Raw genomic sequence first — 115343 nt, forward strand, 5'->3', positions numbered from 1 at the left:
GGTAACAGCACCTTAACTGGGGTAAACTTAAATGGTCCAAGTAGAAATGCTGCAGATAGAGACAAAGTAATGGTCATAGACGCACAAACATCTCTAACAAATGCAGTTCTTCCAGAAGATGCAAGAGTAGAATGTGTTTGGATAAAAGAAAACTCTAAACTGATAATTCCAGATAATATGTACTTAGAGTTTGATGAAGATTTTATTTTAGATGGAGAAATGAGATTGGTAGGTGATGGACAATTAGTACAAACTCATGTTGGTCTTTCCAATGTTGAAGGAACAGGAAAACTTTATAGAGATCAAGAAGCTGTTGTACCAAATGTATACAGGTATCATTACTGGTCTTCTCCTGTAAGAGAGTTAAATCAAAATACATTTAGAGTGGGTCAAGTGATGAAAGATGGTAACATACCAACATCAGAAAACTCTACCATTACAGATATTAACTTTGTTTCATTAGATCAACCTGGTGTTGATAATAGAGGTTTAAATGGAGCTCCAGGAGTTGCAGGAGTAACACCTATAACTATTGCTAATTATTGGATTTATACAAACCAAAACGATCCTGCAGCTGCAGATGATCGTTCTTCAAATTACGTAAGAGTATTAGAAACAGAGCCTATTGGTAGAGCAAGAGGTTACACCATGAAATCTACAGGTGTTGTTGGACAAAACTATACTTTTGTTGGTACTCCTAATGATGGTACTATAAGCTTYCCTTTAACGGGTGAAACAGCTTCATTAGTTGGTAACCCATACCCTAGCGTTATAGATGCTACAGACTTCATAAACACAAATATCAACACCATAGAAGGTACATTGTATTTCTGGGAACATACAGGAGAAGATGTAGAACCTACTGGTATTTCAGGACATACATTTGCAGGTTATTATGGTGGTTATGGACAAAGAAACCTTACCATGGGTATTGCTGCAAATGGAACTGGTAGTATAGGTGTAGAAACTTTCGATTTTACTTCTGCTACAGAAACAGGTAATGTGGTTTCTCAAGTAGTAGATGGAGTAACGATTAGCATTGAAAATTCAAATGATTCTGCTGGTATACTTTCAGGAATATTTAATATTATAGGACAAGGTGTTGGTAACCTTCTTGGTAGTGTCAGCGAATATGAAGTAGAAGTTTCTTTTGACAAACCAATAGATTTAAAATCAATATTTTTGTTAAATAGTAAATCTCCATTATCACCAATAAATCCAACAGTAACATTAACACCAAATAAAGGTACTCCTGTTACTCAAACACTAACTGGTATATTAGGGCAAGATGTTAATTTAAACTGGGAAGATGTAACTTCATTTACCATTACAACAGACAGTCCTTATAATTTAGTGATGGATAATTTAGAGTTTACACAAGGTCTTTTCCCTAGTTTAGGAGATGCTATATATACAGCTCCAAGCAGATATATTGCTGTTGCACAAGGTTTCTTTGTTAGAGCTGATAGTGATGGAGGTACATTAAGATTTGAGAATTCTCAAAGAAACTACAAACCTTCTGGTACTTCAGAAAATACATCCTATTTCTTCAAATCAAATGCCGCAAAAAATAAAAAGCAAAATGAAGATGAAGATGAAGATGAAATAGATTTATTACCTGTAATTAAGTTAGGTTATAACAGAACTTCTTCTAATGCTGTAGCATTGCACAGGCAAATAGGAATCTCTTTTAGAAGAGGAAATACCTTCAAATATGAAAATGGTTACGATAGTGAAATTTTTGATGTTGGAGATAATGATATCTACTGGCAATTTCCTGAATTAGCTGATAGAAAACTGGTAATCGCAGGGGTTTCTGAAATTACAAATCAATTAGAAGTACCGCTAACAATTGCTGTGGCTAATGATGATAAGAAAACCATTCAAATAGATGAAATTAGAAACATCAATAGAGACGTTTATTTGTTAGACAAAGTAACAAACACCTATTACACACTAACAAAAACACCACAAGAATTAAATATTCCTGCTGGTACATATACAGACCGTTTTTATATTGTTTTTTCTAAACAAAGTGCTTTAAATACAGAAAACTTTAATCCTTTAAGTAAAGATCTAAATATTTTTATGGATAATAATTCTAAAGAAATAGTAGTAAAAAATAAAAATCTACTAAAAATAGATAAAATTGAGTTATTCAATATTTTAGGTCAAAAACTTAATAATTGGAAAAATATAGAAACTTCATCTGAAAGTAGGTTAAAAGTAAATAAATTGCCTGCAACGGTTTATATAATTAAATTAAAAACAGAGAATGGTGAACTTACCAAAAAAATTATTATAGAATAAATAATCTTCAGAAATTATTAAAAAAACCGAAAACAAGCTTGTTTTCGGTTTTTTTTTATGAAAAAATTAAGAATATGAAATAAAAATAAGAATTCAATAATTAGGAATAAAAATATTATTTTTGTAAATTAGAATGTTATGAATATTTGAATCAAAAATTTTAAAAAATGAAGTACTTAAGTTCTATAAAACTTTATAAGAGTATTGCTTTTTTTCTACTTATATATATAGCTACAAGCAATATCTCTTATGCACAAACAATATCTAGTACAGGATCATCCGCTACTACTTGTGGTAATTGTACTCCTGCAGGATATATAGATGATGGTGGAACACCAGATATTTCCAATAGAACAAATGCTGGAGGTCAAGGTAGTTTAGGAGAAAATGATACTTGGGTAGCATCTCCATTGCCCCTACCTCCTACTGGAGATTTAACATGGATTTCCATGAGAGATGTTGGAGATTTCAATACCTCACCTGTAGAGTCTGTAAAAACATCTATGGGAGACTTAATTGAAGGAAACGTATATAAATTGACAATTTACGTCATGACAGCAAAAAGTAGTGGTGTTGGTGGTGACTACTACTCAGGACAATATATTGATCAATTTTCTTATGAAATTAATGAACCTGGTGTGACGCCAGTGACACAAATCGTAACAGTAACTTCAGATGCTTACGATAAATGGGCCAAAACTGAAGTAGTTTTCATTGGAAAACCAGACATTGATGGTAAAATGGACTTGGCCTTTTCTCCATTAGACAACGCAGTAACTGCTGGTGATGACATCAATTTTGAAAGTGTTCATATTGCAATTCAATTAAATGACTTATCATTATTAGATACAGACGGAGATGGTATTGTAGATGCTGATGATGTAGACGATGATAATGATGGAATTTTAGACACTGTAGAATTGACCTTAAGTGGTACAGAGTACGATCCTTTAGGAGACGAAGATGGAGACAAATTACCAAATTACTTAGATACTATTGATGATAACATATCATCTGATGGAAGTACTACAAGTTATGTTACCACAGGTTCTGGAGGTATTCCAGATGTTTACGATTTTGATGATGATGGCATTCCAAACCATTTAGATTTAGATGCAGATAATGATGGTATCCCAGATAACATAGAAGCACAAACAACTGCTGGATATATAGCTTCAAGTGGAGCTGTTGGAGATGGTTTCACAGATGCAAATAATAATGGTTTAGACGACAATTATGAAACTGCACAAGGAGGAACAGATATTACACCAGTAAACTCAGATAGTTCTGGAGAAGCAGATTATAGAGATCTAGATTCAGATGACGATACAGTTTCTGACACCATAGAAGCAAATTTAATTTTAAACGGAAATGTTGGTAACAATGGTTTAGACAAAAGCTATGAATCTATTGATAGCTATAAAGATGTAAATGGAATATTTGACGATACACAAACAGATAATTTCCCTGATGATGGAAACAACGCCAATTTAGGATTGCCAAATGATGTCAATTGGAGAGACGTTTCCGTAACAGGTTTTTTAGATACAGACGAAGATGGTGTAGCAAATAACATCGATAAAGATGATGATAATGATGGAATAAGAGATTTTGTAGAAAGATGTATTGATTTTAATGCTGTTTTAACATCACAATCTGGAATTGTAAATAGTGGAAACTTAACAGGAGAACCAGATGACAATTCAGGAGAAGTAAATACAAACGGAAATGTATTTGTTTTAGATTTTGGTAGCGTATTTCCTGCTGGAACCCAATATGAAATAACTTGGAAAAGACGAGTTGGTGCTACTGGTACAGCAATACCTATAATTAACGAATCAACAGACAATACAACATACACAAGAAATTTAGATGCACCCACAAGTACACAGTCAGATAATTTCCAAACAGACATCGTAACCTCAAATGTTGCTTTTAGATACATTCAAATTACAAAACAAACAGATCCTAGTATTACCGATTTTGAAGTAGATGCTATTGGTATTTTAAACACTACTTCTTGTAATAACGATTCAGATGGAGATGGAATCGCAAACTATTTAGATTTAGATTCGGATAATGATGGTATTCCAGATAATATAGAAGCTCAACCAACAGCAAGTTATGTTGCTCCAACTACTTTTACAGATGCAGATAATGATGGTTTAGATGATAATTATGATGCAAACGTTCCTGGTGGAGTTGATGGAGCCTACTTCGTTTTGGTAAATACAGATAGTGGAACAGATACCATACCTGATTATTTAGACACAGATTCTGATAATGATGGAACACCAGATTTGGTGGAAGCAAACCTATCATTATTTGGTTTTTACGGAATTAATGGATTAGATTCCAATTATGAAAGTGCAGATAATTTTGCTGACGTAAATGGAACTTTTGATAACACACCATATAACGATTTTCCAGACAATCCTTCTGGAGGTGAAGTAGATTGGAGAGATGCAACTTCAACTTTTAGAGATACAGACAATGATGGTGTACCAGACACAACAGATTTAGACGATGATAATGATGGAATTTTAGATACAGTAGAAGGTTGTAGCGCAGGAACAATGTCAACAAGCAACCTATCCTTCACTACTGTTGGTGGTTCAGGACTTAGTTACACTAGTAATAACATCACCTTCACAAATGGTACAGCAGGCTTTGTAAACAGTGCTCATTCTCCTAATTTCTCAACCTTTGATACGCCTACAGATTATGAAGTTAGTTATACTTTAGATGGTACTTTTCTCGATAATACAGAAAGAGCTGTTTTAATAGGTATCAATGAAGCTGGAACAAATTCTACCAATAGTTGGGAAGATATCGATTATACTTTTTACATTAGTGGAAGTGGAGAATCTCTTCAAATTTATGAAAATGGTACTTTTAGAGTAAATGTTAGTAATGGAGCCAGTGGCAATAAACTTACTATTAAAAAAGCAGGAAAATCTATCACATATTGGGTAAATGATACATTAGTGTACTCAAGTTTAGTAAATGCTAATGGTACAGATTATTTTGTTGACAGTTCCTTCTTTGGTCAAACATCAACATACAGCATAAATAATTTTCAAATTACTCATATAACAAATGCTGACGATACTGATAATGACGGTATTTTAAACTGTTTAGATTTAGATTCAGATAATGATGGTATTCCAGATAATATTGAAGCACAAACCACAATTGGCTATGAAGCACCAGATGGTGTTTACGATGCAAATGGTGTAGATACTGCTTATACTGGTGGATTAACTCCAGTAGATACAGATTCAGACACAACGAAAGATTTTTTAGATATTGATTCTGATGACGATGGAATTTTAGATAATGTTGAAGCAGGACTTGTATTAACAGGTACTTATGGAAACAATGGTTTAGATAATGCCTATGATAATGGTGATAATTATTCAGACGTAAATGGTTCTTTTGACAATTCTCAAACAAACAATTTTCCAGATGAAGATTCTGACGTACTAAATGGTGGTGACGTAGATTATAGAGATGATACGTTTACAATAGATACAGATGGAGACAATGTAAGTGACGAAGTAGATTTAGATGATGATAATGATGGAATTTTAGATTCCGTAGAAATCGTAAACGACTGTACAGTTAATAACGGAGTTTTAAACTGGAATAATGAATATACTGAAGGAGACACTGTTGCAACAAATGGAGATGATCCAATTGAAGTCGATGATGAAATTGTAAACGCAAACGTAACCATAAAACTATCAAGAACTTCAAACGTTATTAGTGAAAGTAATTATAGAGTAAACGATAATACAACTACAGATAGTGCTTACAACTTATCGCAATTAGCAACTGCCAATGCAGAATCAAGACATGTTTTTAATTTTAGTGCACCAGTTTTAAATCTAGGTTTTACAATTTATGATGTGAATCGAGACGATGCAACATCAGCAACAGACGTTGTAAAAGTAATTATTACAAAACAAGATGGTTCTAACTACACTTTAGATGCTGCAGATTATACTACAGATGGAGCTGCAAACACCTATAGTGGTTCTAATACATTTACAGGAACCACAACTACTGCAGGAAACGTTATAATCAATCCAATTCCAGAATACGTAACAAAACTGCAATTTGTTTACAGCAACTTAGCAACAGGTAGTTTTTTAATAACACAAAACATTGCAATTGGTAACCTATCATTTTGTACCCCAATAGATTCTGATGGTGATGGTATTTTCGATTTCAGAGATCTTGATTCAGATAATGATGGAATACCAGATAATATAGAAGCACAAACAACGCAAGGTTATATTCCTCCAACAAATAGTTTTAGTTTAACAGGAATAGATTTAGCCTACGGAACTGGCTTAACAGTTATAAATACAGATGGTGATACACAACCAGATTATTTAGACTTAGATTCAGATAACGATTCAACCAATGATATAGATGAAGGTATTATTAACGAGGCACTTCCCCCAAACTCTGGAGGAATGTTTACAGGAACTGTTGGTATAAATGGTTTGGTAGATGCTTTAGAAGCATCAGACACAGACCAAGCATATACTGATATTAATGGTATTCACACAGATCCAAAAACTGATGGCTTTTTAGACGATAGTTCAGATAATGATGTAAATATTGGAGGCGATTTAGATTATAGAGATGACATTCTTGGTGTAGATACAGACAAAGATGGAATTGCAAATAACATAGATATTGATGATGATAATGATGGTATACCAGACGTTTTAGAAAACACTCCTGGATTACCAACACCAGACGCTGTTTATAGTTTTGAAAACACCACAAACGATTCTTCTGGAAATGATTTCGAGCAACAAAACGCAGCAGTTCCAGCCTATAGTTCAGATAATATAGTTGGCTCAAACGCGATTGAATTTAACGGAACATTTTTAATTCAATATAGTGATGGTACCTTCTTAAACCAAGCTGTAACAACACTAACCCACTCTGTTTGGGTAAAACCAGACGATTTAACAGGCGTTCAAGAAATTATAGATGAAGGAGGAAACACAAACGGATTAACCGTAAGATTAAATGGCAACACTTTAGAAGCTGCTGTAAGAGAAGGAAATGTTTCAGCTCCAACCACTTCACTTACCTTTCCTAGTGATAATAATTGGCATCATGTAGCTGTTACTTATAATAATGGCGATTTAACTTTGTATTTAGATGGTGTAGCATCAACAACCATTAGTTCTGGTTTTGGTGAACTGGCAGCACACTCAGATGGTTCTGGTCTTGGAGGACGAAATAATGACGATGCTTTTGCAAACTCAACTGATGGCGATTATTTTGATGGTTTAATGGACGAATATTATCATTATCCAGTCGCTTTAACCCCAGCTGAAATTGCAGTCTTAGCAAATTTAGATAATCCTATAGATACGGATGGTGATGGCGTTATAAATAGCTTAGATATAGATTCTGATAATGATGGAATTCCTGATAATGTCGAAGCACAAACAACATTAGGGTATATCTCTCCAAGTGGAATTGGAAACGGAATCACAGATGCAAACAATAATGGTTTAGATGACAATTATGAAACTGCACAAGGTGGTACAGACATTACTCCAAATAACAACGATGGAACTGATAATCCAGATTATATTGATACAGATTCTGATAATGATGGTATTTTCGATATCTCCGAAAATAATGTTACAAATTCAGAAGATGCAGTATTAGATGAAAATACTGGTGCTTCTGCTGACGGAACTCCAGATGGAATTGTAGACCCATCAAACTTTACAGATACTGATGGTGATGGTTTAGCAGATGTTTTTGAAGGTACAAATACAAACGATAATTATGATGTAAATGATGAAATTGATAATCCGCAATCAGATTTACCAGACACAGACTCAGACGTTGCTACAGAAGATGTAGATTTTAGAGACGATTCTGAAGACCCAATTAGTCCTGGAGTTGCAGGAAATATACTTTGGTTAAGAGCCGATAAAGATGTAACAGGAACTACTTCAGTAACTTCTTGGGTAGATCAAACTGCAAGTTTACACGACGCAACTTCAGATATTGGAACTGCTCCTTCAAAAATAGATGTAGGTTTAAACTTTAACCCAGTAATAGATTTTGATCCTACATCAAATCAAGATTTAATCATTACTAATGGTATTTTAGGAACAGATACGTATTCTAATCTTTGGTCTTATGTTGTTGTAAATCCTAATGTAGTAAACGCAAATGGTTTTATTTTTTTAGAAAATGTTAGTGGTTCTGGAAACTTTCATAATAGAGCTGTAAGCTCAACTAATTTAAGATATCGATTTGGTGATCCTACAGATCAGATTTTAAATATTTCTGCTAACGAAAACACATACAATTTATTTACAACTGGTGCTACAACAACTCCTGGATCAGCTCCTACAGGTGTTAGTCAAGCAATTCACGTTCAAGGAAATCCTTTATTTACTAATAATACAACATTGGTTAACATAACTGGTGTAAATGACGATTTTGATATTGGTAGTAATGGAAGTGCTAATTTTTGGAACGGTCAAATTGCAGAAATAATGATTTTTAACGAAACACCAACTGCAAAAAAACAACAACAAGTAGAAAGCTATTTGGCTATAAAATATGGTTTTACGTTAAGTACTGTAGATTATAATGCTGGAATTATAGAGGGTGATTACCTATTACAAGATCAAGTTACCAAAGTTTGGAATTACAGTGCAAACACAGCATACCATAATAATGTTGCAGGTATTGGTAGAGATGATGCCATGGCATTAAATCAAAAACAATCCAAATCAAATAACCCTGCATATGATGCAATAACAAATCCTAACGGACAAATTATTACAATTGGTTTAAATGCAATTGCGGCAGATAATGTTTCCAACGCAAATACATTTGCTTCAAACAAAGATTTTTTAATGTGGGGTAACAATACAGGTGTTGTAAATACTGTTACAGAAACTGAGTTAATTTGTGCACCAGAAAAAACAATTGGTAGAACCTGGAAAATTGTTGAAAACGGAAGCGTTAGTAGCGTACAAGTAGCTGCAAACAAAGCTGCAATTGATGGTGCTTTAACAACACCAAACACCGTAAAGGTTTTAAAAATAGCAGATGACGCAAGTTTTACTACCAACGTAAAGTATGTACCATTAACAGATACAACTATTAATTCTGAAAATGTGTATGCCGCAAATTACGACTTTAATGGTGTTAAATATTTTACATATTCAGAAATTAATGGAATCTTCTGGAATGGAGATATAGGCGTTTCAGGTTCATGGTTTGGTGGTAATAGTTTAATAACTACAAACGGACCAAGTACCCAAACTGAAGATAGAGATAAGGTAATGGTTATAGACTCACAAACCTCACTTACGCATGCTATTTTAACAGAAAGTGTGGAAGTAGAATGTGTTTGGGTTAAAGCAAATTCTAAATTAATGGTTGCAGATGATCAATATTTAGAGTTTGATGAAGATTTTATTTTAGATGGTCAAGTAAGATTAATTGGAGACGGACAATTAGTACAAACACACGTAGGTTTATCAAACGTACAAGGTTCAGGAAAATTATTTAGAGACCAACAAGCTGTAGTACCAAATGTATACAGATACCATTATTGGACTTCTCCTGTAAGAGAATTAGGTTTAGATACTTACAGAGTTGGACAAGTAATGAAAGATGGTACCATACCAACATCTGCCTCATCATCTATTGTAGATATTAATTGGGTTTCTTTAGATCAATCAGGTGTTCCAAATCGTGGTTTAAACGGAGCAACAGGTACTCCAATTACCATATCAAACTACTGGATTTACACCAATGAAAACGATCCAGCAGAAGATGATGAACGTTCAGAAAATTACGTAAGAAAACTAGAAACGGGTGTTATTAAAAGAGGTTTAGGATACACTATGAAAAGTACTGGAGCAAATCCTCAAAACTTTACATTTGTTGGAACTCCAAATGACGGTTCTATAAGCATTCCTGTAACAGCCAATACTGCAACTTTAGTAGGTAACCCATATCCAAGTGCTTTAGATGCTACAGACTTTATAAATACGAATATAGATGCTATTGAAGGTACTTTATACTTCTGGGAACATACAGGAGAAGATACAGAACCAAGTGGTATTTCAGGTCATACTTTTGCAGGTTATTATGGTGGTTATTCTCAAAGAAACTTAACCATGGGAATTGCAGCAAATGGTGTACCATCAACAGACCCACTAACGTATGATTGGGAAACTGCTGTTGACAATGGAAGTAATGTAACACAAACAGTAGAAGGTATAGAAGTTATTGTAGAGTATAGTAACAACACTATAATTATTGACCCTAATGTTGCAAATATTGGAGGTACAACAGCTAAGGTTGTAACAAAGTCTGAAGGTGGTACAGATACGTATGATATTACTTTTACTTTTGATGATGCTATAGACATAAAATCTATATTTTTATTTAACAATGCACCATCATCACCAGTATCAGATCCAACTGTAACATTAACACCAGATAATTCACAACCAGTAAAAACCCAATTATTAACAGGTAGTTCTGGTCAAGAAATATTTTTAAATTGGGAAGATGTTACAACCTTTACAATAACTGCAAACAGGCCTTACAACTTGGTTATTGATGATATTGAGTTTAGCAATGGTAATTTCCCTAGTTTAGGTGAAGGTACCTATCATGCTCCTAACAGATATATTGCTGTTGCCCAAGGATTTTTTATAAGAGCAAATGAAGATGGTGGAACCATTAGATTTGAAAACTCTCAAAGAAATTATAAAGATGATGATTTTGATACAGGAGGTACTTTTTTCTTTAAATCTAAAAACTCTAAAAAAGGAAATAAAAATAATATTGATGACGATGAGTTTGATTTATTACCAATATTAAAACTAGGGTTTAACAGAACAACTTCAGATTTAGTACAACTGCATAGGCAAATAGGAATTTCTTTCAGACAAGGCAATACTTTTAAGTATGAAAATGGTTTTGATAGTGAAATATTTGACGTTGGCGAAAACGACATGTACTGGAACTTCCCAGAAATGAATAATAGAAAATTAGTAATTGCAGGTGTTTCTGAAATAACAAACGAATTAGAAATTCCGTTAACAATTGCAACAACTAATAGCGATGCTAAAAGTATTCAGATAGATGAAGTAAAAAACATAAACAGACCTATTTACTTGTTAGACAAACTAACAAACACGTATTACACTTTAAGTAGAACACCTATAGAGTTAACCATAGAAAATGGTGTATATACAGACCGTTTTTACATTACTTTTGAAAATAAAACGGCATTATCTACAGATGAAGTAAACCCATTAAACAATGAGTTAACAACTTTTGTAGATCAAAGTACTAATGAAATTGTAATTCAAAACAACAAACTACTTAAAATTAAAAAAGTAGCATTGTATAATATTTTAGGACAAAAAGTTCGTGAATGGAAAAATATAGACAACATTACTGAAAACAGATTAAAAACAAACAAACTTTCAGCAACTGTATATATTTTAAATGTAGAAACAGAAAACGGAAAAATTTCTAAGAAAATTATGATTGAATAGTAATTTTAAGCTTTTAACTATAAAAAGTCGAAACAAATACGTTTCGGCTTTTTTTGTTTATAAAACAGGTATTTACACTCTTTATTTTTTCAGCAAAAAAACTAACTTCGCTAACTACTGATATCAGTCATTAAAACGACGTCATATCAGTATTAAAGTTAGGCACAATAAAGACGAAAAATAAAACTATTAATTAAAATAAAATTTATGAAAAAAATACTCTTACTAATTGGAATAGTCTTCTCTATACATAGCTGTTCTGAAAAAAATGAAACTGAATTAACACCATTAGAGCAATTACCCAAAGCCACAAAAGTTGGGGCAAATACAGCAGGTTGTCTAGTTAATGGAGAAGCTTTTTTACCAAAAGGTTTCTTTCCATCTGGAAATTTGATTTGCTATTTTATTAATCAAGAGAATTTTTCATTGGATATAGCTAATAAAGATAATAGTAATATTAATTCTGTTTTCATTGCAGTAGAAAATCTAAATTTAACAATAAATAAAGTTATTAATCTAAATACTGTTAGATCTTTTAACGATTCAAAATTTGCTGAATATACAATTTTTAGAGATAACGGAAATGATGAGAAATACACAACAACACCTCAAATTACAGGAGAATTAATTATAACACATCACGATTATAATAATGCAATAATTAGCGGAACTTTTTGGTTTGATGCTATTAATAATATCGGTGAAAAAGTAGAAGTTCGTGAAGGGCGTTTTGATATGAAATACTAAAAAAAGCTTATGAAAAGATAACTTCAAAATAAGAAAGACCACCTACAAGGTAGGCAATCTTTCAAATAACAGATTAAACAACATCTCACAATTATTTAACCTTAATACAAAAATATGAAAAGAATTACTTTTTTGCTATGTTTTGTTTTGTTAACAAAACTAACCTTTGCCCAACAACAAATTAATACAACTTTTGCCAATCAAATGAATACCCTTTTTGGGCAATTAGATAAAAACAAAATACCACATGGAATTTTAATTGACTCTGGTATGGAATTTACCAATCTTGAAGAATTTAATGGTGTTTTATCAAGCAATAATTATCTTACTATTAATAGTCTAGAGGAAATATATAAAACCTTATTAACAAGTAAAATTAGTAACAACGCTAGTGGTTTAGTAAGTCCAACCGTTTTTAAAAACAATCTAAAAAATAACAGAGCTAAAGGAATAATTTCTCTATCTGGTTTATATTTTAAATATGGTAAGTTTAAAAGCAATGCTTTAACTAGTAATTTAATAAATTACACTAATGGTAGATTTTATGATATACCTAATAAAGTACCTTATGAAACAAAACAGACATTTGCAATAACGCCTGCGATTTTAAAATATAGTGGTTTGAATTTTCAGGTAAAAATACCTTCTACTATTTTTTACTCAAATAACACCAATCAAATACAAAGTATTCAAGTAGATTTTGACAATGGTAATGGTTATGTTACTATTCCTTTCAACCAAAATATTTCTGTCAATTATACTTCAGAAGGTTTAAAAACTTGGAAATACAAATTAAACTTAACTAATGGTACTAGTTTATATAGTCATTCTAAAATTAACATAGAAGAAGGGTATGAAACTTATATTTATGGAAGTAACAACCAACAAAGGTCTACATCTACTGGAGTATCAAGATATCCTTGCAAAAAAATAACAGCAACAGATAGTTATTTAGGAAAAAATGCTTCTGTAAATTTAACTATTGATTATGCTTATGGAAACAGTCAAATAAAAAAACCTCTTATTGTTGCAGAAGGTTTTGATGCTGGTGTTATTTTAAACCCTGAAAGTGAATTTGGATATAGTGGTTATGCCGAATTTAAAAGGAGTTTAAATAATAGTGGCGAACTTTACAATTTATTAAGAGGTTATTATAAAGAATACGATATAATTTTTGTAGACTGGGATAATGGCGTAGATTATTTACAACGAAATGCCTATGCTTTAGAAGAAATTATAAAATGGGTAAATCAACAAAAATCTATTGCAGGTAGTACAGAACCAAATGTAATTTTAGGACAAAGTATGGGTGGTGTAATTGGTAGATGGGCTTTAGCAGATATGGAAGAACGTGGAATGAATCATGATACTCGCTTGTTTATTAGTCATGATGCACCCCAACAAGGCGCAAATATTCCAATTGCTGTACAATATATGTTAAGACATATAGACCAACAATTTTTACAAACTCTTGCAGGTACTGTAGTATCACTATTCACAAATGTAGATGATGTATTCACTTTATTAGATACTCCAGCAACTAAACAACTACTAAAAAATAGAGCCAATAATTATTATGCAATAGAAAACAGTGAACATGATAATTTTTATAATCAACTTAAAAATAAAGGAATTGCCAATAGTGGAGGTTATCCTCTGTATTCAAGAAATATAGCCATAAGTAATGGTAGTGAATGTGGTGATATACAAGATTTCAACCCTGGTGATGATTTATTAAATGTAAATGAAAGTGTAAAACTATCTTATTTAGAAAATTTAATAACTCCTATTGCATTATTTTGGGGTGTAGGTCATGGTTCTTTTGTTGGTAGTTTTTATGGTAGTATTTTAAACTTAATTTCAACTAGCGGAAAATTTAATGTTAACTTTAATGCAAAAGCTATTCCTTATGGAACAGAAAATCAAATCTATAAAGGAAAAATTTCGTATACCAAAGTTATACTTTGGTTGGTTAGTATTACTACAAATATTACGGATATAACTAAAAATCAACCCAATAATATTTTACCTTTTGATAGTTATAGTGGTGGTTATTATAGTGTTTCTAATTTTATAGATACTAGTACTTTACCTAATGGTGTTTTTTTAAGAGATAAATTTAGTTTTATACCTACTGCAAGTGCTTTAGATATAGGTAGCAATAACGTAGTTTTAAACAATAGTGATTATTTACGTTCTTATAAAAATATAACTCCTCCAACAGGAATAAAAAGTAGTCCATTTGATAATTTTTCATCAGATATTGATGAAAACTTGAATACACAAAACAAACCTCATATTTCTTTTAATCCAAGAAATGGTGATTGGTTGGCGGAAGAATTGGATGGCATTCAAGCAAGTTACACTTGTAATTTTGATTGTAATACACAACCAAGTGAAATTAGTGGAGACAATTATATTTGTGATAATGAAATTAAAACATATACCATTAATGTACCTATTTGTATGACAAATGGAGTATGGAGTGTTTCTCCCAACCTTACTATTATTAGTCAAAGTTATAATTCTATTTCTGTTTCTCACAATACTTCAAACCCATTAAATTCTGGATACATTAGCTATAGTGTTTCTAATTTAAACTTTACAATTACAAAAGGAGTTATAGTTGGTGCTCCTAAAATAAATAATCAAGGAGGTGGATATTTGAATGTTCAAAAAATTGGAAATGTAGAAATATATGCACAACAATGGTCTGTTTTAAAAGCTAATTATCAACCTATGTTATTTGATACTGGTTTTCCTTATTCATATTCTTATGAGTGGAGTATTCCGAATTCTCAAGTAAGAAATTATGGAAATGGTTCTCAATACAAGGAAATACGACCTAATTTTAGTGGTCAATTAAATATTGGAGTTAGAGTTTGGAATAACTGTGGTTGTAGCAATTGGAATTATTTTCCATTCGAAGCTATTTATGAAAATAATGGTGGTGGCCCTATAGATTTAATCAAGCAATTTTAAAATTACTGTGCCTAACAAGGTATATAAAAAATAGCAGTGAAGTACTAAACTCAAAGTTTGGTTCTTTTCTGCTATATTTGTTTCTAAATTGAAAAATGACGCATTTAAACAAGCTACTTTTAATATACAAAACCGTTAGCGAGATTTTAAAAAACTACATTAAAGTCATTGAAATTTTAATAAATTTATTTAATATATAAACTAAAATTACTGAAAAAAATCAAAAAATGAAGAAACAAAAACTTACACTTTTATTATTAACTTTAATCATCAGCATTGGAAATGCTCAAAATAATTGGGTTGAAGGAAGCTTAATACTAAAAAATGGGGACACAATCACAGGAAATTTAAAATTACCATTAATAAATAAAGGTGCACTCATAAATTCTCATAAGATAAAGTTTAAAAAAAATGAGAATGACGAAGAAATGAAATATGACAATACAAACGTGAATAAAGCGATAATAAAAGAAAGAAATAATGAAATAGCTATTTATGAATATGTAAAAACTTCAAGGTCAAAATATCAATTGTTTAAACTAATTGAATTTAAAAAAATGAAACTATACGCAAGAATAGTGAGTAACTCAACAATGTCTCCAAATATGATTGGTGGTCAACGTGGTTTTACATCTTCAACTTATTATTCGTCTCAAGATAATGAATTTTATGCATTAAGAAAAAATGAAAAGATAGCTTCTCCTTTAATAACCTTACCTACAAATATAAGCGCATCACTTTTTACAAAATCTTTCAGGAAAAGGGCTATGAAATATTTTTCAGATTGCCCATCTTTGGTTAAAAAACTTAAAAAAAGAAAATTTAGAGAGAGTCAAATACTAGAAGTTATTGCTGAATATGACAGTTGTGAATAAAACCATTTTAAAAAAAATATGAATAATTAAATAACATTTGCTATAACCAATATAATTTATTGCTTGCTTCTTGCCTATTTGCGAAAATCCTCGTAACAAATTATATTGGTGTTAGTAAGATTTCAAAAACCTTTTCTATTAATTCACTTTTTTGTCAAACAAGTTTAGCCCAGATTGAATGGCGTGTTTGAGCTCTTTTTTACCTTTTTTGGTAAAAAAAGCGAGTAATGAAAGCTGGAAATAGCTGCTTATAAAATTAAATTTTCTTTGCTTTCATTCTTCCAAAAAATAAAATATAGCCATAACACACTATTGTTAAAATAAAGGCGGTTTTGAAGCCAAAACCATCAATTAAACTACCAAATATAAAAGGTATAATTGCTCCACCTACAATTGCCATACATAACAAACCAGAGGCTTGTGCTTTTAAATCGCCCAAACCTTCTAAACTCAACGTAAAAATTGTTGGAAACATAATAGAATTAAACAAACCTACTGCTAAAATAGACCACATAGAAAGTAACCCTGTAGTATTTATGGAAATAACAATCATAGTAATGGCTAAAAAAGCAAAAATACTTAGTACTTTACCTGGTGTCATAATTTTAGTTAAGTATGCACCTACAAAACGTCCAATCATTGCTCCTCCCCAATAAAAAATCACAAAAATGGCTAGTAAAGATTTTGGATCGGAATCTGTAAAGGTTTTATTAAATGTACTTGCAATGGTGTTTGCAATACTCATCATGGTTTCGTTTCCTGCAACTACAGTTGCCAAATTCATATCTGCAAAATAGTTTACTAAAAAACTACCTATGGCAACTTCTGCACCAACATAAACGAAAATACCCAAAGCACCCATGAGCATTAATTTGTTTTTTAGCAAAGTTAAATAGCCTCCTTTCGGACTTTCTTGCATTACTGTTGGTAGTTTTATAAATCCAAATATTAGTGCTAACAAAGCAATAAAAATGGCAATAAATAAAAATGGCGTTTGTACAGTTGCTGCTTCTGCAACGTAATAATTGGTTTTATCTATATCACTTAATAAATTTATTTCTGCTGATGTTTTTACAGAATCACTTAATAAGAATAATGCTCCAACTACTGGCGCAATTGTGGTTCCTAACGAGTTGAATGCTTGTGATAGGTTTAAACGACTACTGGCTCCATCTTCACTACCTAACAAAGCTACATATGGATTCGCTGCTACTTGTAAAATGGTAATTCCTCCTGCAAGTGTAAAATACCCAAATAAAAACACAGGAAAAGATCGAAAAGATGCTGCAGGATAAAATAACAAACAACCTGCTGCCATGGTTAATAAACCCAAAACGATTCCTTTTTTATACCCAATTTTAGATAAAATTGCTCCTGCAGGAAGCGAAAAAACAAAAAATGCTACGAAAAATGCAAATTGTACCAATACTGTTTTTGCATACGACATTTCGAAAACATCTTTTAATCTTGGTACTAAACTATCTACCAAAACTGTAATAAATCCCCAAAGGAAAAATAAGGTGGTTAAAAATATAAAGGCGCTCTTGTAAGATTTGTTGTTTGTAGTTGTTGTTGACATAGTTATACTTTGTTAAAATAATCTGATTTAATATTTTTATTTTCTTTGTTTTTGTAAATGTTGTAACTAAACCATTCGTGAATGGAATATGCTCCAGTTTCTCCTTGTTTATTTACGGCAATATAACCCACTTGAAAGTTTTTAAAGTTTTTTCCTGGTTTGTTTACAATTCTGCCAATAGCTTCTTCACAGGCTTCTTGAGGTGATTTTCCTTGGCGCATTAATTCTACAATTAAAAAACTTCCTACAGTTTTTAAAACCTCTTCTCCTAAACCTGTTGCAGATGCACCACCAATTTCATTATCTACAAACAAACCACCACCAATTATAGGTGAGTCTCCTACTCTACCAGCCATTTTATACGCCAAACCACTTGTGGTACAAGCTCCAGATATATTACCATTTTTATCAATGGCTAACATGCCAATGGTATCATGATTTTCGATATTGATAATGGGTTTGTATTCTGATTTTACCTTCCACTTTTCCCATGCTTTTTTAGAAGCTTCAGTTAATAAATTTTCAGGTTCAAAACCTTTTGAAATTGCAAATTTCTTTGCTCCTTCTCCAACCAACATTACATGTGGCGTTTCTTCCATTACTTTTCTAGCGACAGAAATTACGTGTTTTATATTTTTTACTCCTAAAACAGCTCCATAATTTCCTTTGGAGTCCATAATACAAGCATCTAAAGTAACATTTCCATCTCTATCTGGCAAACCTCCTTTTCCTACAGATTGTCCTTTTTCGTTAGCTTCTTCAATTCTACAACCTTGTTCTACAGCATCTAAAGCAGTACCTCCATTTTCTAAAACTGCAGCTGCAGTTTCAACTGCTAAATCTGTTTTCCACGTAGCAATTACCAAAGGTTTTATAGTATTTTCTTTAACAGGAATTATATTTTTACTTTCTTTTTTATCAGAATCACAACTTATTATTGTTGATGAAACTGCCACCAAACCGAAACCAGTTGCTGATGCTTTCTTTAAAAAATTTCGTCTTTCCATTTTTCTTACTTTATTTGAATTTCATCAATAAAAATCCAACTTCTTCCATTATGAGGATAGCCTAAATGCCACCTTGGAAGTTCTCCTAATTTTTTGGCAATTACTTTTATATATCTTGTTTTTAATTTTTTATTTGTTGATACTGTTGTCAATGCTACTTCATCAGTATTAAAAGGCTTTGGAGCTTTCCAGTCTTTAATTTTAGTAAACGATTGACCATCTTTAGATTCAAATATTTCAACTTGCGTAGGTAAAAATATCCAACTGCGCTGATCTCTTAAAAAGTTTATTGCTATTTCATTAATTTCTTTTTCACTGCCCAAATCTACTGTGGCAATTACATCTTCATTCCAATACCCTTGCCAAGTGCCTGTTCTAAAGTCTTCTGTACCTGTAATTCCATCAATTAAAGCATTATCTCCACCAGCATTGTATTGATTGGCATACTTAGTTTTTAAATCAATTTTAATATTAGGGTCAATTTTATAAAAATCTGAAGTTATTATGGCACTTTTTACACCATTTTTTTCTGCATAAACAGAAAGATTAATAAATTTATCAATCGTAAAAGGTTTCTCATATTTTTTATACCCTCCTTTGTAACCAATTCTGTAAAAAATATCAGCAGTTTCATCAACAGACTTTAATTCGACTTCTGTACTACCTTTAAAAGCAATGTCTCCTTTTGCGATAAAAGGTGCAGGAACAATTAAATGATTTTTAATTTCTGTAGATGGAATAAATTCGTCTTTTGCTCCCCAAGTTGAAGATTGATTTGTCATTTCGAAAACCAAACTACCACCATTCATAATATCTTGATGATTGATATATGAATACTCGTAATTTTCACCATTCAGTGTTACTGATTTAATGTATTTGTTTTCTTCAGATTGATGTTTAGCCACAACCGTAAATGATTTTCCATTTTCTAAATTGATGCTCGCTTTTTCAAACAAAGGACTTCCAATAATGTATTGATTAGAGCCTGGAGTTACTGGATAAAAGCCTAAAGAAGAAAAAATATACCAAGCACTCATTTGTCCACAATCTTCGTTTCCAGAAATTCCGTCTGGAGAATTTGTATATAGTTCCGTTAAAATTTGACGAACTTTTTCTTGGGTTTTGTGTGGTTTGTTTACAAAATTATACAAATATGCCATGTGATGACTAGGCTCATTTCCATGAGCATATTGCCCAATTAAACCAGTAATATCTGCTTGATGACTTCCTGAAGTCTCATCTTTTGCAGAAAACAGATTATCTAATTGTTTTTCTAATTGTGGCTTTCCTCCTAATAGTTTTGTAAAACCAGTAATATCTTGAGGTACATAAAAACTGTATTGCCAAGCGTTAGCTTCTGTATAATTAAAATTTACTTCATAAGGGTCAAAAGGCGAAAACCAAGTATTTCTAAAACGTCCTCTCATAAATTGAGAATTTGGATCAAAAATATTCTTGTAATATTGCGCTCTTTCGCTGTAGATTTTATAGTCTTCTTTGTTTCCTAAACCTTTTGCCATTTGTGCAATCGTCCAATCGTCATAAGCATATTCTAAGGTTTTAGAAACAGATTCACTTTCTTTTTCTACAGGAATAAATCCTAATTTTTTATAAGAATCTAATCCTAATGTATCACGAGTTGCAGAATGTTTCATTGCTTCAAAAGCTTTGTCAACATTATAATTTCTAATTCCTTTTAAATACGCATCTGCAATTACTGGAACTGCATGGTAACCAATCATACAACCTGTATAATTGGCTGCTAAATCCCAAATAGGCATGATGCCACCTTCATCATATTTTGCTAAAAAAGTATTGATAAAATCGTTGGTTTTTCCTTGTTCGATGATGGTATACAATGGATGTGCTGCTCTGTAAGTATCCCAAAGTGAAAACACTGTATAATAATCGAAATCTTTGGTTTCATGAATTTCTAAATCCATTCCTCGATAACGTCCATCAACATCTTGATATAAATTTGGCGCTAATGCTACATGATACATAGAAGTATAAAAATTGACTTTATTATCTTCACTTTTGTCTTCTATTACAATTTTCTCTAATTGATTTTCCCAAGTTTCTTGTGCTTCTATTTTGACTTGTTCAAAAGTTTTGTCTCCAATTTCTTCTTTTAGATTTTTCTTTGCACCTTCTTCATCAACTGCTGATATTCCAATTTTTATGGTAATTGGTTCGTTGTTTGGATTTCTTAACTGAACAAAGGCTTTAGATTTTTCATTATTATATCCAATTCTAAATTTACTTTCATTTGGCTTTACAGAAAAAGAATGAGAAAATTCTATATAAAAAAATAGCTTTTGATTAGTTGCCCAAGCTTTTGAATGTCTATAACCTGAGATTGTTTTGTTATCTAATTGATTTATGAAAATGTTATGAAAAAGCAATTCATCACGATGTTCTAAATCTAAAATAATTACTTGGTTTTCTGAGTCTGGGAATTGATATTTATGAATTCCACTTCGTTTAGAAACTGTCAACTCCACATCAATATTGGTATCTTCTAAATGAACTTTGTAAAAACCAGGTTCAGCGATTTCTTTGTCGTGAGAAAACTTCGATTTATAACCTTCTTTTCCATCAGCTCCATTATTAAAAATGACTTTAGTTGTTGGCATTAATAATATATCTCCATAATCAGAAACTCCTGTTCCGCTTAAATGTGTGTGGGAAAATCCGTAAATTTCATCATCAGAATAGTGATAGCCTGAACATCCATCCCAACCATCTAAACGTGTGTCTGGACTTAATTGCATCATTCCAAAAGGTAATGTAGCTCCTGGATATGTGTGCCCATGACCACCTGTACCTATAAACGGATTTACGTAAGAAATAAGTGTTTTATCTTTTTTGGCTACTGAAATTTGTTCCTTTTTACAAGAGACAAACAAAACTAAAACTGAAAAAATAAGAATTTTATAAAACCTCATGTTTAGATTTAAGAATTGAAAACTAAAAATACTGAAATAAAATTAGCCTAACTATTTTTGTTGACAAAATGTGATTTCAGAAAACCCAAACCATAGCCAAAAAACTGAGTCAAAGTAGTGAAAACACTTAAAAAAGCTACTATAATACTTCTATTTTGAAGGAAAGAATCTAAAAATAGTATTAAAAAATAAACTAAATAGAAGTATAAAAATTGACCATAACCAAAGTATGCCCAAATAAGATTTATCATTAAAAACAATATAAAAACACTAGGAAACCAATAGGTAATTTTAGCAGTTTTGGGATATTTTTTATTCAAATAAGGTCTTGCAGTTCCAAAATTATAGGTTTGTTTAAAAAAATCTGAGATAGAACTTCTTCTTTTATGATACACGAATGCTTGTTCTATTAATTGCGTTTCAAATTTATGTTCCCAAAGTCTAAAGGTTAAATCGATATCTTCACCATATTTTAAAACTGAAAATCCGTTTGTAACTGTAAAAGCTTTTTTAGATATGCCAAAATTAAAACTACGTGGTTGGAATTTACTCACGGTTTTTTTCTTACCACGAATTCCTCCTGTTGTTAAAACAGCAGTCATAGAATAATTAATGGCTTTTTGAAGATTTGTGAAACTTTTATGGGCTGCATCTGGACCACCAAAAGCATCTGTAAAGTTATTTTCTAACCCTTTTTTTATTGCTGATAAATAGTTTTTTGGAACAATAACATCTGAATCTAAAATGATAAAATAGTTTCCTGTGGCTTTTTCCATTCCAAAATTTCGGCTTGCTCCTGCTCCACTATTGTTTTTAAAAAAGTATTTTAAATCTAGCTGGTTTTTATATTTCTCTACAATTATTTCTGATGAATTTATTGAACCATCTTCAATAATTAATACTTCAAAATCATCAGAAAAATCTTGTTTTGTAAGACTTTCTAATAATTCGTCTATTTCTTGCGGACGATTGTAAACAGGGATTATGATACTGAAAAGTAGTTTCAAAAGTTTTAAAATTTCTTAATTGTAAATGTAAAAAAATAAAAAAGTTGAAGGTTCCTATTTCTAAAAAACTTCAACTTTTAAATGTGATGTATTTTTCTTTGTGTCTAAAAGCTTACAAACAAGTTTAGCCCTGATTGAGTGGCTTGTTTGAGCTCTTTTATCTCTTAGAAAGAGATAAAAAGCGAGTAACGAAAGCAGGAAATAGCTTCAAATCTTTCGAAAACTTCATTTGCTACTTTCAATCAAAATATTTTGATTTCAGTAATGCTCAAGATAACAAAAGTTACTCGAATTTTTCCATAACTGCATCACTTACTCCCATATTTGAGAATCCACCATCGTGAAACAAGTTTTGCAACGTTACTTTTTTGGTTAAATCTGAAAACAGAGAAATGGTATAATCTGCACAATCTGCAGCTGTGGCATTTCCTAACGGGCTCATTTTTTCTGCATAGGCTATAAAACCATCAAAACCTTTTACACCACTTCCTGCAGTGGTTGGAGTTGGCGATTGAGAAATGGTATTTACACGCACTTTATGATCGCGACCAAAGAAATAGCCAAAACTTCGCGCAATTGACTCTAAATAGGCTTTGTTATCTGCCATGTCATTATAATCTGGAAATACTCTTTGTGCTGCCATATATGTTAATGCAACAATACTTCCCCATTCATTCATAGCGTTTTTATTGTATAAAACGTTCATGGTTTTATGAAAAGAAACTGCAGAAACGTCCCAACCTTTTGTAGTGAAATCGTATTTTGGATCGGTATAATGTTTACCTTTTCTTACGTTTACAGACATTCCAATAGAATGTAAGACGAAATCAATTTTTCCATCTAAAATTTCCATAGATTTTTCTACCAAATTTTCTAAGTCTTCTACTGAAGTAGCATCTGCTGGAATAATTTGAGCGTTTGTTTTTTCTGCTAAAGCGTTTAATTCACCCATTCTCATTGCAATTGGTGCGTTTGTTAAAACAAACTCTGCTCCTTCTTCATGTGCTCTTTCTGCTACTTTCCAAGCTATTGAATGTTCGTTTAACGCTCCAAAAATGATTCCTTTTTTTCCTTTAAGTAAGTTGTACATAATGGTTTTGGTTTATTGTTGATAGTTTTTTATGCTTAAAAATCTCTAAAATTTAATTCAATAATTCTTTTGCATGTGTTAAAGCAGATTCTGAAATATCTTTTCCGCTCAACATTTCTGCAATTTCTACAATTCTTTCGTCATTAGAAAGCTGTTTTAAGTTGGTAGTAGTAATTCCTTTTACTTCTTCTTTAAAAACTTTGTAGTGATTGTTACCTTTTGCTGCAATTTGTGGTAAATGTGTAATCGCAATCACCTGCATATGATTACTCATTTGTTGCATAATTGCTGCTATTTTGTTGGAAACTTCCCCAGAAACTCCTGTATCTATCTCGTCAAAAATAATGGTTGGTAATTGCATGTTTTCCGATAACACCTTTTTTACAGAGAGCATAATTCTTGATAACTCTCCTCCAGAGGCAACCTTTTTTAATTCTCCAAAATTACCTCCTTTGTTTGCTGAAAACAGAAATTCTAACTTATCTTTTCCGTTTGAAAAATAAATAATTGTTTGTTTGATATGTATTGAAAAACGGGCATTTTTCATCCCTAAATCTGCCAATAAATTTTCTAATTCTTTTGTTAGTTTTGGAATGGCAGCTTTTCTTGATTTTGTAATTAAATCTGCAACTTTATCTAATTTTTCTGAAACGGAATGTATTTCTTGCTTTTTCTTATTGATTGTATCTTCTGCAGATTCAACTTGTTGTACCTTTTCTGATAATTGTTCATAAACAACCAATAATTCTTCATTTGAATTTACATAGTGCTTTTTTTGTAGGTTATAAATTAACTGCAGTCTATCATTAATTTCTTCAGCTTCACTCGGATTAAAATCTACATTTTCACTAGCATCTTCTAACTCTGCTACAATATCATCTATTTCAATTTTTACTGATGTTATTCTTTCTGCTATTTGTTGATATTCTTTAGAGAAAGAAGCAATTTTAGAAAGTCTATTTTCTAAGGTGTTTAATAAGTTTTGTACTCCAATTTCTTCGTTTACAGATATTTCTAAAGCTTCTGATAAATTGGTTTTTATATCTTCTATATTATTGAGTTTTTCTAAGCGCTCTTCTAAATCTTCTTGCTCATCAACTTTAATATTGGCTTCTTCAAGTTCGTTAAATAGATGCAAATTATAATCATATTGCTGGTTTGCTTCTTTTTGAATTTGCTCTAATTCTTTCAATTCTTTTTCCAATTGTTGCAACTGTAAAAAACCTCTTTTGTAAGAATCTAACTTTGGTTGATTTTTTGCCAAAGCATCAATTACAGAAAACTGAAAAGCATTATCGGACAATTCCATAGTTTGATGTTGCGAATGCACATCAATTAATTGATTTTTTAATTCATTTAGAACGGAAAGCGTTACTGGAGTGTCATTTACAAAAGCACGTGATTTTCCTGAAGGTAAAATTTCTCTTCTTATGATAGTTTCTGCTTCATAATCTAAATCAACTTCATTAAAAAAATCTTCCAAATTATAATTTGCAATTGCCATTTTAGCTTCTACAATGCATTTTTGTGAAGTGTCTTTTAAAGATGACAAATCTGCTCTGTTACCCAAAACCAAGCCTAATGCACCTAATAATATAGATTTTCCTGCTCCTGTTTCTCCTGTAATAATGGATAAACCTGTGGAAAAATCAATTGATAATGAATCAATTAATGCGTAGTTATTTATGGAAAGTTGTGTTAGCAAATCTTTGTAAATTAAAACATAAAAGTAATTAATTTAACTGAAAAAAAGTGAGAAAATTGATATGGAATTTTAAGAATTCGCTTAATCTATTTTTCTCCATTTAGGATTGTTGTTCGGAGAAATTTTTCTAAGAACTTGAACTAACTGATTTTTTCTATTGGTAGTTGGACCATCAGAATAAATACGAACCAATTCATCTGATTTTGCATCAAAAAACAAACGTATTAAGTAGTTTCCAATAGATTTATTGTAGAGTGTTTCTAAACCAATTACACTATCTTCAACACTTTGTTTGGCTGCTTTTTTGTTGGCAACAAATACATCTAAGCCTTTTAAATGATAGTTGTAAAGCGAGTTTCTAAAAGCTTTTAATTTTGGTGATAATAAATTATCTATTAATAAAAAACGATTTTGTTTACCTACAACATTTTGCCACGAAGCCAAACCACTTTGTTGTGCTTGTAACATTACATTTTGTGCTTCTTTTAAACTAGTTTCACCTCCATATAACGAGAAAGTATCTGCATCTGCACCAAGAATTATGTTTACGTAAAAAACAATTGTAGATATTAAGTTGCTATCAAAAGAATTTCTGTTGTAAATTAAAGGATCAAATTCATTGTATTTAAATGAAAAATCATTGTCTTTTATATTCAATACAGGTGATGCATAACTAGAGTTGTAAACAGGTCTTGTAGATTGTACTTGTAAGGTTGCCGTAAAGTTATTATTGTCTCTAGACGTAATAATCATTGTTATGGCACAATCAATACGTTCTTCTGGTTTTACGGTTTTATTAGTCCACTTTGTTTGATTAATATATTCGTTTAAAGCATTTTGTAAGGTTGTAAAAACTTGCTTATTTGAACCTGCAATTTGATCGGAATTTACAGTTACTAAACAGTTTAATTCTTGAGCTTTAAAACTTAGAATTGAAAATAATAAAATAAAAAATGTTACTATTTTTTTCATAAAAAATTAAGAAATTCTTTTAACTATTTCGTTCATAATATCTTCTGCAACAGCTGTTTTAGACTTTAATTCAAAAGATTTTTCGTTTAAACCTTTATCAATGATAGTAATTTTATTTGTATCTGTTGCAAAACCTGCACCTTTATCTTGCAAAGAATTCAATACGATTGCGTCTAAATTCTTTTTTGTTAACTTTGATTTTGCATTTTCTAATTCATTATTAGTTTCTAAAGCAAAACCAACCAAAAATTGATGTTTTTTTATGGCTCCTAATGAGGCTAAAATATCTTTTGTTGGTGTTAGCTGAATCTCTAACGAACTATCTTTCTTTTTTATTTTCTGAGTTGCAATATTTTTTGGTTTATAGTCTGCTACTGCAGCAGAAAGTATCGCAATATCTACTTCTCCAAAATATTTATGTGACGCTTTATACATTTCTTCAGCTGATACAACATTAATTCTATGTACTAAACTATGTTTTATATGCTGATTGCTTGGTCCTGAAACTAAAAAAACTTCTGCTCCTAAATTTGCAGCTGCTTTTGCAATTGCAAACCCCATTTTACCTGAAGAATGATTTCCTATGAAACGTACAGGGTCTATTGCTTCATAAGTTGGTCCTGCAGTTAATAAAAGTTTTTTACCTTTTAAGGGTAATTTCGATTCGATATCACTTTGTATGAATGAAACAATATCCTCTGGTTCTGCCATTCTACCTTCACCAATTAAACCACTAGCCAATTCACCAGATGTAGCTGGAATAATAATGTTACCAAAGTCTTTTAATTTTTCTAAACTTTGTTTTGTTGAAGGATGTTTGTACATATCTAAATCCATTGCTGGAGCAAAATACACAGGACATTTTGCAGATAAATAGGTTGCTAACAATAGGTTCTCGCAAGTTCCATTTGCCATTTTAGACAAAGTGTTTGCTGTTGCTGGAGCGATTAACATATAATCTGCCCAAAGACCTAAATCTACATGGTTGTTCCATAATTCATTTTCATCTTCTTTATTATAAAATGTAGAATGAACAGGATTTTTAGATAATGTGGAAAGTGTGAGAGGTGTTATAAAATCTTTAGACGCAGACGTCATAACAACTTTGACCTCTGCGTCTAATTTTATAAATAAACGAACTAAACTAGCCGTTTTATAAGCAGCAATTCCTCCTGAAATACCTAGAAGTATTTTTTTACCACTTAAAACAGACATTATTCTGTTTCTGGAGTTCTGTGGTAAATTTTATCATTTAACCATTCTTCTACAGCAATTGCTGTAGGTTTTGGCAATCTTTCGTAAAATTTAGAAACTTCTATTTGCTCTTTGTTTTCAAAAACTTCTTCTAAACTATCGTTATAAGTTGCAAATTCTTCTAATTTTTCTACCAATTCTTTTTTCAAGTCAGAGTTTATTTGTTCTGCTCTTTTTGCAATTATTGAAATTGCTTCGTAAATGTTTTCAGTTGGTTCCTGAAGTTCATTTTTATCGTAAGTAATTGTTGTAGATGCTGCTTTGGTATCTTTATAATCCATAATTAAATTATTATTTCTTTTGTATGTCTTCTATTTGTTTTTGTCTTGCAATAAGAGTTTCAACTTTTTGCTGTTCTTCTTGCAATGTTTCCATCATTTTTTGAGTTTCCTCTAAATATGTAGATTTTGGAAAGTTTCTTACTAGCTTTCCATGTGCTTCTTTTGCGTCTTTAATACGATCTAGTTTTCTTCTAGTCGTACTTTTTAAAACAAAATCGTGTGCTGCTTTAAAACGATAATATAGCGCTTCTTCTTTAAAAGAACTTCCTAAAAAATCTTCCAATAAATTGTCAAACGCCTGAATTGCCGCTTTGTAATTTCTTAAATCGTAATCTGCAGTTGTATAATACGTTTTTGCAATTTCGAAATATTTTTTTTCTAATTTGTAGCGTAACTCTTTATAATGCTTGTTTGCTTCTTCAATTTTATCAGATTCTGGATAAGTATTTATAAAACTTTGAAAAGACTCTAAAGCTTTATTGGTATCTGTAGGATCTAAACTAAAACGTGGTGAAGCCAATTTATAGCTGTATGCTGATAAAAAAGCAGCTTCTTCTTTTTTAGAACTAGAAGGATAATTATTTGTAAATCGATTAAAATAATAACCTGCCAATGTGTAACTTTTTTCGTTAAAGTTAGATTGTGCAATCATGAAAGAAATACGTTCCATTTGAGGTTTACCTCTGTAAACTGGTGTTATTTTTTCAAACAAACGTAATGCTTTACCGTATTTTTGACTTTCGTACATTTTTACGGCCATTTTATACTGCTCTTCTGCAGTACCTTTATTTAATACTTTTTGATATTCACCACATGAAAACAGTAGTAAACTAAGTACAAATAAACACGCTAAATTTTTAATTTTTTGCATCGGGCAAAATTAGTGATTAATTATGGATTATAAAAGAAATAATTTAAACGGAAAAAAACTTTTTTTAATCTTAAAAAGTAATAAATATCAGCAAATTACATGATGATTTACTTTTTTAGGATTTTTAAATAAAGTATAATTATTAAACAGTTCTTTTTACAATAAATTGTATCGTACAATTATCCGCAAAAAAAAATATAAAAATGTAGAATAGATACTAAAAGTTTGTTAATATTATGGCGCTGTTTGTGTTGGAGGCACTGTTATTAAAGACTTTATATCATTATCAAATAAATAAAACCCTCCTTTATCATCGCCAATTAGTTTTATTTTATCCAAAATGTTTCTAGCCAAAGCTTCTTCTTCTATTTGTTCAGAAACATACCATTGCAAGAAATTATGAGTCGCATAATCTTTTTCTTGAAGGCAAATATCAACCAAATCGTTTATTGATGCAGACACCATAACTTCGTGATTAAAAAGTTCTTGAAACATTTCTTTAAAAGAGCCAAACTCAATTGGTGGCGCTTTTAATGCTGATATTTTTGCATGACCTCCTCTTTCATTTATAAACTTTACCAATTTTAGCATGTGCATTCTTTCTTCGTCAGAATGTGCATACATAAATTGCGCAACGCCCTCAAAACCTAAAACTTCTGCCCAAGAAGCCATTGCTAAATACACTTGTGAAGATTGAGCTTCAACCGTAATTTGTTTGTTTAATGCTTCTTCTATTTTTGGTGATAACATGTTTTTAACTTTTTAATGATACCTCAAATTTACGGATTTAAATTTCAAAAACAGCTTTAAGAATTGTAATTTTTATACTAAAATTCTTAAAAATTATTTACAAAATTTTTAATTTTATGTTGTAATTCATCACTTGCTGGTACTAAAGGCAATCTAACATTTGTGCTAGAAATATTTAATTCATTTAATACCGATTTTATGCCTGCTGGATTATTTTCAGCAAATATTAAATCGATAATTTCCATCATTTTAAAATGAATTGCATACCCTTCTTTATTTTTTCCTTCTAAACCACAATTAATCATGGTAGAAAATTGTTTTGGAAATGCTTGACCAATTACAGATATTACACCAGAACCTCCTGCTAAGGTTACTCCTAATGCTAAATCATCATCACCAGAAATTACTAAAAAGTCTTCTGGTTTGTCTCGTAACAACTCTAAGTATTGTTGTGTATTATTACCAGCTTCTTTGATACCAACAATGTTTTTAAAATCTTTTGCCAATCGAATTGTTGTTGCGGCATCCATATTTTTTGCTGTTCTTCCTGGAACATTATACAAAATAATTGGTTTTTCTGTTGCTGCTGAAATTGCTTTAAAATGTTGGTAAAAGCCTTCTTGAGTTGGTTTGCTGTAATATGGAGCAACAGATAAAATACCATCAATGTTTGTTAAATCTGTATTTTTTATGTCTTTTACAACTTCTAAAGTATTGTTTCCTCCAATTCCTAAAACCAAAGGCAAACGATTGTTGTTTGTTGTTACAATAAGCTCTATAATTTGTTGTCTTTCTTCTTTAGAAATTGTTGCACTTTCTGCAGTAGTACCGTTAATTACTAAATAATCTGTACCATTATCTATATTGTAATTTACCAATTTTTTAAGCGCTTCAAAATCTACACTTAAATCGTTTTTAAAAGGGGTGATTAAAGCAACTCCTGTTCCAATAAACTTTTGCATCATTTTTATTTTTAGAAGTACAAAATTACGCTTTTAAGATTGATATTTTTATACTTTTATAAATTCTTAGAAAGAATAAACAACTTTATAATTAAAGTTTAAAATTTATAATTTTTTAATAATTTGAAGATACTTTTTTAACTCTGTAGCAAATTCATTTGTTTTAGCAACGTCTTCAGAAATTTCTATTTCGTATAAATTAGAATTTACATTTGAAAAACCAACTTTAAATGATGCTTTTGATTGTAGGACTGCACTTTCTAAATACAAATTTGGTTGATGAAAATAACCTATTAATAAATCGAAAGGTTGCTCTAAGAAACTCTGAAAATTTTCTTGAATAAACTCACCTTTCCACCCAATATCATTTTCCGAGAAATGTTTGTAAGAAAACTCATTGAGTTTATTAAACTTTCTAAAACTATATATTTTTGCATTTCTTACGCCTAATGTGTTTTCTATAATTGATAAAACAGCTGTTTTAGATTGAATTTCATCTGTAGTTAAAATACCTACAGATTGTATTTTCTTTTGAGAAATTACTTTATTTTCTAAAGATTTTTGTAAAGTTTTTTGAAACTTTTTCTGTAAAATAGTGTGTTTTAACTTTGTAAACTTCATTAGGAAATATAAATTGTAAACATGTAAAAATAAACATTATTTATTGGTAATTTCTAACAAAATAAATTGATTTAATTGTTTACCATACACTTGAAAATTATCATCAGATACTAAAATTAAACTTTTATTACCATTGGCAAGTTTTGGTCCGAAAGTGATTCCTTCAATATTATCTATAATTCCATCAGTTAATTCATTTTTAACATCTTCAAAATTGAATAAAAGCTGTTTTTTTAAAGGGATGTAGTTTGTGTTTATTAGAGAATCTATAGCTAATATATTTGATGAATTTTCTTGCACTTGAGCATCAAAAATTCGAATGATATTTCCATAACTTCCATAACCATTTTGATAAGTTCTTTCAACAATAAAAAATTTATTTTTCTCGTATTCTAAAATGGCTGTTACTCCATTTAAATTAATATTTCCTTTTGCAGGTTTTGTTATTTTTTCTAACTGATATGCGAACTGTTTGGTTGCATTTTGTGTTTTATTATCAAAGTACGTTATTCTTATTGGCGAATTTGTTTCTGCAAATGTTGGCTCTACTCCATCTGATTTTAAAACACCTTCCATAGCAACCCAAAAACCTGTATTGTTGTAACTTTTTGAAGAAGCTTCAAAAGTTGCGTTATGTTTCATGTTTTGCTCGTTGCGTAATGTTTTTGGTTGTAGGTATTTTTTTAAAAAACTACCTTTTAAATTGGTACTAAAAACAAATGGTGGTTTTTTATAATTTACAGAACCTTCACTCACAAAGTTGATTTCATTTGTAGTTTCATCAACAAAAATAGATTCTAAATCTAAATAATTATTTTGATAAAAAGTGTTTGTACTATCTTTTAAATCAATAACGTCTTCTAGTATTATTGTGTCTATTTTAGAATTTTCAAGATTTATTTTTGCTTTTAAGTATCTGGGATTTTTGGCATCATCAATTACAAAGTAATAATGATTATTGGCGTAATCTACTCCAGACAAACCTCCTATGAATGTGTTTTTGAACTCCATAGAATCTTGTAAAACGAATTCATCTAAAAAATGTAACGTTGCTTTTTTTTCATTTTTACAAGACTGCAAAAAACAGATACACAGTATAAAAAGTAAATTTTTATTAATTAGTTTCATTTTTTAACATTTTTTTTATATAATTGCAAAGAGTTTTGGTTTTAACATCATCAAAATTCAATTAACCCCTAAAACTCGGTAAATAATTTTTAGTGTTTTTTTTGCCCCTAACAAATTAATCACAATTATATAAAAACATTTACCCCTATCTGAAAAAGCAACTATTTACGTAGTTGCTTTTTTTGTTTTTTGAAGTTTTGTTTTATAGCTTTCTTCTATTATCATCAGATTTTGTGTCAATTAATTTATTGTAAGGATCTATACCAACTTCTGTAGGTTTCTCGTTAACAATTAACGTGATTTTATTATGAATTTGCGTTATTTTGTGCTTTTTAAAATAGAGTTGTTTTTCTTTCTTTTTCCCATCAATTTCTTCTTCTGAAAAAACACCAACATCAATATAATCTGCTAAAGGAACTGAGTAAATTGGGGTTGTTTTATCTTTTGGTGTATACATTAAGCTGTCACCAACTTTTTCGCCATAATACTTTTTCCCTTTTTCATCATTTCTATATTTAGACACTTCAAATTCAATATCTACTTGATATTTTCCATTTTCTAATTTGGTTGAAGTTACATCTACTACTCTATTTTTATAGAGTGTAATAGTTTCAAACATGTCTTTTAAAACATATTTTAAAGAATCTGGTGTTACTTGATTAATGTAGCTTAACATTTCAATAGAAGTTGTGTAAGGTGGTTCTTGAAATTTAACTTTTTCTACATATTTTTTTAGAGCACCATTTAATTTTTCTTCTCCAATATAATCACTTAAAGCGTAAAATACCATTGAGCCTTTTTGGTAATGTATGTAACCTTGCCCATCATTATACATTAAAGGTTTTTCTCTTTTGGTTTCAAAAGTTCTTTGAATTAAATAACCATCTAAAGCATCTTTTAAAAATTTACGCATTTTGTTTTTTCCATGTTGATGTTCTAAAACTTTTAATGATACGTATTCAGACATGCTTTCAGATAACATGGTTGCACCTAAAACATCTGCTCCAATTACTTGATGCGCCCACCATTGATGCGCCACTTCGTGAACTGTAATTGCAAAAGGATAATCTACACCATCTTCATTTTCATCATCTACATCTGCAATAAAGCCTAAACCTTCAGAAAAAGGAATTGTGTTTGGAAATGATTGTGCGAAACCACCTCCAGTTCTTGGAAACTCAATAATTCTTGCTTGTTTGTGCTGATAAGGACTAAAATTTTTAGCGTTGTAAGCTAAAGATGCTTTCATTCCCTTCATCATTCTATCTAAATTATATGTATGTGGTTTGTGGTAATAAATTTCTAAACTTATGCCATTCCAAAGTTCTTTTTTAACTTCATATCTGGCTGAGTTGAAGGCATAAAAGTTTAATATTTTACTATCCATTTTATAATGGAAATATTTTCTGTCATTTTCTATCCATTCTTTTTGTAAATAACCAGGTGCAATTGCAATTTGATCTTTTGAGGTTGAAACAGTTGCCTCAAAATCTATCCAATCTGAATCTTTAGAAATATAGGTATTGCCTAATGCTGTAGAATCTGTAGGATGTGGACGCAAGTTATTTGGTGGTAAATCATATTTTTTTCTTGTTTTATTATCTCTTAATTCTCCTCCAGACGCATACCCTAAAGATGGGAATATGGCAAAGTTATTTATAAAAGTTCCGTTTTCAATTACAGGCGATTTCTGTTGAAACATGGTATTTTCTTTACTTTTAACAGTAATTTTTAGTTGTAAAGAATCTCCAGGTTGTATTTTATTTTCAAAGTGATAAATATCGAAATGAAAAACTGTATCTTCTAACACCAAATTATTTGGTTTATTAAACTCAAAAGTGCTTTCTAATGCATTGTGATTTAAGAAAATACTATCTATTGCCTTATTCGTTTTATTAACCATTGTAAAAACTGCTGAAGCATCAAAGGTTTTTTTCTTCGGAAAAATATTCATGTTTGCATTTACTGCTACAATTCTTGGTTGCTTATAGTTTTCGTATTTTTTGTAAGTTTTTTCCCACTTTACAGCATTTAATTCTGCTTGTTTGGATGCACTATTTTTATTTTTAGATTTTGTTTCTTGAAAGATGGTAAATCCTAATCCTACAAATGCAATTAAAAGTGTGAAAAATGCAATTTTTTGAGGTGCTTTAAAACGTTGTTTTGCAATGTAAATTCTTTCTGCAAAAGAGTTTGGTAAACCTCTAACCCACATTAAAATACTTAATACTAAAAGTAAAGATCCTCCTAAAATCCAATACAGTTTATACCATAAATATCTTGATAAATCTGAACCATAACCATTCATATCAGAATAACTAAAACCAGGTCCTTCATTATATTTAAAAATAGATAGTTCTATACCAATTAATGATAAAAAAGGAGTTCCAATCGCAATTATCAATAGTATAAAAAAACCTAAATATTGATTTTTAACTAAAGTTTGAATAAATATTGATAAAAGTGCCCAAACTACATAATTTAAAAATTTAAGTCCAAACAATTCTTTTATATAATGCCCGATTTCAAAATCATAATAGCCATTATACGCTTGAAACAACATTCCAGAAACCATAATTACCGCCAATAAAACCAATTGCATTTTTAGTAATGCAATTAATTTAGAAAATAGCAATGCCCAATTCGGAATTGGTGTACTATCAACCAAATGACTAATTCTTGCAGTTCTTGCTCTTTGCACTAACATACCTGCGTATAAAAAAGTACATACATTTATAACTAAAAGACTAAAAATATTTCCTCCTCTTAACATTTGCCATGTTACAGGTAATGTTTCTGTTCCAAAAATTTTACCAACTGTAAATAAAGTTCCTATTAATAATAAAATACCAACAATTAAAATACAAATGAATGGTAAGCTTTTAAAAATGTATTTAAAATCAATATTAGAAAGTTTCCACAATGTTTTTAAATTCTGTACAAAAGAGTAATTATGAGATACTTTTGGTAGAATAATTTTGGTTACTCCACTAAAGTTGGTTTTTACAACTCTTTCTCCTTTTGCTTTTCTAAAAGAAATAGCAAGCGCATTTTGACTGAATTTAAAGTACTTATATACCAAACCAAAAACCAAACTAGAAATTGCAAGCCACAATAGTCTATTATAAATGATTAGCTCTTTAATTGGAATTTGTAATTCGTTTTGCTCGGAAACTGTCCAATATTGAGTGTAATTATCTAATGCAGAAAATCCAAAAGGATCTAAAATAGCTAAAATTGTTTTTTGCTCTGGTTCAGAAAAAATACTGCCAATTGCCCCCTGAAAAAATAATAATATGATTACAGTAATAAAACCTGCTGCAATATTTCTAGAAAAGGTTACTACCGCAAAAACTACAGCTCCAAAAAACAATACGTTAGGCAAAATAAAAACCAAATAAGATTTTGCATAAGTCATTAAATTTAAACTTCCTACAATTTCTGGGTTGGTTCCTGGAAACCTAAAACCTATTATTAAACCCAAAGCTATCATTAGAACAATTGTTGAAACAATTACAATACCACTAAAAAACTTGGCAAATAAGTAATTTGTTTTAGTAAATGGATAAGAAAATAAAATGGTATGCATTTCACTTTTAAAATCTCTGTAAATAGAAACTCCAATGATAGATGGAAATAAAAAGAAAATGAAAATAGTTAAAATATTGAATAAACCTGTAATTTGTATGGGTGAATTTACAATTCTTGAAGAACCTGTTGTTCCTGTAATACCATCCCAAATACCAGCATTTGAAGCAGCTATAAAAAAAGCTAAGAGTAAAAAAATTATAGCGTATATGTAAAAAACGGGCTTTTGAAACCAGTATTTTAATTCTTGTTTAAATATTGTTGAAAACATAATAAAAAAGTTTTGAGTGTTTAATTTTAAGTGATTTGATTATTGAGTTTGATTTTTAAAATTAAACTCATAATTAAAAACTCTTAACTTGTTAATAAAGGTTCATCTTGTTTTAGAGCAATAAAATAAACATCATCCAATTGTGGTTTTGAAGCTGTAAAATCTTCTGATGGTTTTGTTTCTGAATATACTCTAATATTTAACGTATTGTCTGGGTTAAAGTTTCTAGACAATACATTATACATTTTTATATTTTCTTCCAAATCGTCTTTTTGAATAATTTTCGTCCAAATTTTACCCTCTATTTCTTGAGTTGCATTTTGTGGAGTTGTATGTTTTAAAATTTTACCTCCGTTTAAAATTGCCATTTCATTACACAACTCTTTTACATCTTCTACAATATGTGTAGAAAAAATTACAGTACAATTAGTACCTACTTCACGTAAAACATTTAAAAAACGATGTCTTTCTGCAGGATCTAAACCTGCAGTTGGTTCATCTACAATAATTAGTTTCGGATTGTTTAATAACAATTGCGCAATTCCAAAACGTTGTTTCATTCCTCCAGAATAACCTGCTACATTTTTATGTCTAACATCATACAAATTGGTAATTTCCAAAACCTCTTTTATAATTGCCTTTCTTTCTATTTTGTTTGCGATACCTTTTAAAGTTGCAAAATAATCTAACAAATCTTCTGCTGACATTTTTGGATATACACCAAAAGATTGTGGCAAATACCCCAAAACTTTTCTTAAAGACATATTATCTTCCAAAACATTAATATCACCAAATATAATTTCGCCAGAATCTGGACTTTGTAAGGTAGCAATGGTTCGCATTAAAGATGATTTTCCAGCACCATTAGGTCCTAATAAACCAAACATACCAATACCAATTTCTAAATCTAAATTATCTAATGCTTTTACTCCGTTTTTGTATGTTTTTGTTAAATTTTTAATAATTAGCTTCATGGTTTGGTTTTTATAGTTCTAATTTTATTTTTTTCTTGGTAATTGTAGTTAGCACTCCTTTTTCGTCTTCATTTTCAAAGGTTATCACCACAAAATCAAATTTTTCTAAGTTCAATAAATTTTTAACTGTTAATTTTCTTATAAATCTAGCATTTCTTATTAAAACACTATCACTACTCTCTTCTAACATCTCGTCAACACCAAGAAAAGTTAAGTTCACACCTTTCTCACTCACTGTGTTACTACTTCCTTTTTCATAAGTTCCTAAAGTTAATTTTTCAAAATTAAACTCTTTAGCAATTAAGTTTTCAAAACCTTTTTTACCTATTTTAAAATCAGGAAAATTATTTGATGAACGTTTAAAACTTGTTGTACAATTTGATAATACCATAAACAAAAAACACACAAATACTATTTTTAAATACTTCATATACTATTTATAATTTTAAACTTTTTAGTAAGTAGTTCACTTGTTAATATTGTTACAATTTTATGATGTAATTTACGAAATCTTAGAAAATTCGTTTTATTTTTACAAGTAACAAAGAAAACACAATATTTATAAACTTATATAGAATGGCAAAAAAATCGATATTAAATAAAAAATCTTTAGACTTTTTAGAAAAATATTTAAATAATGCAGCACCAACAGGTTATGAATGGGAAGGTCAAAAAATTTGGATGGACTATTTAAAGCCTTATGTAGATGAATTTATTACAGATACTTATGGCTCTGCAGTTGGTGTTATCAATCCAAAAGCAAAATACAAAGTAGTTATTGAAGGTCATGCAGATGAAATTTCTTGGTATGTAAATTATATTTCGGATAATGGCTTGATTTACGTGATTAGAAATGGAGGTTCAGATCATCAAATTGCACCCAGTAAAATTGTAGATATTCATACCAAAAAAGGAATTGTAAAAGGTGTTTTTGGTTGGCCAGCAATTCATACCAGAGATAAATCTAAAGAAGAAGCTCCAAAACCAGATAATATTTTTATTGATACAGGTTGTGCCACCAAAAAAGAAGTTGAAGCATTAGGAATTCATGTGGGTTGTGTCATTACTTATCCAGACACATTTCACATTTTAAATGGAGATAAATTTGTTTGTCGTGCTTTAGATAATAGAATGGGTGGTTTTATGATTGCAGAAGTGGCTCGTTTACTAAAAGAAAACAAAAAAACATTGCCTTTTGGTTTGTACATTACCAATTCTGTACAAGAAGAAATTGGTTTAAAAGGTGCAGAAATGATTACTGAAAGAATAAAACCAAATGTTGCCATTGTTACAGATGTTACGCATGACACTACTACTCCAATGATTGAAGTAAAAAAATCTGGACATTTAGAAATTGGTAAAGGTCCTGTTGTGGCATATGCGCCAGCAGTTCAGCAAAAATTACGTGATTTAATTACAGAAACTGCAGAAGAAAAAAACATTCCGTTTCAACGTTCTGCATTATCTAGAGCAACAGGAACAGATACAGATGCATTTGCTTACAGTAATGGTGGTGTTGCTTCTGCATTAATTTCTTTGCCTTTGCGTTACATGCATACTACAGTAGAAATGGTGCATAGAGATGATGTAGAAAACGTTATAAAAATGATTTACGAAACCTTATTAAAATTAAAAGACGGAGAAACGTTTTCTTATTTTGAATAGAAAATAAAATATTACATTTAATGCGCACAATAATTTGTGCGCATTTTTATTTTACTAATATGATTTTACCAAACCAAAAACATCTTTTTAGTCTTCCAGAAGGAATAACGTATTTGAATATTGCAGCTCAATCTCCATCAATGAAAGCTGTTGAAAAAGCAGGAATTGATGGCGTTTTAGAAAAAAGTCATCCTTATAAAATTGTTGGAAATTCTTATTTTGAACCTGTAAAAGAGGTAAAAAAACTCTTTGCAGAATTAATTGATGTTGATGATTATAACAGAATTGCAAACATACCTTCTGCTTCTTATGGTTTGGCAACTGTAGCCAATAACATCACATTACAAAAAGATGATGAAATTATGTTGGTAGAAAGTCAGTTTCCCAGCAATTATTACGTTTGGGAAAAATTAGCAACAAAATATGATGCGAAACTAACCATCGTTTCGATGCCAAAAAGCACTAAAAATCGAGGCAAAAATTGGAATGAAGCAATTTTGAATTCAATTTCTGATAAAACTGCTGTTGTAGCTTTAGGAAATATTCATTGGGCAAATGGAACGTTGTTTGACTTAAAATCGATTAGAAAAAAAACGACAGAAAATAATGCTTTACTAATTATTGATGGGAGTCAATCAATAGGAGCTGTTCCATTTTCCGTAAAAGAAATACAACCAGATGCTTTAGTTTGCGCTGGTTACAAATGGCTTTTTGGACCTTATGGTTGTGGTTATGCCTATTTTGGTAAATATTTTGATAATGGAATTCCGTTAGAAGAAAATTGGTCTAATCGTTTACATAGCGAAAACATGACTGGTTTAACTGCTTATCAACCTAAATACAAACCTTTGGCAAACAGATATTCTGTTGGAGAACATGCTAGTTTTATTCATATAAAAATGCAAATTAAAGCACTTAAACAGGTTTTAATTTGGACGCCAAAAGCAATTCAAAACTATTGTAAAGAAATTACTGCTGATGCTGTTTTAAAATTGAAAGAATTGGGTTGTTTTATAGAAGATGATAATTACAGAACCCATCATTTATTTGGTGTGGAACTTCCGAAAGAACTAAACATAGACGAACTAAAATCGAAACTGAAAGCAGCAAAAATCTTTGTTTCTTTTCGAGGAAATTACATTCGTCTTTCTTGTCATTTATACAACACTAAAGAAGATTTTGAGAAATTGATGAATTGTATTGCAGCTTGTTTATAAAATGGACGAACTCATAGACATTCTTACTCCAGAAGGAAAATCAACAGGAAAAACTGCGTTAAAATCTGAAGCACATAAAAACGGTTGGTTTCATGCAACTGTTCATATTTGGCTATTTACTAAAGACGAAAAAGTTTTACTTCAAAAAAGAGCGATGACCAAAAAAGTTTTTCCTGGTTTGTGGGATATTTCTGTTGCTGGACACATAGCTGCTGGAGAAACAATTTTAGCATCAGCAAAAAGAGAAGTTTTTGAAGAAATTGGTTTGAAGTTGCAAGAAGAAGATTTTACAAAAATTGGGACAAGAATTCATCAAGTTTCACATAAAAATGGAATTATAGATAATGAATTTCATCATGTTTTTATTGCTGAACTAAAAATTCCTGTGGAGAAACTCAAAATTCAAATTGAAGAAGTTGATGCTATTCAACTCTTTGATTTATCTGTATTAACATCAACAAAAAACCTTGAAAACGTTTTGCTTCCAAGGTTTCATGATTATTATGTTACTGTTTACGATAAAATAATTGATCATTTAAAATAGTTTCCTAACTATTCAGACATCAACTACAATTTCGTGTAAAATTATTATCAGTTTTACTTTTACTGAAAACTTATTTTACTGGTTTTTCGTAAAAAGAATCTGCCAATTTACCTTCACTAACTAAAGGTAACGTAAATTCTGTTGCTGGTCTTGCAGGTTCAGTTGGATTTCCGTTTTCATCTTTTTTATACCAAGTAATTTCTTTTGGTAAAATTAACCCATTAGTGTTTTCCCAAGAATTATAGCGTATTAAATTATATTTATTGCTAGTTTCTTTTGAGTTGAAAGTAACTGTGTAAGCCAACCATTCCATTTGAAAACTTGTTGGATTGTAATAAATAATATAATTATCATCTGGAGAAGTTCCTACGTTTGCTTTGTAAGAAATTTTATATCCTGGGTAATTTTTACCTTCGAAAGTTAAATCGGCTACTTTATTATAAATAATTCCATCGTCTGCCAAAACAAAAGGCATTGCATAAAAATAGAAATATAAATTATAATAAAAAGTTAGATTTCCTTTATAAATACCTTCTTCCTCTTCATCTAACCAAACTTCTTTACCATCAAATCCTAAAGAATATTTTGGTGAATTTACAACAGTTTTTCTGGTTTGTAAATCTACAGTATGTACTTCTTCTCCTTTATTAAAAGATAAAACTTTTGATTTTCTCCAAGTGTTTATTCCTCCATGTGCTTCAAAAACTTTAGCTAAATTTTCTGGAAAATTTTCTTTTTGAACATTTTTTTCTTCTTGTTGTTGTGATTCTTTTTTTGAATCATTTTTACAAGAAATTACGGTAATTGCTAAGAATAATAAGATTATTTTTTTCATTAAAATTTGTTATAAATTGATTCTTCGAAATTTGTCGTTATTTTAAATAGTACTTTCAAAAATAAAGAAAAATTATACTAATTTTAAAAAACTTATATTTTTGATTGGTAAGTGTACAAATCGTAATATCTTCCTTTTGCTTCAATTAATTGTTCGTGTGTACCTCTTTCTACTATTTTACCAGCTTCAATTACTAAAATTTGATCTGCTTTTTTAATTGTACTCAATCTATGAGCAATCACAATGGTGGTTCTGTCTTTTACTAACTCTGATAAACTTTTTTGAATTAAAGCTTCACTTTCTGTATCTAAATTTGATGTTGCTTCGTCTAAAATAATAATTTTTGGATCTGCTAAAATGGCTCTTGCAATTGCCAATCGTTGTCTTTGTCCTCCAGATAATTTAATACCTCTTTCTCCAATTAAAGTATCTAAACCATCTTCAAATCGATCTGTAAATTCGTTAACATAAGCTACTTTTACAGCATTTAGCAATTCTTTTTCAGTGGCATTTGGTCTAGGAAATAAAATATTTTCTCTAATTGTACCTTCGAATAAAAATTCATCTTGTAACACTACTCCTAAATGTTTTCTAAAACTTGATAATTTTACTTTAGACATATCATGATTATCAATAGTAATTTTACCAGATTTTGGATTTAAAAAAGTTGCAGACAAGCCTGCAATGGTAGATTTTCCAGAACCAGAACTACCTACTAAAGCTGTTACTGAGCCAGAAGGAACTTTAAAACTAATGTTATGTAAAACTTCTTTTTCTTCTTCATAGGCAAATGAAACGTCTTTAAATACAATTTCACCTTTTGTATTGTTTAGCTCAATTGTTCTATTTTCATCATCTTCTTCTGCAGGCATATTCATTAATTCCTCTGTTCTATCTAAACCCGCTAAAGCTTCTGTTAATTGACTACCAATATTGCTCATTTGTACAATTGGAGCAACCATAAATGCTAGTAAAAAAGTAAATTGAATAAAATCTCCAAAGGTTAATGTACCCTGAATCATAAAATAACCTCCAATACCCATTACTCCTGTTGTTGCCAAACCTATCAAAAAAGTAGAAGAACTCGTCATTAAAGCAGTTGCTGTCATACTTTTTTTAACGTTTTGAAAAATATTTTCTACTCCTTTTTCAAAAATTTTGGTTTCTTGCTCTTCTGCATTAAAAGCTTTTATAACTCTTATTCCTCCTAAAGTTTCTGTTAAACGACCTTTTACTTCTGCATTAATTTTTCCTCTAGCTCTAAAAATTGGTCTTATGTATTTAAAAGATTTTAGGGCTATTAAACCAAAAATAGATAAAGGAACAAATGTAAAAACAGTCATCCAAACATTCATTTTTAATAAAATAACCAATGTTAAAATTGCTGTAAAAGAACCTCCAATTAATTGCACCAACCCTGTACCTATTAGGTTTCTTACACCTTCTACATCACTCATAATTCTGGAAACCAATGCACCAGATTTTGTATTATCAAAAAAACTGATTGGTAACGACAATACTTTTTTTTGTACTTGCGCTCTTAATTCTGATATTAAATATTGTGCTTGAATACTTAGTACTTTCGTTAGTAAAAAAGAAGTAATGGCTTGAATTAAAATTGCACCAATTACAATTAGTATTAATGTATATAGCTGATTAAAATCTTTATTAGGAACAACCTCATCTAATAAAACTTTACTTTGTAGTGGCAGTACAAAACCAGATAAACTTCTAATAATTATTAAAATTAAACCAATAAAAACAAGATTTCTTCTTGGCCAAATAATAGTTTTAAAAGCTTGTTTTAGAGTAACTTTAGGTTTGGTTTTACTTTTTTTTGATTCTTTTAAATGTTGCATCAGCTATTTTTATTAGATACTTAATGAATGACAACTTGTATGCCAATGAAAAGAAGTGTGACAAATTAGCAAAAAACACATTGAAAAAAAGACTTGTCAGGTTTTAAAAAACTAATAAGTCTGAAATAAAAATTATTATTTGTTGTGTTTTTAATGTGTAGCTTCACCTGCTCCACTTGGAATTCTAATATTTTCTACAATTTCTGTTACCTCTATGAGAGGTGCAGGTGTAAATCTAGAAACAATTATGGCTACCACAAAATTGGCAAACATTGCAACAGTACCAAAACCTTCTGGAGAAATTCCAAACCACCAATCTTTTTCTGTTCCTCCTCCAAACCAATCGAACTTAAATTTTAACATGTAAAAAAGCATAGATAAAATTCCTATATAAAGTGTAAATGTAATTCCTACTAAAATCCATGTCCAAACTTAAATACTCATGATTTAATTTTTTAGATTTTTATCAATTTCATTGTAACCAAATTCTTTATCTAATTTGTTAATCTATTTTTTATACACAAAAATGAGAATTACAAAAACATAAATAGCACCTTGTTGTGCAAACCAAAAACCAAGTTTAAAACCACCTATTTTTACTGTATTTAACTCATCAACCAATAAAATTCCGAATATAAAAGAAACTAAAAACCAAATACTTAATAATATCAATAGATATTTCAAATTTTTTTTCCAGTATTTTTTCTCTTTGATTGAATCCATAAATATTAAATATTAGTTTTATTGTTAGCAATTTAAATTAAATAGTATATTTTTATATATCTAATAACGCCTTTTTTATGCACTATTAAACAAAGGTTTACGTATTAGCAATTTTAAATATATACAACTTTTTTTGATTTTAGATACATTTTTACAATTCTGGCATATTGCAATTTTATTTTTTTTTGTTGCAATATTATACTCTTCTGTAGGTTTTGGTGGTGGCTCTAGTTACTTAGCAATTTTAGCATTAACTAGTATTGTATTTACACAAATTAGAGCCACAGCATTGTTATGTAATATTGTTGTGGTTTTAGGGAATATATTATTGTTTTATCGTCAAAATAAAATTGATTTAAAAAAAATAAGTCCACTTGTTTTGTTAAGTGTTCCAATGGCTTACTTGGGTGGATATTTAAAAATAAGTCAACAGTTTTTCTTTATTTTGTTGGGTTTTACACTACTTTTTGCAGCTATAACTATGTGGATTTCCAAAAAAATAATTGCTGATGAATTTGACGTTAAAAAAACAAGTTTTTTAAAAAATACAACTTTTGGCGGCTTTATTGGTTTTATTTCTGGAATGGTTGGAATTGGAGGAGGAATTTTTTTAGCCCCTCTTTTGCATCTAACAAATTGGGATACTCCCAAAAAAATTGCTGCAACTGCCAGTTTTTTTATTTTAGTAAACTCTGTTTCTGGATTATTAGGACAGTATTCTAATGTTGATTTTTATATTGATTGGAATTTGACATTGATTTTATTAATTGCCGTTTTTATTGGCGGGCAAATTGGTAGTAGAATTAGCAATTCTTATTTTACACCCATTCAATTAAAAAAAGCTACTGCCATATTAATAGCTTTTGTAAGTTTTCGAATTCTTTGGAAATATTTATTTTAGTTTTTAACTAAACTTCAACTTTTTGTTTTAAAAAAAAATTATCGCAACAAATAATTGTGTATGTATCGCATTCCAAATATATTTGAAACTCATTAACCAATATAAAAAACAATAGAATGTTAGAAGTAATTTTTACATTAATAATGTTAATTTTATTACAAGCTGTACTAGGCTTTGATAATTTATTATACATTTCTTTAGAATCTAAAAAAGCACCTTTAGAAGATCAAAAAAAGGTGCGAAAAAAAGGAATTTTAATCGCAATCATATTAAGAATTGTACTTTTATTTTTATTGGTTTCTATTATAGATTATTTTCAAGAACCTTTTTATTTCTTATCTGGAGAAATAACAGATGTTTTAAAATTTGCTTTTAATGGCCATAGCATTATTGTTTTACTTGGTGGTGGTTTTATTATTTACACAGCTATTAAAGAGATTTGGCATATGATTTCTACAAAAGGACTTGAAGTGTCTGAAATGGCTACAGAAAAAAGAACAAAATCATCTAATGCAGTTATTTTTAGTATTGTTTTAATGAATTTGGTTTTTTCTTTTGATTCTATTTTAGCTGCAATTGGTTTAACTAGTGAAATTGAAAATGATACAACCGCATTTATAGTAATGGCAATAGCTATTGTAATTAGTGGTTTATTAATGTTAATAATGGCTGATAGAATTTCTGTTTTTTTATCTAAAAATAGAATGTACGAAGTACTAGGTTTATTTATTCTTTTTATTGTGGGTATAATGTTAGTTACAGAAGGTGGCCATTTAGCACATATTAAAATTTTTGGAGAAGAAATTGTACCAATGAGTAAAACAACGTTTTACTTTGTTATAGCTATTTTAGTTATAGTTGATATTGTACAAGGTAGGTATCAAAAAAAGTTACTTACAGAAAAAGAAGTATCTGCAAAATAAATAAACAATTTTAGCAATTTAGATAAAAAATAATTTCAAGAATTTTGAGATTATTTTTTTTGTTTAATAATTTTAACATTTTATTAAACAAAATAAGCGATATATGTATTATATTTGTAGTGTAAAGAATAAATTATCAGCAGCTGTCTTCTAGCTGTAAATGTTTACCGATGTAAATTGTTTTAAATAAGAAGTTTTTGGTTGATTGATAAAGTCGTTATATTTTTATATAGCGACTTTTTTTTATGCCATTTCAAGAAGGCTATCTTTTACTCTTTGAGAAATTATTTGTAAAATTCTTCTATTAATTTCTGATGAATTTTTCGTATAAAAATTAAACTCATCCTCTGAAAAATGACCAATTATAAAGCCTAAATTGATGTTTTTATAATTATTATCCGTTTTAAAAATATTTGCAATTTTGCTTTTCTTTTTTTGATCTGTAAGCTCTAAAAAAACAACTTTTCTTTTTTGTAAATAATTTTTAAAAGCACTAATTAATAGGTCATGTTGCATTTTAATAACAGGACGTAAAGTTTTGTTTTGAAAAATTTCCATTTCTGTCATTTTTTCGTTCACTACATTGTTTATTACAGGTCTTTTATTCATCATTTTCTAATAAATCATTTATTTGTATTTGAAAATCGTATTGTAAATCTTCATGTAGTTTTTCCATCGCTTTTTTTGCCATTCGTAACTGTGTATCAAAAATATTTTGCAAACGTGTACTTCTTTTTATTGATGGCCTAAATTCTTTCAATTTTTTACAGAAATACAGTAATAATTCTGCTTCGGTTTCTTTCTTTTTAGAATAACGAATGTGTTTTTTTATAGACGATAATATTTTACGCATACTTTTTCTAATGTAATAAAAGCTATTGGTGTTTATTTCACGAAACTGTTCGTCTATTTCTTCTTTTATTGTTTGTATGTAATTTTCTTCGTCATGAGATTCAAACAACAAATAGGTAAGTAATTCTTTATTTTCTTTTTTAAATCTTGCCAAATGTAAACACAACTCTTTCAGCTCATTTGCAGATTTATGAGTTAATTCATCTTTTAGTTGTTTTATAGTTACCGCTTTCATAAAATAAAAAAGTCTCAAAAATTTAAATAATCTTTGAGACTTTAGTTTTGTTGCTATTTATTTTTCGCTAGGTATTGTAACCATTTCATTTACATCTTTATCATAATTTACACCTGGAACTTTAAAACCAAAAAGGTTATAAAAATCGTTGCTGTAACCTTCTAAGTCTCCAATTTCATTTAAATTTTCTGTAGTTGCGTTTTCCCAAAGGGAAATTACTTCCTCTTGAACATCGTCATACATTTCCCAATCGTCAATTCTAATTCTTCCTTTTTCATCTAAAGGAACTTCACCATCAGTAAACAATCTTTCACTATACAAACGTTGAATTTGTTCAATACAACCTTCGTGAATTCCTTTTTCTTTCATTACTTTATAAAGTAGAGAAATGTATAATGGAATTACAGGTATTGCAGAACTTGCTTGTGTAACTAAAGCTTTGTTTACAGAAACATAGGCTTTACCTGCTATTGATTTTAAATCGTCTGTAATTTCAAAAGCGGTTGCTTCTAAATGGTCTTTTGCTGCACCAATAGTTCCGTTTCTATAAACTGGTTTGGTTACTTCTGGACCAATGTAAGAATATGCAACTGTAGTTGCTCCTTCAGATAGTAAGTTTTCTGATTTTAAAGAGTCCATCCACATTTTCCAATCTTCACCACCCATAACTGTAATTGTGTTTTCAATATCACCACCTTCAGCAGGATTTATAGATATTTCTGATACATTACCTGTGTGAAAATCTACTGTTTTGTTGGTAAAAACTTCGCCAATTGGTTTTAATACAGATTTAAAGCGTTTTCCAGTTTCTGGGTGAGTTCTTACTGGTGAAGCTAAACTATATATTACCAAATCTACTTGACCTAAATCTTCTTTTATTAAATTGATTACTTGTTCTTTTATTTCGTTTGAAAAAGCATCACCATTAATGCTTTTAGCATACAAACCTTCTTTATGAGCGTGTTTTTCAAAAGCTGCTGTATTGTAGTAACCTGGTGAAGCTGGTCTTCCTTCAGTTGCTGGTTTATCGAAAAAAACTCCTATTGTTGCAGCATCTGACCCAAATGCACTTGTAATTCTTGATGCCAATCCAAAACCTGTAGATGCACCAATTACCAATACTTTTTTTGGCCCTTCAATTTTTCCTTTTGATTTTACGTACTCTATTTGATTTATTACATTTTGCTCACAACCTGTTGGGTGTGCAGTTAAACAAATAAATCCTCTCGTTCTTGGTTCTATAATCATTGTTGTTTGTTTTATTTTGATAAAAAGGAATTTACATTCTTTTCTATTCTATTTAATACATTTTCTGTAGAAGCTTTTACAAAAGTTTCTCCAGTAATTTGTTCGTATAATTCTATATATCTATTTGAAATTTCTGTGATTTTAGCATCAGACATTTCTGGTATTTGTTGATTTTCTTTTCCTTGAAAGCCATTTTCAATCAACCATTGACGCACAAATTCTTTTGAAAGTTGTTTTTGAGCTTCTCCTTTACTTTGCCTTTCTTGATAACCATCTGCATAAAAATATCTTGAAGAATCTGGTGTATGAATTTCATCTATTAAAACTATTTTACCATCTTTTGTTTTTCCGAACTCGTATTTTGTATCTACTAAAATAAGGCCTCTTTTTTTGGCAATTTCTGTTCCTCTTTGAAATAATTTACGTGTATAATCTTCTAAAATTACATAATCTTCTTCGGAAACAATTTGTTTAGCTAAAATATCTTCACGAGAAATATCCTCATCATGTGCACCATTATCTGCTTTGGTTGATGGTGTTATGATTGGTGTTGGAAATTTATCATTTTCTTTTAAGCCTTCAGCCATTTGTACACCACAAAGTACTCTTTTGCCTAATTTATATTCTCTTGCTGCATGACCAGAAAGATAGCCTCTAATTACCATTTCTACTTTAAATGGTTCACATAAATGACCAACTGCCACATTTTCATCAGGATTTGCTATTAACCAATTTGGAACAACATCTGCTGTGTCATTCATCATTTTGGTAGCAATTTGGTTTAAAATTTGCCCTTTAAATGGTATTTGTCGTGGTAAAATAACATCGAAAGCTGAAAGTCTGTCTGTAGCAATCATCACTAAAAGTTCATCATTAATATTATAAACTTCTCTAACTTTACCTTTGTAAACAGATTTTTGATTTGGAAACTGAAAGTTCGTTTCGTTAATAGTATTCATTATAATTGTTGTGTTGTTGATAATGCAAAAGTAAGTTTAAAATCTAAATTATTTTCTAATCAGTGAAAAATTGCCAAATAATACTTCGCCATTTTTACGAAGTACTTTAAACCAATAGTTAGATGATGATAGTAATTTTCCGTTTTCTGTTCCATCCCAAGTTTCTTTTCTAGTGTTTAACTGCTTGATTAGCCTACCAAATCTGTTGTAGATAAAAATTTGATAATCGTCTTCAGGAAAATTATTGAGTTGCCAAAAATCGTTTACTCCGTCTGAATTTGGTGAAAAGAAAACAGGATATGTTTTTACAAAAAACTTTTTTGTGAAAAATTCACAACCGTCTTTTCCTTTTACATAAATGGTTTGCTCACCTCCTTCTAAATCATTAAAAATATTTCTTTCTTGATAGTTAAAACCGTCTAAAGAATACAAATATTGTCTGGTAGAAAAAATTTTAACTTGTATAGAATTTTTTTTGTTAGAAAAATCTTTTATATCTAAAATTACATTTTTAATTTCTTGGTTTTCTAACCTTTTTACATCTACAAAAGAAGTTGCAATACCACAAGCCCCATTATCTATTGTGTAAGTATATCTTTCTGGTGTATCTATACTAGGATTGAAAAAAGCACTAACTTGGGTGTTATTTCTTGTCCAAACACCACCTGAATCTGGGTTTCCTTCTAAAATACTAAAAAGATCTATTGGGTTAGCAAACTCGCAAACAGTAATTTGTTTACTAACACCTGCGTTTGGCTTTTGATTTAATCTAATATTTATTGTTGCTTCTAAATCACCACAATTATCATCTGAAATAACATATTTATAAATACCTGGTGCATCTTTTTCTGGATTAAATATATTTGTCCCACTATTTAATTCTGGAACCCAAACACCTCCTGCAGATGGATTTCCATTTAAAGAAAAGAATAAATTTATAGGGCCTTGTTCAATACAAGAAAGAATTTCAGTATCTTCTCCTGCAGTTATTCTAGATAAAAAAGTAACTTCTATTTGAGCACTTTTAGAACCACACAAAGCATCTGTTTGTGTATAAGTATAAGTTCCAGGACTATCTGACTTAGGATCAAAAATACCTTCTCCTCCTTTTAATGCTGGGAACCAAACTCCACCAGGATCTGCTTTTTCTCCTAAAAGTGTAAATAAATCTATATTACCACTATTTGTACATAATTCTATAGCGTTATTTTCTCCAGGATTTGGTAACGTATCTTCTTGAAAGTCGAAAATAGCATTCATATCTTTATCTGAAGGACTTTTATAACCAGAAACTTCATTTATTATTAAACCTCTGTTATTAACTTCGTCTGGTAAATCTCCTAAAACTCCATCATTATTGGCGTCAGAAAAACCAGCTTCAATTACGTCTAAACAACCATCATTATCGCTATCTAAGTCTTTAGAATCTGGGAAACCGTCTGAATCTGTGTCTAAATTACCATTTCCTTCTAAAGCATCTAAAATACCATCATTATCATCATCTTCATCTATAACGTTTGCAATACCATCATTATCAAAATCTGGGTTACATTTTTCTATAATTTGCGCTACATCAGAACATTCTGCTCCATTATTAGTAATGGCAACTACTCCATTAATTTCACCATTGTTTAACAAATTACACATCCAAGAACAATCTGACATTATTGTATTGTTTTGTACCTCAAAATCAGCATCTACTAATAAAAAACTTCTAAAACCATTAACCGTTACAAGGTTACTATTGTTGCTTAAAATAAATTTATCTTCATCTCCAAAAAAATTAACCCCAACTGATTTAAGAAGATTAAAACCTATTATAGATGTTATGGATGTATTCTCTATTTTAAAACCAGCGCCTATAGTCTCTAAATTATCAAAAGCGGGAATTTCCTCAATTGATGATCCTTTAATTTCAAAAAAACGATTGATTCTTTCTAATGATAAAAAACCAGAAATCTTATTTATATCTTCTATATTTAAGTCATTTCCAATAAATCTTAACTGTTCTAAACCATTAAATGAAGTCATTTTTGGAATTGATGTAAAATTTAAATCATTTCCAATTGAAGTTAAACTACTAAAAGGTGGTATATAAGTTAGTTCTGAATTTAAACTAATATTTAATTGACCCTGAATATTTTCTAAATCACCAAATCCATTAATCTCTTTCAAAGAGTCGCTGTAACCAATCTCAACATCATTAGTAACTCTTTTTAAACCATTAAAAGCGTTTATTTTTTCTAAATTTGTATTGAGCGCAATAACAATACCTCCTACCAATCCTAATTTATTAAAATCTGATATTTCTAATAAATTAACAGAACTTGTAATTTCTAAATTTCCGCTAACTTCATTTAAATTCTCAAAATCTTCTAATATGGGCACATCAATAGAAATAATTAAATCTCCTCTAACTTTCTCTATAAAACTTAAACCAGAAATATCTGTTATTGGTGTTGCTAAGACGCCCGTAAAAGTATCTGGCACTAAAGATGTTACTATCACCAAATCTCCATTAAGTACTTTACAATTACTATAATCTCTAACAAAATCGTCTACATTTTCTTGAGATCTAAGCGCAATTTCTCCAGCTGGTGGACATTGTGAATATCCCCAAAAAAAAGATAATACGAAAAATAAAGACATTATATTTTTCATCTAAACAAAAATACAGAATGAAAATTGAAAATTGATTTAAGAATTCTTAAAGTTTTACTTATTTTCTTTCTTTTTTAATTCGCTTTATCTGTTTTAAATTATCGGTAATTGGTGTGGCTGTAATTTCTGTTTCTCCAGGTATAAAATAAAAAAAATATGCTGAATTTTGTCCTATTTTTCTAACATTCAATTGCTCATTATCTTTAAAAACTAATGTATAATTTGGTGTAATAGTTTTGGTTTGAAATTTATGTTTCATACCAATTCCCATACCCGTTCTCATAGAAACAAATAGTAAAAAAAAGATAAACATTAATCCTGGAATTTGATTTTTTCTGTTTTTTAACTTTTCATATTTTTTATCCCATTTTTCTATATTGTATATTTTTTTATACCATTTTTTAACTTTTAAATAAGCATACACTTTGAACATCCAATTAGAAAAATACATATGCATTACCCAAAACATAAACGCAAGGAAAATAGATATTTTCCAGTTATTAGTTAGTAAGCTAATTGGAGAAATTAAAGCATCTAAAATGGTTGTATAATTTAAATATGAAACGCCAAATATTCCATAAAAAATAGCATCACTAACAATTCCTAATATAATTAAATACAAATAACCAATATAAAAGTAGTCTTGTAAACCTAGTTTATCCTTTTCAATATTTATCATTCTGTTTCAATACTTTTATATGCGGTTATGATTTTTTTAACCAACCTATGTCTTACTACATCTTTATCATCTAAATACACTTGTGCAATACCTTCAATATCTTTTAGCGCTAATAAAGATTCCTTTAAACCTGAAACTTGTTTTCTTGGTAAATCTATTTGTCCAGGATCTCCTGTAATGATAAATTTTGCATTTTTACCCATTCTGGTTAAAAACATTTTCATTTGATTGTGTGTTGTATTTTGAGCTTCGTCTAAAATTACGAATGCATTGTCCAAAGTTCTACCACGCATAAATGCTAACGGCGCTATTTGTATTACTCCTTTTTCTATATTAGATTCTAATCTTTCATGAGGAATCATATCTCTCAAAGCGTCATATAATGGCTGCATGTAAGGATCTAATTTTTCTTTTAAATCTCCAGGCAAAAAACCCAAATTCTCTCCAGATTCCACAGCTGGTCTTGTTAAAATTATACGTCTTACTTCTTTTTCTTTCAATGCTTTAACTGCTAACGCTACAGCTGTATACGTTTTACCTGTTCCAGCAGGACCAACTGCAAAAAGCATGTCGTTTTTTTCCATCAAAGCAACCATTTTACGCTGGTTTTCTGTTTGTGGTTTAATTAACCTTCCACTTACACCATGCACTAAAATATCCTTTGCGTTTTTTGCTGAAGTTGTTTTTTCTTCGTTTCCTGATGATGTTAAAATGCGCTCAATACTATTTTCATCTAATTTATTATATCTGTTATAGTATTTAATTAATCTTTCTAATCGTGTTTCAAAATCCTCTAAAATTTCTGGTTCTCCATAAATTTTTAATTTAGAACCTCTTGCAACAATTTTAATCTTAGGAAAGTATCTTTTTAATTGTTCTATTGTGCTATTATGCGCGCCAAAAAAGTCTTTTGGATTAATTTCCTCTAACTCAATAATTCGTTCGTTCAAATGATTATTTTTTATAGATTGTTTATAATTTTATTTCAACTAAAAATAGCGAAATAAATTTCTAAAATGATTAGATTTGCTTTAATTAGTTAACAACTTTTACACATTTAATTAACAGTTAAAATTTCTATGGCATTTATAACGCTTACTACAGATTTCGGAACTAAAGATCACTTTGTAGGTGCTGTAAAAGGAGCAATATATTCAGAATTAGAAGATGCAAAAATTGTTGACATAACGCACGAAATATCACCATTTAACATTACAGAAACTGCTTATATTTTAAAAAATTCTTACAAAAGTTTTCCTAAAGGAACCATACATATTATTGGTGTAGATTCTGAACTAAGTGAAGAAAATAAACATATTGCTTTAGAATTAGACAATCATTTTTTTGTTTGTCCAGATAATGGATTAATTTCCATGATTGCCTCAGAAATTAAACCTACAAAAATTGTAGAAATTAATATTCATGATAGAATTGAAAGCAGTTTTCCAGTTTTAGATGTTTTTGTACAAGTAGCTTGTTTTATAGCCAGAGGAGGAAATTTAACAGTTATTGGTAAAGAAATTAAAGCGTTTAAAAAGATAATTGAAATTCAACCTAAAGTAAATCAACTTGAAAATCAAATTATTGGAGGTGTTGTTTATATTGATAATTATGGCAATGTAATAACTAACATTAATGAAAAAATGTTTCAAGAAGTTGGAAAAGGTAGAGACTTTGTTATAAGTGCTAAAAAACACACATTTACCAAAATATTCTCAAAATACAACGAAGTTGCAACTAATAAAGCATATAATAACCAACAATATGAAGGACACAAGTTGGCGCTTTTTAACTCTGCAAAGTTTTTAGAAATTGCTATTTACAGAAGTAATTTAGATACTGTTGGTGGTGCAAACTCATTACTGGGCTTGGAGTATAGAGATACTATTACAATTGATTTTATAAATGAGTCTAAAAAAGACTTTACCATTTTAACCTAAAATATGTTTGTACGGATTGTAAAAATGAGTTTTCACTCAAAAAATATTGAACGTTTTACAACGATATTTGAGGAAAAGAAAAAATTTATTAGAAACTCTGCTGGTTGTAAACTTTTAGAATTGTATCAAGATAAAACAAATCCTGAAATATTTTTTACTTATTCTTATTGGGAAAATGAAAAGGATTTAGAAAACTACAGAAATTCAGATCTATTTAAAAACGTTTGGAAAGAAACCAAAGTTTTATTTAATGCAAAGCCTGAAGCTTGGAGTGTAAATAAAAAGATTAGTATGCAATAAACGCATTATTCACTGGTAATATGCTGTTGCAATTTTATCAAAATAATTTCATTTTTTATATTGATAACAAATTTTAATTAGTAAAAATAAAGATTAACTTATCAACGTACAATTTCAGTTGTATAAAATGTATAATGAAATTCAACTTTAAGACTTTTCCAACATTAAAAACAGAAAGACTTTTAATTCGTCAGGCTAGTTTTAATGACATTAAAGTTGTTTTTGACTTACGCTCTTGTGAAGAAACAAATAAGTTTGTTGCTACTAAAAAAGTTCAAAATTTTGATGAAGCGAAAGATTTTATAGTAATTTGCGACAAACTTTATAAAGAAGAAAATCGTATTTTTTGGTTGATTCAATATAAAAATAAAGTTATTGGAAGCATTGTTTTACATAGAATTTCCTTAAAAGATAACTATGCTGAAATTGGTTACAAACTAAAACCAGTTTTTCATCAAAAAGGTTTTATGAGTGAGGCCTTAAAAGAGGTGTTAAAATTCGCATTTCAAAAAATGAATTTAAAAATAATTGAAGCGTTTACACATAAAAATAACATTGCTTCAATTGCGTTGTTAGAAAAATATAATTTCATATTTCAACCTGAAAGAACAGACTTAGGGTTTGAACATAATCAAATTTTTAAATTAGTAGAAAATTAACAGAATGATTTTTAAACTTAAAAAACGTTGTTTTAGTATAGCTTTACTTTTCTACTCTATTATTGGGTTTTCTCAAAATACATCTTTTCTAAAAAAATCTGACACTTTACATAAACAAAGAAGAAATGCAGTAATTATTACCGAAAGTGTTTTAGCTGGAGGAAGCTTACTTGCTTTAAACGAACTTTGGTATAAAAATCATGAACGTTCTAATTTTCATTTTATAAATGATAATGCAGAATGGAAACAAATGGATAAAGTTGGACACTTTATGACATCATATTATGTGGGTAAAGTTGGTATGGAAGTTTTGGATTGGGCTGGAGTTTCTAAAAAAAATCAACTTATTTATGGTGCCACTTTTGGGTTCACTTTTTTAACAGCTGTTGAAGTTTTAGATGGTTTTTCTAAAAAATGGGGCGCTTCTTATGGTGATATTTTAGCAAATGCTGCTGGTACTGGTTTTTTAATTGGACAAGAATTATTGTGGAATGAACAACGAATTACCGTTAAATATTCTTTCCATCAAACTGAATTCGCTAAACAACGCCCCAATACTTTAGGAGAAAATTATTTACAACAAGCCTTAAAAGATTATAATGGACAAACTTATTGGCTTTCTACCAACATTTGGTCTTTTAATAAGAAAAGTAACTTTCCTAAATGGTTAAATGTGGCTTTTGGTTATGGTGCAGATGGCATGTTGTATGGAGAAACAAAACCTTCAAACCCTTTTCCACAAGACCCTTACAGACAATTTTACTTGAGTTTAGACGTAGATTTTACAAAAATCGACACAAAATCAAAATTTTTAAAATCTTTATTTTCTGTTGTGAATTTCATAAAAATTCCTTCGCCAACTCTTGAAATAAATACAAAAGGTCAAGTAAAATTTCATTATCTGTATTTTTAGTAAAATTTAACATATTGATAATCAATTGATTTAAAATTACGTTGTAAATTTGCACCCGCAAAACAGAAAGATATATTTTATCAAAAATAAAATACTTTTATTCAGTGTAGTTTTACTTTTTATCAATGCAACACCTATTGATAAAAACGTTTCAAAATCTGAAACAACTGGAATAACATTATTAAAGTTTCCAAAAACTATCGGAAACGAAATTTTTTATTTAAAAAGAGACTTTGTCGCTTTTAAAGAAGCTGTTGCTTTTAAAGAATCTCAAGGTAAATATGCAACTGTAAATACTTTAGGCTATTTAGGAAAATATCAATTCGGAAGAACTACACTTCACCGTTTTAACATTTATAATACTGAAGAGTTTTTAGCAAATCCAGAATTGCAAGAAAAAGCGTTTGTTGCTTTATGTAAAGTTAATAAGTGGATTTTAAGAAAAGACATTAAACGTTCTGTTGGTAAAACAATGAATGGTATTAAAATTACGGAATCAGGAATTTTGGCTGCAGCCCATTTAAGTGGTGCAGGAAACGTGAAAAAATTCTTGAGAAGTAATGGTACTGAACGCTTTTCTGATGCTTATGGGGCTAGTATTCAATCTTATTTAAAAAAGTTTGCCAATTACAATGTTTCTAACATTGAGGCTGATAAACACGCAAAGGTTTAATTCTTATTTTTTATTCTCATCTATTTTTGAATGATAAAAATAGCAGGTTTTTTGTGTAAATCTGGTGTTTGACGTTTCCAATTTTGGACAGACATTGTTTTGATAAACTCTGTTGGTAACGTAATATCTGCAGCAATGCACAAATTGGTAGTTGGTGATAAGGTTGTTTTTAAATCTGCAAACATTTTTTCGTTCCTGTATGGTGTTTCTATAAAAATTTGAGATTGATTTTTATCTTTTGACAATTTTTCCAATTCTTTAATTGCCTTTTTTCTTTCGCCTTTGTCTATTGGTAAATACCCATTGAATGCAAAGTTTTGTCCATTCATCCCTGAACTCATAATTGCCATTAAAATTGAACTTGGCCCAACTAAAGGCACTACTTGAATATTATTTTCATGCGCTAGTTTTACAATACTTGCACCTGGATCTGCTACTGCAGGAACTCCTGCTTCAGAAAGCAAACCTACATTTATACCTTCTTTACAAGCATTCAAATATTGCCTTGTTTCAATTTCTTCTGCATACTTATCTAATAGCATAATTTGCAAATCAGGTTGAGATTTTTTTGGAGAAATTTTCTTTATAAATCTTCTAGCAGATTTTTCATTTTCAACAATATATACATCAATTTGTTCTATTACTTTTTTAACTGATATTGGCATTACCTCTAAAGGTTCTGTGTCTCCTAAAGTTGTGGGTATTAAATAGAGTTTACCAGTCATTTTATTTTATTTTTGAATGCGTTTTGCAATTATTTCACAAGCTTCATCTAACATTTTAAACACATTTTCAAACCCCTGATTTCCGCCATAATACGGATCTGGAACAGATAAGTTTTCTGTTGGATGTGATTCGTTTAAAATCATTTTTACTTTTTGCTCATCTTTTTTATTTCTTGCCAGTGAAATAATGTTCGTAAAATTACTTGTATCCATTGCATATATGATGTCAAAAGTATCAAAATCTTTTACTGTGAATTTTCTTGCTTTTTGATTTGTAATGTCTATTCCGTATTTTTTAGCAACATTAATAGAGCGTTCGTCTGGTAAATTACCAACATGATACGCAGCTGTTCCTGCAGAATCTACCAAAATTTGATTTGAGTTTATTTTAGATTGCAAGATACCTTCTGCTAATGGCGAGCGACAAATGTTCCCCAAGCAAACCATTAATACTTTTTTCATAAAAAAGTGATTTTTTTTAGAAAGTTAACTTTTTAGTTAAATCGTCAACGTATTTTCTAAATTGCTTGTCTGTTTCAGAAAGATTATCAACAGTTTTACATGCATGTAAAACAGTTGCATGGTCTCTTTGCCCAATTTGGTTTCCAATACTTGCCAAAGAAGTTTTGGTTAATCTTTTGGCAAAAAACATAGCTAATTGTCTTGCTTGAACAATATGACGCTTTCTTGTTTTAGATTGTAAAGTGGCAACATCCATATCAAAATATTTTGATACTTCTTTCTGAATATAATCTATAGATACTTCCTTTTTAGTGTTTTTTACAAATTTGTCTACAATTTGTTTTGCCAATTCTAAAGAAAACTCTCTTCTGTTAAAAGAGGCTTGTGCAATCATCGAAATAATTACACCTTCTAATTCTCTAACATTAGATTTTATGTTTTTTGCAATATATTCTATGATATCTTCTGGCATTTCAACACCATCTCTATACAACTTATTTTGTAAGATAGAAATTCTTGTTTCGTAATCTGGTGCTTGTAATTCTGCTGATAAACCCCATTTAAAACGAGATAGTAAACGTTGTTCAATATCTTGCATATCTACAGGTGCTTTATCTGATGTTAAAATTACCTGCTTTCCATTTTGATGTAAATGGTTAAAAATATGAAAGAAAACATCTTGTGTACCTGCTTTTCCTGACAAGAACTGTACATCATCAATAATTAGTACATCTATCATTTGATAGAAATGAATAAAATCGTTTCTAGTATTTGATTTTACTGAATCTATAAATTGTTGTGTAAATTTTTCTGACGAAATGTATAAAACGGTTTTGTCTGGATATTTATCTTTAATATCTACACCTATTGCGTGTGCCAAATGTGTTTTTCCTAAACCTACTCCACCATAAATTAATAATGGATTAAAAGAGGTTCCTCCTGGTTTATTAGCCACTGCCATACCTGCAGAACGAGCTAATCTGTTAGAATCACCTTCAATAAAATTTACAAAATTGTAATTAGGGTTTAGTTGAGATTCTATTTTTACTTTTTGTAAACCTGGAATAATAAAAGGGTTTCTCAATTCTCTTTTATCTGATTCTAAAGGAACTGTAACTTTTTGAGGCTTTAAAGGATCTCTATTAGAACTTGGTATTTTAACTATTTGCGGTCTGTTACTGCTATAGTTATTTTCCATTTTTACATCGTAAATTAATTTTGCATCGTTACCTAGTTGTCTTACTAATGCAACACGTAATAATTTGATGTAATGTTCTTCTAACCACTCATAAAAAAATTTACTTGGAACTTGTATGGTTAATGCTTCTCCTGATAATTTTACTGGTTTTATAGGTTCAAACCATGTTTTGTACGCTTGTGGTTTAATATTATCTTTTATAAAAGATAAACATTCGTTCCAAACAGAGTCAGCATTTAAAGTCATTCTAGTTTAAATAGATTTTTTTATTAATATTTTATGTTTTTAGGGTAGAATTTTTCCCCTTTTCAAAAGCAATACAAAAGTGTGAATAAATTTTAGTATAAAAAAATCAATTTGCTATTGATTATTAATTATTTTTTACGTAAAATGCTAAAATAAATTCTGTCTATTATTAATGAAAAAATCATCAACAAAAACAAGGGTTAGATATTCTGAAACTGATCAAATGGGCGTTGTTTACCATGGTAATTACGCTCAATTTTTTGAAATGGGCAGAACAGAATGGCTACGTTCTTTGGGGGTTACCTACAAAGATATGGAATTAAGCGGAATAATGTTACCCGTAATTTCTTTAAAATGTAATTTTATAAAATCGGCTTTGTATGATGATGTTTTAACTATTACAACTTTCCTTAAAAAGAAACCAATGGTTAAAATTGAATTTGATTATGAAATTAAAAACCAAAATGAAGAATTAGTTTGTACAGGTAATTCAGTTTTAGCATTTATGAATTCTAAGAGTATGAAACCCACAAAATGTCCAGATTATTTATTAAAAAGTTTAGATTTTTAGAGTTAATCACAATTTTTTAAAACATTTTCTCTGTATTTATATAAATCTAATAATAAATTTTGCTTTATTATTAAATTTCTCATTTGTTTTGCTAATTTATTTCTAAAAACTATATTTTCAAAAAAGTTTTCATTTACAAAAGTTTCTCGCCAATTATAATTTAATTTATTTACTTCTTCTTGTAGCTCGTAAAGTCCTTCAAAATCTATCAAACATCTAAAATTAGTAATTGACAAATAATTTGTTTGCTTGTAAGATTGCCATGTTACGTTAGACAAACCTTTGAACAATAATGGAGAGTCTAAATGAAAATCAAAAGTTCCGTTTATTTGATAAAAATTAGCTGATTTTTCTTGAATATTTTCAATAGAAATGATGTTTTTTGAACTCTCTTTAAAAATTTTAATAGAATCTTTATGTACCAAAATTTCACCATCTTCATTTAACTTCGAAAATAAATACATCAAAGGATCAAATTTACTTTTTAAAGCACTATTATAAGACGTTAAAATTTCCTCGTTTTCAGAAACCTCTTTTAAAACTTGCTCTAATGCTTTTTCTTTAGCTTCAATAAGTTTTTTATTTTCATAATAACTATTTAAATATAACCCTAATAAAACACCCAACATTGTAGATGTTAATGTTATTAACCAATTACTACTTAAAACTTTTTTTGATAAAGGATTTTTTATTTTACCCATTTTTTCTAAGTTATTTTATTGCTTTTATTTTTACTTTGTATAAATTATCAAACATATTAAAAACTTCTTCTGCATCGTTTTTTCTAACAGCAATAACATACTCACAATCCATTTCTAATTTTTGCTTGACAATTTCAATATTTTTTTCTTTAACAACTCTTTGTACTGCACTCATTAAATCATAATTAAATTTTAACGAAAAATGAATGTTGATTGTTTTTTCTATAATTTGAGATGCCTCCAAAGTAATTTTTGCTGAAGTTTTATAGGCAGAAATTAAACCTCCAACACCTAATTTTGTTCCACCAAAATAACGCACAGAAACTATTAAAATATTGGTTACTTCAAAAGATTGAATTTGTCCGTAAATTGGCATTCCTGCAGAATTGTTAGGTTCACCATCATCATTAGCTCTATACTGAAAATCTTCTACTCCAATTTGATAAGCATAACAAAAATGACGCGCTGTATGATGTTTTTTTCTTAATTCTTCTAAACATTCTTTTACATCATCTTCCGAAAAAACAGGAAATGCATATCCAAAAAACTTACTGCCTTTTTCTTTAAATAAAGTTTCCTTTGAAGGCTTATCAATAGTTTTATAAATATCTTTTTCCATATTATGCTATTGTAACCAAAATGATTCCTAAAATTGCCAAAAAAACTCCAATTTTATTTTTTGTACTAAATTTTTCTTTAAACAACAATAAGCCAACTAACGTTGAAACGATTACAATTGCTACGTTATTAATCGTAAATAAAGTAGAACTTTCAAACCTATTATTTTGTAAAGCTTTTATTAAAAAAATGATAGAAAAATAATTTGGAACTCCTAAAACAATACCTGCTATAATGTTTTTAACACCAAAAAAAGTTCTTTTTTTTAAAGTTTTAAATACCAAAATCACGATTCCAAAAATAGCTGCAATACCAAACAAACTTCCAGAAAAAATAGAAATATCTTCTTCTGCAACATGAGTAACTTGTATATATTTTAAAATGGTATCTATTGCTCCAGAACCTAAAAAAAGTAATATTGGAAACAGTAAAGTGCCGTTTTTATTTGATTTTTCTGCTTTAACAGATGATAAATAAACAGCAATTAATGCAATAATAATACCTGTTATTTTTAAAAAGGTTACAGATTCGTTATATAAAATAATTCCAAAAAAAACAGGAATTACCACAGACATTTTTCCTGCAATAGAGGTTACAGATACACCATTTTTTTGAGCAGTCATAGCCATTATAAAAAAGATAGCTATAAACAACGCTCCTAAAACCAACGAACCTGGAAACCATGGTTCTAAGTAAATTTCACTAATAGGTATTTTTCTATCTGCTAATAAAAAGCCCATTGAAAAAGCCACGATATAATTGACTACAATAGCTTTTAAAACATCTATTTTATAAATACCAAAATATTTAAAAATAACAAATAAACCTGTGGAAAAAAGAACACTTAAAAATAAAAATATCAAACTAAATATGGTTTTTGGTAAATAAATCTACAACATCTTCCTTTTTTGGAATTAAATTCCAAGTATGAATTCCTAACATAGCTGCTGCACTTGTGTTTTCTTCTGTATCATCAATAAATAAGGTTTCATTTGCTTGTAAATTATTTTCAGTTAATACAAACTGGTATATATTATTATTGGGTTTTCTAAGATGAATTTCGTGCGATAAATAAAATTTTTCAAAACAAGTTTTAAATTCATTATACAAATCCATTCCCCAGTTATTTTGTATCCAAGAAATGTGTAAATCATTGGTATTGCTCAATAAAAACAACCTGTGTTTATTTTGTTTTGCTAATTTTTTTATAAATTTTAAACGCTCTATTGGAAAATCTAACAAAATACAATTCCATGCTTTTTTAATTTCGTGAGATGAAACTTGTAATTTTTCCTTAAAATAATTAATAAAATCTTCTGTAGAAATTAAACCCATTTCGTACTCATTTAAAATTGGAGTAAAAGTGTTATCATTTTGAGAAATACCTAATTTTTGCAACTCATTTGCAAACTTTATTTTATCAAGGTTAATAAAAATATCTCCAAAATCGAAAATGATATTTTTAATCATTTTTATATTTTTTTAAACTATCGTTTTTAATATTTATTTCAGTAAATGTTCCTTTTAGAACAGGTGCTTTTACTCCTTTTTCAAAGGTTGTGCTACCTACAAAAACATGCGCTTCATCCCATAAATTCTCATTTATAAAAGTTTGTAAAGTTTTTGTACCTCCTTCTACAATTAAAGATTGAATTTGATGTTTATGCAAAATTGAACAAATTTGTGAGGCTACTTTTTTTGAAAAATCAATACTTTCAAAAATGACATTTTTTATCGGTTTTTGCTTGTTTTCTGAAATTACAATTGTTTGTATACTTCCATCTAAAACATAACTGTTTTCAGCTATTCTTAAATTTTTATCTAAAACAACTCTTATTGGATTTTCTCCAAACCAACTTCTAACATTTAATTTAGGGTTATCTGCAATTACAGTATTTGTACCAACCAAAATTGCGTGTTCTTTCGCTCTTAATTTATGAACCAATTGCTGTGAATAGTTATTAGAAATAAAAACAGGTTTTTGTTCGCTTTTAGTTTCTGGTGCTATAAAGCCATTTGTAGTTTCTGCCCATTTTAAAATAATATAAGGGCGCTTTTTTTCTTGATTTGTAAAAAATCGTTTGTGATGTTCTTTACATTCTTTTTCTAAAACACCAACTACTACTTCAATATTTGCTTTTTTTAAACGCTCAATTCCTTTTCCTGCAACTAGCTCATTAGAATCTACACAACCAATTACAACTTTTTTAAAATTATGTTTTACAATTAAATCTGCACAGGGTGGTGTTTTTCCAAAATGTGAGCAAGGTTCTAACGTTACGTAAATAGTTGCTGCACTTAAAAGCTTTTTATTTTTTACAGATGCTATTGCATTTACCTCTGCATGATTTCCTCCATATTTTGAGGTAAAACCTTCGCCAATTATTTTATTTTCAAAAACAATTACAGCTCCTACAGAAGGGTTTGGACGCGCCGTTCCAATACCATTTTTTGCGATTTGCAAGCATCTTTTTATGTAAAACTCGTGATTTGTAATCATTAATATTGAAAAATAAATTTTGTTTTAAAACTTAATATCTTGTACTTGATTCACATGATATATTTTAGAAAAACCAAAAACTTCGTATTTTAAATCTCCTTTAAATTGCACTTTTACAGATTTATTTAAAACCGAATTTAACAAACCTCCTAAAATTCCGTTTTTATTGTTTTCAAATATTCTTTTTGCTGGAACTACCACTCTTAAAGGAATCGTAAATTCTTTTTTAGCAGGTACTTTAAATTCTTCTGAAAAAACTTGTGCTATTTCTGCCCCGTTTACAATTACTTTAATTTCATCTGTAGAAATTTTGCCTCCAACATCATTTGGGTTTTCAAAAAAAGCATCAGCCTTTAAACGAAGTGTATCTCCATTAAAAGATGTTACTTTTACATTATCTACTTTTATAAAAACAGGTTGCTTGTTCGTAGAACATCCTATAATAAGGAAAAACAGCATCGTAAAATATAGCAGTTTTTTCATCAAAAAAAATTAAATTTTAGGTAACTTGCTCATGCAAAAATACGTTAATAAATGACAAGTGAAGATTTTATCATTAGAGAAATACAACCTGCAGATAACAAAGAATTGGCAGTTGTTGTAAGAACTGTTATTTTAGAAATGGGCGCACCTAAAGTTGGTACTGCTTACGAAGATAACGCTACAGATCAATTATTTGAAACGTATCAAAAAGAAAAAGCTATTTATTTTGTAGTTGAGCACAAGAACAAAATTGTTGGTGGCGCAGGAATTGCGCAATTAGATAATTTTGAAGGCAATACTTGCGAACTTCAAAAAATGTACTTTTTACCTATTGCAAGAGGCAGAGGTTTGGGCACAAAGTTAATAACCAAATGTTTGCAAAAAGCAAAGGAATTTGGTTATGACAATTGTTACTTGGAAACATTACCATACATGAAAGCTGCTGTAAAACTTTATAAAAAAAATGGTTTTGTATCTTTAGAAAAACCACTGGGAAACACTTGCCATTACTCATGTGATGTTTGGATGTTGAAAAAAATATAAAACCTACAAATTTGATATACTATATACTTTTAGGAATTCATTTGTTGTTATTTAGTTGGGCTTTTTACAACATCCTTTATTTTGGCGTAAAACCCTCAAAATCTTTAAGTTGGATTTTAATTACATTCTTTTTTCCTTTTTTAGGGATTTTTGCTTTCGTTATTTTTGGTATTAATAGAAGGCGTTTGAAGTTTTTCGAATTAAAAGAAACCAAAAAGCGTAAAAACTATATAAAGTCATCTTTTACAAACAAAAAGAACCCACATTTAGAAGAATTACACTCTGAAAAGGCAAAAAAAATTTCAAGTCTTATTTACAATAACACCAATATTCCTTTAAATATCAATAATAAAGTTACTGTTTTAAAAAATGGAAAAGAAACTTTTGACGAGTTATACAAAGCCATAGAAAAAGCTGAAAGTTTTATTCACTTACAATATTATATTATTGAAAATGGAGAAATATTTAACAAATTAAAAAAATTATTACTCAAAAAAAGAAAAGAAAATATCGAAGTAAGAATTTTATACGATGCTATTGGAAGCTATTATTTGAACAAAAAAGACAAGAACGAATTAAAAGAAGCTGGCTGCAAAATTCATCCAGAAATGGCACTAAAGTTCGGAACATTTTTATTCACTTTAAACTTTAGAAATCATAGAAAAATAGCAGTTATAGACAATAAAATAGGTTTTACTGGTGGTGTAAATATTTCAGACGAATACATTACAGAAGATACTGAGTTAGGTATTTGGCAAGATGCACACGTTAAAATTGAAGGAGATGCTGTTGATAATTTACACAAATCGTTCATAAAAGATTATTTTTATGCAACTGACAAAGATCTAAGCAAAGAAGAAAAGTACACCAAAGCTTTTAAGGTTGAAGAAAACACCAAATTACAAATAGTTTCTAGTGGTCCAGATTACGAACAATCTGTAGTAATGCAACAATATTTAAGCTTTATTAATTTAGCTGAAAAGAATATTTGTGTCATGAACCCTTATTTTATACCTACATTTTCAATTTTAGAAGCCTTTAAAGTTGCGGCTTTAAGTGGCATAAAAGTACAACTACTACTTCCTAAAAGAGGAGACTCTAAAGTGGCTACATATAGCATGTATTCTTATTTTGTAAGCTTATTAAAAGCTGGAGTAGAAATTTATTTACGTGACGATTTTTCACATAGTAAAGTTGTTTATATTGATGATGAAATTGCATCTATTGGCTCCACAAATTTTGATTGTAGAAGCTTTGAACACAATTACGAATTAAACGCCATTATTTTTGATAAAAAGGCAACTACAGAAATTAAAAATGAGTTTGAAATGCGAATTGAAAAAGCCCATAAAATTGACTTAGAAACATTTTTAAACAGATCTAATAAACAAAAAACATTAGAACGTTTGTGTCGATTTTTTAGCCCATTATTATAACTTTTATGACGTTAAAAGAATACAAAAATTATTTTTCTACTAAACTTTCTGAAATATATCCACAAACAGAAATTGACTCTTTTTTTAATATTATTATAGAAGAAAAATTAAACCTTCAAAGAATAGATACTGTTTTAAAACCAAACTTTGTAATAAATAATAATATTGAAACGGACTTAAAAAGCATTACAAAAAGACTGCAAAAGGAAGAACCAATTCAATATATATTAGAAAAAACAACGTTTTATGGCTATCCTTTTTTGGTAAATAAAAATACCTTAATTCCAAGACCAGAAACAGAAGAACTGGTTGAGTGGGTTTTAAAAGAAATAGAAGAAAAAAGAAAAAAAAACAAACTCGAAAACATATCTATTTTAGATATTGGCACAGGAACAGGTTGCATACCAATTTCATTAGCCAAAAACCTTCAAAAGGTAACCATTTCTGCAATTGACATTTCTTCAGAAGCTTTAAAAATTGCTAAAAAAAATGCAGTTTTAAATAATGTTGACATAAATTATATAGAATTAAATATTTTAAAAGCAGAAAAATTATCTGAATCATATGATATTATCATATCAAATCCACCTTATGTTAGGCAACTTGAAAAAAAAGAAATACACAATAACGTTTTAAAGAATGAGCCACATTTAGCGCTATTTGTATCAAATGAAAATCCGCTAATTTTTTATAAAAAAATTGCAGATTTAGCAAAAAATCATCTTAATAAAAACGGATTATTATTTTTTGAAATCAACCAATATTTAGGAAAAGAAACAGCTGAAATGCTTAAGAAAAAAGGGTTTTCAAACATCGAATTAAAAAAAGATTTATTTGAGAACGACAGAATGATAAAATGTAGTTTTAAAAACACTTTATAATACACTCATTAAAAAGAATAATATGCTATCAAATAAACATCGTATTCTTTCATTACCATATACTAAAAAAACATCTAAACTTTCATTAACACTCAATCTTTAATTTAATTACTTTTACAAAATGATTAAAGAAATTCAGCTTCGTGTAAACTTAATAGAAGAACGTAAAGAAAATATTTTGCTTTACAAAGCCTCTAAACAACTAGAAGTTGATAAAAAAGAAATTACTGCAGTTAAAGTATTACGAAAATCCATTGACGCTCGTAAAAAAGAAACTATTTTTAATTACAAAGTAGCAGTATACATCAATGAAGCACTTCCAAAAGAGCCTGATTATATTTTTGAATACAAAGATGTTTCCAAAGCAAAAGAAATTCATATTATCGGTTTTGGTCCTGCAGGAATGTATGCAGCTTTACGTTGTATAGAATTGGGGTACAAACCTGTAGTTTTAGAGCGTGGAAAAAATGTACAAGACAGACGCAGAGACTTAAAAGCCATCAATCAAGATCATTTTGTAAATGAAGATTCTAATTACTGTTTTGGAGAAGGTGGTGCAGGAACCTATTCAGATGGAAAATTATACACCAGAAGCTTAAAACGTGGAGATGTTCGTAGAATTTTCGAAAATTTGGTTTTTCATGGAGCAACAGAGCAAATTTTGGTAGATGCTCATCCTCATATTGGAACCAATAAATTACCAAAAATCATTCAAAATATTCGTGAAAACATTTTAAAATTTGGTGGCGAAATTCATTTCGAAACCAAAGTGACCGATTTTGTTATTAAAAACAATAAACTACAAGCAATTCAACTTCAAAACGGTCAAGAAATGACTGTGAATGCAGTTATTTTAGCAACTGGTCATTCTGCAAGGGACATTTACGAATTGTTGCATAAAAAACAAATTAGCATAAAAGCAAAGTCTTTTGCAATGGGCGTTCGTGTAGAACATCCACAAGAAATTATCGACCAAATTCAGTATAATTGTTCAGGCAAAAGAGACGAATTATTACCAGCTGCAGCATACAGTTTGGTAAATCAAGTAAATAACAGAGGAGTATATTCTTTTTGCATGTGTCCTGGAGGTTTTATTGTACCAGCAGCAACTGCTAATGGTGAAGTAGTTGTAAATGGAATGTCGCCTTCAAGAAGAAACAACAAATATGCAAATTCAGGTATTGTTGTAGAGTTAGATATCAATCAAGATTTTAAAAAATACGAGAAATTCGGCGAATTAAAAGGCTTAGAATTTCAAAAAGATTTAGAAAAAATTGCATTTTTTGCTGGAGGAAGAACACAAACAGCACCAGCACAAAGGTTGGTAGATTTTGTAGACGGAACACTTTCATCAGATTTGAATGATACTTCCTATCAACCAGGTTTAAAATCGGCTCCACTACACTCTCTTTTACCGAGAATTATTGGAAGTAGATTGCGAAAAGGCTTTCCTGAATTTGGCAAAAAAATGCACGGTTATTTTACAAACGAAGCTAATATTGTTGGTGTAGAATCTAGAACATCGTCACCAGTAAATATTCCAAGAAAAGAAAATTTAGAGCATACAGAAATCGAAGGATTGTTTCCATGTGGTGAAGGTGGTGGTTACGCTGGCGGAATTGTTTCTGCTGCTATGGATGGAGAACGTTGCGCTGAAGCAGCCATTTCAAAATTATAGTAGAATTACTGTGCTAATTCATTAACTATCTATAACTTTACATCCACTTAAAGTATTTTTAATGAAATTAACTATTGGTCGATCAGATAAGGCAGATTTTCCTGAATTATCTCTTTCTGAAATTGATGTAAAAATAGATTCTGGTGCATACACCTCTTCTATACACTGCTCTGACATTAAGGAAATTGCTGTGAATGGAGAACCTTTTATTCAGTTTACATTATTAGATCCAGAGCATCCTTTTTATAATAATAAGGAGTTTACATTTAAAAACTATGCTTCAAAAATTGTAAAAAGCTCAAATGGTATTGCCGAAAAACGTTTTATGATTCATACAGAAATTGTAATTTTTAATAAAACGTTTCCTATTTATTTGACTTTAAGCGAGCGAAAAGACATGAAATTCCCTGTTTTGTTAGGGAGAAAATTTTTGAATAAAAAATTTGTGATAGATACTGTAAAGAAAAATTTATCCCATAAATTAAAAAATAAAAACTAATGAGAATTGTAATTTTATCTAGAAATCCAAAACTATATTCAACAAGAAGGTTGGTGGAAGCTGCACAAAAGAGGAAACATGAAGTAATAGTCGTGGATCATTTAAAATGCAATATCGAAATTGAAAAAAGATCTCCAAAAATATTTTATAAAGGAGAATATTTAGAAAATGTAGACGCTATTATTCCAAGAATTGGTGCTTCTGTAACATTCTATGGAACCGCAGTAATTCGTCAATTCGAAATGATGAAGGTTTTTACAGCAGTTTCTTCACAAGCATTAACTAGGTCGAGAGATAAATTAAGTAGTTTACAAATTTTAGCCAGAGCTGGTGTAGGTTTGCCAAAAACGGTTTTTACAAATTACACAAAAGATGTAGAACACGTTATAGATTCTGTTGGCGGTACTCCATTAGTTTTAAAGTTATTAGAAGGTACCCAAGGTTTAGGAGTTGTTTTAGCAGAAACCCAAAACGCAGCCACTTCTGTTTTAGAAGCTTTTAATGGATTAGGAGCAAGAGTAATTGCACAAGAATTTATTAAAGAAGCTGGTGGAGCAGATATTAGAGCATTTGTAGTAGACGGAAAAGTAATTGGCGCTATGAAACGTCAAGGAAAAGAAGGTGAATTTCGTTCTAATTTACATAGAGGTGGAAACGCAAATATTATTGAATTAACTGATGAAGAGGAAAGAACTGCGCTGAAGGCTACAAAAGCAATGGGTTTAGGTGTAGCTGGTGTTGATATGCTACAATCATCTAAAGGACCTTTGGTTTTAGAGGTAAATTCTTCTCCTGGTTTAGAAGGAATTGAAGTTGCCACTGGAAAAAATATCGCAAAAGAAATTATCCGTTATTTAGAATTACATGTCGAGTAAACCTTTTATTCTTTTAGGAAAAACAATTCCAGAAGGAAAACGAACTGTATTAGACTTAGAAGTTGCCAAATTACACACAAGAACTACTGTAAAAGTTCCTGTGATTGTAGAGCGTTCCTCAAATCCTGGTCCTGTAGTTTTATTATTAGCAGGTATTCATGGTGATGAAACAAATGGAGTTGGTATTATAAGAGAAATTATAAATTTAGAATTAAACAAACCTAAAAACGGAACCATTATTTGTATTCCTGTTTTTAATATTTTTGGCTACTTAATCCAAACGAGAGAATTTCCTGACGGACGTGATTTGAATAGAATGTTTCCAGGAACTTTAAATGGTTCTTTAGCAAGCCAATTTGCATACCAATTTTCCGAAAAAATAGCTCCAATTGTAGATTATGTAATTGATTTTCATACGGGTGGTGGCGAACGTGATAACATTGCACAAATAAGATGCAATAAAAATGATGAAAAAGGCTTAGAACTTGCAAAAGTTTTTAACCCTCCAATAATTGTATATTCCAATAATATTGTAAAATCTCTAAGAGAAACTTTACATAAAATGGGTAAAACTGTGCTACTTTTTGAAGGCGGAAAATCAAAAGAATTAAATCCAACAATTATAAACGAAGGTGTTAACGGTACAAAAAATGTACTAATTCACTTAGGCTTAATTGAAGGTAATATTACAGTAAGAGAAACACCAATTTTTGTAAAAAAAGCAAAATGGTTAAGGGCACAACATTCTGGAATGTTTAAAATTAGGGTTGCAAACGGAAGTTTCGTAAAGAAAAGAGAGGTTTTAGGCGTTATACAAGATCCTTTTGGCGACTTTAAAAAGAAAATTTATGCGCCTTTTGATTGTCATATATTTTGCATCAATAAAACGCCAATCGTAAACAAAGGTGATGCTTTGTTTCATATTAGTTTAGAATAATAAAAGTTATTTGTAATGAAAATAAAATTGACACTTATTGTTTTATTAATACTTTCAATTGAAGGTTTTTCTCAAAAAAATAATTTCGATTATTTAAAAAATTCTAATCCCAATCAAAAAAACGAATTATCCCTTCATTTCAGAAATGCGATTCCTTTTAGGTTATTAAAAAATATTAAATATCCTAGAGCAACGTATACACTAAATGTATTTTTTTATGTAAATAAATTAGGGGAAGCTTATGATATAAGTACAAGTTTTAAAGTAAATAAAGAACTTGGCGATACAATTAAAAAAGCGCTTTTAGATTTTCCTTTAGAAAAGTTAAATCTCGGAGAATTAGACAGTAAAAAGAGATATTCTTTTCAAATTATTGCAAGCACAGTTGATTTTGAAAATATTATTTACTGTAGTTCAATTGTAATTTCTGAAACACTCCCCGTATGTAAAGCTTGCGAAGATTTAGAGTACTACCAAGACATTAAAAGCTGTATAAATTTAGAAATTAATAATTATTTTAATCAAAATATAGATTCTTCTGAAGTTAAAATAGTAAAAAAGGAAACAAAAAGTTTAAAGGCAAAATTAAAAATCAATAAAAAAGGTAAGTTAATTCTTTTAAAAGGTAAGAATTCAGAGTTATTTTTAGAAGCTACGAGTAGTTTTCCTCTTTTTGATAGTCCTGCCAAAATAAATGGAAAACCAATTGTATATAATTATACTTTTTATCCATCCACTAGTAAAAAAAATATTTTTTTAAATACTGATGTTAATTCTGATTTTAAAACAAATCCAACAAATAAATTTACAAAATTTATAACAGAAAAATTAGATTCAAAATATATAAAAAACTCTGGACTGAACAGAATTAATAAGAACATATATTTAAATTTTGAAATTAATAAAATTGGAGAACCATTTAATATTAAAACTAATGCTCGTTCTTATAGTTTAGAAAAAAAAATCATTGAAATTTTTAAAGAATACCTAAATACAGAATTTAAAATCGAAGAGATAAACACTTTAGCTAATTATTTTACAACTATTTTGTCCTATAAAAATGGTAAAACCATAGTAGAAACTTTCAATAAATTTGGCAAAGAAACTACCCCTATATTTCCAGGGTGTGGACAATCTAAAAGTATTTCAGATGCAAAAAAATGTTTTAGTAGGGGTGTACAACGTCATTTTACAAGGAATTTTGATTCAAAATTACCCAAAAGACTTCGTTTATCTCCTGGTAGAAAAAGAATTTTCATAAGTTTTAAAGTTAATAAAGCAGGAGAAATAGAAGACATAAAAGCTAAAGCTTCTCATCCAGAAATTGTAGATGAAGTAATAAAAGTAATAAAAAGATTACCCAAAGTAAAACCTGGTTTACAAAAGAACAAGCCTGTTAGTGTAAAATACTCCATGCCTTTTATAATAATAGTGCAATAAAAATACTATTTTTAATCAAAAACATACATTTGCAAAATGCGAATAGATATCATTTCAGTAGCGCCAGATTTATTAGAAAGTCCGTTTAATCATTCTATTGTAAAACGAGCTAAAGAAAAAGGTTTAGCAGAAATTATAATTCATGATTTACGTGAATACGGTTTGGGAAACTACAAACAAATTGATGATACACAATTTGGTGGTGGTGCAGGTATGGTTTTAATGATTGAACCCATAGCAAATTGTATTAAAAAATTACAATCAGAAAGAGTTTATGACGAAATTATTTACATGACTCCAGATGCAAAAACATTAAATCAATCAACTGCAAACACCCTTTCTTTAAAAGAAAATATTCTTATTTTAACAGGTCATTACAAAGGTGTGGATCAAAGAATTAGAGATATATTTATTACCAAGGAAATTTCCATTGGCGATTATGTTTTAACAGGTGGCGAATTAGCAGCAGCTGTTTTGGTAGATGCTATTGTACGATTAATTCCTGGTGTTATTGGCGATGAACAATCTGCGCTAACAGATTCTTTTCAAGACAATTTATTATCACCACCAGTTTATACAAGACCTTCCGATTTTGAAGGCAACAAAGTTCCAGATATTCTATTATCAGGAAATTTTCCTAAAATTGATGAATGGAGAAGTGAAAAAGCATACGAAAGAACAAAAATTATAAGACCAGATTTATTAGATGAGTAGTGTTGAAAAAATAACATCTTATTTTAAAAAAAACAAAGCAATTAGTTGGGTTTTAGCCTTTCAATTATTTAGGTTCATTCTTTTACCATTTATGGGCTTAATGCCACAAGATGCTTATTATCATTTATACGGTCAAAATTTATCACTTTCTTATTTTGATCATCCAGGAATGATTGGTTACATTTTAAGAATATTTACAGATACTTTTGGGCAAACTGTTTTTGTAGTAAAATTTGCTGATTTTGTAATTACTTCTGCCACAATACTTAGTTTTTACAAACTTGCAAGTTATTTTTTATCAAAAACAAAACAACAAAAAGCTTTGTTGTTATTTGCATCCACCATTTTTGTTTCCATACTTTCTTTTAATTCAACACCAGATGTACCTTTATTGTTATTCTGGACATTGAGTTTAGTTTGCTTATACAAAGCAATTTTCGAAGAAAAAAAATGGTATTGGGTTTTAGGTGGAGTTGCTATGGGACTAGCTTTTAACAGCAAGTACACAGCTATTTTATTACAATTTGGTTTATTGGCTTTTTTAATATTTTCAAATAAGTATAGGAAATTATTACTTTCTCCTTGGGTTTGGATATCTATTATCATTTCTGCTGCAGTTACATTTCCTGTTTGGTATTGGAATTATCAAAATGAATTTGCGTCGTTTGCTTTTCAATCTTCTGCAAGAACAAGCTCAATTAGTAAGTTCGAAATCTCGCCTAAAAATTTCTTTGGTGCAATTGGTCATCAACTATTTTTATTATTGCCTATTTTATTTTTAGTGATTATCACATTCACTTATAAATATATCAAAAGAGCCTTGTTAAAGTTTAAAATTCCGCAAGCAAAAACCTTATTTTTATTAGCTTTTTTTGTTCCCACTTTTGTTGGCTTTTTTGCCCTCACTCCTATTTACTGGGTAAAATTAAATTGGATGATGCCTTCTTACATCACTGGAATTATAATTGCAGGAATGTTTATCAATAAGAAATTATTAAAATTACAACTGATATTTTCCATTGTATTTCACGTACTGTTTAGTTTACAAATTCTTTTCTACTTAGTTCCAATTAAAAGTGATGATACTTGGGTGGGCTGGAAAGAATTGGCCATAGAAACTGAAGATTTACAAGAAAAATACCCAAATACATTTGTTTTTTCTGACGATAACTATAAAACAGCTGCCTGCTTAAACTTTTTTATGGATGATAAAGTGTACGCACAAAATATTATAGGCTTGCCAGCTTTACATTTTGATTATTTGGGTGACGATTTATATACTTTAAAAGGAAAAAATGCCCTTTTTATAGATTCAGACAAGCGTTTTAAAAATAAAAATAAGTTAGGTGAAATAAATCCGCTATTAACAAAGTACTTTAAAAATGTAACTGAATTAGAGCCAATTATCATAAAAGTAAATGGAAAAGAACAAAGAAAATTCTGGATTTTCTATTGTACTGACTATCAACCTAAAAAATAATTTTCTTTTAGTTTTATCAATTAAAAAAAAGTACTACTTTTGCAACCGCTAAATTAACCTCTGACGAAGAAATCGTGAATGTTGTTTTACAAAACTAATTAAATTAAAAGATATGGAATCTTTAATAAAGTTTGTTCAAGACGAATTTGTAACAAAAAAAGAATTTGCAGAATTTGCAGCAGGTGATACAATTACTGTGTATTACGAAATTAAGGAAGGCGAAAAAGTAAGAACTCAGTTTTTTAGAGGAGTTGTTATTCAAAGAAGAGGAACTGGTCTTTCAGAAACTTTTACAATCAGAAAAATGTCTGGTACTGTAGGTGTAGAAAGAATTTTTCCTGTAAACTTACCTTCTATTCAAAAAATTGAAGTAAACAAAAAAGGTAAAGTACGTAGAGCACGTATCTTTTACTTTAGAGGTCTTACTGGTAAAAAAGCTAGAATTACCGAAAAAAGAAGATAATCTTTTTTCAAATAAAAGTAATAAAAAGCGTTGTGATTCTCACAACGCTTTTTTTAGTTAACAAATGTTCATAACCATAGTTAATATCATGTTGATTATTAAATAGTTAAAAAACATGTAAGTTTCCTGAAAAAGAATATATTTACTGTATAATTTACAAGTTAAACTTATTAGTCTTTATAAACTAAAAAGAAATTAGAGGTAAATTTATAAAGTAACGTTCTTTATTATATTGTTTCATTTTCTGTTAAAAAGATGTACAACCTTAAAAAAGTTTTCTTTTTAAAAACTAAAATGGTAACAATAAAAACATCAAAAAAATTTAATAAAGCTGTATGCTATTATTAAACTTAGATGTTTTAAAACTGAAATAGCAGATGGTAATTTCTTGCTAAAAGAAATATAAAACATTTGTTTTATTTAATTTTTGTTCAAAAACAAAAATTAGTACACAAAACTATTTCAAAGAAGCCATATCAAAACAATCTATTTGTTTGGTATGGCTTTTATTTTTAACTTCTACGAAATCGATTTCAAAAATTATCAAAAATGCAATAAAACCTATTAATTAATAGCATTTTACCATTAAAAAAACCAACTAAAATTCTTAAATTTGCTCGCTTTCAAAAAATGAGTTTCATTTGGAAAGTTTTTATTTATCCAATTACATAAAAAATAATTACATGAGCAAAATAGCTAAAATAGTATATACAAAAACAGATGAAGCACCTGCTTTGGCAACTCGTTCTTTTTTACCAATTGTAAAGGCTTTTACAAAATCATCTAATATTGAGGTAGAAGTGAAAGACATTTCTTTAGCGGCAAGAATTTTAGCAAATTTTTCAGAATACTTAGAAGACAACCAAAAAGTTGAAGATGCTTTAGCTACCTTAGGTGAATTAGCCAAATTACCTACTACAAATATTATAAAACTACCTAACATTAGTGCTTCAGTACCGCAATTAAAAGAAGCAATTGCTGAATTGCAAGAAAAAGGTTTTGCAATTCCAAATTATCCTGAAGAAATAAAAACTGACGAAGATAAAGCTGTTTTAGCTTTGTATAATAAAGTAAAAGGTTCTGCAGTAAACCCAGTTTTACGTGAAGGAAATTCTGACAGAAGAGCTCCAAAAGCAGTTAAAAACTACGCAAGAAAAAATCCGCATTCAATGGGTGCTTGGTTATCAAGTTCAAAAACACATGTTGCTACAATGTCTGAGGGTGATTTTGCTCATAATGAAAAATCTGCCACTTTAAAAAATGCAACAACTATTTCTATTGAGCACGTTGCGAAAAATGGAACTAAAACGATATTAAAAGAAAATTTAAATATTTTAAAAGGTGAAATTATTGACGCTACAGTAATGAGCAAAAAAGCGTTAATAGCCTTTTTAGAAGAGCAATATGAAGATGCTTTAGATAAAAATGTGTTGTTTTCTCTTCACATGAAAGCAACAATGATGAAGGTAAGTGACCCTATTATTTTTGGTCATGCAGTTCGTGTTTACTTTAGTGATTTATTTAAAAAACATGGCAAAACATTTCAAAAAATTGGTATTGACGTAAACAATGGTTTAGGTAACCTATTGAGTAAGTTAAGTGAATTACCAAAAGAAAAACGTGACGAAATCAGAAATGACATTAGATATGCTATAGATCATGGACCTGAATTAGCAATGGTAAATTCAGATAAAGGAATTACAAATTTACATGTTCCTTCAGATGTAATTATTGATGCTTCTATGCCAGCTATGATTAGAACTTCTGGTAAAATGTGGAATGCTGATGGAAAATTACAAGATACAAAAGCTATCATTCCAGACAGCTCTTACGCTGGAATTTACACTGCTACTATAGATTTTTGTAAAAAACATGGTGCTTTTGACCCTACAACAATGGGTACTGTGCCAAACGTTGGCTTAATGGCTCAAAAGGCAGAAGAATATGGTTCTCACGATAAAACTTTTGAAATTGAAAAAAATGGAAAGGTAGTTGTAAAAGATGCTGCTGGAAAAGTTTTAATGGAACATGAAGTGGAAACTGGTGATATTTGGAGAATGTGTCAAACAAAAGACGCTCCAATTCAAGACTGGGTTAAATTAGCTGTAACAAGAGCTAGAGCATCACAAACTCCTGCTGTTTTTTGGTTAGATAAAAACAGAGCACATGATGCAGAAATTATTAAAAAAGTAAAGGTTTACTTAAATGACCATGATACTTCTAACTTAGACATTAGAATTTTATCCCCAATAAAAGCTACCGAGTTTACCTTAAAAAGAATCATTAAAGGTGAAGACACCATTTCTGTTTCTGGTAACGTTTTACGTGATTATTTAACAGATTTATTTCCTATTTTAGAAGTTGGTACATCTGCAAAAATGCTATCTATTGTACCTTTAATGAATGGTGGTGGTTTATTTGAAACTGGTGCAGGTGGTTCTGCTCCAAAGCACGTAGATCAATTTTTAGAAGAAAACCATTTACGTTGGGATTCTTTAGGAGAGTTTTTAGCTTTGGCAGTTTCTTTAGAACATTTAGGTACTACAAATAACAACACAAAAGCTTTAGTTTTATCTGAAACTTTAGATGATGCTACAGATAAGTTTTTAGATAATGATAAATCTCCTTCAAGAAAAGTAGGTGAATTAGATAATAGAGGAAGTCATTTTTATTTAGCTTTATACTGGGCTAAAGAATTAGCTAACCAAACAAAAGATGCTGAACTGAGCAAAGAGTTTGGTAAAATATATAATGAATTAGCTAAAAATGAAACTAAAATCATTGCTCAATTAAATGAAATTCAAGGAAATAGTGTTGACATCCAAGGATATTACCAACCAAATGATGTTTTAGCAGATAATGCAATGAGACCAAATGCTATTTTTAATAATATTTTAAGTTTGTTAAATGTTTAAACTTTATAAAGATATTAACATTAAGAGTGCTTTTTAAGCACTCTTTTTTTTTAGATTTGTTTTTTTCAACCTAATCACTTCGTATGTCAAAAAAACGTATTGCAATTATCGCTGTAGCTTCAGTTATAATTATTTATTTAGCTTACAACTACTTTTCACCAACTTCAGAAGATTCTTTATACCTAACAGCAAAAGTACAAAAAGGCAATTTTGTTAGTGAAGTAATAACCTCTGGTGAAGCACAATCTACAAGTTCAAAAGAAATTAAAGGTCCAGATAACCTTCGTAAATTCAGATTAAGAGATATTAAAATACAAGATTTAGTTCCAGAAGGTACTTTGGTTAAAAAAGGAGATTATGTAGGTAGATTAGATCCTACAGATGTTAACGAGCAAATTATTGACGCTAAATTAAAACTAGAAGCAGCACAATCAAAATACACGCAACAACAATTAGACACTACATTAACTTTAAAGCAAGAAAGAAATGCTATAAAAGATTTAAGGTTTAGTATGGAGCAAACTAGCTTAGAGTTAAAACAATCTATATACGAACCACCAGCAACCATTAAATCGTTAGAAATTAAGTTAGAAAAATCTGAAAGAGATTTAAGTGAAAAACTAGAAAACTACAATATTAAAAAGCGTCAAGCAAATGCTAAAATGATTGAAGTTGGAACAGAAGTATCAAAAATAAGAAATGAATTAAATGATTTAACAGCTTTATTAAATTCCTTCACAATTTATTCAGATTCTAATGGTATGGTAACGTATGCAAGAAATTGGGATGGAAGTAAGAAAAAAGTAGGATCAACTATAAGTCCTTGGGAACCATCAATTGCAAGTTTGCCAGATTTAACAAAAATGGAATCAAAAACGTATGCAAACGAAGTAGATATTAGAAAAATAAAAAAAGGATTGCCTGTAAGAGTTGGTTTTGATGCGTTTCCTGATGTAGAATTAGATGGTATTGTAACAGATGTTGCAAATGTAGGTGAGAAAAAAAGAGGATCAGACATTAAGGTTTTTCAAGTATTAATTCAACTTACAGAAAATGATGAAAATGTAAGACCAGGAATGACAACCTCTAATAGAATTTTAACCTTCGAAGAAAAAGAAACTTTAAGCATTCCATTAGAAGCTGTTTTCTCTAAAGACTCATTAACATATGTGTACACAAAAACAGGCTTTTCTGTAGCTAAAAAAGAAGTAAAAATTGGCGAATCTAATAATGTTTCTGTTATTGTTACTGATGGCTTAACTGAAAACGATGTAGTTTACTTAAACAAACCAGAAGGCTATGAAACAGCCAAAATAGCAAAATTAAACTAGTTTTTTTATGTTCAACAAAATATACATAGAAAAACTAAAATCTAATTTTAGTGAGGCTGTTCGCGTTATTTCTTCAAATAAAATAAGAACTTTATTAACTTCCTTAGGAATAATTTTTGGAGTTGCTGCTGTAATTACCATGCTTGCCATTGGTAATGGTGCTGAAAAAGAAATTTTAGCCCAATTAGAATTAGTTGGTGTAAACAATATTGTAATTACCCCAATACCTGATGAAAAAGACGACAATTCTTCTGATGAAGAGTCTGAAGATGGTACAACAGAATCTAGACGTTTCTCAAAAGGTTTAGATATGTTAGACGCAAATAACATTGCTAAAAACATACCTTCTGTAAAAAGAGTTAGTCCAGAAATTATTTTAGAAACTTATGTAATTAAAAAAGGGCGACAAAACTCCGTAAAATTAATTGGTGTTTCAGACGAATATTTTGAAACCTCTAACATTGCTATTGAAAGTGGAAGAAACTTTTCTAGAGCACAGTCTGAAGGAGCTTTACCTGTTTGTATTATTGGAAAAAAAATAGAAAAAAAATTATTTACTGGAGAAAGCGCTGTTGGTAAAAACATCAAAGTAAAAGATGTTTGGCTAGAAGTTATTGGAGTAATTGAAGAAAAATTTATTTCTGATACCGCACAAGAAAACTTAGGAATTAGAGATATGAATCAAGATATTTATATTCCTATAAAAACATTTTTGGTACGCTATAAAGACCGTAAAATTATTTCAGACAAATCTATGGATACTGGAGGTGGGGTAGTATTTTTTAGTGGCCAACAACAAGGACCTAAAAAAAGAATACCAAGAGGTAATTACCATCAAATAGATAAATTAGTGGTTCAGGTAAATAACTCTGCCGAATTAAATGCAACTGCAGATGTTTTAAGTAGGATGTTAAAAAGAAGTCATAACGATATGTTAGATTTTGAAATATCTATTCCTATTCAATTATTAAAACAACAACAAAAAACAAAACAAATTTTTAATATCGTTTTAAGTATTATTGCTGGTATTTCTCTATTAATTGGTGGTATTGGTATAATGAATATTATGTTGGCATCTGTGTTAGAAAGAACCAAAGAAATTGGTATTATTAGAGCAATTGGTGCAACTCAAGAAGATGTAATTCTTCAGTTTTTAACAGAATCTGTTTTAGTTAGTATTGGTGGTGGAATTATTGGAATTGCGCTGGGTATTTTATCCTCCTATATTTTAGAAATTACTACCGGAATTGAAACCATATTATCATTAAGTTCTATATTATTATCCTTTTTTGTTGCCACATTAATTGGATTAATATTTGGAATTGCACCTGCAAAATCTGCTGCAAATAAAAGCCCAATTGAGGCAATTAGACACGAATAAAATTATGAAAAATATTATATTATTTCTTTGTATTCTTATATCTGGAATTACAGTTGGGCAAGAAAAATTTATCACTTTAGAAGAAGCTATTGAAATTGCGAAAAAAAAATCACCCGATTACAAAACTTTATTAAACCAAAATCAATCTAGCTATTGGAGGTTTAGAAGGTACAAAGCAAGTTTTTTACCTCAACTTAGATTAGATGCAACTTTACCAAGATATTCTAACTCTGTAAACAGACTTACAAATGATAATGGACAAGATATTTTCGTTCGTTCCAATCAATCTAGAGTTGATGGAGAACTTTCTTTAAATCAAAATGTATCATTTACTGGTGGTACTTTATCCTTTAGCTCACAACTAGAACGTGTAGATATTTTTGGCGATAATGGCGCAACAAGATTTGCTGTTATTCCATTTTCTATTAACTACAGGCAAAACTCTTTACTTTTTAATGAATTTAAATGGGACAGAAAAATTGAGCCATTAGTTTACGAAGAAGCAAAAAGACAATTTATAGAAAGTATGGAACAAATATCTTTAAACACAGCAAGAAGATATTTTTCACTTTTAAAAGCACAAATGCAATCAAAAATTGCTTTAACAAACTTATCAAATCAAGATACCTTATTTCAAATTTCAAAAGGTAGATTTAAAATGGGTAAAATTGCAGAAAACGATTTGTTACAAATGGAACTATCTGTATTAAATTCTCAAAATACAGTTACCACAAATGAAATCGATTTAAAAAGAAGCTCTCAAAACCTTGCAAGATATTTAGAGTTAGATACAGAAAACTTAGTGCTAAATATTCCAAAAGAACTTACCACATTTACTGTTACCGTAGAAAAAGCATTGGAAGAAGCAAAATCTAACAGAAAAGCGGTTATAGAGTTTCGTAGAAAACGTTTAGAAGCAGAAAAAAGAGTGGCAGAAGTTAGAGGAAACAACCGCTTACAATTAAGTTTAAACGCAAACTTTGGTATTTCACAACAAGGAGATGTTTTTGACGATCTTTTTCAAAACTATAACCAGCAACAAAATGTAACAGTTTCTTTAGGAATACCAATATTAGATTGGGGTGTTTCTAAATCTAGAAGAAAATTGGCAGAAGCAGATAAAGACTTAATATTTAACAATGTAGATCAAGATGAGCTAGAGTTTGAACAAGAAATTTACTTACACACTTTAAATTGGCAAAACCAACGTAATTTTTTAAAAACTGCTAAAAAAGCTCAAGAAATAGCTACAAAAAGATTTGAAATCACAAAAAAACGATTTGTTTTAGGTAAAATTACAATTACAGATTTAAACTTAGCATTAACTGAAAAAGACAGATCTGTATTACAATATTTGAATTCTTTAGAAAAATTTTGGGTAGATTATTATACCTTAAGAAGATTAACTTTGTATGATTTTATCAAAAACAAAAAAATTGAAGTAGAAGATATCACTTACGATTAATTATAAATACAAACTTCTTTTTAACGTTTATTTATCATTTTTCTATCGTACTTTTGTTGAAATTATTCCAAAAATAATTAGACAAAAAAATGCTACATTTCAAAAAAATATTCTTCATATTTTTTCTTTGTTCTTTCAGTTTACTCAGTCAAGAAAAAATAACATTAAGTGGTACAGTTTACGATAACATTAATAACGAAACACTAATTGGAGTATCCATTTATTTTCCTGAATTAAACGCTGGTACAACTACGAACGAATACGGTTTTTATTCTATTACCATACCAAAAGGTAACTACAAAATCCAAATTAGTTATTTAGGCTACACAACCATACAGGAAACAATAAACTTAGTAGAAAAAACAACTAAAAATTTCAATTTAATTGAAGAAACAGAAAGTTTAAATGAAATTATTATAGAAAGTAATATCGAAAAACTAAACATTCGCACACCACAAATGAGTGTGAATAAACTTACTGCTGCAACTATAAAACAAATTCCTGTTGTTTTAGGTGAAGCAGATATTATTAAATCGCTTATTCTTTTACCAGGAGTTACAAGTGCTGGAGAAGGCGCTTCTGGATTTAACGTTAGAGGTGGTGCAGCAGATCAAAACTTAATTTTATTAGACGAAGCAATCGTTTTTAATTCTTCTCATTTATTTGGATTTTTCTCAGTTTTTAATCCAGACGTAATTAAAGATGTACAACTTTACAAAGGCGGTATTCCTGCAAAATACGGTGGCAGATTGTCATCCGTTTTAGATATTTATCAAAAAGAAGGGAACAGTAAAAGTTTCAATGCTACTGGAGGAATAGGCTTGGTTTCTAGCAGACTATTATTAGAAGGTCCTTTAGAAAAAGAAAAAAGTTCATTTTTAATTGGAGGAAGAGCATCATATGCACATTTATTTTTACCACTGTTTGATAATGACAACAAAGCATACTTTTACGATTTAAACAGTAAAGTAAATTATCGTTTCAATGATAAAAACAACGTATTTCTTTCTACTTATTTCGGTAAAGATGTTTTTGGAATTAACGATAGCTTTGTAAACTCTTATGGAAATACAGTAGTAAATTTACGTTGGAATCATCTTTTTTCCGACAAATTATTTTCCAATCTTTCTTTAATTTATTCCGATTATTTCTATGGCCTAATCTTAGATTTTGTTGGTTTCGAATGGGATTCAGGAATTACCAACTTCAATTTTAAATACGATTTTAAACATTATTTAAATGAAAAATTAAAATTAAGCTATGGAGTAAACAATATTTACATAAAGTTTAACCCGGGAGAAATTATTCCGAATAGAGATGATTCTGGAATTGTTGCCGAAAAATTAATTGATAAATATGCAAATGAATTTGCAGCGTATGTAGAAGCTGAGCATAAAATTAGCGACAAACTTACTTTACAATACGGAGTTCGTTTTAGCAACTTTCTAAGATTAGGGCAAGATGAATTAAACACCTATCAAAATGATCAAGCTGTTATTTATAATGATGAATTTAAAAAATATGAATCTGCAACACCAACAGGTACAGAAAGTTTTAAAAGAAGTGATGTAATTTCTAGCTTTAGCAATTTTGAGCCTCGTTTTTCAATGTCTTACATATTAGATGATAACACATCTATAAAAGCAAGTTATAATAGAATGGCACAATATCTACACTTGCTTTCAAACACAGCCTCTCCTACTCCATTAGATGTTTGGACGCCAAGTGGAAAATATGTACAACCACAGTTATTAGATCAGTTTGCTGTTGGATATTTTAAATCAATTAAAGAAGGTGATTATTCTTTGGAAACTGAAGCGTTTTACAAAGACATAAAAAATAGAATAGATTATATAAATGGAGCCAATTTAATTGCAAATAACGAAATAGAAACTGTTATTTTAAACGGAAAAGCAAGGGCCTATGGTTTAGAAGTTTTATTCAAAAAAAACGAAGGAAATTTTAAAGGATGGCTTGCATATACATTGTCAAGATCAGAACAATTAACAGCCGGAAGAAATGCAAATGAACCTGGTATAAATCAAGGAAATTGGTACAGCACACCTTTTGATAAAACACACGATTTTTCTATAAATGCGAGTTACGAATTAAACGAAAAATGGACGTTTAACAGCAATTTCGTATTTCAAACTGGGCAACCAACCAATTATCCTGTTGGGCAATATGAAGTACAAGGTTTAAATGTGCCTATTTACGATGATAATCGTAGAAATGCAGACAGACTTCCTGCATATCATAGGTTAGATATTTCTGCAACGTTAACTCCAGAAAAAAATAAAAACAGAAAATGGCAAGGAGAATGGGTTTTCGGAATCTACAATTTATATGGAAGACAAAATGCAGCTTCTTTGGCATTTAGGCAAAATAATGAAACCTTTAGAAATGAAGCTATACAGACATCCATTTTTGGCATTGTACCTTCTGTAACTTATAATTTTAAATTTTAAACCTCACTAAGGTTTTAAGTATAACTCTTATGAAAAATATAAAAATAATTTTCGTTTTCTTAACACTTCTTTTCGCTAGTTGCGAAAAAGTAGTAGATATAGATGTTCCAACAATTCCGCCAAAACTAATTATAGATGCTTCTTTTGAAGTATTTTTTGACGAAAATCCAGTAACTGCAAATAATGTTGTAAAATTAAAATTATCTGCTGATTATTTTGATGAAACAATTCCTGTTGTTACAAATGCTACAGTATTTCTAACAAATTTAAGTGATAACACAGTTATTAATTTTACTGATGTAAACTTAGATGGTAATTACGAACCAACTTCAAGTTTTATTCCTGAAGATAATATCACCTATGAATTAACAGTAATTCATGATAATCAGACTTATAAAGGAAAAGCTACGAAAGTAAAATCTACACCATTAACAAGTGTAGTTCAAGGCGATAAAACCTTATTTTCTGGAGAAGAAACAGAACTAAAAGTAGATTTTACAGATGATGGAACTGTAGAAAACCATTATCTTTTCGATTTTACTCAAAACATTTATTTAGCGTTAGAAGATCGTTATTTTAATGGCTCTGATTATAATTTCTCTTACTTTTATCAAGAAGATGAAATAGAACTACCCACAAATGTAACCATAAAAATGACGGGGATTTCTAAAGAGTATTATACTTATTTCCGAGTTTTAATAGATCAAAGTGGGCAAAATGCTGGAGGTCCATTTCAATCTGTACCCTCTTCACTTTTGGGTAATATGATAAATACAACCAATGAAGAAAATTTCCCTTTAGGATATTTTCATATTGGAGAATCAGATACTTTTTCTTTAGACTTAGTTGAAAAAAACAACTAGAAAATAGTATTTTTGATGTATGACATTCATAAAAACTACAGAACAAGATTCAAAATACAATCATTTAGAAAAAATGACGGTAAAAGAAATTTTGTTCCACATAAACAATGAAGATAAAACAGTTCCTTTAGCTGTTGAAAAAGCATTGCCACAAATAGAAAAACTAACTACTCAAATTGTTCAAAAACTAAAAAATGGTGGAAGACTTTTTTATATAGGTGCTGGAACTTCTGGTAGATTGGGTATTTTAGATGCTTCTGAATGTCCACCAACTTTTGGTGTTCCTCATGAATTGGTTGTTGGTTTAATTGCTGGTGGAGATATTGCCATTAGAAAAGCTGTAGAAAATGCTGAAGATTCTAAAAACCAAGGTTGGTTAGATTTGCAAACACATAATGTTTCAGAAAAAGATGTTGTGGTTGGTATTGCAGCTTCTGGAACAACACCTTACGTTATTGCAGCCTTAGAAAAGTGCAACGAAAATAACATCATTACAGGTTGTATAACCTGCAATAAAAACAGCCCTTTATCTGTAGTTTCTCAATTTCCTATTGAAGTAGTTGTAGGATCTGAATTTGTAACAGGAAGTTCAAGAATGAAGGCAGGAACTGCTCAAAAATTAGTTTTAAACATGCTTTCTACTACAACCATGATTCAACTTGGAAAAGTAAAAGGTAATAAAATGGTAGACATGCAATTGTCTAACAACAAATTGGTAGAAAGAGGTGAAAAAATGTTAGTTAAAGAGCTAAATATAGACCAAGCTACTGCTGCTACACTTTTAAAAAAGTATGGAAACGTAAGAAACTCTATTATAAATTACAAAAAATGAGTACAAATGTAAATTTATTAGGTAAAGGTTTAAAATATTTAGCTATTTTAATATTTTTATTTATTGCTTCTCCAATAACTTTAACCATGGGTTTTAAAGCATTAAATAAGTTTGAAAATACTGACAATGCATATATTTCTTATGTCCTAATTTCTGTTGCAGTTTGCTTAATTATTTTTACGATTTACTTTGCTTTTAAAACATTTAAAATACTTTTAGCTGCTTTGTTTGACAATTCATCAACAAAATAAAAATGCCAACTTCAAACGGAATAATTATCATTTTATCTTATCCAGATACCGTTGTAAGACCTGCTTATTGGGAAAAATTGAGTGCTTTTTGGCCAAAAATTGGTATTGGTGGCAAACACGCAGTACAAGCTGGTCATGCAGCATTATTGTTACTTAAAAAAAATGATGCTGTTATTAATTATTTTGATTTTGGAAGATACATTACCTCTTACGGAAATGGACGAGTTCGTTCAAAAGAAACAGATCCAGAATTAGCCATTTCTATTGCTGCCAAATTTGAAAAAAATCAATTAAAAAATCTTTCAGAAATTTTATTGTGGATAGAAAATCATCCAGAAAAAACTCATGGAGATGGCAGGTTGGTTGCAAGTATAAATGAAGAAATTAATTTTGAAAAAGCAGCGCTATTCATACACCAATTAATTGAAAAAAAGGAAATTCCTTATGGAGCTTTTTTAAAAAATGGGAGTAACTGCGCACGTTTTGTAACAGATACAATTATTGCATCTTCTGAAAATAAAAAAATCAAAAACGCCTTAAAAACCTCTAATTTATTTACTCCAAGTCCTATTGGAAACGTAATAAAAGGCAATTCTACAGATAAAATATATGAAGTTTTTAAACAAAAAATAAAACAATACAAAAACAGGTCTGTAATCAAAGAATATAGAGCGTCTTTTTTAAACAAGTTTGAAGGTTCACCTGATTTAAAAGGAACAGAAATGCCTAACATAGAGGTTTTTCAACCAAAAAACGGAACGTGGTTAGGAGGTATAGGAAGTGGTGCTTGGTTTAAAATTGAAAGAAAAATTTCTGACAAAAAATATAAAATTGCAAGATATACCTCAGATGGTATAAAAGACTTTGAAAATGATTTTTTAATTGATAATGAAGCTTTTAATCATGAAAAAGAACATCAATTTATACACCCCACAAATTGTATTGAAATTTACATTCAGCAAAATAATATCATTTATTCTTCAAAAGTTAATTAGTTTTTATTCATAAAAAACTTTTAAGAAGTTCTTTTTAACTAAAAGATTACACTACTAAAAAAACTTTAACTCAAATAATTTTATTCTTAGTGCAATTGCATGATAATCTATTAAATATCAATTTAAAAGAATAAATTTGTGTAACCAAAAAAAGACTATGAAAAAAACTACTTTACTATACAGCATTTGCCTACTACTTTTCACAACAACAATTACTGCCCAAAAAAAATCAAACAACAGTATAAAAGAGCTTATAGAATCTTATAAAAAAGATATTAGAGGTCCTTATTATAGAATTAAATGGTTTTGTAAAGATGGCTCTGTAAGAGATGCCAAAGATCCTTGTCCAGATTCTATTGGAGGTGGAATTCAGCATGCAAGTTTTAAACAATCTGCCTTAGATTTAAGAAAAACAAATCATTTATTTTTTGGTGAAATATTGGCAAGTGTAAACACAACCGATTTTTTAGATGAAAAAAATAATTATAGCAGATTAAAACAATATCAAATCGGACAATATTTAGCAAGTGTAGATGATGGATGGGTTTTAAGAAAAGGACAATTTTATAGAGGTGCTATACAATCTGAAGACGAAGAAACTTGGGGTAAAAACTTTTTTGAAACTGTTTTAAAAGACGATAGCTTTTTAAATAAAAATTATTATTTAATAAGACAAGCTTTAAAAGATATTCCTCATAATGGCGATTCTAACATAGCACAATCAATGCGAATTGAATCTAAAATTTTAGCAGAGGAAATTCCTGATTTTATGGATATTAGAATTAAAATTCATGGTAATCCACAAAAATCTGATATTTATTTGGTGCAAAACTATGTGAAGAAGAATGCCTCTAACATATCAACAAAACAAAAGAAAGCGTTTGACAAACTTATAGCTACTATGAATGAGTTTTATGCTCCTTTAAATTATAATACAATTGCGAAAGAACTAAGTAAAATAAAAAAAGAAAATACTGTTTTTGATTTTGTAAAGAGTTTTATAGAAGAAGACAAAACCAATTTTACAGCAAAAGAATACGTTTTAAAAATTACTGATGTTTTAGATTTATTAAGATACAATATTGCACTTTTTGAAAGTAGTAAAGACCGCTTGAAGCTTTTAGACTTAACAAATCAATTAGAAAAAATTTTATTAATAGAAACTCAAAATTGGAACCCAGAAACATTAGAAGAAACCATTTTAAAAACACAAACATTAACTTGCGCATCTTATGCAACAGGTCTTGTAGAGGCTTGGGAGTTTGATATTATAAAGCCAACATTTTCTTACACCTTAAAAAATGACGAAACTACTTTAGGCGAATTGAACAGTTTGGTGGCAAACGCAAGAAGAATTGTAGAGTGGAGCACATCTTTAGTAAAAGCAAATTATGAAGAAAATGTAAATGAATACGCTGCATTTGAATCTTTAGCATATGGTTTTATTGATGACAGAATTCGAAACTCTATTACTCTAAATTTAGGAGAAACTGTAAGCAAACTAAACAATTTTGCTGCTAAAGTTTCCGAAGTAAATAATAACGTAATGAGTATTAGTAACCAAGGTGCAATTAGAGGATTAAATCCTGGATATGCATTTGGTAAACTAATTGTAGTTTCAGGAAACCCAGATGATGTGGAAGTAAATACCAACAATATTTATATTTTTCAAAAACCACCTTCAGATTTAAAACCTGTTGCTGGAATTATGACTGTTTCTGAAGGGAATTTAGTTTCTCACGTACAATTATTAGCTCGAAATTTAGGAATTCCAAACGCAGCTTTGTCTAGTGAAAACTTAAACTCGTTAGAAGAATTTAACAATCAAAATGTTTTTTATGCAGTTTCAAATAAGGGAAATGTTATTTTAAAGTTAGAAAACGACATGACAAATGAAGAACGTGAACTGTTTGATAAAAAAGAAAGAACAAATAACATGATTACAGTTCCAACTGATAAACTAAAGTTAGATGTTTCTAAAATCATAAATATGAGAGATGTAAAAGCAACAGACTCTGGTATTTTATGTGGTCCAAAAGCGGCAAATTTAGGAGAGTTAAAAAATCTTTTTCCAAGCAAAGTTGTAGAAGGTATCATTATTCCTTTCGGAATTTTTAAAACGCATATGAATAAAGAAATGCCTGGTAAAAACATGAGTTATTGGGAGTTTTTAAATGCAACTTTCGAAAAATCCAAAGAACTAAAAAATGAAAATACTTCAAGTGACGAAATAGAAACATTTTTAATTTCTTCATTAAAAGAATTACATACAGCTATTTTAAACATCAATTTAGATGATAGTTTCACAAGCGATTTAAAAGAAAGTTTTAAAAATGTATTAGGTGATGAAATTGGTAATGTACCTGTTTTTTTAAGAAGTGACACCAATATGGAAGATTTGAAAGAATTTACTGGAGCTGGTTTAAACTTAACACTTTTTAATATTTTAGAAGAAGAAAAAATTACTCAAGGAATCAAGCAAGTTTGGGCTTCTGCATATACCGAAAGAAGTTTTAAATGGCGTCAAAAATATTTATTAAATCCAGAAAACGTATATCCTTCAATTTTAATCATACCAAGTGTAGATGTAGATTATTCTGGTGTGATGATTACAAAAGGAATTAATGAAGGTTCTGAAAACGATTTAACAGTTGCCTTTAGTAGAGGTGCTGGAGGTGCTGTAGATGGACAATCTGCAGAAACAAGATTAATAACTGCTGAGGGAAGTTTCTTGCTAAGTCCTGCAAGGCAACCAGATTATATTCGCTTACCTGCAACTGGAAGTACAAAAAAATATTACACAACTTTTAACAGGCCTATTTTAAATAATAAAAATATAAACGATATTAGAGAATTAGCTTCAGAAATCAGAGAAAAAATTGGAGGTACATCTACTGAAGAACCACATGCTTATGACGTAGAATTTGGTTTTAAAGATGATAAATTATGGCTTTTTCAAATAAGACCTTTTGTAGAAAACAAACAAGCAAAAAGCTCTGATTATTTGAACTCAATTGCACCAAACGTAGATATTAATACAACCATTAAACTAACTGAAAAAATATAACTATGAAAATAAAATATATAATTTTAACCATTTTAGTAGTAGCCTCATTAGGTTTTATAAAATACCCAATAGATGGTTACGAAACTACTGGAATCAAGCGTTTGTATCAACTTAGAAAAATGCAATTAGATAGTGTAAAATACACTAGAATACCTGCAGGAGCTTACAAAAAATTAGCTGATATAAAATTAAATCTTTTAGAAAGAAGTGATGACAGTGTTCAAGATTTATTAATAACTGATAAAGATTTTGAAAAAAAATTAAAAAGAATTATTCCTTCAGGTGCTTATTCTTTAGCAGCTATGGATATGACAAATCCTAATAAGTTAAGATACGCAGAACATAGAGAAAATGTTGGTTATCAACCAGGAAGTGTAGGTAAAATTGCAGTGCTTTTAGCTGTTTTTGATCAATTAGAAAAACTTTGTCCAGATTCTTGGGAAGATAGAGCTGGTTATTTAAAAAATATTAAAGTAACTTCTAGATATTGGGGTACAGGTGATCACCACACCATACCTGTTTATGATATCGAAAAAGATAAACTAACCAAAAGAAGAGTAATTGCTAGCGATGAGTTTTCATTATATGAATGGCTAGATCATATGGTTTCTGTTAGTAATAATGGTGCAGCAAGTGTAATGTATAGAGAAGCAATGTTAATGGCAGCTTTCGGACAAGATTATTTCTTTTTAGATGCAGAAAAAGCTGAAAAGTATTTTAAAGAAACTTCAAGAGACTCTTTAACAAACCTTGCAAACACTGTAGTTAATGAACCTCTAAGGAAATTAGGAATCGAAGAAAATGAGTGGAAATTAGGTGGTATGTTTACAAGAGGTCCTGAAAAGTATGTAGGCAGAAAAGGAGGAAGTATTGGAACTCCAAAAGGTTTAATGAAGTTTTTGGTTAAATTAGAACAAGGGAATGTAGTAGACAAAGAGTCTAGTTTAGAAATGAAAAGATTGCTTTATTTAACAGACAGAAGAATTAGATATGCAAAATCTCCAAGACTGGATAGTGCAGCTGTATATTTTAAATCTGGTAGTTATTACAAATGCGACAGAGTTAAAAATCCAGATTGTGCAAGTTATGCTGGTAACGTTTTTAACTTTATGAATTCTGTTATTATTGTAGAGCACCCAAATGGATTGAAATATATTGTTTGTTTAATGTCTAACGTTTTAAATAAAAATTCTGCTGGTGCACATATGTATTTGGCTAGTAAAATTGATGATATTATTGATGAAGCTAATGTTTCTAAAAAACCTATCATTAAAGAAGAAGAATATAAAGCTGACAAGGATGAAAGTGACAATTAATTCTTAGAAAAACCCATAAAATTATTATAAGTATCGCTGGCAAGTTTTTTTACCTTTTTGCTGCGATACTTTTTTATTGGTAATAAAACAGGAATGTAATTTTTATTTTTTGAAGCTGCAATCAACTCAACAATTAAAAAACGTAGGTGACTGCCTCCCATTCTCATTATTTTTTCTAAATACTTTTTCTCTGTTAGCAAACTCAATTCTATTATAGGTGAATTGTAATGCTTATCGTCAACTACATAATACTCTACAATTGGTAATACTTTTGTTTTTACCTCTGCTTGTAACAAGTTATCTAAAAATTCTAAAGAATTAATTTTAGCTTCTTTAATTTCACTTTTTATGCCCACAAAAGTCATGTTAATATCTTCTTCATTATAAAGCATACTTAAAAGTTTAAATAAGCTTTCTAATGTGTTTTCTAACTCATGTTCTAATGCAGTTATTAAATTTTTTCTGGCTTCATAAATTTGTTGCTCTGCAGAAGATTTTTCATCAACTAACTCCTCATTAATAACATGTTGTATAGAGGTTATAATTTCTAAAATATTACGATAATAATTAGACTCTCTAACAATTTGATTTTTTATTAATTTTCTGGTAATTAACAAATTAGAACTTTTCTTTTTTAATTTTGCTAAGGAGTTTGATGCTGCTAAACGCGTAACACTGTTTTTATTTTTTAATAAACGAATTAAAATTTTAACGGCATTTTCGTTATTAAAAGATTCTATAATTTTAGGAACATATTTTTTAATATTTCCTTTAATGTCATCTTCTTTATCAAGTTTTAAAATACTATCAATAATTTTTGGCCCATAGCTTTTTAAAGCCTTTATGGCTCTTTTTCTATGTTTTTTCTTAGCAGTTAAATTTAATAAATCTTCAATAAAAAGTTCATCAGATGTAATACCTGCAGCAATTGTAGCAAATTTTACTATATAGCTTTTTCTGTTAGATAAGTTTTCCTGAATGTAATGATAATGGGTTACCATTCTCGCATTTGCAATGCTTATTAACAAGCCCGCAATTACTTCTTTTCTTACGGTATTTTCTTCTGCCTTAAACAGATGAATTTTATTGTTTAACCTATCTTTTAAATTATACTTTAATCCTAAAATTGAGTTTCTGGAATTTTGTTTAGCCAAAGCCATTAAAGCTCCGTTTGCAATATATTCGTTTTCGTGATCTAAATATTTTACAAAAAAGGAATCTTCATTTATGTGAGAGTTTTCTAAAATATACTCTAAGGCAACATATACTAACGTATCATCTTTCTCATAAACTAAAGGTTTAATGTTGTTTAAAATTGAAGTATCTTCAATATTGTGTAAAAAATCAATAGCTTGTATTTTTACTTTATTAGATGGGTGTTTTAAAAGTTTTATGACTGATTTTTGAAATATTTTTGAATTAAAATCATTTAACCTTGAAATTACTTCTAAAATAGATTCTTCTTTGCCACTTTCTAAAATTCTTTTTATGTGTGTTATAGAATTTTCTTTATTCGCTTTTTTATCGTCATTTTCAGACAATAACGTTTTTTGGATATTTTTTTTAAAAGAATTGAAATAAGCTTCTCGCAAACGATAAATGAGTACAATCCAAATAAAAACGAAAAGTAAAATAATTACAGTAATGTAAGTGGTTTCTAAATCTAATCGTTTTATTAAAAATATTAATAAAAAACCTGCAATACCTGTAGCTATACTATCTACAGCAACATCTATATAAGATTTTGCTTGATTTTTTATCAGAATTGGAATAGGCATAATAGACAATTCTACAGATGCTTTATTTATAGATTGTTTAAAACTACCATCTATACCTTTAATTAATACTAAAACCCATAATTCAGGAAAAGTTAAAAATAATAAACTACCTAAACCAATAGCTAAAGGTAAAATTAACAATGTTGATGATACACCTAATTTTGTAAGAATTTTATTTGTTAAAAACAATTGAATTGTTAAAGCTACAACGTTAAATGTCGAAAACCAAAATCCAAAAAAGGCAGCTAAATCATCAGAGTTAGGAATGGCTTTGTGAGCAAAGTCGCTAAATTGAAAATCTACTAATTTGGCAACAATAACTCCAATTCCTGTAATAAATGCAATGTACGTAAGGTGTTTTGAATTTGCTATTAATTTTATAGACGAGCTTTCTAAAGTATCTTGTTTTGCAATTACTTGCTTTCTTTTAAAAGTGTTTAAATATTTAATTCTTAATTCATATACTTTTTTTATGATAGGAATACAACCTAATAAAAGTATTGCTGCAATAAAAATTGCAGCTTCAGTACCAAAATTAGATGCAATAATACTTGTTAAATAACCTCCAAAAATACCACCTGCTATGGCTCCTGCTCCTATAAATCCAAAAATTCTTTTGGCTTCTCTTGCGTTAAAAACCATGTTGGCGAAAATCCAAAATTGTGAAGTAGCAATGACAGCAAATAATGAAATAAAAACATAATAAAAGTACAGTAGCCAATTACTAGTTAAAGAAAATTTTAAAATAATACTTAACCCTAAAAAAGCCAAACTAAATATTACCAGAGAAATAATTGCTACTTTAACTAGCGACAATTTTCTAATAGCTCTGTTATAAAAATAAGATGTAGATACCGCAACAAATGCAACTAACAAGTAGCCAAAAGGTAAGTTATCTGCCCCTAATTTAGATACAAATAATGCGTTTACAGTTGGTTTTACTATTAATAAAACTGTAATTACAATAAAAATGTATAGTTGCATTAAAAAAGAGATGTATATTTCACCATCTCTTAATCCGAATGTTTTACTTAGTATCTTTTTCACTTTTTATAGTTCAATTTTTAGCACTATAAAGAACGTGATTTATTTAATACTTTTTCTAATGGTCTTACTAAATTTCTAATTATTTGTTCACCATAATCATTGTCAACTAAAGCCACAATAATATATTTTCTTTCTGGACCCCAAACCAATGCAGAATCTGAATGGTAATTTCTCCAAGAACCCGATTTTCTGTACACATCTGCTTTAGGTGCTACAATATCTAGTGTGTTCACAAATTTGTGATGTAAAGCTGGATCTTTCATAATTTCTAACATTTCAGTAGATTTTTCTGTAGAAATTAAATTCCCCATTGCTAATTGATAGTAAAAATTACAAACTTGTCTTGTTGTAGCTGCATGACTTAAGCCTTTTATAGGGTCTGGATTTCTTTTTCCAGCAGCTGCATATCTTTTTCCAACCCATAAACCTCCACCAACTTTTTCGTCATAAAGTTTAATTGTTGGTGCTCTTAAAACCTCTTCAATTTTTTTATATCCTAGCCTATCAATCATTCTAGTAGATGCTCTATTGTTAGATTTACTAATCATTAATCGTAAATCTTCTCTTATTTCTTCAGAATCTTTTAGTTCTCCTTTATCTAACGCATCCATTGCTGCCAATAAAATTGCTATTTTTGGTAAACTTGCAGCGTACATCATAAAGTTATCATTCAAACCTGCATATTTAAATTTTGTAGAATCACTTAAATCTACAATTCCAATGGACATTTGTTTCCCTTTTATTAGTCGTCTCCAAGTTTTATTTTTATAAATTTCTTTTTCTAAAATTTTTTGAAGTTCTGAGCTTTCAATTTCTGCAATAGGTGTAATATCTCTATATAAATTGATTGGCAACTCACTATTGTAGTTTTTACCATAACTCTTTTTTTCTATAATAGAGTTTTGAGATTGCCCTGTAAAAGACAACATAATTAATAAAATGGTACATATAAATTTATTGTTTGTTGTAAACATTATAATCATTTTTAAATTCATAATATAATACACAAAATTAACACCAAAACACAACTGTAGAGTGTTAATATTTTACAAAAATATTTTAAATACTTACTCTTTTAGGAGTTGTTGGGTTAAAGCCAAAGTTAGATTCTGGTAATTCAATTTGTAAATTGTAAATTAAATACCCTACAGTTGCGTAATGATGTGTAATGTGGCTTTGTGCTTGCATTAAAATTGCTGCCAAAGATTTTTTTACAGTTACATTACCCAAACCTAAATCGTCTGTTACTAAAAGTTGTTTATTTAAATCTGCATCTTTTAAACTTTTTAGTTTTGAAATTGTCGTTTGAAAATACTCAACCCCCACATTTGTGTGTTTTTCTGCAAGTTCGTTTCTATCTCTTTTTGTTAAATTTACTTCTCCAGTTTCTAAACCTTTAAATATGCAAGAAAACATATCTAGTGCATGACGCATATGACATCCAATACTTGAGTAGTAAGGTGCTATTGAGTTATTACTGTATTGTTCGTCTGTAAGTGTGTTTAATAATTTAATTCCTTTTTGTAAATTTTGCTCTATAGCTTCAATCATATAGTAATTTTTAATTTTGGTCGTGAAAACCACTTTAAATTTACAGGTTCTTTATCAATATAAAAAATTTTTAATTTACTGATAATAAACAAATTAAATAAATTATTTATATCAAAAACCCAAATTCATTATTAAAAATATTTTTTTTTGGCACGTTCTTTGAAAACCTATTAATCAAATACGGAAGCCGAAAAGTATTTAGAGTAGGCAAAACCCTTTAAATCATATATTATGAAAAAAGGTATACTTATATTATTAGGAATGTTCATGATGGTTTCTACTGTTGAAGCCAAAAATGGCAACTCACTACCAAACAGCTATTGGATTAATTATGATTATAATAATTCTGTAAATTTTACAGAGCGTGGAATTGAATTTTTTGTTTTTTTAAATGGAGAGTTTGACTTTAACACACACTATTATGACGATTTTTATGGAAATAGAATAAGAACAAGTGGTGTTCGAATTGATAGAGATTTCAGGGGAAGAATTAGACGTGTTGGAAATGTATTTATCAATTATGATATTAGAGGAAATGTAACAAGAGTTGGAAATGTTTTTTTAAGATATTACAGAGATCGTTTGATCAGAGTTGGAAATCTAAGAATAGATTATGATAGACGTGGTTATCCAAACTTTTATGGTTTTGTAAAAAACAATTACTATAACTATAATGGGGTAAATATTAATTTAAATTTAGGTATTATTTATAACTACGATGATGCTTTCTTTTATAGAAATGATTTTGGTAGAAACTATACGAAATTTAGAGAAGATAGTAGGTATTTTTACTACAAAGCAAACAGAAATGCAAAAGTTGGTAAAAGAAATAAAATTTTAAAAAGAAGAAAACCAGCTATAAGTAATAGAAATAATAGTACTTATGATAGAAGTGAAAATTTCTCTTACAGAAGAACAGATTCTCGTAAAAGTCCTGTTACAACTTCTAGAAGACAAACTACAGTAAATTCAAATAGATATGTAACACCAAATACTAGAAATAGTTCTAATTCCACTACAAGAGGTAGTACAAATACAACTAGAAGAAGTTCAAGCTCTATTAGTGATAAAAGAACTAGCATTATTAAAGAAAAAGTAAAAAAACCAAATAGAGTTGTGAGAAAAACTAATGAGAAAAAAAGAGATAACAACTCTAAAAAAACAAGAAGAAGAAAAAATTAAAACAGGTATTTATACCTATAAGTAATAAAAGATAATGTAATAAATTTGTTATAGTACTTTTTTCGAATTAAGTGCTCATTAAACATTTCTTTTATTGCGAAAGAAAAAGTAGAAGTTAAAAGCCCCATTTCTAAATGAAATGGGGCTTTTTAATATTATTTAAAAAATAATTAATTATGTGAAGCTATTGGATCTGAATTTCCATCTGGATCGTTATTAACTGTACCACTAGAAACAACGTTTCCTAACAGTAACAACCCACATACATGTGGTGATGCCATAGAAGTTCCACTAATTGTATTATAACCTCCACTTTTCCAAGTAGATTTTACAGCTACACCTGGAGCAGCGTAATCTACAGGTGTTCCATAATTAGAAAAAGATGCCCAGTTATCATTAATATCCATTGCAGATACAGTATAAACATTTGGATGATTAACTCTTGCTGGAGAATAAAATTCAGCATCGTCACTAGAATTACCAGCAGCAATTGCTAACTTGATACCTAATCCTGCCACATTTAATACTGCATTATCTATAGCAGAATCTGTATATCTAGATCTTGGACCTAAACTCATATTAACAGCATCTCCAGCAGCAGCATTTGCAGCTACATAATCTAAAGCCTGAACAGTCCATGAAAAACTTCCACTACCTCTACTATCTAAAACTTTTAAAGCTACAATGTTTGCTCCTGGTGCAACACCAATAACCCCTAAAGAATTATCTAAAGCAGCAACAGTTCCAGCAACATGAGTTCCATGACCATTTCCATCATCTGCAGATTTTGAATCTTTTCCTGAAGCAACAAAAGTTCTACTTCTAGCAACATCTACATTGATATCTTCGTGATCTAAATCTACACCTGAATCTATTATCCAAGCAGTTAAACCAGAGCCATCTATAGCTCCACCAACTCTTGTAATACCCCAAGGAGTTTCTTGTGCTGAACTACCTCCACCATCATTACCACCTTTTGGACCTTTTCCTGATGGTGGTGCCAAAGTAATTAAATAATCTTCTTCGATAGATTTTACTCTTGAATCACGTCTTAGTTTTTCTAGTTGAGAATCTGAAAGTTCTGCAACAAAACCTTCTAATGCATAACCAAATGTTGCTTTAAGTTTAGTTTGTTCAATATTTAATTTTTGGAATTTTTGAGAAAATTCGCTTTTCATTTGTTTCATTGAAGTTTCATAAGCTAGTTTAGAACCTTTAAATTTAGGTTTTTCTAAAGTACCTTCTACTAAGGTTACGATATATTGCCCTTTGATTGGTTCAAAACTATCTTTTAAAACATTTCCTTGTGATAAATTTAAATCTGAATCAGATTCATTGGAGGAACAGCTAAACATTACAATACTAATAGTAAAAATAGCTAAGTACTTGAAAGAATTAAATTTCATTTTTTAATTGATTTTAGTTAATTTAATATTTGTTTTTATAAAAACTTAGGCAATATATATAAATTTTTAACAAAAATAAAATTAAATAATGAATAAATTATGAAAAATTATGATACTACATTAAGTATTGAAAAGAGTTATTATTATAACTATAATAATTATTTCAACTCTCCAATTTAATTGATAATTTGTGATTTTTTTTCTTCTCAATCTTACAAAAGGTTCTTCCTACATTTTCAGCTTTTTTCTTAGTAATTTTTTTAATTTTTGATTTGCATATTTTTAAACCTCTACAGTTCTTTTTTAAATGATAGGTTTTACTTGATTTAGTCATACAAATGAAAACATCTGTTTTCTTAGTTTGGAAGGCTGTGGTTATAAAAATTATTGATAAAGCTATGAGTAGATTTTTCATTGAATAACTTATTTGCTTTCAAAGATAAACTTTCTTATTATTTTTTCTGTATTTGATGGCAAATCTGTATTTTTTGTATCAAATTTCTTTACATTCATTTCTTTGAACCATTTTTCAAAATAGCTATGAATAATCTCTTCGTCATTTAAATTTCCTTCATAAGGATTTATACCTAAAACTAAAATCTCTAAATTACTTAAATCTTTAACATTAGAAATATACCCAAAATCTTTTATAGGTATATCTACATTTGAAATTCTATTATTCTTGATGAAATTATGAGTTAAATAACTGCTTCTATTTCCATTTCTTTTCTTCGAGTTTTTATGATACATATAACCATCTGTTAAAATAATTAGTATATTTCTATATCCATCTTCAACACAATAATCTTCTACTTTATTTTTAAAAAAACGCCAAATATCAGAACCAATATAACTATTATCTTTAATTGCTGACTCGTAAATAGATTCTGTTATTTTTTCATATTTTTTAGAAGTTTGTAAAATTGAGTTTCTTTTTGCATTGCTTCTGGTAAAATTAATTTTTAAATCTTTAATTTTCTTATTAAGCTCTTTTTCTTCTGGCTCTGGATCAATAAAAAGTTGAATTTTATCATTTATTCTTCTTGTTTTCTTATTCCTTACATGAATTTCAAAAGTTTGTGCTATGGATTTAATATATCCAATATCTCTTTTGTAAATATCCATAGTATTATTTGGGTGTAATTTGGGGTTTATTCTATCAGATAAATCTAAAAGAATACTAATATTTAAATTAGATTTTTTTCCTAATAATTTTACTGTTTCATATTCAGACTGTTCAAGAACTTCATCTTTAATCTTATCTTTTTTACAAGAAATTCCTAATATGAGAAAAAGTACTAAAATTATATTTTTCATAACAAATTAGTTTATTAACTTATATAAAATTCCTTCAGAATTATTATCATCTATTGAATGATCTGCTAAATGTTGCTTTTCAACTTCTACACATTTTGCTAAGACGTCATCAGCTCTTTTTAGTGGTAAATGGTCTGTTATGGAAGAATACCAACCTTTAACGTACTCTGCGTGATAGGTTAAGTACTGTTTATCAGAAAAAATAAAGCCATCTATGGTTCTTTGTAAGTCACTTATTTTTCCTTCTAGCCCAGAAATTTCTTCTTTTATTGGGTTTAATTTAGATGTAAGCTCATCTATATTTAATTCTGAATTTTTTATGTCTTCTTTCCTTGTTCTTATAAAACTCTTTATTTTATCTAAATTATCGTATTCTTTCATAATAAAATCGAATACTAAGCCCCAGATAATATAAACTACAAAACCTGCAAAGATAATTCCCCAAAATTCTACACTACTAAAAGCTATGCTTAAATCAAACTCTGGAGAATCTGGTGTTTTTTCTATATTATAGATTTTCATTTCGATTTGATAAGCTAAAATGGCATCAAAAACAAAAGTGACTAAAAATAGCATCCCAATTTTTAAGATAGAAGTCCAACTTTTATGCTTTTGAAACATATGCACTAAATAACCTAGCCCCATAAATGCAAAAGGAATTGTAGCCACAAAAACTGCCTCCAACCATCCATCTCCTATTGCTTTTGTTAGCGCTTTTCCATCAAAAATTGCTGCTGAAAGTTCATCAGATTCAAAGTTTTTAAAAAATGCTGAATAAGATGCTGAAATATAAAAAACTAATAAATAAAAAGTAATTGGTATTAACACAATTAGTCCTAAATAAAACTGAGCTTTTGGTTTCTTATCAATATCTAAACCAAATTTTTCTGGTATATTTTTTACCTCAACAATATCATTTCTATACTCTATGATTTTTTTCTCTTCATTATGAATAGATTCTTCTATTATAGATGTTACAGTATTCCTTTTTTTAAGCTCTATTTCTACTTTTCCTTTTTCTTCTTTATATGGTTTCTTTAATTCGTTTTGCAGGTTTATGTTATCTCTACATTTTCCTTTATAATCCATATAAACATCGTTCAAACAAGCCTTGTAAACAACTGGATTTCCACTTGAAGCCTTAGAAGAGCCATAACCACTTTCGAAAAAAGTGAATTTTTCTTTCTTAAAATCTTCCTCTTTTTTATCTATATGCTCTACAGGGACTTCTTTTTTTAAGGCAAAAATATTTTTTAAAGAATTCATAATTGATTAATTTGTTTGATTAAATCTACTTTAGATATTTTCTCTTTTGCTTTTTCTAAAAGAAAATTAGCTAATTCAACAATGTTTTCTTTTAGAAAACCAAATTTTAAGCAATACTTTTTTAAAGTATTTATCTCGTCTTCTGTAACAATATTGTCTGCCCAAATCATAATTGCCAAATCGTACAAGTATTCAATTTTTTCTTCAAATTTTTCTGGAATTGAGGTATTATGGGAAGGCTGTAGTAATATTTTTTCTAACTCTTCTTTGGAAACACCTCTTTCTTCTGCAAATTTATAAAGCATTTGTAATTCAAGAGTATCGAAATTATCATCAGAAAATGCCATTTGGTATAATCTTAAAAAATGGCTTTTTAATTCAATTGTTATTTCTTTCATAACTTAATCTGGTAGGTTTTCACAAGGAATATTGTCATCGTCAATATCTAAATTTCGATAACAGTTTGGGTTGCTATTAAAAAAAGTTTGTGCTTCAGATTGTGTTTTAAAATCTGAACACTTTTTCTTCTCACAACTACTTTCTGTTTCCTCACAAGAGGTAAATAAAATTGTTGTAACAAAAAATATACATACAGTTAAAAAGCAACCTAAATTATTTTGTTTTTTAGGTTTATTAGATTTTTTATTTTTTTTAGAAACAAAATGACCTTGTACATATGTTCCATCTTTTTTATGATAACCTCTTCTGTAACTCATATTATTTTTTAATTAGAAATACTGTAAAAAAGGTAGCTAAAAGCATCAAAAAAAAGCCTAAACAACCACTTTTAGAGGATTTGGAAAACGTCTTTCTATAAGTCAAACCAGGAATTCCTGTTCTTACTGAAAACCCTTTTGAACCAATTGTTCCTTTTTTAGTTCTATAACTAGAAGAAATACCTGATTTGCTGACATTCAACCCTAAACCTTTGCCTAGTTTTATTCTTTTTTGATATCTGAAGCCCATTAATCTACCTTACTAATTCTTACACCCATCTTTATTACAAGAAATTGATTTATAAGTATCTTTCCAATGCGAAGGCTTTTCAGTTGTATCTATTCCACAACCAGTATTTCCTCCTTTAAATCCTTTGTGCACTTTTCCATTGTGTTCTGTGTGTTCTACTGCCATAATTTTTATTTTAATTTTTTTATTTCTTTCATAAAAAACAAAACCTTTCGAGTGTTAGTAAGGTTTTGTTCAATACTATCCCCTATGCGTATTGAGTTAACTTCCACGTAACCGCTTTTCCTCCATATGGAGGCATTCTATTTCCTTCAGATATAGGAGCTGTAGTTGTAGGTGTTCCTACTACTTTCCACACACCTGATTCAGGACAATTTTGACCTGTAGTTGCTGTTGTTCCAATTGGCTTTTTTGACATCTATTTATATTTTTTAAATTAATAATACTCAAAAATAAACTACCTAAAAAACAAAACCTTACGGAAATCCGTAAGGCATAAAATAAAATTATCTTCAAAATTACAAGTTCTAATAAAACAGTGTATTTACTTAATTATTAATACTTAAATAATAAATTGAGTATTTCTACTCTAAAATAAGTTAACCAACTTGTATAATTTTATATAAATTTTTTAACAAAAAACTAAACACATTAATATTATGAAATCAAATCAATTTAGTTTGGTATTAAGCCAAACGTTAAAAGGAAAAACTGTTTTAGAAAAACCATCTTGCAGATTTAGTGTAAACTGGGATTTTGAAAAAAATATGGGACTTGCAACGCTACACTCTATAAATGGGAGTGAAGTAAATATTACTTTACATCCTTTAGGTATCTCAGGTTCATTAGACTTTATGTCTGATATAAAACCTACTAGTTTTAGTGTAAATGCGAATAATGATAATAGTGTAGCTCTTGTTGAAGTTATTATATATAGAGTTATTTTAGATTTAGATGAAAAAGGAGAAAATCCATCTGTAGCAATTATGTTTGGAAAAAATGGCGAAAACATTCAAACTTCACAAAATTTTAGTGAAAATAGTGTTGCGAAAGAACTACCATCTGTAAAATAATTAACTTTATTATTATTAGAATGTGTTGATATTTCTAAAACAGAAGTATTAACACATTTTTTTTACAAACTATTTTGAAGTTATTTATGTTGATAACAATAACCTCCACCTTTTACTTTACGTTTGCAGGCTTTACCAGACTTTGTTTTTGCACCACAAAGTAAGGTTTTAGATTTTGAAGAAGCTGGCTTTTTATGAGCCCCTTTTTTATCTTGTTTTGTATGCTGATAGCAATATCCATTCGCAATTTTTGTACGATGTTTACATCTTGTTCCTTTTTTTGTGATTCCTTTACATCTAACTGATGTAGATTTTCCAACTGCTTTGTTAGTGAAATTATACGTATTTACTAAATCTTTTACTTTTGGCGGTTTGCAGATTTTACAAGGAGTTAATCGATGTTTAGAAATATCTGCTTTACCTAACATTTTTTTTGAAACATTTTCTACCATTCTACAAGAAGATAAATGGTACTTTTTTCCTGAAGGTGTTTTGTAAACGTTTTGAGAAATCGATTTATAACTTAAAAGAATAAAAAAGAGTAAAATGTAATTTTTCATAACCGATTCTAAAATACTATTTTTAAGAACAAAACCTTACGAATTTTCGTAAGGTTTTATAAAACTACTTTCTCTTTTTATATTATTTTACAAAATTTTAGAAGCTAAATATTTTTGAACTTCATAAATATTTATACTCTTATTAAACTTTTTACTAACAGAAGGTATATTCTCACTTGATATCCATATTTTTAATTCTGCATCCAAATCAAAAGTTCCAGATGTTTCTAAAGAAAATCTTGAAATACTCTTATATGGTAAAGATTTATATTCTATTTTACTACCTGTTAATCCTTGTATATCTACAAGAATTAAACGTTTGTTAGTAAACATAAATATATCTCTAAAAAGCTTAAAACCTAATTCAATATCCTCTCCTTCAATTAATAATATTTTATATTTTTCTGTTAACTTTTCATTAGAGACTTCACTTGCATTTCCTAATAATTGATTAAATAATCCCATATTTTTAACTAAAATTATTCTAAAGTAGTTCCATCTTCAAAAATTATCTTTTCTGGATTCCATTTGACTTTCATATCTTTCAAGTCCTTATTTTTTAAAGCTTTGTCACTATCTTTAAATTGATTATAATCAGTTTGAGCATTATAATTAACTGTAGAATTAGCTTTAATAGATTCATCATAAACTAAATTTAGTGTTTTAATTTCTTGATCAAAAAGATTCATAAAAGTTATACTCCCTTTTACAGCTCGTATATTTTTCACTGATTTATTTTTAATTACAAATTTGTAAGTTATGTAATCTTCATAATTGTATTTAGTAAACCCCTTTTCAAAACAAGAAACTATTATACTTTCAGATAAAAGCCTTGTTCTCTCATCTTGTTCTTTTCTCGCCTTTTCTGCTAATCTTTTTAGTTCCTCTTGTCTTTTTTCTTCTTCGACCTTCCACTTTTCTCCTTGTTCTAATATTTCTCTGTATGTCATGTTTTCAATCTTATTATCTTGAAGTTTTAATCTTAACATACTTCCAGCTAACAAATAAAATTGTGTTGAGTCTATTTTTGATTGAATTTTCATTAAATCCTCCTTTGATGTATTTTCATTAAACTTCTTGTCTAAAGGAGAGGAGCAAGAAATAATAAATATTAGTACTATTAAAAAAGTAATCTTCTTCATCATTTGTATTTTTATATTATTGCTCAAAACTAAAACTATAAAACAAAAAAAGACTACGGGTTTCCGTAGTCTAAATAATTTGTAGAAATATTAATTTTTAAACTAACCCAAAATCTTTAGCAATAGCCACTAAATGAGTTGGATTTTTTGCGTTGAAATGTTCCTTTAAAAATTTTAATCTTTTTTCTATAGAACTTTTACTTGATGGTTTTATTTGCTTCTTTACAAATAATTCTGGTAAGTTGTCTTGCAAAATTCCTTTAGAAAGATGCTCTATAATATGAATATCATATTCAGTAATTTCAATGGCTTTTTTAGGGTGAATGGCTTCTCTTAAATCTTCAGAAATGTAGAAACTTTTAGATTTATAAATTTGCAGAATCGCTTTCTCCAATTCTTTTTGTCCGTTTCTGTTTTTCCAAACATAAGCATCAATTTTTAAATTGTTATATAAATGCTGAATGCGAAATGGCTTGTCTTCCACAGAAAAAACAATTATTTTTAAAGTAGGAAATTCTTTTCTTACATTTTCTATTAAAGCTTCACCAGACGTAATATCTTGTTTGTGGTGATCTTCTACAAATGATAAGTCAGTTATTAATAAATCAAACGGATTTCCTTCTAGTTTTGCTTTTTTTAGTTTTAAAAAAGCTTCATCACAATAAGGAATATGGGAAATTTCAGGAATCTGCATTTTTTCTAAGGTAGCTTTTAGCCCGCTATTTATAATATCAAAATCTTCTGCAATTAACACTTTTTGAAACATACTTATTTTTTAAAACGAATGGTTGCTTTAAAACCTTTGTTGGCTTGTGCATCAAAATTAAGAGTTCCTTGAATGGAATTAATACGGATTTCCATATTTTTGAGTCCATTTTTAATAACAACCATATTTTCTCTAAACCCAACTCCATTATCTTTATAAATCATTTCTAATTTGTTGCCTACTTTTTTGCAAGAAATAATTACCAATGTTGCTTTACTATGTTTTTTCATATTTACAAACAACTCATTAAAAACTCGATAAATAACCACTTGTTTTTCTTTAGATAAAGAGCTTAATTGTAAAGATGACAAACCTTTAAAACTAATTTTACATGCATTAGAATTGTAGCTTGCCACCAATTCTCTAAAATAATTTTCGAAATCTGCACCTGTTTCTATGGAATCGTTTTCATGTGAAATTGCTCTAGTTTGTAAATATAATTTATCTAAATCTTGTACAATTTCTTCGGTTTCAAATTTAGGATTCAGCACTTTTGTAATTGCATTATAAATTCCATTGCCTAATTCGTCATGCAATCTTTTTGCAATTTTTGTTTCTGTTTTGTATTTCTCTTGTAAAATTCTTTTTTTGTTTTGTTGCTTTCTTCTGTATCCTAAAAACACTAAGCCAGCGATTAACAATATTGCAAAAAATATTATGTTTTTCTTTTGATTTTTCTCCTGTTCTGCAATTAATTGATTTTGTGTTGCTAGAGCTTCGAATTTTAATTTTTGCTTTTCTTCTTCCTCATAATCGTATTTAATTTTAGCAAATTTGTATTGTCTTTGGGTATTTTCTTTTTGCAAACTATCTCTTAAATGAATACTTTCTTGATAATATTTTATTGATTTTTGAGGAGTTTGAATATTTGCTAATTTATCTAAGGCTTCTATTTGATCTTGAGTACTTTTTTCTTTCTTTGAAACTTTAAGCATCTTTCCTAAATAAAAGGTCGCTTTAATTTTATCTTTTTCAAAAAAATAATCTGCCAAATGGCTATAACTTGCAATAAGTCCATGAATATCATTTTCTTCCTCTCTTATAGATTTGGCAAATTGTAAATCTTTCTCGACATTTATATTTACATTTTGCAACCAATTTATATGAGCGAGATTGTCTATAATTCTTGCTTTTGTTTTTTTATCAGAAATAGAATCCTCTAATAAGTTTTTTAAAATAAGAATGGATTTGGTATAATTTTTTAATTCTTTATAAACGTTTGCAATATTATTTTTATATATATTTTTTGAACTATTTCTTTTAGATATATCAATTGCTTTTTGATAATAATAGATAGCGTCTTTATATAAAAATTGTTCTTTTGAGTTTATAGCCAAACAATTATAAACAGAAGCAGTAGTTCTACTTCTTTTTCCATTTATATATTTTAGAGATTCAACTGCTGTTGAATCGCTTAAAATATAATTTCCGAAATTAGATTCTATAATTGCTATGTTTGATAAACATCTGCCTATCTGAACACTGTCGTTTAAAAATAAATAAGACTCTTTCGATTTATTAAAATAGTAATAAGCACTATCTGATTGATTTTTTTTGTTATAATAACCACCTAATTTATAGTAAACTTTGGCTTTTAAAATATTTTTATTCAGTTTTAAATTAAGCATCCTTTTTGAGGATAAAATTGAACTATCAACATTATTTAATTTGCTATACAAGAAACTAATATTATTTAATACTAAATACTTTAAGGAGTCTTTTAAATCTTTAGATTTTAAAATATTTTTAGATAAATTTAATCTCTCTCTAAGATTTAATTTTTTACTAATTGATTTCTTATAAGAGACTTTTAAATCATTTTTAATTTTTAAAGAACTAGGTATTTCTTTGATTTGTTCTTCACAATTCAACAAAAAAAATAAAATAAAAAAGAGGAATGCAACTTTTACTTGTTTCATTCCTCTAAATTAATATAAATATTTAAATATTAACCTCCATTTGCTGGATCTTCCTCTTCATCCGGGTCTTGTCCATCTTCTCCACCAGTAGCTAAAATTTCCATTTTTGTAGTTTCATCTTCTAAATCTGTACAAGATGTAAAAACTCCGTTTGCAAGTAATATTGCGAATACTAAAAACACTTTTTTCATGATTTGTTCTTTTAAAAATTAGACAAAAGTGTTGCTGTCCGAATTTTAGAATTCAGCTTTTTTGTTGCCAGCAACACATTAAAATTTAAAAGAGTCGCGCGCCTCTTTTGCGGGAAGTTGTAAAATGAAATAGCTTTTTTAAATTGTTTTCCCACTTAAAATAAAGCCACTATTTAATTCTTGTTTTTAGAAGTAATTCTCTTTTCTTTTTTACAGAGAATTAATTCTACTGCAAATATCCAATGAGAACGAATGTTTCGATTAGAAAATGATTGGAAAAGAAATGGAAATGATTTTCTAAACAGTTTGGAAAATTTTTTCCAAATTATTTCTAACTTTGGAAAACCAACAAAATAGCTATGTTAAGAAAATTATTTACTGATTTATTTGAAAAATTAAAAACAGAAAAAGAAAATGATAGTATAAAAAAATATGGCTGTTTTAATTTTTTTATTGATAAAATTTTGGAGGAAAAATATCATAAGATAAATATTGTTTCCACAAAAACTCTTGCAAATTACTATAATAAATATGTAGAAAACAGAAAAAATAAAGCTGGAGAACCCAACAACGAATTAAAAAATTTAATTGCTAAATATTTGGGTTTTGAAGATTATTCTGATTTCGAGGTTTCTTATAAAGAAATACAAATACCTCCTAATACTAACGCTACTTTAGAACCATTTACAAAAGAAGGTCTTGATACAAATAATGAAAACCCTCCAAAACCTAAACCTAAATCATTCATCGAAAAATATAAAAAACAGCTAGTAGGTATTTCAATTTTAGCTTTTTTTACATCATCATATTTCATTTATAATAACACTTTAAAAAATTGTATTATTTGGCAAGAAAATCATTTTGAAACCTCTTCTTGTGATGATAAGTATGCTGTTGATAATACAATTTATAAAATTAATATTAACGAATTTAGAAAAGTAGAAGTGAACAGTGAAACTCAATTTTTTAAAAATGGAGATCCACTAATTTGGTATGGAAAATCTAAAACTGGAAAATTAGAATATTTTAATCACAGAGGAATTCATCCTGAAACTTTAAAAGAATTGAATCCAATTACAGAATATATCATAAATAAATATGTTTTTAATGAGGAAGAAAAAACGATTCAAAACTAAAAAAGCAACTAAATTTCTTTAGTTGCTTTCATTTTTTATTATAAATTGATACTTATCGAATCAACTTTTTATATTTAATACGTTTTGGCATTAAATCTCCACCCAAACGTTTCTTTTTGTTTTCTTCATAATCTGAGAAAGAACCTTCAAAGAAATATACTTGAGAGTCTCCTTCAAAAGCTAAAATGTGTGTACAAATTCTGTCTAAAAACCATCTATCGTGACTAATAACTACTGCACAACCTGCAAAATTTTCTAAACCTTCTTCTAAAGCTCTTAAAGTATTTACATCTAAATCGTTTGTTGGCTCATCTAATAAAAGAACGTTTCCTTCTTCTTTCAAGGTCATTGCTAAATGTAAACGGTTTCTTTCTCCACCAGAAAGTGTTTCCACTTTCTTATTTTGCTCACTTCCAGAAAAATTGAATCTACTTAAATAAGCTCTAGAGTTTACTTGCTTACCTCCCATCATAACCAAATCTTGACCGTCAGAAAAGTTTTCCCAAATTGTTTTGTTTGGATCTATATCTGAATGGGCTTGATCTACATAAGCAATTTTTGCTGTATCACCTACTTTAAATTCACCTGCATCAGGAGTTTCTTCTCCCATAATCATTCTAAAAATGGTAGTTTTACCAGCACCATTTGGCCCGATAATTCCAACAATTCCTGCTTGTGGTAAATTAAATTCTAAATTTTCATATAATAACTTATCTCCATATGCTTTAGAAACTCCTGAAGCTTGAATAACATTAGTTCCTAAACGTGGTCCATTAGGAATGTAAATTTCTAACTTTTCATCAACCTGTTTTTGGTCTTGACTCATTAATTTGTCGTAGTTTTTCAAACGTGCTTTTTGCTTTGTTTGACGCCCTTTTGCACCTTGACGAACCCACTCTAACTCTCGTTCTAATGTTTTTTGACGCTTAGAAGCTGTTTTGCTTTCTTGCGCCATTCTTTGCGATTTCTGGTCTAACCAAGAAGAGTAATTTCCTTTCCAAGGAATTCCTTCTCCTCTATCTAATTCAAGAATCCATCCAGCAACATTGTCTAAGAAATATCTATCGTGTGTGACTGCAATTACAGTTCCTTTATATTGCGCTAAATGATGCTCTAACCAATGTACAGATTCTGCATCTAAATGGTTTGTTGGCTCATCTAACAATAAAATTTCTGGTTCTTGTAAAAGCAATCTACATAAGGCAACTCTCCTTTTTTCACCTCCAGAAAGAACTCCAATTTTTTTGTCAGAATCTGGTGTTCTTAACGCATCCATTGCAATTTCTAACTTGGTATCTAATTCCCACGCATTTGCAGCATCAATTTTATCTTGTAGTTCTGCTTGTTGCGCCATTAGTTTTTCCATCTTATCTGCATCTGAATACACTTCTTCCAAACCAAACATATCGTTTATTTTGTTGTATTCGTCTAAAATAGCTACAGTTTCTGCTACACCTTCTTTAACCACTTCTAAAACTGTTTTTTCTGGATCTAATTGAGGTTCTTGCTCTAAATACCCTACTTTATAACCTGGAGAAAAAGTAACATCGCCTTGAAAGTTTTTTTCAACACCTGCAATAATTTTTAGTAAAGTTGATTTTCCTGAACCATTCAAACCCAAAATACCAATTTTAGCTCCATAAAAGAAGCTTAAATAAATATCTTTTAACACTTGTTTTCCTGTAGATTGATAGGTTTTTGAAACCTTATTCATGGAAAAAATTACTTTTTTATCATCACTCATTTTTTAAAATACTTTTAAATTATTAATTATAATTTTTTATTACACTCTACCCTTTAAGGCGTTAAACACCCAGGCAATTGCAAAGAAACCAAAACCTACAGCTGCAAAACCCCAGCCAGCAACATCATCGTACCTAAATGCGCCTAAAGCTATTAAACCCAATCCTACTAAAATCATAATAAAAGTTGCCCACGCAAGCACTGTATTTTTGTTCATTCCCATAATTTATTACTGTTAGTTCGTTTTTAGTTAATTTACAAATATCGCTAAATTATTTTGTTTGTTCAAGTCGGTTTTTAGTAAAAAGTATTATTTCAAAACATATTAGTAAATGTAACTGCCTTTACAATATGAAACAGCTAACCATTATTTATATTTTTATGGGTATCTGCAATTTTTTTGAATGCTGATAATATATCCAAATACTTTTTCCAAAGACTCTTTTGTATTTTATAAAAGCAGGAATTGTGTATAATTTACCACTCGTATACCTTTTAAATTGGTTGAAAGATTAATTTTTATTGAAGGAAAACTCAAAAATAAAAAAGGAAACTACTGAAGTTGTAAATACTATTAAAAACCCAATTAATAAAATGGTTAGAAGCTATATTTAAAATTAAAACTAAATATATATCACTATAAATTTATTGTAGATGGCAGTTGGGAATTAGATCCAAATAACTCTATTAAAGAGTATGATGGAAATGGCCATATAAACTCCGTAATAATGGTAAAATAATAATATTTTTTATCTATTAAAACCTTCTTCCACCTCCTAAGCCTCTTCTGTTGATGTTTGAAGGCTCTCTTGCGCTATTTGTTTTTGATGTTTCTGGTAATAACTTTCTTTTTTGTGCTTTTTGATATTTTATCCACTTTTTATATTGTCTTCTAGACAAAATTTCTTCGAAATCACTATTCAACACTTTTTCTAGTTTACCTATACTATCTCTAATTGGTAAAATAGTTGTTTCAATTTGAGTTCTTACTTTATTTCTTAAATCTGCATTAGTGTACAATTGTTTACCTAATGAATTTACAGTTACCTCTAAATCTTGTAATTTTTGAAAGTTTAAAAAAGATATATTTTTTATTTTGTCATTATAGCTTCTTAAAGATTTAAATACTTTAGCTTTTAAAACATCATCTTTAACTTTTATTTTTTCTGGAACTTCAAAATAATTATAATAAAAAATGTTTGCTGCGTTTTTAGCATCGTATTTTGCCATTTCTGGAGCCTCTTGAGCTACAGAACTGAACCCTAAAAATAACACTATAAGTATTAATATGTTTTTCATTTTATAAATTTTATAATGCAAAAATAGGAAAACCTTTACAATTTAGCGGCTAATCTAGCTCCTTGATTTATAGCTCTTTTTGCATCCAATTCACTTGCAAAATCTGCGCCACCAATTACATGTACGTTTTTTCCTATATCTAGTAAAGGTTGATACAGTTCTTTAAAAGGAATTTGTCCTGCACAAATAACTATATTATCTACTTTTAAAATTTCTGGTTTTTCGTCTTTTATGTAATGCAATCCTTCATCATCAATTTTTGTATATTGGACTTCTCCAATAAATTGCACCTTCTTTTTCTTTAAGGTAGACCTATGAATCCAACCTGTGGTTTTTCCTAAATTTCCACCAAATTTACCTGCACTCCTTTTAAACATAAAAATTTCTCTTGGAGAAGGATGATATGATGGTTTTATTCCTTCAATACCAGCTCTTGCTTCTAAAGATTTATCAATTCCCCATTCTTTTAACCAAGCATTGATATTTTGTGAGGTAGATTCACCTTCGTGAGATAAATATTCTGAAACATCAAAACCAATACCTCCTGCTCCAATAACAGCTACTCGCTTTCCAACTGGTTTTTTGTGTTTTAAAACGTCTAAATAACTCAATACTTTTGAGTGATTTATTCCTTCTATTTTTAATTGCCTTGGTTTAATTCCTGTAGCAATTACAATTTCATCAAAATCTGATTTTTGTAAATCTTCTACAGAAACTTTAGTATTTAATTTTAAAGCTACATTATGCAATTCTATTTGTTTACTGAAATAACGTAGCGTTTCGTAAAACTCCTCTTTTCCGGGAATTTGTTTTGCGATGTTAAATTGCCCGCCAACTTCTTTATCTGCATCAAATAAAGTAACCATATGACCTCTTTCTGCAGAAATTGTTGCTGCAGCTAAACCTGCAGGTCCTGCTCCAATTACGGCAATTTTCTTTTTATTTTCTGCAGGATCATAATTCAATTCTGTTTCATGACAAGCTCTAGGATTTACCAAACAACTTGCTACTTTTTGTTCAAAAACATGATCTAAGCAAGCTTGATTACAACCAATACATGTATTTATTTCATCTGCTTTTTCTTCTTTTGCTTTTTTTACCCATTCAGGATCTGCCAAAAATGGTCTTGCCATTGAAATCATATCTGCATCACCTTCCGCAAGAATTTTTTCGGCTGTTTCTGGCATGTTTATTCTGTTAGAAGTAATCAATGGAATTGAGATTTCTTCCTTCATTTTTTTGGTAACCCAAGTAAATGCACCTCTTGGAACTGCTGTTGAAATCGTTGGTATTCTTGCTTCGTGCCAACCAATTCCTGTATTTATAATAGTTGCTCCAGCTTTTTCAATTTCTTTTCCCAATTGAACCACTTCTTCCCAAGAACTTCCATTCTCTACCAAATCTAACATCGATAATCTGTAAATAATAATAAATTCTTTACCCACAGCTTCTCTTGTTTGTTTTACCAATTCAATAGGTAAGCGCATTCTATTTTTATAATCTCCTCCCCAAGCATCAGTTCTTTTATTAGTTCTTTTTACAATAAACTGATTGATTAAATACCCTTCAGAACCCATAATTTCAACTCCATCATACCCAGCTTGTTTAGAAAGTTTTGCAGAATTTACAAAATCACGAATGGTTCTTTTGATACCAGATTCTGTTAACTTAAATGGTTTAAATGGTGTTATTGGCGATTTTATTTTTGATGGTGCGACATTAAAAGGATGATACCCATAACGTCCTGCATGTAAAATTTGCATACAAATTTTTCCTCCTTCTTTGTGAACAGCTTCAGTAATTTTTTGATGATGTTTTGCATGTTTCTTAGTAGACATTCTTGCTGAAAATGGTGCTGTCCAACCTTGTATGTTTGGTGCTATACCTCCAGTAACTATCAAACCTACTCCACCTTTTGCACGTTCTGCATAGTATGCTGCTATTCTTTCTATTCCATTTTTTTCTTCTTCCAAACCAGTATGCATAGAACCCATTAAAATTCTATTTTTTAAGGTTGTAAATCCTAAATCTAAGGGTTCAAAAATGTGCTTATATTTCATAATACTAAAATTAAATTTATTATGCATGCATAATACTTTGCAATATATGTTTATTTTCTGAAAAGAAAAAGCCAAAGAAATTGATTCTTTGGCTTTAAGTTTGAAAGTTTTACTTTCGGTTTTAGGGGCTTGTATTTTACATCATTGGAACATCAATTACCAATAATTTACTTTTTTTGTTCGCTTTTATTGCCACTTTTTCAACTTCTGAAATTCCAATAGCATCTCTTTTTTTAATAGTTTCTTCTGCGATACTTACTTCTCCTTCAATTAAGAAAAAATATGCTCCGTTTTTAAGTTCATATTCTGTTT

Annotated in this window: 99 protein-coding genes and 2 pseudogenes (1 of these 101 running past the window's edge); 42 read left to right on the top strand and 59 right to left on the bottom strand. The window is 29.2% G+C overall.

Features of this window, described 5'->3' with window-relative positions:
• The 5 genes from FDT66_RS13325 to FDT66_RS13345 all read left to right on the top strand — a co-directional run.
• Positions 1–2310 (top strand): T9SS type A sorting domain-containing protein (locus FDT66_RS13325; RefSeq protein ID WP_138537372.1); only part of this gene is annotated, 2310 nt, incomplete at its 5' end.
• A gap of 167 nt (positions 2311–2477) precedes the next feature.
• Positions 2478–11897 carry a LamG-like jellyroll fold domain-containing protein gene (locus FDT66_RS13330; RefSeq protein ID WP_138537374.1) on the top strand — a complete coding sequence of 3140 codons (9420 nt, stop codon included), beginning with the start codon at positions 2478–2480 and terminating at the stop codon, positions 11895–11897.
• A gap of 207 nt (positions 11898–12104) precedes the next feature.
• Entirely contained in the window at positions 12105–12644 is a 540-nt protein-coding gene (locus FDT66_RS13335) for a DUF6252 family protein (RefSeq protein WP_138537376.1), read from the top strand.
• A 114-nt stretch (positions 12645–12758) separates the two neighbouring features.
• Positions 12759–15626 (top strand): hypothetical protein, encoded by a 2868-nt coding sequence (locus FDT66_RS13340; RefSeq protein ID WP_138537378.1) that lies wholly within the window; start codon positions 12759–12761, stop codon positions 15624–15626.
• 227 nt (positions 15627–15853) lie between these two features.
• The gene (locus FDT66_RS13345) at positions 15854–16501 is read left to right on the top strand and encodes a hypothetical protein (protein WP_138537380.1); all 648 of its coding nucleotides are present in this window, start codon (positions 15854–15856) and stop codon (positions 16499–16501) included.
• Between the two features lie 256 nt (positions 16502–16757).
• Here the strand turns inward: FDT66_RS13345 and FDT66_RS13350 are convergent, their stop codons facing one another.
• The 17 genes from FDT66_RS13350 to FDT66_RS13430 form a co-directional block, all read right to left on the bottom strand.
• Positions 16758–18080, bottom strand: a complete 1323-nt coding sequence (locus FDT66_RS13350) for a sugar MFS transporter (protein WP_138537382.1) — start codon at positions 18078–18080, stop codon at positions 16758–16760.
• Positions 18081–18082: 2 nt separating this feature from the next.
• Positions 18083–19087 (bottom strand): isoaspartyl peptidase/L-asparaginase family protein, encoded by a 1005-nt coding sequence (locus tag FDT66_RS13355; RefSeq protein ID WP_138537384.1) that lies wholly within the window; start codon positions 19085–19087, stop codon positions 18083–18085.
• A 5-nt stretch (positions 19088–19092) separates the two neighbouring features.
• Positions 19093–22035 carry a GH92 family glycosyl hydrolase gene (locus FDT66_RS13360; RefSeq protein ID WP_138537386.1) on the bottom strand — a complete coding sequence of 981 codons (2943 nt, stop codon included), beginning with the start codon at positions 22033–22035 and terminating at the stop codon, positions 19093–19095.
• A gap of 47 nt (positions 22036–22082) precedes the next feature.
• Entirely contained in the window at positions 22083–23042 is a 960-nt protein-coding gene (locus FDT66_RS13365; protein ID WP_138537388.1) for a glycosyltransferase, read from the bottom strand.
• A gap of 283 nt (positions 23043–23325) precedes the next feature.
• Positions 23326–24132, bottom strand: a complete 807-nt coding sequence (locus FDT66_RS13370) for an enoyl-ACP reductase FabI (RefSeq protein ID WP_138537390.1) — start codon at positions 24130–24132, stop codon at positions 23326–23328.
• A gap of 52 nt (positions 24133–24184) precedes the next feature.
• Positions 24185–25837 carry a DNA repair protein RecN gene (recN, locus tag FDT66_RS13375; RefSeq protein ID WP_138537392.1) on the bottom strand — a complete coding sequence of 551 codons (1653 nt, stop codon included), beginning with the start codon at positions 25835–25837 and terminating at the stop codon, positions 24185–24187.
• Between the two features lie 81 nt (positions 25838–25918).
• Complete coding sequence (gene porD, locus FDT66_RS13380) at positions 25919–26809, bottom strand: type IX secretion system protein PorD (RefSeq protein WP_138537393.1); 891 nt, start codon at positions 26807–26809, stop codon at positions 25919–25921.
• A 6-nt stretch (positions 26810–26815) separates the two neighbouring features.
• Positions 26816–28024, bottom strand: a complete 1209-nt coding sequence (gene coaBC / locus FDT66_RS13385) for a bifunctional phosphopantothenoylcysteine decarboxylase/phosphopantothenate--cysteine ligase CoaBC (protein WP_138537395.1) — start codon at positions 28022–28024, stop codon at positions 26816–26818.
• Complete coding sequence (locus tag FDT66_RS13390) at positions 28024–28344, bottom strand: DNA-directed RNA polymerase subunit omega (protein ID WP_138537397.1); 321 nt, start codon at positions 28342–28344, stop codon at positions 28024–28026. The genes coaBC and FDT66_RS13390 overlap by 1 nt, the downstream gene beginning before the upstream one ends.
• A 10-nt stretch (positions 28345–28354) precedes the next feature.
• A complete protein-coding gene (locus tag FDT66_RS13395) occupies positions 28355–29215 on the bottom strand; it encodes an outer membrane protein assembly factor BamD (RefSeq protein WP_138537399.1) in 861 nt (286 codons plus the stop codon).
• A gap of 234 nt (positions 29216–29449) precedes the next feature.
• Complete coding sequence (locus tag FDT66_RS13400) at positions 29450–29965, bottom strand: ferritin (protein ID WP_138537401.1); 516 nt, start codon at positions 29963–29965, stop codon at positions 29450–29452.
• Positions 29966–30051: 86 nt separating this feature from the next.
• On the bottom strand, positions 30052–30927 hold the full coding sequence (gene dapA, locus FDT66_RS13405; RefSeq protein ID WP_138537584.1) for a 4-hydroxy-tetrahydrodipicolinate synthase: 876 nt from the start codon (positions 30925–30927) through the stop codon (positions 30052–30054).
• Between the two features lie 105 nt (positions 30928–31032).
• Positions 31033–31548, bottom strand: a complete 516-nt coding sequence (locus FDT66_RS13410; protein ID WP_138537403.1) for a DUF6913 domain-containing protein — start codon at positions 31546–31548, stop codon at positions 31033–31035.
• Positions 31549–31584: 36 nt separating this feature from the next.
• Positions 31585–32676, bottom strand: coding sequence for an esterase-like activity of phytase family protein (locus FDT66_RS13415; RefSeq protein ID WP_138537405.1), 1092 nt, complete (start codon positions 32674–32676; stop codon positions 31585–31587).
• 202 nt (positions 32677–32878) lie between these two features.
• Positions 32879–36535 (bottom strand): ABC transporter permease/M1 family aminopeptidase, encoded by a 3657-nt coding sequence (locus FDT66_RS13420; RefSeq protein WP_138537407.1) that lies wholly within the window; start codon positions 36533–36535, stop codon positions 32879–32881.
• Positions 36536–36618: 83 nt separating this feature from the next.
• Positions 36619–37509 (bottom strand): ABC transporter ATP-binding protein, encoded by an 891-nt coding sequence (locus FDT66_RS13425; RefSeq protein WP_138537409.1) that lies wholly within the window; start codon positions 37507–37509, stop codon positions 36619–36621.
• A gap of 10 nt (positions 37510–37519) precedes the next feature.
• Positions 37520–37939 (bottom strand): hypothetical protein, encoded by a 420-nt coding sequence (locus FDT66_RS13430; RefSeq protein WP_138537411.1) that lies wholly within the window; start codon positions 37937–37939, stop codon positions 37520–37522.
• Between the two features lie 146 nt (positions 37940–38085).
• Here FDT66_RS13430 and FDT66_RS13435 point away from each other — a divergent pair, with 146 nt between their 5' ends.
• From FDT66_RS13435 to FDT66_RS13445, 3 genes are read left to right on the top strand one after another with little or no spacing between them, the layout of a single operon-like run.
• Positions 38086–39174: a M42 family metallopeptidase gene (locus FDT66_RS13435; RefSeq protein WP_138537413.1), complete on the top strand. Its 1089-nt coding sequence runs from the start codon at positions 38086–38088 to the stop codon at positions 39172–39174.
• 20 nt (positions 39175–39194) lie between these two features.
• Positions 39195–40391 carry an aminotransferase class V-fold PLP-dependent enzyme gene (locus FDT66_RS13440; RefSeq protein ID WP_246034881.1) on the top strand — a complete coding sequence of 399 codons (1197 nt, stop codon included), beginning with the start codon at positions 39195–39197 and terminating at the stop codon, positions 40389–40391.
• A gap of 1 nt (position 40392) precedes the next feature.
• Positions 40393–40935 carry an NUDIX hydrolase gene (locus FDT66_RS13445; RefSeq protein ID WP_138537415.1) on the top strand — a complete coding sequence of 181 codons (543 nt, stop codon included), beginning with the start codon at positions 40393–40395 and terminating at the stop codon, positions 40933–40935.
• A gap of 70 nt (positions 40936–41005) precedes the next feature.
• Here FDT66_RS13445 and FDT66_RS13450 read toward each other — a convergent pair whose 3' ends face one another.
• The 4 genes and pseudogenes from FDT66_RS13450 to FDT66_RS13465 form a co-directional block, all read right to left on the bottom strand.
• Positions 41006–41770, bottom strand: coding sequence for a DUF6503 family protein (locus FDT66_RS13450; protein WP_138537417.1), 765 nt, complete (start codon positions 41768–41770; stop codon positions 41006–41008).
• 92 nt (positions 41771–41862) lie between these two features.
• A complete protein-coding gene (locus tag FDT66_RS13455; RefSeq protein ID WP_138537419.1) occupies positions 41863–43629 on the bottom strand; it encodes an ABC transporter ATP-binding protein in 1767 nt (588 codons plus the stop codon).
• A gap of 150 nt (positions 43630–43779) precedes the next feature.
• Positions 43780–44016 (bottom strand): annotated as a pseudogene (locus tag FDT66_RS13460) (cation acetate symporter); the annotation flags it as partial.
• 120 nt (positions 44017–44136) lie between these two features.
• On the bottom strand, positions 44137–44352 hold the full coding sequence (locus tag FDT66_RS13465) for a DUF4212 domain-containing protein (protein WP_138537421.1): 216 nt from the start codon (positions 44350–44352) through the stop codon (positions 44137–44139).
• A 133-nt stretch (positions 44353–44485) separates the two neighbouring features.
• Between FDT66_RS13465 and FDT66_RS13470 the strand changes: the two genes are divergently transcribed.
• Both FDT66_RS13470 and FDT66_RS13475 read left to right on the top strand, forming a co-directional pair.
• Positions 44486–45253 carry a sulfite exporter TauE/SafE family protein gene (locus FDT66_RS13470; RefSeq protein ID WP_246034883.1) on the top strand — a complete coding sequence of 256 codons (768 nt, stop codon included), beginning with the start codon at positions 44486–44488 and terminating at the stop codon, positions 45251–45253.
• A 116-nt stretch (positions 45254–45369) separates the two neighbouring features.
• On the top strand, positions 45370–46176 hold the full coding sequence (locus FDT66_RS13475) for a TerC family protein (RefSeq protein ID WP_138537425.1): 807 nt from the start codon (positions 45370–45372) through the stop codon (positions 46174–46176).
• Between the two features lie 243 nt (positions 46177–46419).
• Here FDT66_RS13475 and FDT66_RS13480 read toward each other — a convergent pair whose 3' ends face one another.
• The 7 genes from FDT66_RS13480 to FDT66_RS13510 all read right to left on the bottom strand — a co-directional run bounded on the left by FDT66_RS13480 (position 46420) and on the right by FDT66_RS13510 (position 53760).
• Entirely contained in the window at positions 46420–46788 is a 369-nt protein-coding gene (locus tag FDT66_RS13480; RefSeq protein WP_246034885.1) for a glyoxalase, read from the bottom strand.
• Positions 46778–47263 carry a hypothetical protein gene (locus tag FDT66_RS13485; protein ID WP_138537427.1) on the bottom strand — a complete coding sequence of 162 codons (486 nt, stop codon included), beginning with the start codon at positions 47261–47263 and terminating at the stop codon, positions 46778–46780. Before FDT66_RS13485 ends, FDT66_RS13480 begins: the two co-directional genes overlap by 11 nt.
• Before the next feature lie 57 nt (positions 47264–47320).
• Entirely contained in the window at positions 47321–48511 is a 1191-nt protein-coding gene (gene fabV, locus FDT66_RS13490) for an enoyl-ACP reductase FabV (protein WP_138537429.1), read from the bottom strand.
• A gap of 11 nt (positions 48512–48522) precedes the next feature.
• A complete protein-coding gene (locus FDT66_RS13495; RefSeq protein WP_138537431.1) occupies positions 48523–49470 on the bottom strand; it encodes a phosphoribosylaminoimidazolesuccinocarboxamide synthase in 948 nt (315 codons plus the stop codon).
• Between the two features lie 48 nt (positions 49471–49518).
• Positions 49519–52119 carry a T9SS type B sorting domain-containing protein gene (locus FDT66_RS13500; RefSeq protein ID WP_171032392.1) on the bottom strand — a complete coding sequence of 867 codons (2601 nt, stop codon included), beginning with the start codon at positions 52117–52119 and terminating at the stop codon, positions 49519–49521.
• A gap of 70 nt (positions 52120–52189) precedes the next feature.
• Positions 52190–52810, bottom strand: coding sequence for a hypothetical protein (locus FDT66_RS13505; protein ID WP_138537435.1), 621 nt, complete (start codon positions 52808–52810; stop codon positions 52190–52192).
• On the bottom strand, positions 52807–53760 hold the full coding sequence (locus FDT66_RS13510) for a PhoH family protein (RefSeq protein ID WP_138537437.1): 954 nt from the start codon (positions 53758–53760) through the stop codon (positions 52807–52809). The genes FDT66_RS13505 and FDT66_RS13510 overlap by 4 nt, the downstream gene beginning before the upstream one ends.
• Positions 53761–53889: 129 nt before the next feature.
• Here FDT66_RS13510 and FDT66_RS13515 point away from each other — a divergent pair, with 129 nt between their 5' ends.
• From FDT66_RS13515 to FDT66_RS13535, 5 genes are all read left to right on the top strand, one after another.
• On the top strand, positions 53890–54750 hold the full coding sequence (locus tag FDT66_RS13515; RefSeq protein WP_138537438.1) for an SAM hydrolase/SAM-dependent halogenase family protein: 861 nt from the start codon (positions 53890–53892) through the stop codon (positions 54748–54750).
• A gap of 3 nt (positions 54751–54753) precedes the next feature.
• A complete protein-coding gene (locus tag FDT66_RS13520; RefSeq protein ID WP_138537440.1) occupies positions 54754–55050 on the top strand; it encodes a putative quinol monooxygenase in 297 nt (98 codons plus the stop codon).
• A 134-nt stretch (positions 55051–55184) separates the two neighbouring features.
• On the top strand, positions 55185–55709 hold the full coding sequence (locus FDT66_RS13525) for a GNAT family N-acetyltransferase (protein WP_138537441.1): 525 nt from the start codon (positions 55185–55187) through the stop codon (positions 55707–55709).
• 4 nt (positions 55710–55713) lie between these two features.
• Entirely contained in the window at positions 55714–56622 is a 909-nt protein-coding gene (locus FDT66_RS13530) for a DUF2279 domain-containing protein (RefSeq protein WP_138537443.1), read from the top strand.
• Positions 56623–56671: 49 nt separating this feature from the next.
• On the top strand, positions 56672–57295 hold the full coding sequence (locus FDT66_RS13535; RefSeq protein WP_138537445.1) for a peptidoglycan-binding protein LysM: 624 nt from the start codon (positions 56672–56674) through the stop codon (positions 57293–57295).
• Positions 57296–57315: 20 nt separating this feature from the next.
• Here the strand turns inward: FDT66_RS13535 and FDT66_RS13540 are convergent, their stop codons facing one another.
• From FDT66_RS13540 to dnaA, 3 genes are read right to left on the bottom strand one after another with little or no spacing between them, the layout of a single operon-like run.
• Entirely contained in the window at positions 57316–58020 is a 705-nt protein-coding gene (locus tag FDT66_RS13540) for an SAM-dependent methyltransferase (protein WP_138537447.1), read from the bottom strand.
• A gap of 6 nt (positions 58021–58026) precedes the next feature.
• On the bottom strand, positions 58027–58482 hold the full coding sequence (locus FDT66_RS13545) for a low molecular weight protein-tyrosine-phosphatase (protein ID WP_138537449.1): 456 nt from the start codon (positions 58480–58482) through the stop codon (positions 58027–58029).
• A 16-nt stretch (positions 58483–58498) separates the two neighbouring features.
• Positions 58499–59926 (bottom strand): chromosomal replication initiator protein DnaA, encoded by a 1428-nt coding sequence (gene dnaA / locus FDT66_RS13550; protein ID WP_138537451.1) that lies wholly within the window; start codon positions 59924–59926, stop codon positions 58499–58501.
• A 172-nt stretch (positions 59927–60098) separates the two neighbouring features.
• Between dnaA and FDT66_RS13555 the strand changes: the two genes are divergently transcribed.
• Positions 60099–60497 carry an acyl-CoA thioesterase gene (locus FDT66_RS13555; protein WP_138537453.1) on the top strand — a complete coding sequence of 133 codons (399 nt, stop codon included), beginning with the start codon at positions 60099–60101 and terminating at the stop codon, positions 60495–60497.
• 2 nt (positions 60498–60499) lie between these two features.
• Here the strand turns inward: FDT66_RS13555 and FDT66_RS13560 are convergent, their stop codons facing one another.
• Genes FDT66_RS13560 through FDT66_RS13585 form a run of 6 tightly spaced genes read right to left on the bottom strand, consistent with a single transcriptional unit; the run spans position 60500 to position 64799 of the window.
• Positions 60500–61198: a hypothetical protein gene (locus tag FDT66_RS13560; protein WP_138537455.1), complete on the bottom strand. Its 699-nt coding sequence runs from the start codon at positions 61196–61198 to the stop codon at positions 60500–60502.
• Positions 61199–61208: 10 nt separating this feature from the next.
• Complete coding sequence (locus FDT66_RS13565) at positions 61209–61817, bottom strand: IMPACT family protein (RefSeq protein WP_138537457.1); 609 nt, start codon at positions 61815–61817, stop codon at positions 61209–61211.
• 1 nt (position 61818) lies between these two features.
• Positions 61819–62679: an EamA family transporter gene (locus FDT66_RS13570; RefSeq protein ID WP_138537459.1), complete on the bottom strand. Its 861-nt coding sequence runs from the start codon at positions 62677–62679 to the stop codon at positions 61819–61821.
• A 1-nt stretch (position 62680) separates the two neighbouring features.
• Entirely contained in the window at positions 62681–63286 is a 606-nt protein-coding gene (locus tag FDT66_RS13575; protein ID WP_138537461.1) for an HAD family hydrolase, read from the bottom strand.
• Positions 63279–64313, bottom strand: coding sequence for a bifunctional diaminohydroxyphosphoribosylaminopyrimidine deaminase/5-amino-6-(5-phosphoribosylamino)uracil reductase RibD (gene ribD, locus FDT66_RS13580; RefSeq protein ID WP_138537590.1), 1035 nt, complete (start codon positions 64311–64313; stop codon positions 63279–63281). Before ribD ends, FDT66_RS13575 begins: the two co-directional genes overlap by 8 nt.
• A 27-nt stretch (positions 64314–64340) precedes the next feature.
• Positions 64341–64799: an NDR1/HIN1-like protein gene (locus FDT66_RS13585; protein WP_138537463.1), complete on the bottom strand. Its 459-nt coding sequence runs from the start codon at positions 64797–64799 to the stop codon at positions 64341–64343.
• Positions 64800–64850: 51 nt separating this feature from the next.
• On the opposite strand from FDT66_RS13585, the gene FDT66_RS13590 reads away from it, so the two are divergent.
• From FDT66_RS13590 to FDT66_RS13695, 22 genes are all read left to right on the top strand, one after another.
• Positions 64851–65342 carry a GNAT family N-acetyltransferase gene (locus tag FDT66_RS13590; protein ID WP_138537465.1) on the top strand — a complete coding sequence of 164 codons (492 nt, stop codon included), beginning with the start codon at positions 64851–64853 and terminating at the stop codon, positions 65340–65342.
• Positions 65343–65353: 11 nt separating this feature from the next.
• The gene (gene cls, locus FDT66_RS13595; protein ID WP_138537466.1) at positions 65354–66778 is read left to right on the top strand and encodes a cardiolipin synthase; all 1425 of its coding nucleotides are present in this window, start codon (positions 65354–65356) and stop codon (positions 66776–66778) included.
• A 5-nt stretch (positions 66779–66783) separates the two neighbouring features.
• Positions 66784–67659, top strand: a complete 876-nt coding sequence (gene prmC / locus FDT66_RS13600; RefSeq protein WP_138537468.1) for a peptide chain release factor N(5)-glutamine methyltransferase — start codon at positions 66784–66786, stop codon at positions 67657–67659.
• 121 nt (positions 67660–67780) lie between these two features.
• Positions 67781–69337 carry an NAD(P)/FAD-dependent oxidoreductase gene (locus tag FDT66_RS13605; protein WP_138537470.1) on the top strand — a complete coding sequence of 519 codons (1557 nt, stop codon included), beginning with the start codon at positions 67781–67783 and terminating at the stop codon, positions 69335–69337.
• A 61-nt stretch (positions 69338–69398) separates the two neighbouring features.
• The gene (locus tag FDT66_RS13610) at positions 69399–69836 is read left to right on the top strand and encodes an ATP-dependent zinc protease family protein (protein WP_138537472.1); all 438 of its coding nucleotides are present in this window, start codon (positions 69399–69401) and stop codon (positions 69834–69836) included.
• Positions 69836–70711, top strand: a complete 876-nt coding sequence (gene rimK / locus FDT66_RS13615) for a 30S ribosomal protein S6--L-glutamate ligase (protein WP_138537474.1) — start codon at positions 69836–69838, stop codon at positions 70709–70711. The genes FDT66_RS13610 and rimK overlap by 1 nt, the downstream gene beginning before the upstream one ends.
• Positions 70701–71648 carry a succinylglutamate desuccinylase/aspartoacylase family protein gene (locus FDT66_RS13620; RefSeq protein WP_138537476.1) on the top strand — a complete coding sequence of 316 codons (948 nt, stop codon included), beginning with the start codon at positions 70701–70703 and terminating at the stop codon, positions 71646–71648. Before rimK ends, FDT66_RS13620 begins: the two co-directional genes overlap by 11 nt.
• 15 nt (positions 71649–71663) lie before the next feature.
• Complete coding sequence (locus FDT66_RS13625; RefSeq protein WP_138537478.1) at positions 71664–73088, top strand: energy transducer TonB; 1425 nt, start codon at positions 71664–71666, stop codon at positions 73086–73088.
• A gap of 36 nt (positions 73089–73124) precedes the next feature.
• Positions 73125–73802, top strand: a complete 678-nt coding sequence (trmD, locus tag FDT66_RS13630) for a tRNA (guanosine(37)-N1)-methyltransferase TrmD (protein ID WP_138537480.1) — start codon at positions 73125–73127, stop codon at positions 73800–73802.
• Positions 73795–75282 carry a glycosyltransferase family 39 protein gene (locus tag FDT66_RS13635; protein ID WP_138537482.1) on the top strand — a complete coding sequence of 496 codons (1488 nt, stop codon included), beginning with the start codon at positions 73795–73797 and terminating at the stop codon, positions 75280–75282. Before trmD ends, FDT66_RS13635 begins: the two co-directional genes overlap by 8 nt.
• Before the next feature lie 112 nt (positions 75283–75394).
• Positions 75395–75745 (top strand): 50S ribosomal protein L19, encoded by a 351-nt coding sequence (rplS, locus tag FDT66_RS13640; protein ID WP_138537484.1) that lies wholly within the window; start codon positions 75395–75397, stop codon positions 75743–75745.
• A 683-nt stretch (positions 75746–76428) separates the two neighbouring features.
• Entirely contained in the window at positions 76429–78660 is a 2232-nt protein-coding gene (locus FDT66_RS13645) for an NADP-dependent isocitrate dehydrogenase (protein WP_138537486.1), read from the top strand.
• Positions 78661–78743: 83 nt separating this feature from the next.
• Entirely contained in the window at positions 78744–79991 is a 1248-nt protein-coding gene (locus FDT66_RS13650) for an efflux RND transporter periplasmic adaptor subunit (RefSeq protein ID WP_138537488.1), read from the top strand.
• A 7-nt stretch (positions 79992–79998) separates the two neighbouring features.
• A complete protein-coding gene (locus FDT66_RS13655; protein ID WP_138537490.1) occupies positions 79999–81372 on the top strand; it encodes an ABC transporter permease in 1374 nt (457 codons plus the stop codon).
• A gap of 4 nt (positions 81373–81376) precedes the next feature.
• Entirely contained in the window at positions 81377–82837 is a 1461-nt protein-coding gene (locus FDT66_RS13660; protein WP_138537492.1) for a TolC family protein, read from the top strand.
• Positions 82838–82926: 89 nt separating this feature from the next.
• Complete coding sequence (locus tag FDT66_RS13665) at positions 82927–85305, top strand: TonB-dependent receptor (protein WP_138537494.1); 2379 nt, start codon at positions 82927–82929, stop codon at positions 85303–85305.
• Positions 85306–85334: 29 nt separating this feature from the next.
• On the top strand, positions 85335–86168 hold the full coding sequence (locus tag FDT66_RS13670; RefSeq protein ID WP_138537496.1) for a DUF4249 family protein: 834 nt from the start codon (positions 85335–85337) through the stop codon (positions 86166–86168).
• Between the two features lie 19 nt (positions 86169–86187).
• Positions 86188–87000, top strand: coding sequence for an N-acetylmuramic acid 6-phosphate etherase (murQ, locus tag FDT66_RS13675; protein ID WP_138537498.1), 813 nt, complete (start codon positions 86188–86190; stop codon positions 86998–87000).
• Positions 86997–87251 carry a DUF6095 family protein gene (locus tag FDT66_RS13680; RefSeq protein WP_138537500.1) on the top strand — a complete coding sequence of 85 codons (255 nt, stop codon included), beginning with the start codon at positions 86997–86999 and terminating at the stop codon, positions 87249–87251. The genes murQ and FDT66_RS13680 overlap by 4 nt, the downstream gene beginning before the upstream one ends.
• A 2-nt stretch (positions 87252–87253) precedes the next feature.
• Complete coding sequence (locus tag FDT66_RS13685) at positions 87254–88246, top strand: DUF6695 family protein (RefSeq protein ID WP_138537502.1); 993 nt, start codon at positions 87254–87256, stop codon at positions 88244–88246.
• Positions 88247–88403: 157 nt separating this feature from the next.
• Positions 88404–91313 carry a PEP/pyruvate-binding domain-containing protein gene (locus tag FDT66_RS13690; protein ID WP_138537504.1) on the top strand — a complete coding sequence of 970 codons (2910 nt, stop codon included), beginning with the start codon at positions 88404–88406 and terminating at the stop codon, positions 91311–91313.
• 2 nt (positions 91314–91315) lie between these two features.
• A complete protein-coding gene (locus FDT66_RS13695) occupies positions 91316–92629 on the top strand; it encodes a serine hydrolase (RefSeq protein WP_138537506.1) in 1314 nt (437 codons plus the stop codon).
• On the opposite strand, the gene FDT66_RS13700 is transcribed toward FDT66_RS13695, so the two are convergent.
• From FDT66_RS13700 to FDT66_RS13710, 3 genes are all read right to left on the bottom strand, one after another.
• The gene (locus FDT66_RS13700; protein WP_138537508.1) at positions 92626–95454 is read right to left on the bottom strand and encodes an Npt1/Npt2 family nucleotide transporter; all 2829 of its coding nucleotides are present in this window, start codon (positions 95452–95454) and stop codon (positions 92626–92628) included. The genes FDT66_RS13695 and FDT66_RS13700 overlap by 4 nt on opposite strands.
• 23 nt (positions 95455–95477) lie before the next feature.
• Positions 95478–96428: a serine hydrolase gene (locus FDT66_RS13705; RefSeq protein ID WP_246034887.1), complete on the bottom strand. Its 951-nt coding sequence runs from the start codon at positions 96426–96428 to the stop codon at positions 95478–95480.
• Between the two features lie 85 nt (positions 96429–96513).
• Positions 96514–97005, bottom strand: a complete 492-nt coding sequence (locus FDT66_RS13710; protein WP_138537510.1) for a DinB family protein — start codon at positions 97003–97005, stop codon at positions 96514–96516.
• Between the two features lie 231 nt (positions 97006–97236).
• Here FDT66_RS13710 and FDT66_RS13715 point away from each other — a divergent pair, with 231 nt between their 5' ends.
• On the top strand, positions 97237–98187 hold the full coding sequence (locus tag FDT66_RS13715; RefSeq protein WP_138537512.1) for a hypothetical protein: 951 nt from the start codon (positions 97237–97239) through the stop codon (positions 98185–98187).
• A 170-nt stretch (positions 98188–98357) separates the two neighbouring features.
• On the opposite strand, the gene FDT66_RS13720 is transcribed toward FDT66_RS13715, so the two are convergent.
• The 8 genes from FDT66_RS13720 to FDT66_RS14080 all read right to left on the bottom strand — a co-directional run bounded on the left by FDT66_RS13720 (position 98358) and on the right by FDT66_RS14080 (position 103560).
• Positions 98358–99593, bottom strand: a complete 1236-nt coding sequence (locus FDT66_RS13720; RefSeq protein ID WP_138537514.1) for a S8 family serine peptidase — start codon at positions 99591–99593, stop codon at positions 98358–98360.
• A 423-nt stretch (positions 99594–100016) separates the two neighbouring features.
• The gene (locus FDT66_RS13730) at positions 100017–100910 is read right to left on the bottom strand and encodes a hypothetical protein (protein WP_138537518.1); all 894 of its coding nucleotides are present in this window, start codon (positions 100908–100910) and stop codon (positions 100017–100019) included.
• A 6-nt stretch (positions 100911–100916) separates the two neighbouring features.
• Positions 100917–102176: an ABC transporter permease gene (locus FDT66_RS13735; RefSeq protein ID WP_138537520.1), complete on the bottom strand. Its 1260-nt coding sequence runs from the start codon at positions 102174–102176 to the stop codon at positions 100917–100919.
• Positions 102173–102574, bottom strand: coding sequence for a hypothetical protein (locus FDT66_RS13740; RefSeq protein ID WP_138537522.1), 402 nt, complete (start codon positions 102572–102574; stop codon positions 102173–102175). Before FDT66_RS13740 ends, FDT66_RS13735 begins: the two co-directional genes overlap by 4 nt.
• A 3-nt stretch (positions 102575–102577) precedes the next feature.
• The gene (locus FDT66_RS13745) at positions 102578–102892 is read right to left on the bottom strand and encodes an excalibur calcium-binding domain-containing protein (RefSeq protein WP_138537524.1); all 315 of its coding nucleotides are present in this window, start codon (positions 102890–102892) and stop codon (positions 102578–102580) included.
• A gap of 1 nt (position 102893) precedes the next feature.
• Positions 102894–103142 (bottom strand): DUF4236 domain-containing protein, encoded by a 249-nt coding sequence (locus FDT66_RS14295; protein WP_138537526.1) that lies wholly within the window; start codon positions 103140–103142, stop codon positions 102894–102896.
• 12 nt (positions 103143–103154) lie between these two features.
• On the bottom strand, positions 103155–103307 hold the full coding sequence (locus FDT66_RS14075) for a hypothetical protein (protein WP_171032393.1): 153 nt from the start codon (positions 103305–103307) through the stop codon (positions 103155–103157).
• Positions 103308–103389: 82 nt separating this feature from the next.
• Positions 103390–103560 (bottom strand): hypothetical protein, encoded by a 171-nt coding sequence (locus tag FDT66_RS14080; RefSeq protein WP_171032394.1) that lies wholly within the window; start codon positions 103558–103560, stop codon positions 103390–103392.
• Between the two features lie 241 nt (positions 103561–103801).
• Between FDT66_RS14080 and FDT66_RS13755 the strand changes: the two genes are divergently transcribed.
• Positions 103802–104215 (top strand): hypothetical protein, encoded by a 414-nt coding sequence (locus FDT66_RS13755; protein ID WP_138537528.1) that lies wholly within the window; start codon positions 103802–103804, stop codon positions 104213–104215.
• 80 nt (positions 104216–104295) lie between these two features.
• On the opposite strand, the gene FDT66_RS13760 is transcribed toward FDT66_RS13755, so the two are convergent.
• The 6 genes from FDT66_RS13760 to FDT66_RS14085 all read right to left on the bottom strand — a co-directional run bounded on the left by FDT66_RS13760 (position 104296) and on the right by FDT66_RS14085 (position 108793).
• On the bottom strand, positions 104296–104775 hold the full coding sequence (locus tag FDT66_RS13760; RefSeq protein ID WP_138537530.1) for a DUF5763 domain-containing protein: 480 nt from the start codon (positions 104773–104775) through the stop codon (positions 104296–104298).
• Between the two features lie 87 nt (positions 104776–104862).
• A complete protein-coding gene (locus tag FDT66_RS13765) occupies positions 104863–105240 on the bottom strand; it encodes a PH domain-containing protein (protein ID WP_138537532.1) in 378 nt (125 codons plus the stop codon).
• A gap of 14 nt (positions 105241–105254) precedes the next feature.
• Entirely contained in the window at positions 105255–105920 is a 666-nt protein-coding gene (locus tag FDT66_RS13770) for a hypothetical protein (protein ID WP_222927923.1), read from the bottom strand.
• Between the two features lie 94 nt (positions 105921–106014).
• Positions 106015–106683 carry a response regulator gene (locus FDT66_RS13775; protein WP_138537536.1) on the bottom strand — a complete coding sequence of 223 codons (669 nt, stop codon included), beginning with the start codon at positions 106681–106683 and terminating at the stop codon, positions 106015–106017.
• A 2-nt stretch (positions 106684–106685) separates the two neighbouring features.
• Positions 106686–108311 (bottom strand): tetratricopeptide repeat-containing sensor histidine kinase, encoded by a 1626-nt coding sequence (locus FDT66_RS13780; protein WP_138537538.1) that lies wholly within the window; start codon positions 108309–108311, stop codon positions 106686–106688.
• Positions 108312–108631: 320 nt separating this feature from the next.
• Positions 108632–108793 (bottom strand): ETRAMP family protein, encoded by a 162-nt coding sequence (locus FDT66_RS14085; RefSeq protein ID WP_171032395.1) that lies wholly within the window; start codon positions 108791–108793, stop codon positions 108632–108634.
• A 359-nt stretch (positions 108794–109152) separates the two neighbouring features.
• Between FDT66_RS14085 and FDT66_RS13785 the strand changes: the two genes are divergently transcribed.
• A complete protein-coding gene (locus tag FDT66_RS13785; RefSeq protein ID WP_138537540.1) occupies positions 109153–109929 on the top strand; it encodes a hypothetical protein in 777 nt (258 codons plus the stop codon).
• 52 nt (positions 109930–109981) lie between these two features.
• On the opposite strand, the gene ettA is transcribed toward FDT66_RS13785, so the two are convergent.
• Together ettA and FDT66_RS13795 are read right to left on the bottom strand one after the other, a co-directional pair.
• The gene (gene ettA / locus FDT66_RS13790) at positions 109982–111673 is read right to left on the bottom strand and encodes an energy-dependent translational throttle protein EttA (RefSeq protein WP_138537542.1); all 1692 of its coding nucleotides are present in this window, start codon (positions 111671–111673) and stop codon (positions 109982–109984) included.
• Between the two features lie 39 nt (positions 111674–111712).
• On the bottom strand, positions 111713–111895 hold the full coding sequence (locus FDT66_RS13795; protein ID WP_138537544.1) for a CAL67264 family membrane protein: 183 nt from the start codon (positions 111893–111895) through the stop codon (positions 111713–111715).
• Positions 111896–112292: 397 nt separating this feature from the next.
• Between FDT66_RS13795 and FDT66_RS14300 the strand changes: the two are divergent.
• Positions 112293–112412, top strand: a pseudogene (locus FDT66_RS14300) (glycogen-binding domain-containing protein); the annotation flags it as partial.
• 16 nt (positions 112413–112428) lie between these two features.
• Here FDT66_RS14300 and FDT66_RS13805 read toward each other — a convergent pair.
• The 3 genes from FDT66_RS13805 to FDT66_RS13815 form a co-directional block, all read right to left on the bottom strand.
• Positions 112429–112971 carry a hypothetical protein gene (locus tag FDT66_RS13805; RefSeq protein WP_138537546.1) on the bottom strand — a complete coding sequence of 181 codons (543 nt, stop codon included), beginning with the start codon at positions 112969–112971 and terminating at the stop codon, positions 112429–112431.
• 35 nt (positions 112972–113006) lie between these two features.
• Complete coding sequence (locus FDT66_RS13810; protein WP_138537548.1) at positions 113007–115031, bottom strand: NADPH-dependent 2,4-dienoyl-CoA reductase; 2025 nt, start codon at positions 115029–115031, stop codon at positions 113007–113009.
• Between the two features lie 136 nt (positions 115032–115167).
• Positions 115168–115343: the 3' end of a pirin family protein gene (locus FDT66_RS13815; RefSeq protein ID WP_138537550.1), read on the bottom strand. It continues 532 nt past the right edge of the window; only the last 176 of its 708 coding nucleotides appear in the window; its start codon lies off the right edge, out of view — the gene reads right to left on this strand; it ends in the stop codon at positions 115168–115170.

Origin of the sequence: Polaribacter aestuariivivens, assembly GCF_005885675.1 — a bacterium.
GTDB lineage: Bacteria > Bacteroidota > Bacteroidia > Flavobacteriales > Flavobacteriaceae > Polaribacter > Polaribacter aestuariivivens.

What these genes read in the sequence shown, in the direction of transcription:
- FDT66_RS13330 (WP_138537374.1), top strand. Translation starts at nt 2,478, where the DNA reads ATGAAGTACTTAAGTTCTATAAAACTTTATAAGAGTATTGCTTTTTTT.
- FDT66_RS13335 (WP_138537376.1), top strand. Translation starts at nt 12,105, where the DNA reads ATGAAAAAAATACTCTTACTAATTGGAATAGTCTTCTCTATACATAGC.
- FDT66_RS13340 (WP_138537378.1), top strand. Translation starts at nt 12,759, where the DNA reads ATGAAAAGAATTACTTTTTTGCTATGTTTTGTTTTGTTAACAAAACTA.
- FDT66_RS13345 (WP_138537380.1), top strand. Translation starts at nt 15,854, where the DNA reads ATGAAGAAACAAAAACTTACACTTTTATTATTAACTTTAATCATCAGC.
- FDT66_RS13350 (WP_138537382.1), bottom strand. Translation starts at nt 18,080, where the DNA reads ATGTCAACAACAACTACAAACAACAAATCTTACAAGAGCGCCTTTATA.
- FDT66_RS13355 (WP_138537384.1), bottom strand. Translation starts at nt 19,087, where the DNA reads ATGGAAAGACGAAATTTTTTAAAGAAAGCATCAGCAACTGGTTTCGGT.
- FDT66_RS13360 (WP_138537386.1), bottom strand. Translation starts at nt 22,035, where the DNA reads ATGAGGTTTTATAAAATTCTTATTTTTTCAGTTTTAGTTTTGTTTGTC.
- FDT66_RS13370 (WP_138537390.1), bottom strand. Translation starts at nt 24,132, where the DNA reads ATGTACAACTTACTTAAAGGAAAAAAAGGAATCATTTTTGGAGCGTTA.
- porD (WP_138537393.1), bottom strand. Translation starts at nt 26,809, where the DNA reads ATGAAAAAAATAGTAACATTTTTTATTTTATTATTTTCAATTCTAAGT.
- coaBC (WP_138537395.1), bottom strand. Translation starts at nt 28,024, where the DNA reads ATGTCTGTTTTAAGTGGTAAAAAAATACTTCTAGGTATTTCAGGAGGA.
- FDT66_RS13390 (WP_138537397.1), bottom strand. Translation starts at nt 28,344, where the DNA reads ATGGATTATAAAGATACCAAAGCAGCATCTACAACAATTACTTACGAT.
- FDT66_RS13395 (WP_138537399.1), bottom strand. Translation starts at nt 29,215, where the DNA reads ATGCAAAAAATTAAAAATTTAGCGTGTTTATTTGTACTTAGTTTACTA.
- FDT66_RS13400 (WP_138537401.1), bottom strand. Translation starts at nt 29,965, where the DNA reads ATGTTATCACCAAAAATAGAAGAAGCATTAAACAAACAAATTACGGTT.
- dapA (WP_138537584.1), bottom strand. Translation starts at nt 30,927, where the DNA reads ATGCAAAAGTTTATTGGAACAGGAGTTGCTTTAATCACCCCTTTTAAA.
- FDT66_RS13410 (WP_138537403.1), bottom strand. Translation starts at nt 31,548, where the DNA reads ATGAAGTTTACAAAGTTAAAACACACTATTTTACAGAAAAAGTTTCAA.
- FDT66_RS13415 (WP_138537405.1), bottom strand. Translation starts at nt 32,676, where the DNA reads ATGAAACTAATTAATAAAAATTTACTTTTTATACTGTGTATCTGTTTT.
- FDT66_RS13420 (WP_138537407.1), bottom strand. Translation starts at nt 36,535, where the DNA reads ATGTTTTCAACAATATTTAAACAAGAATTAAAATACTGGTTTCAAAAG.
- FDT66_RS13425 (WP_138537409.1), bottom strand. Translation starts at nt 37,509, where the DNA reads ATGAAGCTAATTATTAAAAATTTAACAAAAACATACAAAAACGGAGTA.
- FDT66_RS13430 (WP_138537411.1), bottom strand. Translation starts at nt 37,939, where the DNA reads ATGAAGTATTTAAAAATAGTATTTGTGTGTTTTTTGTTTATGGTATTA.
- FDT66_RS13435 (WP_138537413.1), top strand. Translation starts at nt 38,086, where the DNA reads ATGGCAAAAAAATCGATATTAAATAAAAAATCTTTAGACTTTTTAGAA.
- FDT66_RS13440 (WP_246034881.1), top strand. Translation starts at nt 39,195, where the DNA reads ATGCGCACAATAATTTGTGCGCATTTTTATTTTACTAATATGATTTTA.
- FDT66_RS13445 (WP_138537415.1), top strand. Translation starts at nt 40,393, where the DNA reads ATGGACGAACTCATAGACATTCTTACTCCAGAAGGAAAATCAACAGGA.
- FDT66_RS13450 (WP_138537417.1), bottom strand. Translation starts at nt 41,770, where the DNA reads ATGAAAAAAATAATCTTATTATTCTTAGCAATTACCGTAATTTCTTGT.
- FDT66_RS13455 (WP_138537419.1), bottom strand. Translation starts at nt 43,629, where the DNA reads ATGCAACATTTAAAAGAATCAAAAAAAAGTAAAACCAAACCTAAAGTT.
- FDT66_RS13465 (WP_138537421.1), bottom strand. Translation starts at nt 44,352, where the DNA reads ATGGATTCAATCAAAGAGAAAAAATACTGGAAAAAAAATTTGAAATAT.
- FDT66_RS13475 (WP_138537425.1), top strand. Translation starts at nt 45,370, where the DNA reads ATGTTAGAAGTAATTTTTACATTAATAATGTTAATTTTATTACAAGCT.
- FDT66_RS13480 (WP_246034885.1), bottom strand. Translation starts at nt 46,788, where the DNA reads ATGATGAATAAAAGACCTGTAATAAACAATGTAGTGAACGAAAAAATG.
- FDT66_RS13485 (WP_138537427.1), bottom strand. Translation starts at nt 47,263, where the DNA reads ATGAAAGCGGTAACTATAAAACAACTAAAAGATGAATTAACTCATAAA.
- fabV (WP_138537429.1), bottom strand. Translation starts at nt 48,511, where the DNA reads ATGATTATAGAACCAAGAACGAGAGGATTTATTTGTTTAACTGCACAC.
- FDT66_RS13495 (WP_138537431.1), bottom strand. Translation starts at nt 49,470, where the DNA reads ATGAATACTATTAACGAAACGAACTTTCAGTTTCCAAATCAAAAATCT.
- FDT66_RS13500 (WP_171032392.1), bottom strand. Translation starts at nt 52,119, where the DNA reads ATGTCTTTATTTTTCGTATTATCTTTTTTTTGGGGATATTCACAATGT.
- FDT66_RS13505 (WP_138537435.1), bottom strand. Translation starts at nt 52,810, where the DNA reads ATGATAAATATTGAAAAGGATAAACTAGGTTTACAAGACTACTTTTAT.
- FDT66_RS13515 (WP_138537438.1), top strand. Translation starts at nt 53,890, where the DNA reads ATGGCATTTATAACGCTTACTACAGATTTCGGAACTAAAGATCACTTT.
- FDT66_RS13520 (WP_138537440.1), top strand. Translation starts at nt 54,754, where the DNA reads ATGTTTGTACGGATTGTAAAAATGAGTTTTCACTCAAAAAATATTGAA.
- FDT66_RS13525 (WP_138537441.1), top strand. Translation starts at nt 55,185, where the DNA reads ATGAAATTCAACTTTAAGACTTTTCCAACATTAAAAACAGAAAGACTT.
- FDT66_RS13530 (WP_138537443.1), top strand. Translation starts at nt 55,714, where the DNA reads ATGATTTTTAAACTTAAAAAACGTTGTTTTAGTATAGCTTTACTTTTC.
- FDT66_RS13540 (WP_138537447.1), bottom strand. Translation starts at nt 58,020, where the DNA reads ATGACTGGTAAACTCTATTTAATACCCACAACTTTAGGAGACACAGAA.
- FDT66_RS13545 (WP_138537449.1), bottom strand. Translation starts at nt 58,482, where the DNA reads ATGAAAAAAGTATTAATGGTTTGCTTGGGGAACATTTGTCGCTCGCCA.
- dnaA (WP_138537451.1), bottom strand. Translation starts at nt 59,926, where the DNA reads ATGACTTTAAATGCTGACTCTGTTTGGAACGAATGTTTATCTTTTATA.
- FDT66_RS13555 (WP_138537453.1), top strand. Translation starts at nt 60,099, where the DNA reads ATGAAAAAATCATCAACAAAAACAAGGGTTAGATATTCTGAAACTGAT.
- FDT66_RS13560 (WP_138537455.1), bottom strand. Translation starts at nt 61,198, where the DNA reads ATGGGTAAAATAAAAAATCCTTTATCAAAAAAAGTTTTAAGTAGTAAT.
- FDT66_RS13565 (WP_138537457.1), bottom strand. Translation starts at nt 61,817, where the DNA reads ATGGAAAAAGATATTTATAAAACTATTGATAAGCCTTCAAAGGAAACT.
- FDT66_RS13575 (WP_138537461.1), bottom strand. Translation starts at nt 63,286, where the DNA reads ATGATTAAAAATATCATTTTCGATTTTGGAGATATTTTTATTAACCTT.
- FDT66_RS13585 (WP_138537463.1), bottom strand. Translation starts at nt 64,799, where the DNA reads ATGAAAAAACTGCTATATTTTACGATGCTGTTTTTCCTTATTATAGGA.
- FDT66_RS13590 (WP_138537465.1), top strand. Translation starts at nt 64,851, where the DNA reads ATGACAAGTGAAGATTTTATCATTAGAGAAATACAACCTGCAGATAAC.
- prmC (WP_138537468.1), top strand. Translation starts at nt 66,784, where the DNA reads ATGACGTTAAAAGAATACAAAAATTATTTTTCTACTAAACTTTCTGAA.
- FDT66_RS13605 (WP_138537470.1), top strand. Translation starts at nt 67,781, where the DNA reads ATGATTAAAGAAATTCAGCTTCGTGTAAACTTAATAGAAGAACGTAAA.
- FDT66_RS13610 (WP_138537472.1), top strand. Translation starts at nt 69,399, where the DNA reads ATGAAATTAACTATTGGTCGATCAGATAAGGCAGATTTTCCTGAATTA.
- rimK (WP_138537474.1), top strand. Translation starts at nt 69,836, where the DNA reads ATGAGAATTGTAATTTTATCTAGAAATCCAAAACTATATTCAACAAGA.
- FDT66_RS13620 (WP_138537476.1), top strand. Translation starts at nt 70,701, where the DNA reads ATGTCGAGTAAACCTTTTATTCTTTTAGGAAAAACAATTCCAGAAGGA.
- FDT66_RS13625 (WP_138537478.1), top strand. Translation starts at nt 71,664, where the DNA reads ATGAAAATAAAATTGACACTTATTGTTTTATTAATACTTTCAATTGAA.
- trmD (WP_138537480.1), top strand. Translation starts at nt 73,125, where the DNA reads ATGCGAATAGATATCATTTCAGTAGCGCCAGATTTATTAGAAAGTCCG.
- FDT66_RS13635 (WP_138537482.1), top strand. Translation starts at nt 73,795, where the DNA reads ATGAGTAGTGTTGAAAAAATAACATCTTATTTTAAAAAAAACAAAGCA.
- rplS (WP_138537484.1), top strand. Translation starts at nt 75,395, where the DNA reads ATGGAATCTTTAATAAAGTTTGTTCAAGACGAATTTGTAACAAAAAAA.
- FDT66_RS13645 (WP_138537486.1), top strand. Translation starts at nt 76,429, where the DNA reads ATGAGCAAAATAGCTAAAATAGTATATACAAAAACAGATGAAGCACCT.
- FDT66_RS13650 (WP_138537488.1), top strand. Translation starts at nt 78,744, where the DNA reads ATGTCAAAAAAACGTATTGCAATTATCGCTGTAGCTTCAGTTATAATT.
- FDT66_RS13655 (WP_138537490.1), top strand. Translation starts at nt 79,999, where the DNA reads ATGTTCAACAAAATATACATAGAAAAACTAAAATCTAATTTTAGTGAG.
- FDT66_RS13660 (WP_138537492.1), top strand. Translation starts at nt 81,377, where the DNA reads ATGAAAAATATTATATTATTTCTTTGTATTCTTATATCTGGAATTACA.
- FDT66_RS13665 (WP_138537494.1), top strand. Translation starts at nt 82,927, where the DNA reads ATGCTACATTTCAAAAAAATATTCTTCATATTTTTTCTTTGTTCTTTC.
- FDT66_RS13670 (WP_138537496.1), top strand. Translation starts at nt 85,335, where the DNA reads ATGAAAAATATAAAAATAATTTTCGTTTTCTTAACACTTCTTTTCGCT.
- murQ (WP_138537498.1), top strand. Translation starts at nt 86,188, where the DNA reads ATGACATTCATAAAAACTACAGAACAAGATTCAAAATACAATCATTTA.
- FDT66_RS13680 (WP_138537500.1), top strand. Translation starts at nt 86,997, where the DNA reads ATGAGTACAAATGTAAATTTATTAGGTAAAGGTTTAAAATATTTAGCT.
- FDT66_RS13685 (WP_138537502.1), top strand. Translation starts at nt 87,254, where the DNA reads ATGCCAACTTCAAACGGAATAATTATCATTTTATCTTATCCAGATACC.
- FDT66_RS13690 (WP_138537504.1), top strand. Translation starts at nt 88,404, where the DNA reads ATGAAAAAAACTACTTTACTATACAGCATTTGCCTACTACTTTTCACA.
- FDT66_RS13695 (WP_138537506.1), top strand. Translation starts at nt 91,316, where the DNA reads ATGAAAATAAAATATATAATTTTAACCATTTTAGTAGTAGCCTCATTA.
- FDT66_RS13705 (WP_246034887.1), bottom strand. Translation starts at nt 96,428, where the DNA reads ATGTTTACAACAAACAATAAATTTATATGTACCATTTTATTAATTATG.
- FDT66_RS13710 (WP_138537510.1), bottom strand. Translation starts at nt 97,005, where the DNA reads ATGATTGAAGCTATAGAGCAAAATTTACAAAAAGGAATTAAATTATTA.
- FDT66_RS13715 (WP_138537512.1), top strand. Translation starts at nt 97,237, where the DNA reads ATGAAAAAAGGTATACTTATATTATTAGGAATGTTCATGATGGTTTCT.
- FDT66_RS13720 (WP_138537514.1), bottom strand. Translation starts at nt 99,593, where the DNA reads ATGAAATTTAATTCTTTCAAGTACTTAGCTATTTTTACTATTAGTATT.
- FDT66_RS13730 (WP_138537518.1), bottom strand. Translation starts at nt 100,910, where the DNA reads ATGAAAAATATAATTTTAGTACTTTTTCTCATATTAGGAATTTCTTGT.
- FDT66_RS13735 (WP_138537520.1), bottom strand. Translation starts at nt 102,176, where the DNA reads ATGAATTCTTTAAAAAATATTTTTGCCTTAAAAAAAGAAGTCCCTGTA.
- FDT66_RS13740 (WP_138537522.1), bottom strand. Translation starts at nt 102,574, where the DNA reads ATGAAAGAAATAACAATTGAATTAAAAAGCCATTTTTTAAGATTATAC.
- FDT66_RS13745 (WP_138537524.1), bottom strand. Translation starts at nt 102,892, where the DNA reads ATGAGTTACAGAAGAGGTTATCATAAAAAAGATGGAACATATGTACAA.
- FDT66_RS14295 (WP_138537526.1), bottom strand. Translation starts at nt 103,142, where the DNA reads ATGGGCTTCAGATATCAAAAAAGAATAAAACTAGGCAAAGGTTTAGGG.
- FDT66_RS14075 (WP_171032393.1), bottom strand. Translation starts at nt 103,307, where the DNA reads ATGGCAGTAGAACACACAGAACACAATGGAAAAGTGCACAAAGGATTT.
- FDT66_RS14080 (WP_171032394.1), bottom strand. Translation starts at nt 103,560, where the DNA reads ATGTCAAAAAAGCCAATTGGAACAACAGCAACTACAGGTCAAAATTGT.
- FDT66_RS13755 (WP_138537528.1), top strand. Translation starts at nt 103,802, where the DNA reads ATGAAATCAAATCAATTTAGTTTGGTATTAAGCCAAACGTTAAAAGGA.
- FDT66_RS13760 (WP_138537530.1), bottom strand. Translation starts at nt 104,775, where the DNA reads ATGAAAAATTACATTTTACTCTTTTTTATTCTTTTAAGTTATAAATCG.
- FDT66_RS13765 (WP_138537532.1), bottom strand. Translation starts at nt 105,240, where the DNA reads ATGGGATTATTTAATCAATTATTAGGAAATGCAAGTGAAGTCTCTAAT.
- FDT66_RS13770 (WP_222927923.1), bottom strand. Translation starts at nt 105,920, where the DNA reads ATGATGAAGAAGATTACTTTTTTAATAGTACTAATATTTATTATTTCT.
- FDT66_RS13775 (WP_138537536.1), bottom strand. Translation starts at nt 106,683, where the DNA reads ATGTTTCAAAAAGTGTTAATTGCAGAAGATTTTGATATTATAAATAGC.
- FDT66_RS13780 (WP_138537538.1), bottom strand. Translation starts at nt 108,311, where the DNA reads ATGCTTAATTTAAAACTGAATAAAAATATTTTAAAAGCCAAAGTTTAC.
- FDT66_RS14085 (WP_171032395.1), bottom strand. Translation starts at nt 108,793, where the DNA reads ATGAAAAAAGTGTTTTTAGTATTCGCAATATTACTTGCAAACGGAGTT.
- FDT66_RS13785 (WP_138537540.1), top strand. Translation starts at nt 109,153, where the DNA reads ATGTTAAGAAAATTATTTACTGATTTATTTGAAAAATTAAAAACAGAA.
- ettA (WP_138537542.1), bottom strand. Translation starts at nt 111,673, where the DNA reads ATGAGTGATGATAAAAAAGTAATTTTTTCCATGAATAAGGTTTCAAAA.
- FDT66_RS13795 (WP_138537544.1), bottom strand. Translation starts at nt 111,895, where the DNA reads ATGGGAATGAACAAAAATACAGTGCTTGCGTGGGCAACTTTTATTATG.
- FDT66_RS13805 (WP_138537546.1), bottom strand. Translation starts at nt 112,971, where the DNA reads ATGAAAAACATATTAATACTTATAGTGTTATTTTTAGGGTTCAGTTCT.
- FDT66_RS13810 (WP_138537548.1), bottom strand. Translation starts at nt 115,031, where the DNA reads ATGAAATATAAGCACATTTTTGAACCCTTAGATTTAGGATTTACAACC.